Genomic DNA, 110,127 nt, shown 5'->3' on the forward strand with positions numbered 1-110,127 from the left:
AGCACAGCCGCCCGGACGTGGCTGAGCCGGATGCGCGGGTCCGGCGCCATCGTGTCGATGTCCTCGCCGCCCCAGTAGGGATGCGTGAAGTACACCAACAGCGCACGCTGCGTGCCGCCGTCGGACGTTTCCCCGGACGTCCCGTCCGGAAGGGGCACCACGTCCGCATGGCGCCCGACGACGGCCCTTCCGTCCACGGTCTCCGGCGCCATGAGGACCAGGCCGCCAAGGTGCTCCTGCCGGACCCAGCCGCCGGTTGCGTCCCCGGAGCGGTAGATGCCCTGGCCGCGCCACTCGTCCACGATCATCCAGTAGCTGCCGCCGAGCCGGAACACCTTGGGTCCTTCATGGGGCCTCCCCGCAATCGCGACACCCTCCAGCGTCCACGACGACGGGTCGCCAGGTGTGTCGCTGACCGCGCTGTACGTGTTGGAACCGCGGGCCTCGTCCTTGTACCAGAGCCGGTACCGGCCGTCCCCGCACCGGGCGACCGCGGCGTCGATCACGCGCGGTGAGTCCAGGTCGATGCGGCCCAGGTACTCCCAGTTCGCCAGGTCCTGGCTGGCAAACTGGACGATGTCAGCCTGTCCGGTCCAGTCGGTCCGCCGGCCGCCCAGGACCGTAAGGTACATGATCCACTGGTCCCCAATGCGTACGACGTCGGGCGCCCACAGGGTTGCCGGCAGTTCCGTTCCCGGCGGGGTGAGACCCTCCACGGTGCCCTGGTAGCGCCAGGTGGCGCCGCCGTCGGAAGACCTCGCTGCGCCGATGCCGGTCCCGTGCACCCATTCAACCCCCGCCAGTCCCGGCGCGGTGGCGCGGCGCTGGGTGTACAAGAGGACCCACTCGCCCTTGAGGTGGTCGGCGACGAGGACCGGATCCGTGGGGCCGTCCCAGACGGGGTCCCGGTACGGCATCCGGAAGGCGTCGGGGCGCAGGGGAGGAATGGTTGCTGGTGTTTCATCGGTTTGATGCTGCTGCGGCACGTCTTCTCCAACGTTGTACTTTTGCGTTGGATACCAGCATAGGTCGCGTTTCCCGACGCGCTTATCCATCCTCGCTGCGCACATTCCCGGGCGCTACGGATATCCGGGTCGCGCAAAAGGAACCTGCGCGTCGAATCTGCAAAAGTGGGTCGAAACCGGGGGAGGGCAGGGCCGGGGGCCTTACTCCTTGAACAGCCCCGCCAGGTCTTCGGCGGTGATCGCCCCGCCGGCCAGGGCTTCGCCCTCCATGACGTCCGCAAAGAGCTGCGACTTCCGGGTCTTCAGCGCCATGACCTTTTCCTCGATGGTGTCCTTGGCCACCAGCCGGTACACCATCACGTTCCGCGCCTGGCCGATCCGGTGCGTCCGGTCCACCGCCTGCGCCTCGGAGGCAGGATTCCACCACGGATCGAGCAGGAACACGTAGTCGGCCTCGGTGAGGTTCAGCCCAAAGCCACCGGCCTTCAGCGAAATCAGGAACACCGGCGCGCTGCCGTTCTTGAATTCACTGACCACGTCGGCGCGGTTCCGGGTGCTGCCGTCCAGGTAGCAGTACTCGATGTCCTCCTCGTCCAGCCGCTCCCGGACCTTCCCCAGGAAACCCGGTGAACTGGCTGAAGATCAGCGCGCGGTGCCCCTCGGCCACCAGGTCATCGAGCTGCTCGAACAGGACGTCCAGCTTGCTGGAGCGGACCGCGGACAGCGCCGGATCCACCAGTGATACGTCCAGGCTGAGCTGACGCAGCAGCGTCAGGGACTGGAAGATGGTGAACCGGTTCTTGTTGACGTCCTCGATCAGGCCCAGGATTTTCTGCCGCTCGCGCTGCAGGTGCGTCTGGTACACCTTCTGGTGCCGCGGATTCAGCACCACTTCCAGGATCTGCTCCTGCTTGGGGGGCAGGTCCTTGATCACCTGGTCCTTGGTGCGCCGCATCATCAGCGGCCTGACCCGGCGCCGGAGCTTCTCCAGTTGCCCCTTGTCGCCGTTCTTCTCCACCGGCTTCTGGTAGTACTCGGCAAAGCGCTTGGGGCTGGCGAACAGGCCCGGCGCCACGATGGACGTCAAAGCCCAGAACTCCATGAGGTTGTTCTCCAGCGGGGTGCCCGTGATGGCCAGCTTGAACGCGGCCGGGAGCTTCCGGGCGCACTGGTAGGCCTTGGACTGGTGGTTCTTCACGAACTGCGCCTCATCCAGCACCAGCCCCGCCCAGGTGTGGGAGGCGTAGGCCTCGTAATCGATGCGGAACAAGGCATAGGAGGTGATGACGACGTCGGCCCCCGCAAGTGCCCCCGCCACGTCCTGGCCGTTCTTGGCGAACGTCTCGCCCACCGTCCGCACGGTAAGGCCAGGGGCAAAGCGCGCGGCTTCGGCGGCCCAGTTGCCCACCACGCTGGTGGGGGCCACCACCAGGAAGGGCGCGACGGCGGCGGGCCGGCCATCAGCGCCGGCGGCAGCGCCGCCGTCGGCCTGGTCCCGGGACGCAGCGGGGGACGGAGCCGCCGCTGCATGCTCCTTCGCCGCGCACATCAATGCCAGCGCCTGGACGGTTTTACCCAGGCCCATGTCGTCGGCCAGGACGCCGCCCAGCCCGTGCTTGTACAGGAAGCTGAGCCAGTTATAGCCTTCCAGCTGATACGGGCGCAGCTCGGCGTTGAGGGAGGAGGGCAGCGGCAGCCCGTCCACTCCACCTTCAAGGAGGCCGCCCACCGCGGACCGCCAGGCCGCGGCCTGCTCGTCCACGATGCCCAGCTGCGCCAGCTCGTCCCACAGCCCTGCCTGGAACCGGCTGATCTGCAGCGGCGCGTCCTTGTTGTCCTGCAGCGACCTGGCTTCCTCGATCAGCGCCCGCAGCTGGTGCAGCTCCGGCAGGTCCAGGGAGAAGTAGGCGCCGCTGGGCAGGAGCATCTTGGTCTGGCCGGCGGCCAGGGCGGAAAACACGGCAGCGAAGGACACGGGCTGGCCTTCCAGGGAAATCTGGATGCCCAGATCGAACCAGTCGCGCTGTTCCGTGGCCTTGGTGGAGATCGAAACCACCGGTGCGTCTTCGGCTTCACGGTAGTCGGCCATCTCACCGGCCGTGTCCACGTCCACGTTTGGTGCTTCGCGCAGCCGGGGCAGCACTTCCTCCGTGAAGGCCAGGGTGTCCAGGCCTGTCAGTTCGGCGGAGGCTGCCAGCCGGGGGGTGCCCCAGCCGCCCGTGGCGGACTCGCCCAGGGCGGGCACCACGTCCCACGGGTGCCCCACGCCTTCCAGGATGCGGGTCTCCGCGGTGTCATCGCGGTAGCCCTGGTCGCCGGGGTGCCGCCACAGGGGCTGCGCGGTGACCAGTTTGCCGGTCTTGTAGTGCCACTCCCAGTGCAGCCGCACCCGGTGGTCCGCGCCGTAATTGGCCAGCAGCGACAGGGTGGGGACGGCCAGCTCGGGCAGCTCCACGGACTTGTCGCGCGCCGTGACCCGCGCCGTCTGCTTCAGTTTGGGGTAGAAGCCCGTCAGGAACCGCGACTCGTCCCGTGCCGGAATGTGCAGGGTGCTTGCGGCCGTGACAAACGCCAGCAGCTCCTCGCTCAGCCCGCTCTCCAGCGGCGCCAGCGTGATGGTGCCGTCGGGGTCGGGGACGCCGGGCAGCGCCGCCTCGCCGGATGTGAAGAACAGGCCGTGCGCGGGCCTGCCGATCGTGCCAACGGACGCCGGATCAACCTCTTCGCCTTCAACGGTGATGGTGGGGGAAAGCTCCAGCCCGCCGTCGGACGCCTCGTCCTTGGCCTTTGCGCCGGGGTCCGCCGTGGAAGGTTCAGTCACCGGGGCGCCGTACCGGCTCAGGGAGAGCCCGACGGCGGCGGGGGCTTCGGCGAGCCGGACCGGCTCGGTGCCGCGCGAGTGGACCAGGGCGAGCCCGATCTTCCTCGCCTCGGCCAACAGGCCCCACAAGTTCTTCCCCGCGTAGGAGTTCAGGCTCAGCCACAGGCCCGCAGAGTTGTGCATCCGGCTGGCCGAGGAGGAATGGCCGGCCAGGAACTCCTGCAGCCACTCCACGTGCGCCTGGTTCGATTCGCGCCGGAAGTTCAGGTAGTTCAGGGTGTTCCAGGAAACGTCACCCCGGATCCACTTGCCCTTGGCGCCCATGATCACGGGCCGGACCTTGAGCTGCCGCACGCCGCGCACCGGGTCCCGGCGGCCGGTGTAGGAGAAATGCGGAGGCGGTTCCTCCACCTCAAACTGCAGGGCCAGGGGAACGCCGCTGGTGGAGGGGGCGGAACCGGGCTGGGAGATCAGCGGGCTGAGGGCCTGCTCCCAGTCGGAGAGGGCGGCGGAAGGTGCACGCGACACCTGTGTGGAAGCGGACGGCGCCAGCAGCTGCACCCGGATGGACGGGTTGTCCTCGGCGGCGAAGAGCAGGGCCGCCACATGCTTGCAGTCCTTGCGGACCGGGCAGCTGCACACGCCTACAGTGCAGCTCCAGCCGCCCGCCTTCCGGACCAGCTTGGCCGTGGTGGAGTAAGGAACCTCCGCACCGCCCCGGACCTTCCCCAGCATGAGCCCGGTGCCGCCGTCGAACGATATGCCCGAAACCCTGCTCGCCATGGCATACGCCAGCCCGGCCCGCCAGCGAGCGGTCGCTGATGGCGGGTGTCTGTATCGCCAGATCCGCACTTTCGTCCGGTTGGGATGGCATGTACGCGCTACTTTCGGCAGGTCACGGCGGAGCAGGGTCCGGTGGGTGGTTATCTGATCCATCTTAGTTCGGCCCGCGCAGACCCAAGAACCTGGTGGCCGGTCGCGGGGGAGACGCCGGCGGCCCTGATTACCGGGGAAAAGAAATTCCGAACACCCGTAACCTTTCCGCGACCGCAGGCGATGTAGTCCGTGATGGGCCCGCACGGCGGGCCCACTCTGATGTGTTGTCTAGGTTTTGGAGAAGTTAAATGTCTGTGTTCACCGTTCTCGCCACCAGCAAAGTTGCCGCCGGAGTCCTGGCTGCCGGAACCCTGGCAGTGGGAGGAACCGGCGCCGCTGCCGTCTCGGGCGTCCTCCCCACCCAGGCCCAGCAAACCGCCCACGAGCTTTTTGGCGCACCCGCCCCCACGCTCGCAGCCGAAGCGGCGGCTGATGCCCAGGCCACCCCGGCTCCCACGGCCACCGAAGCTGTGACCGACGCACTGAAGACTGCCGACGCCGATGCCTCCGCCAGCGCTTCCGGTGCCGCTGCTGCCTCCGACGAGAAGGTTACCGCTGACGCAACCGCTTCTGCAGCAGCCAACACTGCCGTTGACGCCGCCGGCCCCGCAGCCCTGGGCCTCTGCACCGCCTACACCCACGGCGGACTGGACGCTTCCTCCAAGGCGTTCTCCTCGCTGTCCATCGCAGCTCAGGGTGAGGCGAACATCGACGGCTACTGCACCGACGTCGTGGCCAAGGCCGACGCCGCAGCCAAGGCCGGCACCGAGTCCAAGGGTTCCGCTTCCGTCGAGGTTGAAAAGCCTGAGGTTCCGTCCGCTCCCGCCGTTCCCGCAGTTCCGGCCGTCCCGGGCGTCGACGGCGCGACCACCGTTCCCGCCGTTCCTGCCGTTCCTGCCGCTGGCGGCAACACCGTTCACGCGCCGTCAGTTTCGGCCCGCTAAGGCAGATTGGCTAGTCTGGACTGCGGCCGCGGCTATGCTGCGGCCGCAGTCCGGCCAACCGGGCAAGGGCGCTTGGGCAGGGCACCCCTGGAAAGCCCCGCAAAGAGGCAGTTGGAAGACCACGGGGACTGGCAGTCCGTACCGGAAACCGGGACCAGGCGCAGGCCGGACCCCGGGATGGAGGAGCCGCTGGTGCTAGACACTTTGGTTCAAGAAGAGATCGACATATTCGACAACGCAACCGGAACAGATCCGGCCGCGTTGTTCGCGGCTGCCTATCGAATTTTTGCGGGCCCGGTGCAGGGGTACCTCAAGGCGAGGGGACTGGATGATCCCGAAGCTGTCACCCAGGATGTCTTCCTGGCCTTCTATCCCCGAATCGGCAACCTCACCGGCGGCCTTCAAGGCGCCAAGTCACTGATCTTTTCTATCGCCCACGCCCGCATGGTGGACCACTACCGCCGGCTGGAGCGCAGGCCACAGCTGACACCGTACGACCCCCAGCAGGACGGCCGCACCTCACCGTCCGCCGAGGACGACGCCGTGGAACTGACCGGCGGAGCCTCGGCCATGCTGGAAGGGCTCAGCGGCGAACACCAGGAAGTCCTGGCCCTGCGCGTCGTGGCGGACCTGTCCATTGACCAAGTGGCCACCATCATGGGCAAGAGCGCCGGAGCAATCAAGCAGCTCCAGCGCCGGGCCCTGCAGAACCTCAAGGCACAAACGCTCAAGAGAAACCAGGCGAATCATGAGTGATACCGCAGGACCCCGCAACGACGGGACCGTGAACCAGCTCCTGCTGGAAGCAGGAATGGACGACGACGGCCAGCTCCGTCACGCCCTGGCCAACCTGCGTGCCCTGGCGGCGGAGACTCCGGAGCCCTCCGCCGAAGTCGCAGCGCTGATGGCAGGCAGATCCACTGCCCGCCCCGCCGTCACTGCGGTGCGTCCCGCCGCCGAACCCACGGCAACGTCGGTGCTTCCCGCAGGCCAGTCGGCAGATGAACTTGCTGCCCGCCGCAAGACGAAGCGCCGCATCACGCTCACCACCTTCTCGGTGGCCGCGTCGCTCGCGGCCGGTGGTGCTGTGGCCGCCGCCTCCGACCAGGGGTTCCGCGAATCCTTCACCCAGCTGAACCACGCCGTCACCTCGTTCGTGGCAGGGTCCACCGTGGGGCCCACCGGCCACGACGCGAAGCAGGTGCCTGCGCCCCTCCCCGCGGCGCCCCGGCCGCCGGCAACCAGCGGTCCGGACGCCATCCCGGCGGCACCCGCGCAGGCTTCGGCACCCGCTGGCGCGACGCCGTCGAGCATCCCGGCGCGGCCCGGGAACACTCCCAGCCATGGCGCGGCCGCCCAAAAGCCGGGAGAGATCCCCGCGGAACCGGCCCTGCCCGCCACCGTTCCGGAGGATGTCAGGAAGGGCCTGGAACAAGGTCCGAAGCTGCCCGTTCCTGTGCCCACCGAAATCCCGCTTCCGCGTAAGGCCCCGGACGTTCCGCTGAGGTAGGGGCGGACCGCCTTCCTAGTAGCCCTGGCCGGCTGCCTTGATCATCGCGCCCGACGGGTCCGACAGGTACCAGACGCCGCCGACGCCCTGGCCCAGGACGTCGCCCGGCTTGGTGTCCTTCACAAAGTAATAGAGGGGCATGCCGTTCAGCGTCACCTGCTTTTTCCCGTCAGGGTTGGTGATGGTGCCCAGTTTCCCGCCCACACCCTCTGCCGTGGGCGAACCCGAGGTGGTGGTCAGCGGCGGCCACTGGACCAGGCAGGAGCCGGTGCAGGCGCTGGTGCCGGAGTCCTTGGTGTCCTTGGTGAAGAAGTAGAGGCTCATTCCCTTCGCGTCCACCACAATGTTCCCTGCCGATGAGGACGCGGTTTTGAGGTCGACGGCGGCGCCCGCCTGCGACGATGACGCCGAGGTGGGGGAGGCACTGGACGAAGATGCGCCCGAAGAAGTGGCGCTGGATGCGCTGCTGCCGGCTCCCGCGGCCGGACTGGAGGCCGCCGGCGCTGTGCCGGTGCTGTTGCCGCAGCCGGTGAGGGCTGCCGCCAGGGCCAGGATGGCAAGGCCTGGCCCGAGATGGTGCTTCATGGTGTGCTCCTTGGTGTATTTTCTCGGCTGGTGCTTTGTTGGCTGGCACCCGCAGTCGAATCACCGGGTGCTAACCCCTACGACGCTTCCGGGTAAAGAATGGTTCACAGGTGTGCTGTGGAGCCGCGATTGAACCGTTTCCTGCTTCCCGACGTGATAACAGCCGGGAGCCCAGGGATGCCGTGCGTTCCGCTCAGGGCAGTGACGGGAGGAGTGGGATGCCGCTCGATGATGACGTGGTGGAGGCCATCTACCGTGAACACGGCAGCGCCCTGCGCCGTTTCGTGCTCAGCGCCACCCGGGATCCGCAACTCGCTGAGGACGTGGTCCAGGAAACCGTGCTCCGCGTCTGGCAGCACGCCCCGGACGTCAACGGCAGTTTCCGCAGTTATCTGTATCGCACGGCCAGGAACATCATGATCGACAATTACCGCCGGAGCCAGCGCCGCCCGCAGGAGGCGCTGGGGAGCGGCCTCACCGACCCCGCCGAGGTGATGGGACGCGTTGACGAGATGCTCAACCGGGTCCTGATGGAGGAAGCGCTGCTGCGGCTGAGCAAGGAACACCGGGACGTCCTGGTGGCCCTGCATTACCGCCGGTTCACGGTCAACGAGGCAGCCGTCCAGCTCAACGTCCCCAGCGGAACGGTCAAATCCCGCGCCTTTTACGCCCTCCGGGCACTGCGCACCATCCTGGACGAAATGGGGGTGGAACGGTGAACACCAACCCGCACCACCTGCTGGGCGCCTACGTGCTGGGCGGCCTCGAACCTGCCGACCTAGCCCTCTTCGAGGCGCACCTCCAGGACTGCGGCACCTGCCGGAAGGAACTGGCGGTGCTGGAGAAGGTACCCATGCTCCTCGACTCCCTTCCCGTCCCTGCCGCCGTGGCGCTCGCTGGCATTCCCGGCGGCAGCGAAGCGCCCGCAGCGGGCGTCCCGGCCCGCCTTTTCAACGAACTGGCACACCGCCGTCGGACAGTACGACGGCGGTGGGCAGCGCTGGCGGGCGCCGTTGCCGCTGCCTGCCTGGCCGTGGGACTGGCGGTGGGGCCCCTGCTCGTCAGGCCGGCGCAGCCGGACGCCGCCTACTCCGTGGCGTCCGGGGGAGGGCTGCAGGTCAACATCGACATGGCACGTAAGACGTGGGGAACCGAGCTGGCGGTGAGCGGCAGCAGCCTCCCGGCGGAGGGCACGCTCTCGCTGTGGGTGCGTGACCGTGCCGGCGGGGAGGACCGGGCCTGCGCCTGGACGGCCACCCCCAGCGGAAAGGTCAAGGTCACCGGGGCAACGCCCATCCAGCTGGGCAGCATCTCCAGCGTGGAGCTGCGCGACGGCGCCCAGCGGGCCGTGGCGGTCATCACGGTCCCCTAGGGTTTAAGTGCCCTGAACTCCGCCACCAGCGCCTCGTCCTCGCAGGCGCGGGCGAAGGCCTGGATCCGCCGCTCGATCTCGTAGCCAAGCAGCCAACTGCCGATCCGCTCCATTACGGGCCGGAGCAAAGCCGGACGGCATGAAAAGGTGTACTTCCAGACTGCCCGGGTGCCGCCGTCGTCCGCGGTGAAACGCCAGCCACCGCCGAAGTTCGTGAAGAACCACGGCCCGGACACCATGGTCATGCCCACGTTCCGGGGCGGCGAGTAGGAGACGTACTGGCTCACCATGGCCAGGCCAAGCCGCGACCGGGTGCGGGTGCGGACCCCTTTTCCCGGCGCGTCCGCTCCGTCAAGGAAGCCTTGGGCAGAAATGAAGGGGTCCCACTTAAGCCGGAAGTTGCCTGTGGTCTGGGAGAAGGCGAAGGCAGTCTCCGGATCGATGCGGATGAAGCGTTCGGCACGTACCTGGGGCATGGCTCAACCTAACCACGTTGCCGCCGGCTACTTGGTCATCTTGGCCAGCCGGGCGCGCATGATCATGTACGCGCCGTAGCAGATCAGCCCGGCTCCCACCGCAGCCAGGAGATACGGGCCCAGGGGCTGGTCGCGGAGGGCGCGCAGGCCGCCGTCCAGTCCGGTGGAATCCTCTGGATGCTCCTTGAGCGTGGCGACGACGATGAGCAGGCCGGCCAGCAGCAGTACCGTCCCCTTGGCCAGGTAGCCGGCCACCCCCAGGGCTGTCACAGCAGTCCTGGCCGGTCCGGGGGCCGGCATCCGTAACTGTTTCTCGAAGGTCTTCTTCGGCCCTCGGATGCCGTACACCACCCCCGTGACCGCCACTGCCAGGCCGGTCAGGACGAGCAGCGCCACCCCGCCCGGTGCCTCCATCATGGAAATGGTGAAGTCGCTGGTGGCCTTGCGGTTGTCATCGCCATTGCCGGTGCCCATTGCAAAGTGCCACAAGGTGAGGGCAAGGACGGCGTACACGATCGCCTGCAAGGTCGCCTTGGCCTTGTTCTTGATCTTTCTCTTGGTCGCCTGGTGGTTGAAGTCGAAGAGGGCGTCGCCGGCCTGCCAGAGCGACAACGCTGTGCAGGCGGCGAAGCTGCCCCACAGCAGGAACGGGCCAACAGGCATGGTGGCCAGTTCGGCCACCGCGCCGCTGAAGTCGGCATGGCCGGTGCCGCCCATGGCCAGCCGCACGGCGATGGCACCCACCAGCAGGTGCAGGATGCCGCTGACTGCAAAGCCGGACCGGGCCAGAATCTCGAGTGCCTGCGAATTCGTGGCGTCCTCGGCCTTGTCAACGACCTGCTTCAATTCATTTTTGATTGTCATTCCTTTGGACAGGCGCGGTGGTGCGCTGGTGTGCGTGCCCTTCTTACCAGGGCAATCGTCCCATGGTTCGCGTAATCCCGAACAGCCGCGCCGCGCTGCTTCTCCCTGGGCCGGCGCCGATGGGGATCCCTCCCCGGCGATGGGGAGGGATCCCCATCGCCGGGCTCCGTTACCTGTGCAACCATAAGGACCAGCGATCGACACGTACCGCACTCTTTTCCGGGGGAAACCATGACTTTTTACGGCGCAGACATCAGCCAGTTGCGGGCGCTGGCCAAGGCGGCGGACCAGGCCGCGTCGCTGCTTAGCAGCCGCGCAGGGTCCCTGCACAGCCAGATCCAGTCCGCGCCGTGGAAGGGCCGGGACGGGGAACGCTTCCGCCAGGAGTGGAGCGCCAGCCACCGGCCCAGCCTGGACAAAGTGGCGGCCAGTCTGCGGGAGAACTCAAAAATCCTGATGAAGCATGCCGACGAGCAGGAAAAGGCGTCCACTGCGGGCGGTTCCGGCAGCACCGCGTGGGACCGGATTACGTCGCTGGCCGCGCAGGCCAGGGAGTGGTTCAAGGAAAAGGCTGAAGCAGCCAGGGCAGCGGCCGAACACCGCCGGGAGCTGGAGTCCGGCCTGGACCGGATGCTCAATGCCAGCCCGGAAGAGCAGGCAAAGTGGTGGGCCGGCCTGTCCGATGCCGACCGGAAATACCTGATCGAGGGCGAAGGCAGCGATGGCCCTTTCGCCGAGGACCTGATGCGCATGGATGGCGGCGTCCCCGCGGCCGCTCAGCAGTTGGCCAAGCAGCACCTGCAGGAACTGGCCAAGGCGGACATCCCGGTCTATTCGGAGACGGGCAAGGCCTCCATCGAAGCCAGGGTCGCGTGGGTCCACGGCGGCGCCGAAGTGGGGACCGAAGTGGTGGAGAACGCCGATGGCACCGCCACCATGAGGGTCTACGGAAACATGGGCCTGGGCGTCAATGACGCCACCGGAACGGCGGGTGCCACGCTGACCGGGGAGGTCTCCCGCGAGTTCACGTTCGCCAGTGTGGAGGAAGCCATGGCCGCCCGCGAACAGATGTACCGGGACCTTCCGCCGGACAGCATCGGTGAAATTAAGGATGTGGCCGGGAACCCGCCCGGATACATCCTGGACACCATCAACGATGCGGCAAAGGACAAACGGCTCCACCGGGCAGACGGACAAGGCCAAGGGAACGTTCTCGCTTGATGCCTCCGGAGAAGCAGGCACCGCGTCCGGCGGCGCGAAGCTGGACCTTGCGTACGAGCGGAACCTCACGGACGGTACCTCCACGGCCAGCGGCGAGGTCTCAGCCCAGGGTGAGCTCAAGCTGGACGGCCGGGTGTTCGAAGCGTCAGGCAAGGGCGGGCTGCAGGTCAAAATGGACAAGAGCAACAACATCGATTCCGTCTCCGTGTCCATGGACGGCACCGTCGCCCAGGGCGTCACCTCCGGTGTGAAGTCCGAGGCCGCCAAGTTCGATTCCACCGTGACGGCCGGAACCCAGGGCACGGTCAAGATCGACGTGGACTACACACCCGAGAACCGGCCCGTCATCGACAGCTACCTGCGCAACGTTGCCCTGGGAAATGATGCCGGTGCCGCCCGCGATGCGGCCCGCCTGTACGAGGCCGGCTCCGCTACCGTCCAGGTGAACTCCGTCGTCACTGCCACGAACGAGGCAGGGTTCGATGTGAAGGTGGGTGAGGTGGACGTCAAGACCGAGAACCAGTCCACCACCAACGTGTCCACGTACTATAAAGTCCCCAACGACACCAAGCTCGAGAGGCTCTGAAACCCATGTCAGTGCACATCGAATCCCCGCTGGGCTTCACCGCAGACTTTCCCGAGCACACCCAGGTCCTGGATGATTCCACCGCCGGGCCCAACAGCGAGCAGTACGGCCTGCTGGGCGGCGTCCTGGTCACCGTGATCAAAGACGACACCTCTGTGCAGGATGCCCCGCAGGCCAACGGCTGGGCCCACCTGATGGCAGGCTTCTACCTCGAGGAACGCGGCGGCACCCTCCTTGCAGAGGGTGAGCTGAACCTGCCCGGCAGGGCCGCCTACGGCGTCGTCGTGGGATATGACGACGACGGCGGGCAGGCGAAGGTTGCAGCGACGGTGGGCGTGTGGGAAAGCGGGCGGTTCATTGGCGTGGTGGTCATCTGGCCCTACCTGAACTCCGAGGCAGAACCCCGTCTGGACATGCTCAAGGAGATCGTGGGCGGCATCCGCGTGGGCTGACAGCCCATACGGTGGTCAGCGGCGGCGATAGCAGAGATCGAAAATCAGCCGCCCTGCCTCGTGGGCCTTCGCCTCGAAGCTGGTCCTGATCCTGCCCTCGAAGCGGGGGGCCCAGCCGCCCGTTTCGTCTACGCCTTCGTTGGGCCCGGTGTGCTCTGTGCTCACGGGTGCGCGTCCCTCACGGACGGGGGCCCCGCCCACCACCGATTCGACACCGGACTGCCACACCTGCGTCAGGGGGCTTTCCGGCCCGCGGCGCTCGCCGGTATGCAGGTTCTCAAACTCCTCCGAGCCCGCCAGGACGTCCCGCACGTGGACGGCATAGTTGGACCAGTCGGTGGCGATCCGGAACAGCCCGCCCGGCTTCAGCGCCCGGGCCGCCAGGCCGGCGAACTCAGGCTGGATGAGGCGGCGCTTATGGTGCCGCGACTTGTGCCAGGGGTCCGGGAAAAAGACCCAGAGTTCGCTGACCGATCCTTCGGGCAGCATGGTGGCCAGTACTTCCGGGGCGTTTGCCTCCACCACCCGGACGTTGTCCAGGCCGCGGCTGTTGATCTTGATGATGGTGTTGGCCAGCCCCGGGGTGTAGACCTCCACGGCCAGGAAATTGGTGTCCGGGTTCTGTTCCGCCGCATGGCAGATGGCGTCGCCAAGGCCGGAGCCGATCTCGACGATGAGCGGGGCCTTACGGCCGAACTCGGCCGCCGCGTCAAAGGTGTAGTCGGGGTGGACCGAGGTGTTGGCGACGTGCCGCGGAACGTTGACGGCCCAGCGCTCGGCGTGCTCGGCCCAGGCCGCCTGCCGCCGGCCCTGCAGCCGGGTGCCGCGGCGCACGAAGCTGACAGGGCGGCCGCCGTAGGTGCCGAAGGAGGCCTGGGTTCCGGGCGTGACAGGCCTGGGGACATGCGGCTGCTGGGGGTTTTCAGGGGATTCGCTCATCCCTTCCAGAATAGCGCTGCGGCGACGGCGGGAGGTCGGAGTGACTAGAACACTCCTATGAGGTCGAGCGCCGGGCCCAAGGCCAGGGCGAAGACCAGGCCGCAGATGCAGAGCGAAACTGCTGCCGCGGACCAGTTGCCTGATCCGCGCAGTGACCGGTTCATGGCGGGGAGTGAGAGCCGCAGGGCGAGCGAGGCAAAAAGGAGAGGCAGGCTGAACAGAACCAGCGGAGTTACCCACGGCCATGGGGAAGGGCCTTCGTCCGGGTAGGTCATCAACATGGCGAACATGGAGAGCGGGCCGGTGAGGAACATGCTTGCAGGAGCAAGGATCGCCAGGACCAGGCTGGTGGCTCCTTTGTTTCCCGGGCCTCTGTTGGAGGGCCCCTCGTTGCCGGGCACGCCATGCGGCGGCTGGTCAGAGTGGCCCCCAAAGTCGGAGGGTGCACTGGTCCCGCCCGGGGGCGCGGGGCGGGGTTCCTGTGGCGGCGTAGTTTCCATGGTGCTCCTGCTAGTCGGTGCGGCTGTGTGCTTGGCCGCGGCTGGTTTCAACGTACGAAGCTGCGCGACGCACCGGAAGATAGGCCGGGCCCTATGTGGATAACTCCCGCCGCAGTGGTCTGCTGCAAGAATGGGCGGATGACGGACGCGATGGATGCCGGGGCAAGGGAGCAGCGGCGAAGGGAAGTCTCCGGGGAGGTCCGGGGAGGGGCCGGGACGGACAGCAGCGTGGTGGACCTCAGCAATCTGGTGGACGCCGAAATCGATGAGCTGCCGGCAGCGGAACCCACGCGGGTTGGCAGCCGGCGTGCTCTGGCCTACCTGGGCGTGTGCCTGGTCCTGATCGGCCTGAACCTGCGCAGCGTCTTTTCCAGCCTCTCTGCGGTCCTGCCGGAGGTGACCTCCCAGGCGGCGCTGCCCGGCTGGTCCGTGGTGGTGCTGACCACGGTTCCCGTGACGCTGCTGGGTGTCTTCGCCCCGATCGCCCCGGTTCTTGCCCGCCGGTTCGGCGCGGAGCGGGTGCTGCTGGGGGCCATGGCCTTGCTGACCGCGGGGCTGCTGCTGCGGCCGGTGGATACCGGTGCGGCCGGCGGCGCCGGCCACCTGCCTGCCCTCCTGGTGGGCACGGCAGCCTGCGGCGCGGCGATCGCGCTGTGCAACGTGCTTCTCCCGGGCCTTGTGAAGCGCGACTTCCCCCACCGGCTGGGGCTCATGGGCGGCCTCTACACCACCGCCATCTGTGCCTCCGCCGCGCTCGGAGCCGGCTTCACCTACCCGGTCTACACGGCGACGGGGGAGTGGACCAAGGCGCTGTGGGTCTGGGCGGTGCCCGCCGCCGTCGTCCTTCTCTTGTTCCTTCCCGTCGCCGTTCGGCAGGGGAGCGTCCGGCACCAGTCGATCAGGGACGGGGTCAATGTGTGGCGCTCACCGGTTGCCTGGCAAGTGACCCTCTTCATGGTGCTGCAGGCCATGATGTCCTTCAGCGGGTTCGCCTGGCTGGCGCCCATCCTTCGCGAGAGAGGCGTTGACGGGGCAACCGCGGGGCTGATCGTTGCGGTGTGCATCGTGCTGCAGATGCTCGGTTCCCTGTTCGCGCCCGCGCTGGCCGCCAGGTTGCGGGACCAGCGCGCCATCAACACGGTGGTGGCGCTGATGACCGGCGGCGGGTTCGTATTGAGCATCCTGGGCCCGCTGGACCTGATCTGGGTGTGGGCCGGACTGCTGGGGCTGGGACAGGGAAGCCTCACGGCCTGTGCACTGACCCTGATCATGCTCCGCACCCGCGACGGCCACACCGCGGCCCACCTGTCCGGCATGATGCAGGGGGTGGGCTACGGGGTGGGGTCCACGGGGACGCTTATGGTGGGGCAGCTGCATCAGGCCACCGGGTCCTTCGTTCCCGCCGGAATCCTGTTCACGGTGGTCGGCCTGCTCGCGGCGGTCTTCGGTTACCGCTCCGGCCGCAACCGGTACGTGGGCTAGGAACCGCCGTGCGGGACTCCACCCTTCCGGCCGCCCACCCTGCCACCGGGATCTTCCGGCCTCCGTACTTCTGGGTAACGGCCGGCACCTGCGCCCTGGTGTTCCTGGCCGCCTTCGAATCCCTTGCCGTGACCACCATCATGCCGCTGGTCAGCCGTGAGCTGAACGGCGGAAACCTCTACGCCCTGGCCTTCGCCGGGCCATTGGCCACCGGCGTGATCGGCATGGTGGGGGCTGGAAACTGGTCCGACCGCCGCGGGCCCGCCATGCCGCTCTACACCTCGGTGGCACTGTTCGTGGCCGGCCTGCTGATTGCGGGCACCTCGGCTTCCATGCCCATGCTCGTGGCCGGCCGGCTGGTCCAGGGGCTCGGCGGGGGTGCCCTCACCGTGGCGCTTTACGTGCTGGTGGCGCGGTTCTTTCCCGGCCCGCTGCACCCCAGGATCTTCGCTGCGTTCTCGGCCGCCTGGGTGGTCCCGTCGCTGGTGGGACCGTTCGCGGCCGGCGTGGTGGCCCAGGTCTTCAGCTGGCACTGGGTGTTCCTGGGCGTGGTGGGCCTGGTCATTCCGGCACTGGCAATGATCGTGCCGGTATTGCGGGGCCTCAACGAGCCGGGAGAAGCAGGCCGCTCGGAAGTAACCGCCCCGCCATGGGCCCTCGGCCGGCTGGGGTGGGCGGCACTGGCTGCGCTCGCCGTGCTGGGCCTGAACCTTTCCGCCGACGTCAGCATCCCTGCCTTTCCCGCCGCCACCGCATTCCTGGCGTGCGCCGCCGTCGTCCTTGCCCTGGTGGCTGTCCGGCCACTGGTGCCGGCCGGGACCCTTACTGCCCGCCGTGGGCTGCCCAGCGTGATCCTGGCACGGGGGCTCGCGTCGGCGTCGTTCTTCGGCGCGGAGGTGTATCTTCCCTACCTGCTGATCGACCAGTACGCGTTCCCGCCCACCCTGGCCGGCCTGACCCTTACCGGAGGTGCGCTGGCCTGGGCCGCTGCCGCCGCCGTGCAGGGCCGGCTCGGCTCCCGGCTGCCGGACCTGCGCGCCGTCCAGGTGGGGTCGCTGATGGTTCTGGCCGCCGTGCTCCTGGCCCTGGCCACCACGGCCCTGCACTGGCCGGCCGCAGTCGCCATAGGGGGGTGGGTCCTGGCGGGCGGCGGCATGGGCCTGCTCTACCCGCGCCTGAGCGTAATGACCCTGGCGCTGTCCACCAAGGACAACGAGGGCTTCAACAGCTCCGCCATGTCCATCTCCGACTCCCTCGGCGGGGCACTTTCGCTGGCCGCCACGGGGATCGTCTTCGCGGCATTTACGACGGCGGTCCAGTCCTTCGCGGGCGTCTTCGCCTTCACCGCGGCGATCGGTGCCGCCGCGGCACTGGCGGCACCACGGGTCACCGCCCCTGACTCCTGAGTTTTTGGGCAGCTACGACGGCCCCACGGCTCCGGAAGTCGCGTTATCTGCCCAAAAACTCCTGGGTGATCAGGGCAGGCGGGTGGCGCGCAGGACGACGTCGGCAATCGTCGCTTCCTGTCCTTCCGGACCGGTCACCGGCCGCTCCCGGCTGGTGAGGACCTCAATTTGCCAGTCGGGACCGTTAAGCCCTAGTTCGCGGACCAGGTCGTCACCGGTGTAGAACATGTCCCGGTGGTTGTGGTGATCGCTGCCCCAGGGCGGAAGCCGGTCCGGGTGGTGGCCCACCACCAACAGGGTTCCGCCCGGCTTGACGGCTGCGGCGGCCGCGCGCAGCGGAATCCGCCAGTCCAGTTCCTGGGAATGCAGGAACTGCGAGGTCACCAGCTCGTAGGAAGCATCGGGTTGCCACTGCGTGAGGTCCGCCAGTTGCCACGTGATCTTGCTGCGGATGTCCCCGTTCGACGCGTGCACGCTTTCCCGCGCCAGCTCAGCCAGCTCGTGGGAATGCGCCCGTTCCAGGGCAACGGCGGAAACGTCGACGGCGGTCACGGACCAGCCTTGCCGGGCAAGCCAGATGGCGTCGGCACCCTCGCCGCAGCCCAGTTCCAGCGCGTTTCCCGGATGCAGGCCGCCGGCTTCACGGACCAGCTGCGGGTTCGGCTTCCCGCTCCAGAGCCGCGCTTTGCTGCGGTACCGCTCGTCCCAGACTGCTGCCGGATCTATGCCGCCACCAGCCGCTTCCGGCCCGCCGCCGCCGTCGTGCGCTTCATGCGGGCGGTCCTCATTTTGGTGCATGTCCTGTCGCTGCCCCGGGTGTTCGCTCATGCGTTAACACTGCCCCGCGGCGCCCCCGCAGGCAACGGCGCGCGGATGCGGGGCCGGGGGATGGTAGACTGGAGGAACTTGATGTGCAGTGATGCCCGCCCGCTCCGGATCTGGAGTTCCTTTCCAGGGAGTGGGCTTTCTTCATGTGAGAGGCACATCCTGCGTCGATGAACGCGTTCCATTTGGTCCCTGCCGGCTGTCCTAATTTGCAGCGGCACGGTTGATCACCTGACTTTTCTTCGGCGAACCCCTGGTCCAACCGGCACCGGGGGCCGATATCCGCATGGATACCGCCTGAAAGACCGTAAAAAACTACATGACTACTTTTGCTGCCCTCGGTACTCCCAAGGCCCTTGCAGACACCCTTTCCGCGCAGGGAATCGTTGAGCCGTTCCCCATCCAGGTCAAGACACTCCCGGACACGTTGTCCGGCCGTGACGTCCTGGGCCGCGGCCGGACCGGATCCGGTAAAACCATTGCTTTCGCCATCCCGCTTGTAGCACGACTCGCTGAGCGGGAAGCCAAGCACTTCCGCAAGCCCGGCCGCCCCATGGGCCTGGTCCTGGCACCCACCCGTGAACTGGCAACCCAGATCAACGCCACCATTGAGCCGATGGCCAAGGCCATGGGCCTGAACACCACCGTGATTTACGGCGGCATCTCCCAGGCCCGCCAGGAAAAGGCGCTGCGCGCCGGCGTCGACATCGTCATCGCCTGCCCGGGCCGCCTGGAGGACCTGATCCGCCAGCGCATCCTGACCCTCGAAGGCGTCGAGATCACGGTCCTGGACGAGGCCGACCACATGGCCGACCTCGGCTTCCTCCCGGTGGTCAAGAAGCTCATGGACATGACCCCCAGCCAGGGCCAGCGCCTGCTGTTCTCTGCCACCCTGGACAACGGCGTGGACAAGATCGTCCAGCGCTACCTGTCCAACCCGCTGACCCACGCGGTGGACGAATCACAGGCCGCGGTCACCACCATGGAGCACCACGTGCTGGTGGTCAACGACCAGACCGTCAAGAAGCAGCTGATCGTCGAGCTCGCCTCCGGCGCCGGCCGCCGGGTGCTGTTCCTGCGCACCAAGCACCACGCCCGCAAGCTTGCCAAGACCCTTACCGACGCCGGCATCCCCGCCGTCGACCTGCACGGCAACCTCTCGCAGAACGCCCGTGACCGCAACCTGGCCGAGTTCTCCTCCGGCGAGGTCCGCGTCCTGGTCGCCACCGACGTCGCAGCCCGTGGCGTCCACGTCGACGACGTCGAACTGGTCATCCACGTGGATCCGCCCACCGAGCACAAGGCGTACCTGCACCGCTCAGGCCGCACAGCCCGCGCCGGTTCCGACGGCACCGTGGTCACGCTGACCCTGCCGGAGCAGCAGTCCGACGTCAAGAAGCTGATGAAGGCTGCCGGCGTGGACGTCAACTTCGAGCGCGTCACCGCCAACTCGCCGCTGGTCGCCGAACTGGTAGGCGAAATGGCCGACAAGATCGATCCACGAACCCGCGCTGCGCTGCTGGCCGCCAAGTCCAGGCAGGGCGGTGGCACCTCCACCGGCGCCAACGCCGAGCGTAAGCGTGCACGGCGCCAGGCTGCGCCGTCTGCCGGTGGCCGTGGCGGCCGCGGCGGGCGCGGCAAGGTGGCGCCCGAGGCAGCGCGGACCGATGTTCCCCGCGCCGAGCGCCGTGCCGTTGCCTTCGAAGGCCGCACGGAAGCCCGCGCCGCCTTCGACCGCAATGCCGAGCAGAACGAGGACCGCGCAGTGGCAGCAGCCGCTGCACGGCGTAACAACCGTGGCCGCGGCACCGCCTCCACGCACCGCAACGACGTCCCCGCGGCAGGTGGCCGTGCATCGGCTGGCCGCGGTTCGGACGGCCGTGCAGAGTCACGCGTAACCCGCAGTGACGCTCCGCGTGGCGGCACTGGACGCCCGGCTTCGTCGGGCCGCCCGGCTGCTTCCGGCGGCCAGCGCAGCGGACGCCCCGCGACCGGCCAGCGTGCGGCAGCAGGAGCAGCCGGCCAGCGCTCCGCAGGTGCAACCGGCGGCAGCAAGGCCGTATGGTCCTCCAACACCGGCGGAACATCCGGCGGCTCCTACTCGGCCGGCAACGGTGGGAACGGCGGAGGCTCCGGCCGTCCCGCCCGCAGTGGGCCGCGCCGCGCGTCTGCCCCGGCATCGAACGAACGCCGCGGCCGCTAAGCAGTAAACAGCCGCCAGGCAATGAAACGGCGGGCTCAACCACATGGTTGAGCCCGCCGTTTTTGTGTCTTCAGCCGCTACCAGCCGCGGGCCCGCCACTCCTCGAGGTGCGGCCGTTCGGCACCCAGGGTGGTGGGCTTGCCGTGCCCGGGATGCACGACGGCGGTATCCGGGTAGGCGTCGAACAACCGTTCTGTGACATCGGACAGGAGCTGGTTGAACCGCTCCGGGTCCTGCTGGGTGTTGCCCACCCCGCCCGGGAACAGCGAGTCCCCGGAGAAGATGTGCGCCGGCCCGTCCGGGTCCTGGTACACGAACGCGATCGAGCCGGGGGTGTGCCCCCGCAGGTGCACGGCGGTCACGTCGAAGCCGTCGAATTTGCCGACGTCCCCGTGGCTAAGCCGCACGTCCACGGGAACAGGCAACGCACCGGCGTCGTCCGCCCCCGCCGCTGTCCGGGCCCCGGTGGCGTCCACCAGTTCCTTCAGCGCCCGCACGTGGTCCCAATGCTGGTGCGTGGTGGCGATCAGGGCAAGCCGAGGCCTGGCAGCAGTGTCGCGGGCCCCATCCGCGAGCAACTGCCGGATGGCGGGAAGGTCGTCAGCGGCGTCGATCAACAGCTGCGCGCCGCTCTCCTTGGCAGTCAGCAGGTAGACATTGTTGTCCATGTCGCTGACGGAGATGCTGCGGATGGTGAGGGCCGGCAGGTCGTAGAGAAGTGAGTCCATGGGCTTCAGTCTAGGGATGGGCTACAGGTCGAGCGGCAGGGTGGTGGAGTAGAGCTGCTTGGACGGCGGCGCGGCGAGGATTTCGTGCAGCGCGCTTTTGCCTTCCGGCGTGGTCCGCCACGCAGCGTAGTCGGCATGGTCCTGGGTGGTGGCCCAGGTTTCCACCACCAGGATGTGGCAGGGGTCGGCGTCGTCCACCAGCGCTTCTATGCCTTGGTTGCCGGGCCAGGCTCGCGTGGCAGCGAGCGTTTCGGACAGGTATTTGGCGGCGTCGTCGCGGTGCGCGGGGTCGATCCGGACTTCGAAGTGCACGATGGCAGGCATGGGGCTCCTAAAGGGTGGTGGTCAAATGTGCGGTTGTTGGCTCTGAAGGAAGGCGCCCTATTCCCGCCCCTGTGACACCCACTTGGGGTCCGCCGAACGTGAGCCGACGACGGCGTCCGAAGCCGCATCCAGGGCTTCGAGGTGCTCCGGGCTGAGGTCCAGGTCCAGGGCGCCAAGGTTCTCGTCGATCCGCGCGGCCTTGCGGGTGCCCGGAATGGGAACCACCGGCAAACCGAGCCGTTTGCCCTGGGCGAACAGCCAGGCCAGGGCCACCTGTGCCGGTGTGGCAGCCAACTGGTCCGCCACTGCCCGGACGGCGTCCACTACAGCCTGGTTGGCGTTTGCGGCGTCCGGGGCAAAGCGGGGAATGTTCCGCCTGAAGTCCTTCTCGCCCAGGCTTGCGGTATCAACCGTTCCGGTGAGGAAGCCGCGTCCCAGCGGGGAATAGGGGACAAAGCCCACTCCCAGGCCGGCCGCGGCGGGAACAACGTGGCCTTCCACGTCCCGGCTCCAGATGGACCACTCGCTTTGGACCGCGGCGATCGGGTGGACCGCTGCGGCGTCCTGCAGTTCCCGGGCGGTCACTTCGGACAGGCCCAGGTGCTTGACCTTGCCCTGCTTCACCAGTTCAGCCATGGCGCCGACGGTTTCCTCGATGGGGACCCGGACGTCCCGGCGGTGCATGTAGTAGAGGTCGATGACGTCGGTGCCCAGCCGCTGCAGGCTCCGTTCCACCGCCTGGCGGACGTACTGGGCATCACCCCGGATGTCCGTGTAGCCGTCGGTCGGAGTCCCCACCAGGGCGAATTTGGTGGCCAACTGGACTTCGTCCCGCCGGTCCTTGAGCAGCTGGGAAATCAGCTCCTCGTTGCTGCCGCCGCCGTAGATGTCCGCGGTGTCGATGAAGTTGACGCCGGCGTCGACGGCGTGGTGCAGCGTCCGCAGTGCCTCGGCCGGGTCCACTTCGCCGTACACGGGGGTGAGGGCCATGCCCCCGAATCCAAGGGGGCTGACGGCCAGGCCGTCGCCGAGCTGGACAGTGTGGCCGCGGTCAGTGGGTGCGTTTGTCATGGGTGCTCCTGTTCTTTTCCTGCTCTTGCAAAAGTTCGGTTACAGCCAGGGGATGGTGCGGTGCGCGGCCGGGCGGGTGGCCTGGATCAGGCGGGCATTTGCTTCGTCGGGTCCGGTGGCCCAGGCGGTTGCTGCCTCGCGGTCCATCCCGAATGCCATGTGCCGGTCCACCAGCCGCTGCAGCCGGAGCGCGGGCGGGGTTTCAAGGAACCACACCTCGTCCAGCTGCGCCCTGACCTCTTTCCACGGCTCCTGGTCCGCCAGCAGGTAGTTGCCCTCGGTGATGACCAGAGGGACGTCGGCCGGCACGGCAATGGAGGCCGCCACTGGTTCGTCCAGGGTGCGGCGGAACTCCGGCGCGTACACCACTGCCTCGTCCCTGCGCACCAGGCGGCGCAGCAGCGAAAGGTAGCCGCCGCCGTCGAACGTATCAATGGCGCCCTTACGCTGCCGAAGCGGGGTCCCCTCGATGATGGCGTTGCCCAGATGGAAGCCGTCCATGGGCACCACCACAGAGGTTCCGGGGCTGAACTGCTCCTGCAGCCACGCCGCAAAGGTGGATTTTCCGGACCCTGGCGCCCCGGCGATCCCCAGGATGGTGCGCGCTCCGGGCACTATCCGGCGCCGCAGTGCGTCGACGGCGTGGGTGATCTCGGGGGAGTCCATGGGAAAAGCCTAAACCGCCGGCATCAGTGGCGCGCAGGCTCCGCGGGTTTATCAGCGGCGTGGTCCGTGGCAGGCAGCGCCTTCAGCCCCGCGGCGCAGCCCACGATCCCCGCGATGAACAGCAGCTTCACCACACTGAAGGGTTCCACGCCGGTGGCCATGGCCCAGCCGACGGTCAGCGCGGCACCGATGCCCACCCAGATGGCGTAGGCGGTGCCCAACGGGATGCTCCGGATGGCCATGCCCAGGCCCAGCATGCTCAGGGTTGCGGTGACGGCGAAGATGAGCGTGGGCAGGGGCCGGCTGAAACCGTCTGACAGGCCCAGGGCTGTGGCCCAGACAGCTTCGAGGACAGCGGAGGCCAGGAGCACCAGCCAGGGAAGCGGGCGCTTCATCATCACGCCACCACCTTCAGGCCAACCACGCACGCGGCGATGCCGGACAGCAACAGCAGGCGCGCCGCCGTGGGACGTTCCACCCTGGTGACCATCGCGTAGGCGGATGTCAGGACCACGCCCACTCCCACCCAGACCGCGTAGGCCGTGCCGGTGGGAATGGACTGCATCGCCACGGCCAGGCCGCCGGTGCTCGCCGCGACGGCCACCAGGAAGAGCGCGGCGGGGGCGAGGCGGCGGCGGCCGGAAGCCTTGGAGGCGCGGTGGAGGGCGGCCGCCCAGACGGCCTCAAGGGCGCCGGAAAGAACGAGGATTAACCACGACATGATCCGATCCTTTGGCCAGTCTTGTCGCGTGCCGGGTACTGAACCGTCGTCCGGAGGCTCGGGGTGGAGCCTTGGCTTCCAGCGTAGCAACGTCCGACGGCGGGCGGCCACCTTGGTGCCCAACCTCACCAGGGTCGGTTCCGCCTCCTTGGTTCCGCTCTCAGCCCGCGCGCTGCAGCAGCTGTTCAACCCGCTCCGGTGCATAAAGGCTCTCCTCCACGAGCCGGCAAAGACCCGCGGCTGTGGCCCTGCGGCTGTCCGCGGGGACGATCTCCAGATCCACCAGGGAAGGTTCAAAGGCGTTGGTGAGAATCTCCTGCCGGCACGCCTGCAGGAATTCAGGGAGGACACCCACCAGCCCGCCCACCGCCACCCGGCCGGGGTTGAGCGTCCCCACCACGGCCGCGAGCGCCCGTCCGAGCACCCGTCCGGCCTCTGCGACGGCTGCGCGGACGTCCGGATCGCTGCCCGCCGCATCAACCAGCCCGCGCAAGGTCCGGTAGTGCGCAAATCCTGGGGCCGCCAGCAGCGCACGTCCGGAAGCCACTGCCGCCAGGCAACCGTCCCTGCCGCACCGGCACAGGCACCCCGCTGCCTCAGGGACGCGGACATGACCGATGTCCCCGGCAGCACCGTGGGCGCCCCGGACCAAGGCACCGCGGACGATGATGCCGGAGCCGATCCCGGTACTGACCTTCACCGCGACAAGGGAGTCAAGGGGGCCGCGGACCTCTCCGACGGCCATCGACCGGGCATCGTTTTCCAGCAGCACCGGGCAGTCGAGCCTGGACTCCATCACCTCCTGCAAAAGCTGCAAGTCCCAATGGGCGAGGACAGTCCGCTCCAGGCCCAGGCGGTGGAGGGGGTCAACCGGAGCGGGCAGCCCTACTCCTGCGCCCACCGGCTGCCGGCCATGGAGCAGCCGGAGGGCCTCGCCGACCACCTGGCCAACCACCACTTCCTGGGACTGCCCGATCTCCGCGGGGATGCGCGCTGACGCGACCACCTCCCTGCTCAGGGACAGGAGGTGGATTCCGGCGTGGGTGTGGCCGATCTCCAGGCACACCACAATCTTGTGCCGGTCATCGAACCGGAGCGAGCGGGGCGGCCTGCCGCGCTGCGCCCGAAGGGGGGTGGACTCATAGACGAGGCCTGCCGCAAAGAGCGCATCGAGCCGCTCGTACAGGGTGGACCGCGCCATGCCGGTGATCTCCAGCAGGTCTGCGCGGCTGTATCCCGCCGCGTTCGAGCGCAGCAGCTGGAGGAGATGGCCGGCGCTGGTGGCCGGGCCCACCGACGGCTGGGCGGGCTCGCCCACGAGGGTCCGGTACTGGGTCCGGTACTCCGCCATGCGGCAGGCGTCCTTTCGACTGCGGCGCGCAGGGTTGCGCATCCGTCATTGACGTGATCTGTATCACACAATTATGATCGATCATCAGACAAAAACGTAGCAGCCCTTCACCCCAGGAGGCTCTCATGTCCGTTCTTGACCACCGTGGCGTCAGCCGACGGGCCATGCTGAAGGGGGGCCTTGCAGCTTTGGCTGCCGGCCCGGTGCTTGCGGCCTGCGGGGTGAATACCAGCGGAAGTGGCGGCAAGGGCTCGGTCAGCTTCCTCTCCACGCAGTTCTCCCCCGTGGAGGAGCGCCAGAAGTATGAGGCCACCCTCAAGAAATTTGCAGGGGACATCAGCGTGGCCTACAACCCTGTTGATACGGGCGTCTTCAATACCACCCTGAAGTCCCAGCTCGCGGCCGGAAAGGTGGAGGTGGGAATCGCCGGAGGGCTGCACGGCGACCTCGCCCCCTTCGCTTCCCAGCTGGAGGACCTTAGTTCGCTGATGAACGATTTGTCCTCGGCCGGCTACTCCAAGGACGTGGCAGATCTGGCCAAGCTCGGCACCGACGTTCCCCGGTACATCCCCTGGATCCAGGCGACCTACGTCCTTGCGGTCAACAAGAAGGCGCTTCAGTGGCTGCCATCGGGAGCGGATGTCAACAAACTCACCTACGACCAGTACCTGGAGTGGGCGAAGGCCGCCAAATCGGCCAACGGGCGGCCCGTGTTTGGGCTTCCGGCCGGTCCCAAGGGCCTCCACCACCGCTTCTACCAGGGCTTCCTCCTGCCCAGCTTTACCGGCGGGCAAATCACCACGTTCCGCAACCAGGACGCCGTCAACGCCTGGACATATATGCGGGAGCTCTGGGCCAACACGAACCCGGCCTCCACCAACTACGACTTCATGCAGGAACCCCTGGCCAACGGCGAGGTCATGGTGGCCTGGGATCACGTGGCGCGCCTCATTACGGCAGTCAAGGACAAACCGGACGACTGGCAGATGGTTCCCGCACCATCCGGGCCCAAAGGCAAGGGCTACCTCCTGATTGTCGGCGGCATGGCGGTACCGAAGGGTTCACCGGAGAAGGACAAAGCCTTTGAACTCATCAAGGCGCTGTCCAAGCCTGAGGCACAGATCGAAACACTGAAATCCAACGCCTTCTTCCCCGTTGTGAAGACGGATATCAGCGGCGACCTCCCCGGCGGCGTGGCTCTTGAAGCGAAGGCTGTCAAGGCACAACAGGAGGCCTCCGATGCGCTGCTCGCACTGCCCCCGGTGGGCCTGGGCGACAAGGACCCCCAGGTCTCCCAGCTGTTCAAGAACTGCTTCCAGGAGATCTGCCTGAACAACGCGGACGTCAAGGCGACGCTGGACCGGCAGGGAGCGGAGCTGGCCAAGATCATGGACACCCTCAATGTCCCGTGCTGGGCGCCGGATCCCAAGGCGTCCCCCTGCAAGGTCGCTTGATGGCCGCGCCGGCGGATGCCAGGCCGCAGGTTGCCCCTGCCGGTCCGAAAAGCGGTGCGCCGAGGAGGAAAGGAAACTCCGCCGCCCTGCTGCTGATTGCCCCGTCGATCGTGTTCATGACGCTGCTCTTCGGCTGGCCGATGGTCAGCGGCTTCCTGCAGGCGTTCGGCGGCCCGGAGGGATTGACGACGGCGAACTTCACCCGCATGTCCCAGGACCCCTACTTCTGGTCATCCGTGGGCAACACCCTGCTGCTCATCGTGGTGATGATCCCCATCCAGTTTGTCCTGGCCCTGGCGATGGCCCTGCTGATCCGGGCCAAACCGCGGGGCGCCTCGGCCTACTTCTACATCTGGGCCATCCCGCTGGCGGTCAGCGACCTCGCCGCCGGCCTGGTCTGGCTGACGGTCTTCACGGACCGTGGCTACCTCAACTCCCTTCTTGCGTCCGTGGGCCTGCAGCCCGTCGCCTGGCTCGCCTATGACAACTACCCCTCGATGTTCGGCGCCGTGCTGATCGCGGAGGTCTGGCGCGCCACGTCGCTGGTGTTCGTGATTGTCGTGGCCGGGCTGCAGTCCATTCCAAAGGATTACGAGGAGGCGGCCGGCGTCTTCGGCGCCAGCTTCTGGAACCGGCTGTGGCACGTGACCTTGCCACTGCTGCGCCCCAGCCTCCAAACGGCCTTGATCCTGAGGACCATCCTCGCCTTCCAGACCTTCGCCGTAGCACTTGCCCTCACCGGCCAGAACTTCCCGCTGGTGGTCGGTGAGACCTACCGCTGGTACACCGGCCTGCAGGATCCCAACGTGGCGTCGGCGCTGGCGTTGGTGGTCATGGCCGTGTCCATGGTGACGGCTGTCGGGTACCTGAAACTCCTGAGGGACCAGTCGGAGGCCCCGCAATGAGCCACGCAACCACATCCAAGGCCGCGGAACCGGCTGCCGGCCACGAGCCTGAGGTGGACCGCAGGCCCCTGGCACGGCAACGCCGGAACAGGGTGCTGCTCCAGGTGGCCTGCATCCTGATCACCCTCTTCATGGCCCTGCCGATCTACCTGATCGCCCTGGCCGCCATGTCCAGCCGGCAATCGCTGCAGAAGTTTCCGCTCAGCTTCATCCCGGACAACTTCTCCACCGAGACCATGCAGACGTTCCTGCAGTCCACGGGCATCCTCGGCGGCCTGATCAACTCGGTGCAGGTGGGCGTGTTCACCCTCGTGTTGTCGCTGATCATCGGCGTCCCGGCCGGGTACGCCGTGGCGCGGTTCGCGTTCCGCGGCAGGGATCCGTACCAGCTCTTCCTGCTTTTCACCCGGGCGTTGCCCATCGTGGTGCTCTCGGTGCCCCTGGCGCAGCTCTTCCTGCAGACGGGACTGTACGACACCGTGCCCGCCGTCGTCCTGCTCCACACGGCCCTGGCCCTGCCCACAACCATCCTGATCACCGCCTCCGTCTTCCTCGGCGTTCCCCGCGACGTCGAGGAGGCCGCGCGGATCTTCGGCTGCAGCCCTTTGCAGGCCTTCCTCAAGGTGGTCCTGCCCATGGCTGTGCCGGGCATCGCCGCGGCATCGATCTTCACGTTCGTGATGTCCTGGAATGAAGTCCTGGGGGCGTCGATCCTGACACTGAACCAGCGCACCCTGCCCGCCCAGGTCCTCAGCTCCCTTGCTGAATCACCACTTGCCTACCGCTTCGCCGGCGGCTTCCTGCTGGTGCTCCCGGCACTGATCTTCATCTTCTTCATGCGCCGCTACCTCACCAACATGTGGGGCTCCACCATCCGCTGATTGCGTCCCAGAGAGGCTGTCCCATGGCTGACATCTCCATCAAGGGTCTTCACAAGACCTATCCGGGCAGCACCGAGCTGGCCACGAACAACGTCTCGCTCGAGGTGGCGGAAGGCGAGTTCATGGTGCTGCTGGGGCCTTCGGGGTGCGGGAAGACCACCCTGCTGCGCATGGTGGCGGGCCTGGATTTCCCGGACCAGGGCAGCATCTCCATCGGCGGCAGGGACGTGACCTACCTGCCGCCCCAGGACCGTAACCTCTCCATGGTGTTCCAGTCCTATGCCGTGTTCCCGCACCGCATGGTCCGGACCAACATCGGCTTCGGGCTGATGATGAAGAAGGTCCCGCGGGAGGAAATGGAGCGGAAGGTGGCATGGGCGGCGGACCTGCTGCAGCTCAGCCCCTATCTGGACCGGTACCCGGCGCAGCTTTCAGGCGGCCAGCGGCAACGCGTCGCCGTTGCCAGGGCCATCGTCATGGACGCCGATGTGCTGCTCATGGATGAGCCCCTGTCCAACCTCGACGCCCTGCTTCGACTCGACTTCCGCGCCGAACTGAAGAAGATCGTCCAGCAGCTCGGTTCCACCACCCTGTACGTCACCCACGACCAGGTGGAAGCAATGAGCCTCTCGGACCGGGTCGCGGTGATGAAGAAGGGCCAGATCGCCCAGCTTGGCCATCCGCTCACCGTCTACGAGGAGCCCGCAGACCGTTTCGTGGGCGGCTTCATCGGCTCACCGCCCATGAATTTCCTGGACGGCCGTATCTCCCAGCAGGGCGCCCTGGAAGTCGGCGGTCAGAGCATCGCGGCCCCCGAATTCCTGGCCCGGGCAGCAGCACGCACCGGCGGCACGCCGGTCATGGTGGGCATCCGGGCAGAGAACATCGCACTGGCCCAGCGCGGTTCGGAGGGGTCGCTGGACGCCGCCGTGGAGGTGGTGGAGCCGCTCGGGCACGCCACCCTGCTGACAGTGGACATGGGCGGCCAAACCGTCAAGGTCCAGGTTTCCTCCACGGCGCGGGTCTCCGCAGGAGACAAGGTGGGGCTGCGCTTCGAGCAAAGCGCCCTCCGCTTTTTCGACACCGAAACCCAATTGGGGCTGACGGCATGAGCGCAGACGCGGACGCAGACGCGTATCCGCTCCGGAACCTGGAGGATATGGAGCAGCGGGCCAGGGCTGTCCTGGCCGCGAATGACCTTGGCACCATGGTCACCGCCGCGCCGAACCTCTATCCGCACATGTGGAGCTGGGACGCGGCCTTCGTTGCCACCGGCCTGTCCACCGTAAGCGTGGCCCGGGCCCTGCAGGAGCTCGACCACCTCATCGCGGCGCAGTGGGACAGCGGAATGATCCCGCACATCGTCTTCTCCGATGTCCCGGGCTACTTCCCGGACGTGGAGCGGTGGGGAACCCGCGGAGCATCACCCGAGGGCGTGCAGTCCAGCGGCATTTGCCAGCCACCTGTGCATGCGACGCTGCTGCGCCGCATCGTGGAACGCGCGACGGCGGCGGGCGGCGGGGATGCCAGGCTCGCCGAGGAATTCACCCGGCGGACCCTGCCGCAGTGGATCCGCTGGCATGCCTGGCTCCGCAACAGCCGCGGCGCCGACGGTTCCGGACTGCTCACGATCTACCATGGCTGGGAGTCCGGAATGGATAACTCGCCACGGTTCGACGGGCCATATTCCCGTGTCCGGCCCGGGAAGATGGAGCCCTTTGTCCGCACGGACACGTTGAAGGTCACCGACCGCAGCCAGCGGCCCAGCGATGAGGAATACAGCCGCTACCTGTGGCTGGTGCAGCAGATGGCCGACGTCCGGTTCGACGATGCCCGGCTGCCCGGCGTGATGGCCTTCCAGGTCAAGGACGTTTTCATGTCGGCGATCTTCGCGGCGGCCAACGAGGACCTGGCCGTGCTGGCAGAACATGCCGGCCTGCGCGGGGATGCGCCCCGGTTGCGGGAGTGGGCCCGGGAGTTCCGGGACGGAGTGGACGCCACCGTGGACGAACAGACAGGGCTGGCGCGCGACCGCGACGTGCTGGCCGGGGACTGGATCGGGCTGCCCACCATGGCAGGGTTCGCTCCGCTCATCTCCACCGCGGACGACACCCTGCTGGGGCGGCAGCTGGAGGTCTTTGAAGGGCCGGACTGGACCGGCGACCCGCGCCTGGCCTTCCCGCTGCCCGCGTCAACCTCCACCACCTATGCGGGCCTCAAACCCCGGCAATATTGGCGGGGACCGGTCTGGCCGGTGATGAACTGGTACCTGGCCAGCTGCCTGCGCAGGCGCGGCGACGAGGCAAGGTACCGGCGGCTGCGCCAAGCGTCCCTTGACCAGCTGATGGAAGGCCATTTCGCCGAGTACTACGAACCGTTTACGGGCGAGCCGCTCGGCAGCATGGACCAGTCCTGGACGGCGGCCGTTGCGCTGGAATGGCTCGCCGATCCCGACGCCGGCTGACCGTGGAGGCACCGCCGTCGTCCGCCCAAGCGCCCGGGCCACCAGTGCGCCTCCTCATCGCCGGCGCCGGTGCACGCGGCTCCGCCTATGCCCGGCTTGCCGTGGGTACCGGCCGGGCCGCCGTGGTGGGAGTCGCGGAACCGCGCCGCATGCTGCGCGAACGCATCGCAGCGGAGCTTGGAGTTCCGGAGGCGGGCCTTTTCGAGGACTGGCAGGCCATGCTCCGCACCCGGCTGCCGGCTGACGGCATCATCATTGCCACTCCCGACCGTGAGCACGGAGGGCCCTTTGCGGCGGCCGCAACCCACGGCTACCCGGTCCTCCTCGAGAAGCCCATTGCCACGGACCCCGCCGGCTGCGTGGAGCTGGCCCGGCTGCAGCGGGAATCGGGGATCAGGGCAACCGTCTGCCACGTCCTGCGCTACACGCCGCTGACTGCGCTGCTGCGGCAACTCCTCGCCGCCGGGGCAGTAGGACGGGTCATCTCCGTCCAGCACCTGGAACCGGTGGGTTTCTGGCATTTCGCGCACTCCTACGTCCGGGGGAACTGGCGGCGGGAGGAAGAGTCCAGTCCCTTCCTGCTGGCCAAGTGCACGCACGACGTCGACTGGCTCTCCTTCATTATCGGAAGCCGGCCCCTGCGGGTGTCCTCGTTCGGCCGGCTCTCGCATTTCCGGCCGGAGGAGGCGCCGGAAGGGGCGTCGGATCGGTGTACCGGCTGCGCGGCCGAACCGCGCTGCCCCTACTCCGCCCTGCGCATCTACGGGCCCGGCCGTCCTCCGAGCGGCACCGCGCCGGACCCCGGGAGGGCCTACTTTGCCGACGTGGTGGATCCGGGCGGTACGCGGGAATCGCTGTGGCAGGCGCTGGCAACCGGGCCTTACGGCCGTTGCGTCTACTCCTCAGACAATGACGTGGTGGACCACCAGGTGGTGAACATCGACTACGAGGACGGCACAACCGCCGCTTTCACCGCCACGGCCTTTACCGCCAAGGGCCCCAGGCAGACCCGGATCTTCGGGAGCCACGGCGAGATCACAGTCGAGGCCGGCACCGTCTCGGCCTATGACTTCCTGACCGGGGAAACCACGGTCCACACGGTGCCGTCCGTCGCTGCCCAGGTACAAGGCGAAAAGCACGAGGGCGGCGACCGGGGCCTCGTGCAGGCATGGGTGGGGGCACTGGCCACCGGAGACTGGTCAGGAGTCGTATCGGGGCTGGACGAGTCGCTGGTCAGTCACGGCACGGTCTTCGCCGCCGAGGAAGCCCGTCGGCGCGGGACGGTGGTATCGGTGGAAGAGTTCAGCCCCGGGCTGTGACCGGGTCGATCGACACCACTGCAAGGAAACCCCGGCCCAGGATCTCCGGGGAATCGGCATCCGAGCCGACGACGGCGTCGTACCGCCCCAGCTCCAGCGGCTCGGCGCCGCTTTCGCCGGCCTTCGCCTGCCCCTGCAGCAGTACCCCGAGCTGCCCCTGAAACACAGGGTGGGCGCGTTTCTTGGACAGCTCAATGATGGACGTGTAGCCCTTGAAGGCGTCCCGGCGCGCGATGACGTTCAGGTCCCTTATATCCCCGGTGGGCAGCTTGGCCCCGGCGGCCGCGCCGCCGTCGAACCTGAAGGGACGGTACTTTTCCATGGCGTGTTCGGCGCCGTCGACGGTGAGCACCAGCAGTTCACCCTCAATGACCGTCAGGACGCGCTCCATCCCGGGGAACGGCGAAAAGTCCCCGGCCTTGGCCACGTCCGCGATGCTCACCCGCCAGTCCCAGCCCCCGTCTTCCGAGCCGTGGCGTGCGATTTCCCTGGTCACCCCGCCGCCATTGCGCCATGGTTCGGCCTTGAGGTCGGCGAAGCGGATGATCTGCATCAGCCCAGCCTAGTTCCCCGGGTGGTCACGCGTCGCAGCCGGCGCCTTCTCCCTGCTACTCTCCTGCGGGGGGTCAACACGAAAACAGCCTGAAGGAGCCGGGAATGTTCGTCAAAGTGTGTGGTCTCAGCACGCCCGAATCGGTGCGTGAAGCCGTGGACGCCGGCGCGGATGCCGTGGGATTCGTCCTCACCGCCAGCCCCCGGGTGGTCTCGCCGTCCCAGGCGGCCTCCCTGCTGGCCGGGGTACCCAGCGGCGTTTCCCCGACCGGTGTTTTCCGCCATGAGCCCGTGGCCGACGCCATCGCCATTGCCCGGGCCGCAGGCCTGGAATGGATCCAGCTGCACGGCCCGCGGACACGCGCGGACGTGGCAACAGTGCACGACGCCGGCATGAAGCTGATCAGGGCCATCACCATGGGTGCCGGCCAGGATGAGTTCGAGGACTGGGGCGAGGACCTGCTGCTGATCGACGCCGCGGTGCCCGGTTCGGGGGAGGCCTGGGACTACGCCTCAGTGGCGGCCCTGCCAGTGCTCCAGGGACGGAACTGGCTGCTTGCCGGCGGCCTCGATGCTGCCAATGTGGGCCAGGCATCAGCGGCGGCGCACGCGTGGGGAGTGGATGTTTCCTCCGGTGTTGAAGCATCCCGCGGCGTGAAGGACCCGGCCAAGATCCGCGCCTTTGTCCAGGCTGCAAAGGCCGCCGCTACCGTCTAGGCGCTGCTTTCAGGGGCAAGATCAGGGGAGTCCCCCAGCTTTTTGTCGGCGGGCTGGGGGCACAATGGGTGCATGAAGACACTTCTGAACATCATCTGGCTGGTTTTCGGCGGCTTTTGGCTGGCCCTGGGCTATTTCTTCGCAGGCGTGGTCTGCTGCCTGCTGATCGTCACCATCCCGTGGGGTATTGCCTCATTCCGGATCGCTGCCTACACGCTGTGGCCGTTTGGCCGGATGGTGGTGGACAAGCCCGGCGGCACCGGTGTCTTCTCGCTGCTGGGCAATGTGATCTGGCTGCTGGTGGCGGGGATCTGGATCGCCATCGGCCACGTGGTGACCGCGTTCGCCATGGCCGTGACCATCATCGGCATCCCGCTGGCCATCGCCAACCTCAAGCTCATCCCGGTCTCCCTGATGCCGCTCGGCAAGCAGATCGTGCCTACCAGTACGCCTTTTGTGAGCAACTACCCGGTGCGCACCTACCGTTAGGCAGATTCGTCCGGCCGCCGGGCGCGCAGCACGCAGAACTCGTTGCCGTCCGGGTCGGCCATGACAACCCAGGTGGCAGCTGCACCCTGGCCCACCGTGACCTGACGGGCGCCCAGCTCCTCCAGCCTTGCCACCTCGGCGTCCTGGTCCTCGGGGCGCAGGTCCAGGTGAAGACGGTTCTTGAGCTCCTTCTGCTCCGGGACCCGGAGGAAAAGCAGGTCGGGCAGCACGCCGTCTTCGGCGCTGCCTGCCGGCGGTTCCAGCACGATCTCGTCGTCCTCTTCATGGGTGCGGCGCCAGCCGAGCGCCTTTTCCCAAAAAGCCGCGGGAACGCGGGGGTCGGTGGAATCAATGGCGAGGGCTTGGATGCGCAGGCTCATCCGTGCAGTTTTGCATCCGGTCCCGGGATCCGTAAACCCTGGCAGGCTGCGGCCCCTTACAGCGGCCGGAATGCCCCGTCCCGCAGGATGGCCACCGAATCGCTCTGGTCCAGTTCAGCGGCGATGTCCACGTCCTCCGCGTAGCCGGCCCCGCACAGCTCGCGGCCGCTGGAACAGTGCTGCAGCATCTCCCGCAACCGCGGTTCGGCGGATTCATAAACCGCCATCGCGGCCACGGCTTCCGGCGCATAGCCGTGCCGGCCGTCCCCGGCCTCATAGCCGCCCTTGCCGGCGGCCACCAGCCCGGCGATGAACGCTCCGGCACCGATCTGGTCCTCCACAGCTGGCCGCAGAGTGCCGTCCGGCCAGCGCTCACCGGCAGCCACCACCGCCACAACCGCCTCTGCCGGAAGGTTCGCGCCCATCCAGTCTGCCGTTGCGGCGGCGTTCCGCAGGCACACTGCGGCGACCAGCGGCACGTCCCTGGCCAGCGCATGGCAGAGCTCAGAACCGTTAGGGGACGGCAGGACCACTTTCTCCAGAAATTCTGCACCGCGGAGGCTTGCCGGGGAGAGACTCAACCCGCCGCCGTCGCGGGGGCCGGCCAGCGGCGCGTGGTGGCGGGCGGCGAAATCCTCTGCGCTGGTGTCCCGCCAGGGATACGGGAAGACTGCAGCGCCCCTGTCCAGTGCCACGCTGACGCAGGTGCTGAAGGACAGGACGTCCACCACCACCGCGAGGTCCGCGCCGGGCGCCACCGTCCTGGCTCCCTCCAGCCCCCAGTCAAGCCGGACCGTGAAGGGGAGTTGCCGGTGCGCGGCGTTGGCGGAGCGCGTGTGCCGCGGGTTGGAGCTGGGTGCGTTCACGCCAGCTCGCCTTTCAGGTTGCGGTGCGCGGCGTCCAGCCACAGTTCCAGGGCCCGCGGGTGGTGGAAAAGGGGGTCCAGTTCCAGCAGGTGGCGCACGACGGCGGCCCGGCCGGCTGCGAAGTCGGCGTCACCAATGTGCGCATAATCCTTCCGCACGGCCGCAACGTAGCGGGCGTACTCCTCCGGATCGCCGCCGAGAACCGAAAGGTCCGCGTCGCACAGGAGCGCGCCGTCGTCGTCCCCCGGTCCGGGCCGGTGGTCCGACGTAAGACGGACCAGCCGCGCCGTTTCCGCCACCTCCTCCTCCGGCAGGCCGGCTCCGGCGAGGCGATCCTCGGCAAGCCGGGCGGACTCCTCCTCGTCCTGGCCCGCCGTGCCGCGGTACACCGCGTCATGGAACCAGGCCGCCAGCAGCACGGTCCGTGGCGCCTCTTCCGGTTCGGTGAGCAGGTCCAGCGCCTCCAGGACGGAGAGCAGGTGCGTGCAGCCGTGGTAGTGGCGGTGCGGCTCGCTCCACCGGTCCAACAGGTCCAGGAACAGGGCGTCATGGCCGGGCATGATCGCCTCCCAGCGGGTCAGCAGGGGAACCTTCAGCGATTTGTTCCGCCGGCGGGCCGGGATCCGCAGCCCGCTGGCAATGAGTTTGCGGACCAGCACTCTGCCCTCCACGGACACCGCCCCGGCCGCCACAAGCTCGGCAAAGCGGCGTTCCGGGACGTCGTAATGGTCGCCGTCGAACGCCCGCTCCGGGATCCCCGCAGCGGCAGCGAACGCGTGCAGTTCATCCAGTGAAGCGTCGGAGACCAGATGCGAAAAGTGTGTCCCGTGTGCAGGCCACAGCGGCGGATCGATATAGATGGCCATGGGAGGAGTCTAGTGCCGCCCTTCGGCCGGAAGCCCGGCAGCCCCGGGAGGGCCACGGTCCTCGATTGCGTCTTGCCACACGGACCCAGACCGCATTTGCGGACTAGAATCACCGCATGGCCCTTATCCGCGTTTCTGAAGCCGCCCGGTTCCTGGGCGTAAGCGACGATACCGTCCGCCGCTGGACGGAGCACGGAACGCTCACCCCGCTCCGGGACGGCTCCGGCCGGCTTGCCGTCGACGGACTGGAACTGGCAGCGCATGCCCAGAAGCTGGCGCAGCTCCCCGACGACCCCAAAAGCGGCACCAGCTCGGCGCGGAACCGGTTCGTCGGCCTGGTCACCAACGTCATCACGGACAAGGTCATGGCCCAGGTGGAACTGCAGTGCGGGCCCTTCAGGGTGGTCTCGCTGATGAGCAGCGAAGCCGTGCGCGAACTGGGCCTGGAATTGGGCTCCGTGGCCACCGCCGTCGTCAAGGCAACAACGGTCATCATCGAATCGCCCAAGGGCCGGGGCACCGCATGACCCAGGCATCCATCCGGTCCGGAGCGAGATTCCGGGCACGCATCGCTCCATTGGGTGTGCTGCCGGCCGCCGCGCTGCTGCTGGCCGTCCTTCCCGGCTGCGCCGCAGGTGGCTCGGCTCCGGGAACAGCGGCGGGTGAAGGTGGCACATCCAGTGGCACCATCACCGTTTTCGCGGCCGCCTCCCTCAAGGCCACCTTCACCGAGCTCGCCCGCACTTTCGAGGCGGAACACCCGGGCACCGCGGTCTCCCTGAGCTTCGCCGGGTCCTCGGACCTTGCTGGCCAGATCAACCAGGGGGCGCCCGCGGACGTCTTCGCGTCGGCGGACGCGGGCACCATGAAGAAGCTGCAGGACGCGGGCCTCGCGGACGGCACGCCGAAAGACTTCGCCACCAATACCCTGGCCATCGCAGTACCGCCGGGCAACCCGGCCGGAATCGCCTCGCTGGCTGACCTGGCCAGGCCGGGTGTCAAACTGGTCACCTGTGCCAGGCAGGTCCCCTGTGGAAGTGCCACGGCCAAGGTGGCGGAAGCGGCCGGAGTGACGCTGGCCCCGATCAGTGAGGAAAACGCGGTCACAGACGTCCTGGGCAAGGTGACCTCCGGCGAGGCAGACGCCGGGCTGGTCTACGGCACGGACGTCAAGGCCGCCGGGACCAAGGTGGCGGGCATTCAGTTCCCGGAATCGGGGAGCGCGGTCAACAGCTACCCCATCACAGTGGTGGGCGGAGGGCGCAACAAGGCCACCGCGCAGGCTTTCCTGGACCTGGTAACCGGCCCGGAGGGCCAAGAGGTCCTGGCCGCTGCGGGATTCGGGCTGCCCGGGGCCGGTAACGGAGGCGGCAAATGACCCGGAAGCACGTGGGACAGCAGGCAGTACGGCCGCCCCTGGTGCCGCTCCGCTCCCCAAGCCCGGCGTACTCCGGCATCCCCGGCTGGGTCCGCGCCCTGGCAGTCCTGGCTGCCGTCGTCGTCATGCTTCCGCTGCTGGCGATGGTGCTGCGCGTGGACTGGGCGCAGTTCGTTCCACTGGTGACGTCGGAGTCGTCCCTGACGGCGCTGGGACTGAGCCTGCGGACCTCCGCGGCGAGCACCCTGCTGTGCGTTGTGCTGGGCGTCCCGCTGGCCCTGGTCCTTGCCCGGGACACTTTCCGCCTGCAGGGGCTGCTGCGCTCGCTGGTGCTCCTGCCGCTGGTACTTCCGCCGGTGGTGGGCGGGATCGCCCTGCTGTACACGTTTGGCCGGCAGGGGCTGCTGGGGCAGACACTGAATGTGCTCGGCCTGCAGATCGCGTTCTCCACCACGGCGGTGGTCCTGGCGCAGACGTTCGTGGCGCTGCCCTTCCTGGTGGTGAGCCTTGAAGGTGCCCTGCGCACGTCAGGCTCCCGGTACGAGGCGGTGGCCGCCACCCTGGGCGCCCGGCCGGGCACGGTGTTCCGGCGCGTCACGCTGCCGCTCGTCCTGCCGGGACTGGCGTCGGGCGCTGTCCTCTCCTTCGCGCGGAGCCTGGGCGAGTTCGGCGCCACGCTGACCTTCGCGGGCAGCCTGCAGGGGGTGACGCGGACCCTGCCGCTGGAAATCTACCTGCAGCGCGAAACGGACCCGGATGCCGCCGTCGCCCTGTCCCTGGTGCTGGTAGCGGTGGCCGTCGCCGTAGTGGCACTGGCCTACGGCCGACCGGCCGCGGGCCGTTCCGGAGCAGGACAGCGGACGACGGCGCCCCCAGCGTCAGACGGTGGCCTCCGGTGACGCTGTCCTTCCAGGCAGTGGTGGCCGGGCGCGGTTTCGACGTGTCCCTGACGGTCCGGCCGGGTGAAACCGTTGCCGTCATGGGGCCCAACGGCGCCGGCAAATCCACCCTGCTGTCCAGCATCGCGGGCCTGCTGCGGCCGGACAGCGGCCGGGCCGAACTCAACGGCAGGACCCTCTTTGACCTCGACGGCGGAAAGCGTGCCTGGGCACCTCCGCACCACCGCGGCATTGCCCTGCTGGCCCAGGAACCCCTGCTCTTCCCCCATCTGAGCGCCGTGGACAATGTCTCCTTCGGGCCGCGCAGCGCCGGCGTTCCCAAGCGGGGCGCGCAGGAGCAGGCGCTGCGATGGCTGGCCGAAGTCGAAGCCGAAGACCTGGCCGGAAGGCGTCCAGCCCAACTCTCCGGCGGCCAGGCCCAGCGGGTGGCCGTGGCCCGTGCGCTCGCGGCCGATCCGGCGCTCCTCCTGCTCGACGAGCCGCTGGAAGCCCTGGATATCCACTCCGCCCCGCTGCTCCGCCGCCTGTTCAAGCGCGTCCTTGCAGGCCGCCAGGCCATCATCGTCACCCACGACGTGCTGGACGCATGGATGCTGGCGGACAGGGTGGTCATCCTGGAAAACGGCCGGATAGCGGAGGAAGGCCCCACCCGGGCGGTGCTGGAACGTCCCAGGAGCTCATTCGCCGCCGGGCTGGCAGGGCTGAACTTCATTCCGGGCACCCTTGACGGCGCGGGGGTGTGGACCAGCGGGGGACTCAGAATCGCCGGACACGACGATGAGCCGGACCTTTCCGAAGAACCGCGCCCGCCGGCGAAACGGGGCAGTCCCGGCGTCGCGGTGTTCCCGCCGTCGGCCGTTTCCGTTTTCCTCAATGACGCACACGGGAGCCCCCGGAATTCGTTCGCCGTCACCATCACGGACCTCGAGCCGCACGGCGACCAGGTCCGCGTCCGCGCCGGCAGCCTGGCCGCGGACATTACCCCTGCTGCCTCCGCTGACCTGGGCCTTGTTCCAGGCATGGCGGTGCACTTCGTGGTGAAAGCGGCTTCTGTGACGGTCTACGCGGCCTGATGCGGCGACCCGAGGCAGCAGGCCGGGCCGGCAGCCCAAGGGTTAGCCGTGTATAACGGCCTACATCCCCGGCATGTCCTGGGATTCGTAAACCTGGATGCTGGCGCCAGGCATCATGAGGTGCGGGTGCCCGTCCAGCAGGGCCTCGGCTCCGGCGAGGTCATCGGCCTGGAGGATCGTGTAGCCGGCCACCCCGGTAGTGGTCTCTGACGCGCCGGATGCCGTGATGTCCTTCCCGGTCCCCAGCGGGGTCCCCAGATCCACAATGCCTTCCCCGGCCCGCTCGGCCCATGTCATCCAGGCCTTCATGCCTTCCTGGGCGGCCTCCGGCGAACTTTGGGTCATTTGAGCCTGGGCCGACTGAGCTGCGATGTAGAGAACAACAAACTTCTTCATTGCCTGTCCCGTCTCACGTGTGCCGGCGGCATTGTGCGCTCCGGTCACTAGCCGATCCTAGGGCGACGGGCGCTGAAGGGGAACCGGAATTACTGCAGGTTCATTAGGGTCAGTCGCCTCTGTCGGTCGCTTTACCGAGGTGTTTCGCTCTTAGGTAAACAAGCATTGGAAGTGCTGCCAAACCAAAGTTGAGCGTAGTACACTCAACTTCAAGATTGGAACAATTCCCGAAAGGAGCTCTCTTTGGACGTCAAATTCACCACCAAGAGCCAGGAGGCTCTTTCCGCCGCGGCAATGAACGCCTCGACGGCCGGTAATCCCCAAGTGGAACCGGCCCACCTCCTCAAGGCGCTGATGGACCAGCGGGAGGGCGTCGCCGTCGCGCTGCTCCGCGCCACCGGTGCCGATCCCGATGCCGTCAGCGTCCAGGCCAGCAGCGCCATCAAGGCCCTGCCTGCAACGTCCGGCGGCTCCAGCCAGCAGGCGCAGCTGTCCCGGCCCGCCCTCCAGGCCATCCAGCATGCCAAGGAGGAGGCTGACCGCCTGGGCGACAGCTTTGTCTCCACCGAGGTTCTCCTGGTGGGCCTGTCCGCGGGCAACGATGCCGCTGCCCGCCTGCTGCGCGATGCCGGCGCCTCCCGGGAAGCGCTCCTCGCTGCCCTTCCCGGCGTCCGCGGTGACCGCAAGGTGGACAGCCCGGACCCCGAAAACACCTTCCAGGCGCTCGAGAAGTACGGCACGGACCTTACTGCCATGGCGCGGGCCGGCAAACTGGACCCCGTTATCGGCCGGGACTCCGAAATCCGGCGCGTGGTCCAGGTGCTGTCCCGGCGCACCAAGAACAACCCGGTGCTCATCGGCGAGCCGGGCGTGGGCAAGACGGCCGTGGTGGAAGGCCTTGCCCAGCGGATGGTGGCGGGCGACGTCCCCGAAAGCCTGCGCGGCAAGACGCTGATCTCCCTGGACCTCGGCTCCATGGTGGCCGGCGCCAAGTACCGCGGCGAATTCGAGGAGCGGCTGAAGGCGGTCCTCGAGGAAATCAAAGGTTCCGAGGGCCAGGTCGTCACGTTCATCGATGAGATCCACACCGTGGTGGGGGCCGGCGCCACCGGCGACTCCTCCATGGACGCCGGCAATATGCTCAAGCCCATGCTGGCCCGCGGTGAACTGCGGCTGATCGGTGCCACCACGCTGGACGAGTACCGCGAAAACATCGAGAAGGACGCAGCCCTGGAACGCCGCTTCCAGCAGGTCTACGTGGGTGAACCCAGCGTGGAGGACACCATCGGCATCCTCCGCGGCCTCAAGGAGCGCTACGAGGCGCACCACAAGGTGTCCATCGCCGACTCCGCCCTGGTGGCGGCCGCCACGCTGTCCAACCGCTACATTTCGGGCCGCCAGCTGCCGGACAAGGCAATCGACCTGGTGGATGAGGCCGCGTCCCGGCTGCGCATGGAGATCGACTCAGCTCCGGAGGAGATTGACCAGCTGCGGCGGCAAGTGGACCGGCTCACCATGGAAGAGCTCGCCCTGGAGGGCGAAACCGATGCGGCCTCCGGTGGAGCGGCTGGCCGCGCTCCGGGCCGACAAGGCGGACAAGGAAGAGGAGCTCTCCGCGCTGAACGCCCGCTGGGAAGCTGAGAAGGCCGGCCTTAACCGGGTGGGTGACCTGAAGGCGAAGCTGGATGAGCTGCGCTCTGCCGCCGACAAAGCACAGCGTGAGGGTGACCTGGAGGCTGCCTCCCGGATCCTGTATGGGGAAATCCCCGCGCTTGAGCGCGAGCTGAACGCCGCTGCCGAGGCGGAGGCCGCCGTCACGGACAAGTCCGCCCAGATGGTGGCGGAGGAAGTGACAGCGGAGGACATCGCCGAGGTCATCTCCGCGTGGACGGGCATCCCGGCCGGACGCATGCTGCAGGGCGAAAGCCAGAAGCTGCTGCACATGGAGGAGGAACTGGGCCGGCGCCTGATCGGTCAGGCCAAGGCCGTGACCGCAGTGTCCGACGCCGTCCGGCGTGCGCGGGCAGGTATCAGTGATCCCAACCGGCCCACCGGGTCCTTCCTGTTCCTGGGCCCCACCGGCGTTGGTAAAACGGAGCTGGCCAAGGCCCTGGCGGACTTCCTGTTCGACGACGACCGCGCCATGGTGCGCATCGACATGTCCGAGTACGGCGAGAAGCACAGTGTCGCCCGGCTGGTCGGGGCGCCTCCGGGATACGTGGGCTACGAGGAGGGCGGGCAGCTGACCGAGGCCGTCCGCCGTCGTCCATACTCCGTGGTGCTGCTGGACGAGGTGGAGAAAGCGCACCCCGAGGTGTTCGACATCCTCCTGCAGGTGCTCGACGACGGCCGCCTCACCGATGGCCAGGGCCGTACCGTGGACTTCCGCAATGTGATCCTGGTGCTGACCTCCAACCTGGGCAGCCAGTTCCTGGTGGACCAGTCCCTGGATGCCGAGGCCAAGCGCAACGCCGTCATGGCCACCGTGAACGCGTCCTTCAAGCCGGAGTTCCTCAATAGGCTCGATGAAGTGGTGCTGTTCGACGCCCTCACGGTGGAGGAACTGTCCCACATCGTCGAGCTCCATGTGGCCGAACTGGGGCGGCGGCTGCACGAACGGCGGCTCACCCTGGAAGTCACCGATGGCGCCAAGGCGTGGCTTGCGCTGTCCGGCTACGATCCCGCATACGGTGCGCGGCCGCTGCGCCGGCTGGTGCAGCGGGAGATCGGCGACCGGCTGGCCAAGGGCATCCTGGCCGGCGAGATCAGCGACGGCGACACCGTCCTGGTTGACACTGCGCCGGACTTCGGCGAGCTTGCCGCGGGGAACGTGGACGCCTTGACCGGCGCGCCCAGTTCCGGGCTCTCCGTCAGGCGGAAGGACTAGCCTGGCGGTATAGGCGGCGGTGTGCTGTCCTGGCGGTTGACTGTCAGGGCAGCACGCTTGCGGTAATGACATTGCCGGCGTCGGCCGTGACGTAGCAATCCACCCTGCGGTCACCGGATTCCCAACTGGTGCTGCTGGGGAAACTCCGCTGGTAATTGAGCTGGAACTGCTTTGCTGCCGGACCCAGTTTCGCCGCCTGGCAGGCCTCCAGCGCCTTGGCCTTGAGCGGCTCCACTCCCGGGTAGCCAGTGCTGTCCGCGTACCGGAAGGTAGCCACAAGCTGCGCCGAATGGCCCGTGTCGCACGGCACCACCGTGGTCGTCAGTGCCTGGGGATCAAAATCCTTGAAGCAGTCACCAATCGCGTATGCGGCGGGTGCAACCCCTTCCCGGGGGAGGGGCTGGGGCGTGGCCGGCGGGGTAACGGCGGTCTGCAGCACGCCCGCAGCGTCACCCTTCGCCGCATCGTTGCCCGGGGCGGAGTTCAGCCACACGGCAAGCCATACCAGTGAGCCCGCAACGGCCAGGATGACGACGACGAGGAACGCCTTCCAGAAGGCCGGTCTCCTGTTGACGCGCTTTTCCGGGGCGGGATCCTGGCGCGGCTGGGACCAGGTGACGGATTCCGGAGCGGGGGCTGGACCCGCCGCCCGGTTTTGGATCTTCGGCAGGCTTCCGGTTCGCGGCGGCGAGGCGGGTTTGGGCGGGATGTCCTGGTGGTTCACGGGTGCGCATCCTCCTGGGTTTTTGGTTCCGCGGCTCGCCAAAGATCAGACAAAATCGGCAGTTCCTAAGTGACTCTACCGAAGAAAAATGCCGGAATCCTGCGGCAGGAGGTGCGTCATGGTACCCCACCCGCCCGTCCGGGCCCGGAGGCGGCGAGCGGGGCCAGCCGAAAGCATGTAATCTAGGTGTACGACAAATTGACCAAACATTCCGGGGCCTCACCGATCGCCAAGGTGACCACCTCCGGTCCAAGTACAAAAGGGGGTCACGCCATGGGGCGCGGCCGTCAAAAGGCAAAAGCTACCAAGCAGGCTCGGGACATCAAGTACTACTCCCCGAACACTGACTACTCGGCACTTCAGCGTGAGCTGACGGGTCCAGGCAGTCGTTCAACGAGCCGTTACTCGAATGAGCCGGTTGAACCGGACTATTCGGCTTATGTGGATAAGTACGCGGATGATTTGGATGACGATGACGACGAGGTAAACAACCGTCGCATCGGCTAGTCGTGATACCCGGACAGGGTGACCGCCTACAGCACGCAGCCCGCTGCCATACCGGATTCCCGGTGCGGCAACGGGCTTTCCGTGTTGTTTGCAGCGTGGCGTTGGTAACCTGACCGCATGACTGTTCGGAACACATACGCCAGCGGCGAGCCCTGCTGGGCTGATCTCCAGACCCCTGATGTCGCCGCCGCCAAGGACTTCTATGGACGGCTCTTCGGCTGGACCTACCAGGACTTTCCCACCCCGGACGGTCGCAGCTACGCGCAGGCCTCTGTCCGCGGGCAGTTGGTGGCCACCATCGCACCGCAAAACCACTTGCAGCTGAAGGCCGGCACCGCCGCGAAGTGGAACGTCTATTTTGCGGCCGTTAACGCCGCGGACCTGCTCCAGGAAGCCGGCCACGCCGGGGGTACGGCCCAGTTCGGGCCGGAGAAAGTGGGGGACACCGGGGTGCTGGGTTTCATTGCCCCTCCGGGCGGAGGAACCACCGGGATCTGGGAAGCGGGAACCCACTACGGAAGCGGGCTCTTCGACGAGCCGGGCGCGCTGGCCTGGGCGGAACTCTTCACGCCCCAGCCGCAGGCCGCCGTCGGCTTCTTCCAGCAGCTTTTCGGCCATGAGGTCACCGAGTACCCCCAGGACGACGGCGGCAGCTACAGCACGCTGCTCATTGACGGCAGTGAGGTGGCCGGCGTCGTTCCAGCCGGCCAAGGCGAGGAAGCGGACTGGGAGATCTACTTTGGCGTGGCAGATGTTGCCCTGGCGGCGGCGGCCGCCCAGGCAGCAGGCGGGGAAGTTCTGGTGGAGCCCGATGAGCACCAGGCTGACGGCTCCCTGGCCACCATCAAGGACCCGCAGGGCGGAGTGCTCAACCTCATCCAGGTGCAGGGGGATTCGGGCACTTAAAGGACACCGAGCGCCCCCCACAGCGGTGGGGAGCACTCGATGGAGGCTTTAGGCGTAGGCGTTGACCAGGCGGACCGCGCCGCCGTCCACGCCCTTGGCGCCCTGGACGTAGTCCGGGCCGGACTTCACGATTGAGTCCGAGTTCTCCTCGACGGTGCCCATGATCCAGGACGGCAGGCCGCGGTCGTTGAGGCGGGACACGGCCGCGTCGGCGGCTTCGGGGGAGACGATGGCCACCATGCCCACGCCCAGGTTAAGCGTGCGCTCGAGGTCCGCCAGTGGAACATTGCCCAGCTCCGAGACCAGCTTGAAGATGGCGGGCAGTTCCCACGTGGCACGGTCCACCGTGGCCACGAGGCCCTGGGGGAGAACGCGGGCCAGGTTGGCGGCCAGGCCGCCTCCGGTCACGTGGCTGAAGCCGTGGACGGCCGCCCCGGCGCTGACCGGAAAGGTGCGCGCCAGGTCAAGGCAGTCGGCGGCGTAGACGCGCGTGGGTTCCAGGAGTTCCTCGCCCAGGGTGCGGCCCAGTTCGGACACCTGGCGGTCAAGGGCCCAGCCGGCGTGGTTGATGACACGGCGGACCAGGGAATAGCCGTTGGAGTGCAGGCCGGAGGAGGCCATGCCGATCACCACGTCGCCGGCGCGGACGCGGTCCGGACCCAGGAGTGCATCGGCCTCGACAACACCGGTGGCTGCGCCGGCGACGTCGTATTCGTGCTCGCCCAGCAGGCCCGGGTGCTCCGCGGTTTCGCCGCCCACCAGGGCGGTGCCGGCCACCGAGCAGGCGGCCGCGATGCCGCGAACAATGTCCGCGATGCGCTCCGGGACCACCTTGCCGCAGGCGATGTAGTCGGTCATGTAGAGCGGCTCGGCGCCCACCACCACGATGTCATCCACCACCATGCCCACCAGGTCGAACCCGATGGTGTCGTGGATGTCCATGGCCTGCGCGATGGCAACCTTGGTGCCCACGCCGTCCGTGGATGTGGCCAGCAGCGGCTTCTTGAAGGTCAGCAGCTTTGAGACGTCGTAGAGGCCGGCGAAGCCGCCCACCCCGCCGATCACCGAGGAGTTGTGGGTTGCCTTGACGGCATCCTTCATGAGCTCGACGGCGCGGTCCCCGGCTTCAACGTCCACGCCTGCGGAGGCGTAGGTGATGCCGGAGTTCTCTGCGGCGGTGTTAGCGGAAGTCATACGGACTCTTTCTTGTCGGCGCTGGTGGCGGCGGGTACGTCGGGCACAAGGTCGGCTTCGGTCAGCAGGTTCTCGAATTCGGAGTCCGGGCCCGGATCGCAGCCGGTGGCACCGGCCTTCTCCGCGGGATCCTCGGTGGCGTCAATGGCCAGGGCGGCGGTTTGGCCGGGAAGCGCGGAGGGGGAAGGCTTCAGGCCGCCCAGGTCCGTGCGCTCCAGCAGGTTCTTGCCCAGCTTGTCCGCGTCCGGGAGCTTGATCGGGTACTTGCCGGTGAAGCAGGCGGTGCAGAGACGCTCGCGCGGCTGCCGGGTGGCTCCGATCATGCCGTCCTCGGAGATGTAGGCCAGCGAGTCTGCGCCGATGGCCTGGGAGATTTCCTCGATGGTGGCGCCGTTGGCGATCAGTTCGGCGCGGGAGGCGAAATCGATGCCGTAGAAGCAGGGCCACTGCACCGGCGGAGAGGAAATCTTCACGTGGACGGTTGCGGCGCCGGCCTCCCGGAGCATCCGCACAATGGCGCGCTGGGTGTTGCCGCGGACGATCGAGTCATCCACCACTACAACACGCTTCCCGCGGATCACGGACTCCAAGGCGTTGAGCTTGAGCCGGATGCCCAGCTGGCGCAAGGTCTGGGAGGGCTGGATGAAGGTGCGGCCCACGTAGGAGTTCTTGACGAAGCCGTGTGCGAAGGGAATGCCGGATTCCTCGGCATAGCCGACGGCCGCGGGGGTGCCGGATTCGGGCACGGGGATGACGATGTCCGCCTGTTGCGTGTTCTCCCGGGCCAGCTGGCGGCCCATCTCCACGCGGGACTCATAGACGGAGCGCCCGGCGATAGCGGCGTCCGGGCGGGCGAGGTAAACGTATTCGAAAACGCAACCGGCCGGCGTCGGCTCCGCGAACTTCTTGGACCGCACGCCGTCCTCGTCGATGGCAATGAACTCGCCCGGCTCGATCTCCCGGATGAAGCTGGCGCCCACGGTGGCCAGGGCGGACTGTTCGGAAGCGACAACCCAGCCGCGCTCCAGCCGGCCCAGGACCAGCGGGCGGATGCCGAAGGTGTCACGTGCGGCGTAGAGCGTGCCTTCATCCATGAAGACGAAGCAGAAGCCGCCCTTGATCTTGGGCAGGAGTTCGGTGGCGGTTTCTTCGAGTGTCTTGCCCGGCTCGCCCTCCAGCAGGGCGGTGACCAGGGCGGTGTCCGAGGTGTTGCCCTGCTTCATTTCGCCGGTGAGCTGGCCGCCGTTGCGCTCGGTGATCATGGCGTTGAGCTCGGCGGTGTTGGTCAGGTTGCCGTTGTGCGCCAGGGCAACCGTGCCGGTGGCGGTGGCACCCAGGGTGGGCTGCGCGTTGGCCCAGTGGCTGGCGCCGGTGGTGGAGTAGCGGCAGTGGCCGACGGCCAGGTGCCCGGTCAGGGTGTTCAGGGTGGTCTCGTCGAAGACCTGGGACACGAGGCCCATGTCCTTGTAGACGTTGATCCGCTTGCCGTCGCTGGTGGCTATGCCAGCGGACTCCTGACCGCGGTGCTGCAGTGCGTACAGCCCGTAATAGGTAAGTTTTGCTACTTCTTCGCCTGGGGCCCAGACGCCGAAGACGCCACAGGCGTCCTGCGGGCCTTTTTCGCCGGGGAGAAGATCATGGGAAAGTTTTCCATCGCCGCGTGCCACTGGTCGATTATCTCACGATATGGGGTATGACTTTTCCGGCCGCCGGTTTGTGACCTGCTAGGCCTGGGGATCCGTATCCGGTTCCGAATCCGAAACGGACTCCACCACGGCCCTCTCCTGCCGCTTCACGCTGCGGCGGTCCAGGATCAGCGCAAGCACGGCACCCAGGATGGCGCCGGCGGCGGCGAACATCACCAGGAAGAATCCGAAGACCGCGCCCGGGTCGAACGTGGTGTCGCCAGGTACCGCATAGGCCACCACCGCCGCGGCAACAACACCCACCAGTGCGCCCAGGATCAGGAAGGGGACGTACTTCGGTGCGCGGCGGACGGTAACTTCGCGCCGCTCGGCAGGGTGTTCTTCGAAAGCCATGCCATCCAGCCTACTGCCGGAGTTAAGGTGCAAATAACGGAAGGTGGAAGGGTGCCGCCTGTCCTCGACCGACGTTCCTGTGGGCGCAGGGGAAGCTGCTGGCAGGCTTCCCGCAAACTGATATATCTATTGACACGGGATGTGCCCACTGTCATATTTCATAGGAGCGCTGCGTGCATCCCGTTGCGTATTGCGCAATCAGTTTTGGCCCTCACAGCAGAAGGGGGCGCCTCCAGGAACGTCAGGTCAGCTAGATTGGCAACTGGTGCCGACCACCGGATTCTGCACGGATCCAGGAAAGGAACACGAGAACAATGGTCCATAAAGTCCAAGCAGTTGTTGTCAAGGAAAAGAACGCTCCGGTGTCGCTGGAGACCATCCTGGTTCCGGACCCGGGCCCGGGGGAGGCGCTGGTGGACATCATCACCTGCGGCGTCTGCCACACGGACCTGCACTACAAGCAGGGCGGCATCGGCGACGACTTCCCCTATTTGCTGGGTCATGAGGCCACGGGCGTGGTCAGCGCGGTGGGCCCTGGCGTGACGCAGGTAGCCCCGGGCGACCGGGTCATCCTGAACTGGCGGGCCGTCTGCGGCGAGTGCCGGGCATGTGCCAAGGGCCAGCCCCAGTACTGCTTCAACACCCACAACGCCACCCAGAAGATGACCCTGGAAGACGGCACTGAGCTTTCGCCCGCCCTGGGCATTGGGGCCTTCGCCGAAAAAACTCTTGTTGCCGCCGGCCAGTGCACCAAGGTTGATCCCGAGGCTGACGCCGCGGCCGTCGGCCTGCTGGGCTGCGGCGTGATGGCCGGCATTGGCGCCGCCATCAACACCGGCGAGGTCAAGCGCGGCGAGTCCGTGGCGGTCATCGGCTGCGGCGGCGTGGGCATTGCGGCGATCGCCGGGGCAAAGCTGGCGGGTGCGACGACGATCATCGCTGTAGACATCGACGACAACAAGATCGAAATGGCCAAGTCCCTGGGTGCCACCCACGGCGTGAACTCCAAGCAGGAGGACGCCGTTGAAGCCATCCGTGCCCTCACCGGAGGCCACGGAGCGGACGTGGTGATTGACGCCGTCGGCCGTCCTGAGACCTATAAGCAGGCCTTCTATGCCCGCGACCTCGCCGGCCGGGTGGTCCTGGTGGGCGTGCCGACGCCGGAGATGACGCTGGAACTGCCGCTGCTGGATGTCTTTGGCCGCGGCGGCTCGCTGAAGTCCTCCTGGTACGGCGACTGCCTGCCCTCCCGCGACTTCCCCATGCTGGTGCAGCACTACCGGCAGGGCAACCTTGACCTGGACGCCTTCGTTTCCGAGCGCATCTCCATTGACCAGATCGAGGAGGCCTTTGGGAAGATGCACGAGGGCAAGGTCCTGCGGTCCGTCGTCGAGGTCCAGCCGACGGGGGCGTCCGCATGAGCGTCACCATCGAGAACCTGGTGACCTCGGGCACGTTTTCGCTCGACGGCGGCACCTGGGACGTGGACAACAACGTCTGGATCGTGGGCAATGACGAGGAATGCGTCATCATCGATGCGCCCCACGACGCCGCCGCGATCATCAACCAGGTCCGCAGCCGGAAGGTGAAGGCCATCCTGCTCACGCACGCGCACAACGACCACATTGGTGCCGCGCGGGAGGTTGCTGATGCCCTGGGTGCCCCGATCCTCCTGAACCAGGAGGACCTGGTCCTGTGGGAGCAGGTGTACCCGGACGCCAAACCGGACCAGTACCACGCCGATGGCGACGTTTTCGAGGTGGGTGGCGCCGCGCTGCGGGCTGTCCACACCCCCGGCCACTCGCCCGGTTCCACCTGCTTCTACCTGGAAAGCGAAGGAACCGTCTTCACGGGGGACACCCTGTTCAACGGCGGCCCGGGTGCCACCGGGCGGTCCTACAGTGACTACCCCACCATCCTGAAGTCCATCCGCGAACGGCTGCTGACGCTCCCGGCCGAAACCGTGGTCCGCACCGGCCACGGCGACAGCACCACCATTGCGGCGGAGCAGGAAACCCTGGCAAAGGTTCAGCAGTAGCCAGCGGGAAGTTTATGAAGTGCCAGTGAAATGAAGTGCCAGTAGAAGGCGCGCCGGGCAGGCCTGGCGCGCCTTTGCCGGCCATCGAACAGCGTAAGCCGGCAAGGAAGTTGGAACAATGAAGTTCGGGAAGCAGCCCGCCCCGGTCGCGGACATCAACGAGGACAAGCTCGAGGTCCACAAACCCAAGACAGAGGCCGCCGGGGTCAAAGCCGTCATGGTGGCCCTGGAACGTGCCGTGGCCCAGGCGGGCGTGGCCCGTACGACACAGTCGCTGTTGCGGCTGAACCAGCGCGGCGGCTTCGACTGCCCGGGCTGTGCGTGGCCGGAATCGGACAAGAAGCGCAAGACAGCGGAGTTCTGCGAGAACGGCGCCAAGGCGGTGGCTGAGGAAAACACCGTGCGGACCGTGGGGGCGGAGTTCTGGGCGAAGCACTCCATCGCGGAGCTGTCGGAGAAGACCGAGTACTGGCTGGGCAACCAGGGCCGGCTCAGCGAACCGGTGGTCATCAGGGAGGGCGAGACGCATTACTCGCCGATTTCCTGGGCCGATGCCTTCGACCTCATTGGCGGACACATCCGCGCCACCACCCCTGACCGCTGCGTCTTTTACACCTCCGGCCGCACCGCCAACGAGACAGCGTTTATGTACCAGCTGTTCGCACGGTCCCTGGGCACCAACAACCTGCCCGACTGCTCCAACATGTGCCACGAATCCTCCGGCTCGGCCCTGAACCCGACCATCGGCATCGGCAAGGGCACGGTGTCCCTTGAGGACATCCACGACGCCGAGCTGATCTTTGTGGTGGGCCAGAACCCGGGCACCAACCATCCACGCATGCTGTCCGCGCTGAAGGAGTGCAAGGACAAAGGCGGCAGGATCGTGGCCGTGAATCCGCTGCCCGAGGCCGGCCTGTTCAACTTCAAGGATCCACAGACGGTCTCCGGGGTGGTGGGCGGCGGCACCCCGCTCGCGGACGAGTACCTGCAGATCAAGGTGGGCGGTGACCTGGCCTTGTTCCAGGCGCTGGGCCACCTGCTGCTGGAAGCCGAGAAGGAGAACCCGGGCACCGTCGTCGACCATTCCTTCATTGCCGCGCAGACGGACGGGTTCGACGCCTACCGTGAAGCGCGCCGGGTGCTCGATTGGGATGAGACCGAAAAGGCCACCGGGCTGTCCCGCGCACAGATCGAGAAGGTCGCCGGCATGCTGGTGGCGTCCAAGGCTTCGATTTTCTGCTGGGCGCTGGGCGTGACGCAGCAGCCGCACTCCGTGGACACCATCAAGGAGATGGTCAACGTCCTGCTGCTGCAAGGCAACTTCGGCAAACCCGGCGCCGGCGCGTGCCCCGTCCGCGGGCACTCGAACGTCCAGGGCGACCGGACCATGGGCATCTGGGAAAAGCCGAAGGAATGGCTTCTCTCGGCACTCGATTCCGAGTTCGGCATCACCTCCCCGCGGCACCATGGGTACGACGCGGTGGAGTCCATGGAGGCGTTCGAACGCGACGAGGTGGACGTGTTCGTGTCGATGGGCGGGAACTTCTCGCTCGCCTGCTCTGACACCGAGGCCCTGGAAGCGGGGATGCAGCGGATCGGGCTGACTGTGCACATCTCCACCAAACCCAACCGCTCCCACATCGTGCACGGCCGCACGTCGCTGATCCTGCCCACCCTGGGCCGGACCGACAAGGACGACAAGCACCCGAAGGGTGCGCAGTTCCTGTCCGTGGAGGACTCCATGTCCGTGGTGCACTCCACCCAGGGCCGCCTGACCCCCGTGTCCGAACACCTGCTGGCCGAACCCGTGATCGTGGCCCGGATGGCGGAGGCCACCTTCGGGCCGGACCACCCCGTGGACTGGAAGGCCATGGCCGGGGACTACGACATCATCCGCGACCACATTGCCCGCGTCCTGCCCGGGTTCGAGGACTTCAACACCCGGGTGCGAACCAAGAACGGATTCGTGCTGCCCAACCCGCCGCGGGACACGCGCTCCTTCGCCACGGACATCGGCCGGGGCCGGTTCACGGTCAGCCCGCTGGAGTACCTGACCCCGCCGCCCGGGCACCTGGTGCTGCAGACCATCCGCAGCCACGACCAGTACAACACCACGTTCTACGGCCTGGACGACCGCTACCGCGGCATTTCCGGCGGCCGCCGCGTGATCCTGGTTCACCCTGAAGACCTCGCCGAATCCGGCTTCCAGGACCGGGAACTGGTGGACGTGGTCAGCACCTTCCAGGGCGTGGACCGCAGGGCAGATAAGTTCCGGCTCGTTGCCTACCCCACCGCCAAGGGCTGCGCAGCGGCGTACTTCCCTGAGGCCAACGCCCTGGTCCACAAGGAAAACGTGGCCCGCGTGTCCAATACGCCCGGCTTCAAGGCCATGTTCGTCCGCTTCACGCCACACGTGGCAGAGGTAGCGGCAGCCCAGGCCTCAGCTGGGGAGCTGGCAGGGACGCCGGCTTAGCCGCGCGATTACATTCCACAACAACAGACCCGCGACGGCGGCACACCGGTAGCCCGTGTGCCGCCGTTCTGATGCTGCGGGGTGGCGGTTGTTGTGGGGTGGGACGCCGCTGATCCTGAGCTTTTTTGTCATATCCGAAATTGATTGACAGCCCGGCGTGGCAGGAGTCACACTGTTGCATATGGTGATCGGTGTTGCGTTAGGTGCTTCCAGTTTCCTTCTGGAGTCATCGCTTCTGTTGCTGATGGACCTCCCCACATTCATGCACAGAACGTCTTGGACACCCCCTGTTGCCCCACCTGCTCCCTAATCACCGCAAATCACTCATTCCCCAGCCCTTTCGGGAGGAAACACAATGACTACCTCAGTGAACGCGCCGCTCAGCGCACGCGGAAAGCTCGCCTCAGCAATGCCTGCCGAGCAGCTGGCTGAAATTACCGAGCTGTTCGCCTTGCGGCGCACTGGCTACTCCCTCGATGCCCCCTTCTACACCGACCCGACAATCTTCAAGCTCGACATGGAGGCCATCTTCGGCCAGCACTGGATCTTTGCCGGCAGCGTTGCCGAGCTGCCGGAGCCGGGCGACTACATCACGGTGGACTACGGCCCCTACTCCTTGATCGTGCTGCGCACCGACGAGGGTGACGTCAACGTCCTGCACAACGTCTGCCGCCACCGCGGTGCACGTGTCCTGACCGAAGCTGCCGGTTCCACCGGAAACCTGGTCTGCGGCTACCACTCCTGGACCTATTCCCCCGAGGGCAACCTGATCCACGCCTCCGCCCCCGGCGAAGCCAAGTTCGACAAGAACTGCTTTGCCCTCAAGCGCGCCCACAGCCGCGAGGTTGCCGGGCTCATCTTTGTCTGCATCGCAGACGTTCCGCCCGCAGACTTCGACGAGACCGCCAAGATCTTCGAGCCCTACCTCGCACCCCACGACCTGTCCAAGACGAAGATTGCCTACCAGCAGAACATCATCGAAGAGGGCAACTGGAAGCTCGTCATGGAGAACAACCGTGAGTGCTACCACTGTGACGGGCACCCGGAACTCGCCTGCTCGCTCTTCCCCACCTGGGGCCTGACCGAGGGACTGATCCCGGCCCACCTCGAAGAGGTCTGGGACCGCAACAAGGAAGCCCAGTCTTCCCTCGAGGAGCGGTGCCGCCGCTACGGCCTGCCCTACGAGGTGGTTGAGGAACTCGATACCCGTATTGCCGGTATCCGTATTTCACGCGAATCCCTGGACGGCGAAGGCGAATCGTTCTCGGCCGACGGCCGCAGGCTCTCCAAGAAGCTGCTCGGCGACCTGCGGGACTTCCGCCTGGGCCGCTGCTCGATGCACCTGCAGCCCAACAGCTGGTTCCATTTCCTGGGCGACCACGTCATCACCTTTGGCGTCTTCCCCATCAACGAGCACCAGTCCCTGGTCCGCACCACCTGGCTGGTGGCCGACGACGCCGAGGAAGGCGTTGACTACGACCTAGAGAAGCTCACCTACACCTGGAAGCAGACCAACCTGCAGGACAAGGCGTTCGTGGAACTGTGCCAGCAGGGCGCTGCCAGCCCCGCCTACGAGCCCGGCCCGTACATGAAGAGCGAATACCAGGTAGAGGCCTTCATCAACTGGTACGTCCAGCGCGTGCAGGAGCACTTGGCATGATTGACGTCCTCACTGAGACGCCCGTCCAGGAACCACAGCGCATCCGCGGTCTTGAGATGCCGTGGAACCGGGTGATGGGCAGCATCGAAGGACCTGCCAGCGCAGCCAAGGCCCTGGGCCCGTGGCATCCGCAGGAGTTCGTGGCCGAATGCGTCGAGACCGTTCCCGAAGCGGGCGGCATGATGACGTTCGTGTTCCGCCGCTGCGACGGCGCGCCCCTGGCGTTCCGCCCGGGCCAGTACGTGAACATCGCCTTCCCCGTGAACGGCGACGACCAGGAACCGGTGGACCGCAGCTACTCGCTGTCCAGTTCGCCCACGCAACCGTGGACCTTCAGCGTCACCGTCAAGCGCGACCCCGGCGGACTGGTTTCCCCGTGGGTGCACCAGAACGTCAGGCCCGGCACCGTCCTGGACATGCTGGGACCGGTGGGGGCATTCCACCTGCCTGACGCCGACCGGCGCGCCCGGTACCTCTTCCTGGCTGCCGGCGCCGGCATCACCCCCATCATGTCGATGATGCGGACCATCCACTCCCTGGCGGGAACCGCCGATGTGGTGGTGCTTTACCACGGCGCGGAAGCCGGCGGCTTTGCCTTCCACCGGGAGTTGGCCTATATCGCTTCCGTGGACTCGCGGATCAAGGTCTTTTACGCCCTGGGCGACCGCGGCAGGCCCGAGGACTGGGAAGGCTTCAGCGGACGGCTGACCTCAGCCATGATCGATGAGGTGGCACCCGACGCCAATGGCCGGCAGGTCTACGCCTGCGGCCCTGAGGGTTACCTGAACAGTGCCACTGAGCTGCTCAGGAAAGTGGGCGTCGACGACACTTCAATCTACATGGAGTTCTTCTCCGGCGACCGGCAGACCCTCCTCGAATACCAGGCCGAGCTCGCCCTGGCGGCGGACATCGCAGGGGAGATCGCCGAGGACATTGCCGAGTCCGCCGAGGACTACTTTGAAAGCCAGCCTGCGGCGTTCGGGATGTACGAGCCCGGCTACGACGAGGATGGAACCCTGCAGGCCACGGGACTCGCGCTGGAAGCAGTCGGCCCGGAAGCCCCTGCTGCCGCCGCCACTCCGGCTCCGGCCCCGGAGGCGCAGGCCCCCGACGCCTCAAGCTTCGACACCGTGGGAACCGGGAGCCTCACTCTGTCCTTCATGCGCACCGGGATCAATGTGCGGATCGACCCGGAGGAGCCCATCCTTGGGGTGGCGCAGCGTGCGGGTGTCCGGATCGGCGCCAACTGCAAGGAGGGCATGTGCGGCTCCTGCAAGGTGGTCAGGCTGTCCGGGGAGATCGACATGAACCACCAGGGTGGAATCCGGAAACGGGAGATTGATGCCGGCAAGTTCCTTCCCTGCTGTTCCACGGCGCGTACCGACATGGTGATCGACGCCTAGCCACCCGTTCAAGCGGGGGGTGCACCCCATGATTCACGGCAAGTGAAAAGTAAGACCACACGGAAGGCCTGAGGCACCTAGCGCCAGGCCTTCCGTAGCAACCGAACGCCAACCATAGGAGCCATGCCCATGTCAGGTAACAAAGCCGTTGCGTACAAGGAGCCCGGAGTCGTCGAGGTCATCGACACCCCCTATCCCTCGTTTGAACTGAAAGCCGGCCCCGGCGTCAATCCCGCTAATGTCGGCCGGAAGGTCCCGCACGGCGTCATCCTGCGCACCGTGAGCACCAACATCTGCGGGTCCGACCAGCACATGGTCCGCGGCCGGACCACCGCCCCTGCCGGCCTCGTCCTGGGGCACGAGATCACCGGCGAAGTCATCGAGACCGGGCCCGACGTCGAGTTCATCAAGGTCGGGGACATCGTCTCGGTCCCCTTCAACATCTCCTGCGGGCGCTGCCGGAATTGCAAAGAGCGCAAGACCGGGATCTGCCTGAACGTGAACCCGGACCGTCCGGGCTCTGCCTACGGCTATGTCGACATGGGCGGCTGGGTCGGTGGCCAGGCGGAGTACGTCCTGGTTCCGTACGCCGACTGGAACCTGCTGCGCTTCCCCGACCGGGACCAGGCACTGGAGAAGATCATGGACCTGACCATGCTCTCCGACATCCTGCCCACCGGTTTCCACGGTGCCGTGACGGCCGGCGTCGGCGTCGGGTCCACCGTGTACGTTGCCGGAGCCGGTCCCGTGGGCCTTGCCGCGGCCGCCAGCGCCCAGCTGCTGGGAGCCGCGGTGGTTATCGTGGGCGACCTGAACGAGGACCGCCTGGCACGGGCCCGGTCCTTTGGCTGTGAAACCGTCAATGTGGCCAACGGCGACCCCGCCGACCAGATCGAGCAGATCCTCGGCGTCCGGGAAGTCGACTCCGGCATCGATGCCGTCGGTTTCGAGGCCCGCGGACACGGCAACGGCGCCCAGGAAGCACCGGCCACGGTGCTTAACTCGCTGATGGACCTCACCACTGCGGGCGGCTCCGTGGGCATTCCCGGCCTCTACGTCACGGGCGACCCGGGAGCTGCGGACGAGGCCGCCAGGAAGGGAAGCCTGTCCCTGTCACTGGGGACCGGCTGGGCCAAGTCCCTGTCCTTCACCACGGGCCAGTGCCCGGTGATGAAGTACAACCGTCAGCTGATGATGGCGATTTTGCATGACAGGATCCAGATCGCCAAGGCGGTCAACGCTACGGCCATTTCGCTGGACGATGCCCCGCGCGGGTACGCGGAGTTCGACGCCGGAGCTGCCACGAAGTATGTCCTGGACCCGAACGGCTACCTCAACAACTGATGCCTGGTTCCCGTTTGTGAAGAACGGGAAGGACCAATGGCGGCAGCCCGCTCAGTGCGGGGTGCCGCCATTGTCATGCCCGGGCCCGTAGGGCGGCTCGGAATGGGGGTGCCACACTCGCAGCCACGTGCCATCCCGTGGCACGGGGGGTGAAACAGTTCGCGCTCCGCGGGCGGGCAACAAAAAGGTGGTTGGGCCTGCCGGTCTCAAGCAGGCCCAACCACCTGGCGTGGTTGGGGCAGATCAGCCGCGGAGGCGCTCCATGCCCGGGTCCACCAGCGGCTCAGTAGAAACGGTGGCCGCCACGCGCCGCCCGAAGTACTCGATCTCCACGGCGTCCCCTTCGGACACTGACGAGGGCAGCCAGGCGTAGGCGATGGGCTTGCGGACGGTGTAGCCGTAGGCCGCGCTGGTGACGTACCCAACGGCTTCCCCGGCCACGAACACCGGTTCCTTGCCCAGCACCACTGACGTGCCGTCGTCGACCGTCAGGCAGCGCAGCGTCTTGGCGGCCGGCTGATCCTTGAGTCCGGCAAGTGCCTCGGCGCCGACGAACCCGGTCTTGTCCTTGGCCACGGAGAAGCCCAGGCCGGCCTGGTACGGGTGGTGCTCGGACGTCATGTCAGTGCCCCACAGCCGGTAGCCCTTCTCCAGGCGCATGCTGTTGAAGGCGCCGCGTCCTGAAGCGATGATGCCGTGCTCCTGGCCCGCCTCGAACAGCAGGTCCCACAGCTTCAGCCCGTACTCGGCGGTGGTGTAGAGCTCCCAGCCGAGTTCGCCTACGTAGGAGAGCCGCATCGCCGTCACGGGGATGCCGCCCACCGAGATCTCCTTGGTGCGGAAGTACTTCAGGCCGTCATTGGTCAGATCGTCGTCGCTGACCTTGCCGATGACCTTGCGGGCCAGAGGGCCCCACAGGCCGATGCAGCAGGTGCTGCCGGTGATATCGGTGACATGCGCCCACTGGGCGGGATCGGCCACTGACTGCCGGCGGGCCTCCACACGGAGGTAATCGAAGTCGACGTTGCTGTTCACACCCAGCTGGAACTCTTCCTCCGCCAGCCTGGCCACGGTCACGTCGCTGCGGATGCCGCCGTCGTCCGCCAGCAGCAGGCAGTACGTCACCGCACCTGGCTTCTTGGTGATGTTGCCCGTGCTGAGCCGGTGCAGCAGTGCCTGTGCACCGGGGCCGGTGACGGAGAGCCGCTTCAGCGGTGTCATGTCGAAAAGTCCGACGGCGGTGCGCGTCTTCCACGCCTCGGCGGCGGAAATGGGGGAGTGGAACATGGCGGACCACTCGTCGCGCTCGGGGGCCTGCCATTCTTCCGGCAGTTCGGCCAGGAGTCCGCGGTTGGCCTCGAACCAGTGCGGGCGCTCCCAGGCGGCGGACTCAAGGAAGAAGGCGCCAAGCTCCTTCTGGCGGACGTTGAACGGGCTGACGCGCAGGTCGCGCGGCGATTCGCGGGGCTGCAGCGGGTGCATGACATCGTAGATCTCCACGAAGTTCTGCTGTGAGGTCTCGCTGACGTACGCGTCGGAGGTCTGCACCTTCTCGAAACGGGTCAGCTCGCAGCCGTGCAGGTCGGTCTGCGGCTGGCCGTCGATGATCAGCTCTGCCATGGCCTTGGCAACGCCGGCCGAGTGCGTGACCCAGACGGCCTCAGCCACGAAGAAGCCCTCGAGGTCCGGTACCTCGCCCATGAGCGGGCCGCCGTCCGGGGTGAAGGAGAAGATGCCGTTGAAACCGTCCTGGATTTCAGTGCCGCGCAGTGCCGGCAGCAGGCCCTGGCTGTCCTTCCACGCGGGAACAAAGTCTTCGAGGGTGAAATCCAGGCGGGAGGGCATCCGGTGATCGGACATGTCCTCAGCAGAGACCTTCGGCAGTGCGGACATGTCCACGGGCATAGGGCGGTGGGCGTAGCTGCCGATGCCGATGCGGTCGCCCCATTCGCGGTAGTACAGGTCCTTGTCCTGGTAGCGCAGGATGGGCTTGCTGGCGCCGTTTGGCAGCTCGTTGACGTTCTCGAGTTCGGTAAGGGGTGTGGTGACGGCGTACTGGTGGGCCAGCGGCAGCAGAGGCACCTCCAGGCCCACCATCCGGCCGAGTTCACGGCCCCAGAACCCTGCGCAGGACACCACGATGTCGGCAGGGAGCAGGCCCGAGGAGGTCTCGACGCCGGTGACTTTGCCGCCCTCCTGGGCAATGCCGGTGACGGTAGTGGAGCCGCGGTAGGTGACGCCGCGTTCGCGCGTGCGCTCGATCAGCAGCTGCACGGCCCGGGCCGCCAGGGCGAGTCCGTCGGTGGGGATGAGCAGGCCGCCCAGGACCTCGCGGCCGCCGGTGAGCTTGCCGGTGTTCAGCAGTGGGTAAATCTTTTCGCATTCGTCGGCGTCGACGATCCTGCTTTCGACACCCCAGGACGTCATTACGCCCATCTTGCGCTTGAGGTCGGCCAGGCGCTCGGGAGTGGTTGCCAGCTCCAGGCCACCCACTTGGTTGAAGCAGGACTGGCCGTCCTTGCTTAGGGCGAGCAGCTTGTTGACAGTGTAGGTTGCGAATTCCGTCATGGTCCTGGACGGGTTGTTCTGGAACACGAGGCCCGGGGCATGCGACGTGGAGCCGCCTGCGAGCTCCAGTGGGCCCTGCTCGACGACGGTGATGCCGTTCCAGCCGCGGCTTGCCAGCTCGTCGGCGAGGTTGGTGCCGACGATGCCGGCTCCGATGATGACGACGCGGGGTGATGCGCTCATAATTCTTGATTCTCCTGGTTGGTACTGGGCTCCGCCTGACCGGGTGATGGAATTTGCTTCGCTATGAGCAACGCGCATCACTATATGCAACAGAGTGTCGTAGCTCACAGATGATGTCAAGGGTTTCCTGCTTTGTTGCAAAGGCTGGCAGCGCTGTGACCACAGGGAGCAAAGAGGCCCCGCCGCTGTCGCGGCGAAGGCCTCTTTGTGCAGGTCCAGTTATCCGGCGGCGTGTGGCCGTGCAGTACCGGTGTCAGTGGGAGAAGTCTGCTGAGATCTCGGCGAGGGTGCGCCCCTTCGTCTCAGGCGCGAGCCATTGCGAGAGGACTGCGCCGAGTAATGCGACGGCGGCGGCTACCACCATGGTTGCGCCCATGCCGATGTTGGCGATCGCCCATGGCAGGGCGAAGGTGCCGAGTGCGGCTCCGATGCGGCTGAAGGACGCGGCGAAGCCCATGCCGACGCCGCGCAGGTGGCCGGGGAATACCTCGGCCGGATAGACCTGGGTCATCGTGGTGTAGCCGGCATTGAAGTAGGAGAAGGCGAGAAACAGGACGAGCACGAGGATCGCTGGTGCGTTCCCCCATACTCCGATGACCAGAAGGATGCCCGCGCAGAGCCACTGCCCGGGCACGGTGAGGATTCGGCGACCGAGCTTGTCAATCAGAAGTACGCTGGTGACAACGCCCGCGACCGCAAGTGCGGACAGGCCGACTCCACCGGCCCAGCCGCCGCCGAAGCCGAATTGGTTGAGCACCTCGTCGGCGAAGGTCGCGATCGCGAAGTACGGAGTGACCGCGCAGAACCAAAAACCTGCAGTGAAGATGGTGGCGCGCCAGTACTGCCTCGAGAACAGCATTCCGAAGGAGGCGTTCTTGATTTTGGTCCCACTCTCCGCGGCTTGGGCCTCCTGGATCATCCTGAGATCCATCTCTCCGGTGATGCTGTCGTGCATCTGCGGCGATTCGATATATCGGTGTGCGATCGCGAGTGCTTCCTTGTGCCGTCCCTTCGTAATGAGCCAGCTCGGCGATTCGGGGAGGCCTATGCGGGCGAGGAACAGAACGAATGCCAGTATCGTGCTCGTGCCGAGTACTAGGCGCCATGGGGTGCCGACGTCCTGCAGGAGCGTGCCGATGATGAATGCCATCATGAAACCGACGTACCAGGCGATCAGGGTCAGTCCGAGCAACCGCCCGCGGAGCTTGGGCGGGGAGAACTCTGACAGCAGTGGCCCACCGATTGAGTACTCGCCGCCGATCGCGACGCCCATCATGAATCGGATGATGGCCAGCTGGATCACGGCGCCGTCTCCAGAGGTTACGAAGAATTGGGCTCCTGAGGCGACCAGGAACAGGCCCATGTCCACGAGGAACATTGGCTTGCGTCCGAACTTGTCAGTAGCCCAGCCGGCCAGCGGGGAGCCGATGAAGATGCCAGCCAGCGGGCCTGCAGCGATCATGCCCAGCGATAGTGCGTCGAGCTTGAGATCTGACCGCATGGATCCGGTGACGGGGCCGATGATTCCGAGGATGTAACCGTCGAGGAACATCCCGCCGATGAAGACCGCGACAAGCCGCACCATGAAGCGGCGTTTGAACCTGGAGCTGGTCTCTTTTGATATGGAGGTGTCGACGGAGGCCGTCGTCCTGGTCGGATTGATCATTGAAATTCGTTCCCTTCGGGCTTCAGCGCAAACCGCTGACGGCACCAGAGCGCCGTTTCTTAGACGCACAGATTGATTTCGGCGGCGCCCCCAGGTTCCGGCACTCCGCGCTGCTTTGATCGATGGTGCTGCCACCTTTGATAGTCATAGACAGTTTCCTTTGGTGATCCAGGCTGCCGCAAGGATGCTGACAACGTTGTGCGGCCGATGCGCGAGCCAGAGCTCCACCATGGATCGGCCATCATGAATTAGTTCGTCTGTTTCCAAGGCCGCCACGGGTGGAGCCGGGTGACTGGAGGATATCCGCGCGAGCCGCGTTCCGCGATGATCAACAACGTTCGCTTTCTGCAACAAGATGGTGCGCTAGCTCACACTCGATGTCAAGAGTGTGACCCTGAAAGGCAGAGTATGTAAGCGTTTTGCTCGTGATCCGCGGCATGCTGAGGGCCCTACCGATGCGGGGTCCCGTTTTCCGAAAACGGTGCTTCGATGGGGAATACCTCCCCAGGTCTTAGGCCCACCGAAGCACCTTTTACGGAAAACGGGACACCCGTTGCTGGCGCTGTGCCTTTCCTAGCCCGCCGTTTCCAGGACCTGGGCCTCCACGGCTTCGGCCGGCAGTGGCAGGGAGGAAGATTGCCGGCGCGCGGCCTCCACGGTGTGCAGGAGCAGCAGCGCGGTGGTCACGGAGCCGACGCCGCCGGGAACAGGGGTGAGTCCCGCTGCGGTCCCCGTGACGCTGGCTTCGTCCACATCACCCACCAGCGAGCCGTCGGCAAGGACGTTCGTGCCGACGTCCACCACGACGGTCCGGGAGGAGACGTGGCTGCCCGTCAGCAGCCCGGCGCGGCCGGCGGCGACCACCACGACATCGGCGTCCTTCGTGTAGCGCTCCAGCGGGCCCGACCTGGAATGGCAAACCGTCACCGCGGCGTCTCGTGCCAGCAGGAGGAGCGACAGCGGCTTGCCCACAACGGCGGACCGGCCCACCACCACCACGCCCTTGCCCGCGACGGGAACCTGGTAGTGGTCCAGGATTTCGACGACGGAGCGGGCGGTGGCGGGAGCAAAGGCCGGCTGACCGACGGCCAAGCGTCCCAGGCTCAGCGGATTGGCGCCGTCAATGTCCTTTTCGGGGGCGATGAGGCCCACGAGGTTGTCGGTCCGGACACCCGCCGGCAGCGGGGTTTGCAGGATGATGCCGTTCACGGACGGTTCCTCGCTGAGGTCCCGCAGGACACTGGCCAGCACCGGTTCCGTTGCATCATGGCCCAGGTCGACGATTCGGCAGCCGACTCCGGCGCGCTCCGCTGCCCGCTCGATGGAACGGACGTACCAGCGCGTTGACTCATCGGCGGTCGCCATGACCACCGCCACGACCGGGCGGACGCCGTCCAGTCCAAGCGACCGGACCTGGTCCTGGACCTCCTGTTGGAACAAACCGGCCAAAGGCTTTCCGGAAAGTACTGCGGTGTTCAACCCAGGATCCTTTCCCGAACGCGGGCGGAGAGGGCATCTGCTGCCAGGACGACCTTCTCCTCGATGCCGTCCGTCTGTTGGGCAAGCAGCGCGCGTGCCTCCGGATCCTTGACCGCCACGACGTTGATGTCGATGTTGACGCGCGCCGTGGTGGCAGCTGCGCGGGCGGCGTCAGCGGCCGCGGCAACGTCGCTGATGACGTTGGCATTGGCGACGTCGAACAGTTCGCTGGCGAGGTCCACGATGCCACCCGACAGCTTGATCAGCCGGGCAGGGGTCTGCGCCGCCTGGATGAGCGCGGACTGGATCCCGGCCGCACGGGCGACCTTGAGTTCATCGGTGCCGGACGGGAGCTTGTAGGAGTCGATGACTGCCTGGAAGGCACGTTCGTCCTCGTCGGCCAGGCTCAGCGCCTCACCGACGAGGTCGTCGGCGGCCTGCGTGATGCGCTGGACCAGCGGTGCATGCTGTTCGTATTTGGCGCCGGTGGTGTAACGCGCCACCATGGCCACCAGGGCGGCACCTTGGGCGGCGTGCAGGGCCGCTGCAGCGCCACCGCCTGGCGTGGGCTGCTTCCCGGCCAGCCGGGTGAGGTAGCTGCTGACTGTCTCTGAACTGATCATGGTGCTAACCGCGGAGCCGGGTCATGGTGGGGTCGTACAGCGGGTCCTGGGTCACCGTGGCGACTACCCGGCGCCCGAAGTACTCAATCTCCACGGAATCGCCGATGGAGACCTCGGCGGGCAGGTAGGAGTAGGCGATCGGCTTTTTAACCGTGTAGCCGTAGGCAGCGCTGGTGACGTAGCCAACCGCCTGGTCCTTGTAGAACACAGGCTCCTTGCCCAGCACCAGGCTGCGGCCGTCGTCGACCGTGAGGCAGCGCAGGCGCCGCGCGGAGTTCTCCTCGGTGCGGCCTTCCAGCGCCGCCTTTCCGACGAAGTTCTCCTTGGCCATCTTCACCGCGAAGCCGAGGCCAGCCTCGAAGGGGTCGTGTTCGGTGGTCATGTCGGTGCCCCAGGAGCGGTAGCCCTTCTCCAGGCGGAGCGAGCTGAACGCGGCACGCCCGGCGGCGATGACGCCGAACGGCTGGCCGGCCTTCCAGAGCGCATCCCAGAGGCGCTGGCCGTTGTCGGCGCTGGTGTACAGTTCCCAGCCCAACTCACCGACGTAGGACAGGCGCATGGCAGTCACGGGGACGCCACCGATGACGACGTTCTTGGACCGGAAGTACTTCAGCCCGTCGTTGGAGAAGTCATCGCTGCTGACCGCGCCGACAACCTCGCGGGCCAGCGGGCCCCAGAGGCCGATGCAGCACGTGCCGCCGGTGGTGTCGCGGACCTGGACCCAGTCTTCGGCGCTGCCGCTTGCTGTCTGGTGCCGGGCTGCCCGATCAAAGTAGGCGGTGTCGATGTTGCCGTTGGCGCCGAGCTGGAAGCTCTGCTCGTCCAGGCGGGCCACGGTGATGTCGCTTCGGACGCCGCCCTGCTCGTCCAGCAGGAGCGTGTAGGTGACGGCTCCGGGCTTCTTGTTCATTTCAGCAGTGGTCAGTTCCTGCAGCAGCTTCAGGGCGCCAGGTCCGGAAACCTCGAGGCGCTTCAGGGGCGTCATGTCGTACATGGCCACGGCGGTGCGCGTCTTCCAGGCCTCGGCAGCGGCGATCGGGGAGCTGAACATGCCTGACCAGGCGTCGCGGGCCGGCGGCTGCCATTCAGCAGGCATTTCCTTGAGCAGGTCGGCGTTGGCCTCGAACCAGTAGGGCCGTTCCCAGCCGGCGCCTTCGAGGAAGTAGCCGCTGAGTTCCCTGTGCCGGGCATGGAAGGGGGACACGCGCAGGTTGCGGGGGGAGAGCTTGGGCTGGAGCGGGTGCAGGACGTCGTAAATCTCCACGAAGTTCTGCTGCGAGGTTTCGCTGACGTATTCGGGGGTCAGCTGGACGTCCTCGAAGCGGTGGATGTCGCAGTCGCCCAGGTCGATGCTGGACTTGCCGTCCACCAGGAGTTCGGCGACGGCGCGGGCGATGCCCGCCGAGTGGGTGACCCAGACGGCTTCGGCGACGAAAAAGCCATCGAGTTCCTTGGACTCTCCCACGAGGGAGCCGCCGTCGGGGGTGAAGGAGAAGATGCCGTTGAAGCCGTCCTCGATCTCGCTTTCGCGCAGGACCGGCAGGATCTGCTTGGTGGCCTCCCAGGCGGGGAGGAAGTCCTCGACGGTGAAGTCCAGCCGGGACGGCATGTTGTGCTCGCTGATCTCGTTCGGCTTGAAGCTGCCGAGTTCGTCCAGGTCCACGGGCATGGGCTTGTGGGCGTAGGAGCCAATGCCGTAGCGGTCGCCGTGCTCGCGGTAGTAGAGGTCCTGGTCCTGGTGGCGGAGGATGGGCAACCGGGCGCCGTTGGGCAGTTCGTTCTTGCCCTGCTGTGCCGGGACCGGGGTGGTCTTGACGTACTGGTGGGCCAGGGGCAGCAGCGGGACGGACATGCCGATCAGCTCGCCTACCTTTGCACCCCAGAAGCCGGCGCAGGAGACGACGATGTCTGCCGGGATCACGCCGTCGGGGGTCTGGACACCGGTGACCCGGCGGCCGGACTGTTCGATGCCCGTCACTTCGGTGTTGCCGATGTACTTTACGCCGGCGGCTTCGGTGCGCTTGATCAGGAGCTGTACGGCGCGGGCGGCCAAGGCGAGGCCGTCGCTGGGAACGTGGAGGCCGCCGAGGATGTCCTCGTCATTGATGAGGGGGTAGAGCTCCTTGCACTCAGCCGGGGTGAGGATGGAGCCCTCGATGCCCCACGCCTGGGCGTAGCCGAGTTTGCGCTTCAGATCCGCGAGGCGGGTTTCGGTGGTGGCAACCTCGAGGCCGCCGACCTGGTTGAAGCAGCTGGTTCCGTCCTCAGTCAGGGACAGCAGCTTTTCCACGGTGTACTTGGCGAACAGCGCCATGGACTTGGAGGGGTTGGTCTGGAAGACGAGCCCCGGGGCGTGCGAGGTGGATCCTCCGGGCATGTTGAGCGGTCCCTGGTCAAGGACGGTGATATTGTTCCAGCCCCGCGTGACGAGTTCATCCGCGAGGTTGGTGCCGACGATGCCGGCTCCGATAATGACAATGCGTGGCGATGATTCCAAGGGGGTCTCTCCTGCTGCTTTACGGGTTCTGTCTGCGGGCGCGCCGGTGCTCACCGGAACACCACGGTGCTGGTCTGGTCCTTAAGCACCCGGTGCTGGCAGTGCCAGCGGACGGCGCGGGAGAGGGCCAGCGCCTCGGCGTCCTGGCCCACGGTGGACAGTTGTGCCGGGCCATAGGTGTGGTCCACGCGGATGACTTCCTGCTCGATGATCGGGCCCTCGTCCAGGTCTGCCGTGACGTAGTGGGCGGTGGCGCCCACCAGCTTGACGCCGCGGTCGTAGGCCTGGTGGTAGGGGCGGGCGCCCTTGAACCCGGGAAGGAAGGAGTGGTGGATGTTGATGGCCCGTCCTTCCAGTGCCCGGCAAAGGTCGTCCGAGAGCACCTGCATGTAGCGGGCCAGGACCACGAGGTCGGCCTCGTACTCATCCACCAGTTCCAGCAGCCGGCGCTCCGCATCGGCCTTGGTGTCTGGGGTGACGGGGACGTAGATGAAGGGGAGCCCGGCGGCTTCCGCCATCGCACGGTGGGTCTCGTGGTTGGAAACGACTGCCACCAGTTCGCCGCCCAGGCTGCCGCCGCGCCACCGGAAGATGAGGTCGTTCAGGCAGTGGCCGAACTTGGACACCATGACCAGGACGCGCTTGGGGGTCTGGTCGTGGAAGCTGAACTCCATGTCGAACCGGCTGGCGATGCCCGCGAACTCTTCCTCGAGCATGGCAGGCGTGTAGTTGGGGGAGCCGGAGAACGCGGTGCGCAGGTGGAGTGTCTCGCGCAGGCTGTCGTCGAACTGCTGGTGCTCGTCGATATTGAAGCCGCGCTCGAACAGGAACGTGGTTACGGCCTGCACAATTCCCGCCTGCTCCTTGCAGGACAGGGTCAGCACGAACTTCTGCGGCTGCTCTTCCTTGAGCGCCGGCAGGGTGGTGGTTGCTGGGACTGCTTCGATGAGGGTCATACCCTGCTCCTTCTAGATATATTCAAAAGCGACAGACTGATATATTAGATTGGGTGCCAGCGTATACTGGTCCACAGGCGAGGTCAATAGTTTTTTCTGGTTGGGAAGAAGGGGCTCAGCATGGCATTCGAAGCTTTGGTGGTGGCGGACGTCGTGGGGAAGAAGTCCCTGGCTGACGTTGCCTACGAAAGCATCCGCGACTGGTTGCTGACCCTTGAAATCAAACCCGGAGAGCTGCTGAATGACGAACTCCTGGCCAAGAATCTAGGTGTGGGGCGCACTCCAGTGCGCGAAGCCCTGAAGCGGCTGGAACTGGACCGGCTGGTGAAGACCTATCCCCGCCGGGGCACCTTCGCTACCAGGGTGGACGTGACTGACCTTTCCTACATTTCGGAGATCCGCGCCCAGCTCGAGCCCCTCGCTGCGGCGCGTGCCGCACGGGTGGCTTCCCCTGCGGTCCGGGACGAGCTGCGTGCCACGCTCGAAAAGGTTGAGGCGTTCGACGTGTCCTCGGCGACCGTGACGGAGACGCTGCAGCTGGATGCCCGGGTGCACCAGGGCATTTACGCCGCCGCCGCCAACCCGCACCTGGAAGACATCCTGATTCGCTATGACAACCTGGCAACGCGCATCTGGTGCATGGTCATTGACCGGCTGCCGGACCTGTCCCATCACGTTCGTGAACACCTCGATCTGCTCCGCGCCGTTATCGACGGGGATGAGGAGCGGGCTGCGGAGCTTGCCCGCGTCCACGTGAGCGGATTCGAAAGCGCGGTCCGGGAGGCGCTTTTCAAGGCCTAGTGCCTTTCGCCCCGGGCGCCTGTTGACACGGAGCGTCAAGTGGACCATACACTGAATTCAGATTGATATATCAATCAAATATCAGCGATGGACTCGAGCGGCGACGGCGCCGGCGATCGGAGTAACCAGTGAATTCCCAGGCAACCCTTGAAGCCCCACGTGATGCCACCGACCTTAACCGCGAACAAGATGGCCAGGGCGGCGCGTCGAAAAAGGTTCTCGGCCTCCGGGCCGACTGGGCGCGCCTGCCCGGCCGCAGCGTCGAAGTGTGGCTGCATGGGGAGCACGTAGCCAGCGGGGTGGTGGACCAGGCTGCGGAGGACGGCTCGGTGCTCTGGATAGCCGCCGAGGGCATCAGCACCCGGCGCATCTTCGACAAGTCATCCGGCTACCAAATCTGGGTTTAGCCCCCCGGCGCCCTGGGAGCTGGAGCTCTCAATGCAGGCAATAACCATGGAGCCCCGGCGCTTCCCGCGCCGGGGCTCCATCCATTCCATACTGCTACCGCATGGCTGCCTTTTCCGGCTCCGGATCTTCCACGCCGGGACCCGTGCCGATGCAGTTTGTGCCTTGGGCGCATCCTTCGGCACATTCATGCTTCGTCACAAGCTCAAACTGGACACCGCGGTGCTGCTCAACGCCGGTCCGGATAGCCCGTTCCACCACGGAGTCCGCCAGCCGGCGGCGCAGGGAGAGGGGGTCCCTGCGCAGGTCCTTGGTGATGGCGAAACAGAGCAACAGCATGACGATGACGAAGGGCAAGGCCGCGACGATGGTGATCCGCTGCAGGCCTGACAACGCTTCGGAGGGCTGGTCACCGCCCGCCAGCAACATGACGGCGGCCACGGCACCGGTGAGGGCACCCCAGAAAATTACCAGCGCACGCTTGGGGTCGGAACTGCCGTTGGAACTCAGCGACGCCATGATCAGGGAGGCGGAGTCGGCGCCCGTGATAAAGAAAATTGCCACTAGGACCATGGCCAGGACGATCACGGCCGCAATCATCCACGCGGGCAGGGGGAGATTCTTTACCAGGTTGAACAGGGCGCCGTCAAAATCGATGGTTGCCTTGCCGTCGGTGACGGTCATCAGGCCAGGTGTGCCGGCCTTGTCCGCTTCCTGCTGGATATGGAAGGCGGTTCCGCCGAAGATGCCGAACCAGATGACACTGACAATGCTGGGAACCAGCAGTACGCCGGTGACGAACTGCCGGATGGTCCGGCCCCGGCTGATCCGGGCGATGAACATGCCCACGAAGGGCGTCCAGGAAATCCACCAGGCCCAGTAGAAGATGGTCCAGCCGGACATCCAGGTCCGGAGCGCCTCGTCGCCTACGGCCTCAGTACGGGAGGACATTTCGGCCAGGTCGCGCAAGTAGTCGCCGACCGCCGAGGGGATGAGGTTGAGGATGAAAAGAGTGGGGCCCGCCACGAACACGATGAGGGCAAGGACCACCGCCAGGACCATGTTGACGTTGGACAGCCACTGTATTCCGCGGCTGATGCCGGACAGGGCGGACGCGATGAAGCACGCTGTCAGGATCGCCACGATGCCCACGAGCACGGGCGTTCCGATCTCGCCTGTCCAGCCGTTGGAGGTGAAACCGCTGCCAATCTGCAGGGCGCCGAGGCCCAGTGACGCGGCGGTGCCGAACAGGGTGGCGAAGATGGCCAGGATGTTGATGACCTTGCCCACCGGCCCCTCTACGGTCCTGATGCCGAACAAGGAGGTGAAGGCAGCGGAAATCAGTTGCCTGCGGCCCAGCCGGTAGGTGCCGTAGGCCATGGCAATGCCCACCACCGCGTACATGGCCCACGGGTGCAGGGTCCAGTGGAAGATCGAGGTGGCCATGGCCGTCTGGATGGCTGCGGGGGTCCGGCCGTCAACGGTGCCGGGCGGGGGAGAGACGAAGTGGTACAGCGGCTCGGCCACCCCATAGAACATCAGGCCGATGCCCATTCCGGCGGCGAACATCATGGCGATCCATGACACCGTGCGGAACTCGGGTTTCTCGCCGTCCTTGCCGAGCGGAATGTTGCCGAACTTGCCTAGGGCCAGCCACAGGACGAAGACGACGAACAGGGAGGCGAGGACCATGAAGAGCCAGCCCGTGTACTCCATGACCCAGTCGAGGGCGTCCTTGGAAGTGGTGGCCAGGCCGTCCTTGTCGAGGAATCCCCATGCCACGAACGCCAGTGCGATGGCGCCGGTGATGCCGAACGTCGCCTTGTCCAGCGTCAGCTTCCGGTTGCGGCGCTGGGAGACGGCCTGCTCCCTGTTGCTCTGCCGCAGTTCCTCCAGGATCTGCTCGTGTTCGTTGACGGCAGGAGGGGCCGTTGCCACTTCCTCTTGATAGGTGTCCAGCGGCTCGGGGGGAATGTCCCCTGAAGGCGGCACTTTTGGTTTGGCGGAGCTCAGGTCACTGGTAATGGCCATGAAAGCGGGTCCTTTGGCTAGTCCATGGGCTTGCGTTTAATGCTGGCTGTGGGCAGCGCCATCCGCGGAGGGATTGCCGCCTGGTCGCCAGCGGGGTCAGGGCCTTAAGCCCCATGGGGAGGTGTTCCACAAAGATCAACAGAGTTCGCGCTAAGCAACAAGAGTGCTGTACGTCACTTTCAAAGTCAAGGGCACCAGGCGCGGCGAAAAGGGATTCTTCAGGCGGGCGGAGAGGGGCAGGCCGCCGTTAAGAAGAGGGGCAGGCCGCCGTTAAAAGGGCAATGACCCCAGGTCCCAACGAACCCGGGTCATTGCCGTGTTGACTCTGGGGGCTTTCAGCGCTGCGTGTAACCCATGTTGGCGCTGACTTTGAGTCCCGCGTCCTTGAGGGTTTCCAGCAGGCCCGGGATCTTCTCCGGATCGAACCGGAATGCCGGCCCGGAAATGCTGAGGGCACCGATCACGACGCCTTGGTGGTTGTAGACGGGCACGGCCACGGCATTCAGGCCGATCTCGAATTCCTCCCGCACCACCGCGTACCCCTTGGCCGCTACCTCGAGCAGCTGTGCGTCCAGTTCCCTGCGGGAGGTGATGGTGCGGGCGGTGCGGGCAGTCAGGCCCGTCTCCTTCAGGATTCGGTCCCGGTCGTCCGCCTCCAGTGCCGCCAGGAGGACCTTGCCGCTGGAGGTAGCGTGCAGCGGGGTCAGGCTTCCCACCCAGTCGTAGGTGGCCAGGGTGGAGGGACCCATGGCCTGGTCCACGTTCACGGCGTAATTGGAGCGCAAGACAGCCAGGTTGACGGTTTCCTTGAACTCTTCCGCCAGGCTCTCCAGAACGGGCCTTGCCTCGCGGACCAGGCTCAGGCGGCCGGGAATGGAGCTGGCCAGGCGAAGAATTCCAAAACCGAGCTGGTACTTGCCCCGTTCACTGTTTTGATGGACCATCTCGCGGGTGACCAGCGAACCCATCAGCCGGGACACGGTGGACTTGTGGATCCCCATTTCCTCGGCTATTTCACTCACGCCCGCATGCCCCTCCCGTGCCAGGATCTGCAAGACGGTCAGGGCTCGCTCCACGGACTGCACGCCGCCGGACTGTCCGCCTTCCGCATCGGTATCGGATTCAATATCTTTATTCGAGGCCATACTTCCTGATCCTATGCCGGTTAATGTGATGGCCGTGACATTGGGGCAGGGCGGCTGGGCGATGGCAGCCGAAACCGCTAGCTGCCGCGGTACGTGGAGTATGCGAACGGGCTCAGGAGCAGGGGCACGTGGTAGTGCTCGGGGCCGGTGACCTCGAAGACCAGGTCCACTTCCGGGAAAAACGTCTGCGTCTGCAGCCCGGCGTAGTACTTGCCCGTGGCGAAGTTCAGTTTGTAGTTCCCGGGTTCCAGCTGCTCCGGCCCCAGGTCCTTGGCCCGGCCGTCCGCGTCCGTACTGGAGGTTGCCAGCTTCCGCCAGGTGCCGCCGTCGTTTTTCAAAAGGACGACGGCGACCCCCGCCGCCGGGCGCCCGGCACCGGTGTCAAGGATGTGGGTGGTGACGTGGGAGACGCTCATTCGCTGATCAGTCCTTCGAGCCGCAGTACGGCAATTTCACGCAGCTGCTGGGCCACGATGGTGTCTTCTTCTTTGGGGGAGTGGGCGAGCCGCTGGTTCAGGGCCTGCAGGATCTCCGGCGCGGTGCGTCCGGCTGCCCGGATCAGGAAGACGCGGCCGAACTTCTCCTCGTACTCCCGGTTTCCCCGGGCGAGCGCCTCCGCTGCCGCAGCATCCGCCGGGTCCACCCCGGCCTGTTCGGAACGGGACATGGACGCCTCGGTGCCGGCCGCCGTCGGGCGTTCCCCGATCCTGGGATGGTGGGCCATGGCAGCTTCGATTTCCGCATGGGTGAAGGGGCTGGCTGCCTGGGTGGCGAAGTCCAGGAGCTGTTCGCGGGTGGCGTACGGCCGTGCCCCGGCCACCGCCTCCACCCAGCGGCTGACATCGATGCAGGGCCGGAGGGTGGCCTGGGCCGCGGCGGGATCCGCGGTATTGAATTCGGCAAGCTTCATGCTGGCGTAGTCCTCGGTGGTCATGCTGGCATCCATGGCGACGGCTATGCGGAGGCCGGAAAGCCCGGCGCCCATTCATGGAACACCACAAAGAGGCTTCCGCATCATGGAACTGTTATTTCAGCATACGTAATATTGAAGTGCAGCCGTCCGGCAGTGTCAAGCGGTTACCAGGAACCCTCAATCCTGGGAGGACGTCCTGGACAGCACCCAGGTATTGGTGCCGTCCTGGCGCTCAAAGGTCACGGTCGTGACAAGCGCCTCGATGAGGGCGAGGCCGCGGCCGGACTCGGAATCGTCGTCGGGGGTGGAAGCATCCATAAGGCCGAAGGGGGGCTTGGCGTAGTAGGCGCTGACCCGGGCCTGCAGCAGCGCGGGCTGCACGGTGGTTTCCACGCCCAGCTCCACCTCCCGCTCCCCGGATGGCTGCGCATGCTGGACGATGTTGGACGCGGACTCGATGACCGCGGTGGTAAACGTCATCTGGTCCATGTCGTTGACGAACGGGACGTCGAGCCACAGGCTGTCCAGGTCGTTGTGGACCGCCTCGACGGCGTCCTCGGCAGCCGGTCCCCGGAAGCTGCGCGACGCCAGCACCTCAGTCATTGCTGAACGCCTCCTCCACGGTGGGGTACGCGGTGAGGACCTTGTCCATGCTGGTCAGCTTCAGGACCATGTTCACCTGCGGTTGCACCGCTGCGATCCGCAGGTCGCCGCCGGCCTGGCGGGCGGCTTTGAGGCAACCGATCAGGGCGCCAAGGCCGGAGGAGTCCATGAAGGCGGTCCTTTCCAGGTTGACCACGATCCGGTTGGATCCCCCGGCGATCACGTCTGTCACGAATTCGCGCAGCTTGGGTGCGGAGACCATATTGAGCCGCCCGTCCGCCTTGACCTCCGCATACGAATCTTTGACCTCGTAACTGAACTCCATCAGGATTCCTCTCTGTTTGCAGGTTCTGCGGCCGGTTGGTACCCCTTGTAGAGCACAGCGCGGACCAGGATGCTCATGACCACCAGGTCAAAGACCACCCAGACAACATTGACCAGGGTGCCCAGCGGTTCGGCCAGCCCGGCGGCCAGTCGGATGAGTCCGACGACGGCGGCGACAGCCAGCAGGACGGACACCACCATCTGGGGCCGGATAAGGCTCCAGCTGGGTCCGCCGCTTTGGCGCGCCTTGGGCGTGACCGCGAACCCCAGGGGACGGCCGAACCACACGTTGCGGGCCGCCGTCGTGCATGCCTTGATCCAGGTGGGGAACAGCGCCAGGCTGTACTGCTGCCCGCGCCAGGTGGGGATGCCGCGGCCGGCCACGGCAAACAACAGCTGGTTGACCACCATGAACGGGATGAACCGGATGAAGAAGTCCCAGCTCAGGCTGCTGACCGGCAGGATGCCCAGCAGCAGGTAGATGATGGGGGCCGAGAAGTAGATGACCGCCGCGAAGCCGCTGAGGTAGGTCCACATGGTGGCGAAGTACATTAGGCGCTGGCCGAGCTTCAGGCCCTTCTGCACCAGCGGATTCTCCCGGAGCAGTACCTGGATGGTCCCCTGTGCCCAGCGAAGGCGCTGGGTCAGCATGGTCTTCAGGTCCTCCGGCGCCAGGCCGTAGGCAAGGATCTCGTGGTGGTAGACACTCTCCCAGCCCATGGCGTGCATGCGCATGGCGGTGGCCATGTCCTCGGTGACGGAGATGGTGGCCAGCGGCATCACCGGCTGGGCCTCGTCGCTGCGTTCCACGGTCAGCGCATCCAGGACGGCCTGCACGGATTCCAGGGCGCCCAGCGGCGACCAGTCGCGGGCGGACATGCGCCGGACGGCGTCGTCCGCCACCACCGGGACGCCTGACTCGCCCACGTGGGCCAGTTCCATGGCGGCGATCTCTTCGAGGTCCGCCTGCAGGGCGGCCACGTCGGCCTGGACCAGGGTCTGGACCGCGGTGTCCACACGGCGGCGGACCCGGTATGTCACCTCGCTAAGGGGCCTGCCGGCGTCCACCTCCTCCTGGGCTTCGCGGGTGGCTGCCTCCACCTCGTCGAGGACCTCCGCCACCAGCGTTGACTCCACATCCGCTGACTTGCGGGCCTGCCTGATGGCTGCCCGGGATGCGGCCAGTGCGCGGCGGATGCTTTTCTCGGTTTCCTTGACGTAGCCCACCAGGCCAAGCTGCATCAGGGCCTCGCGGCGCAGGATGGCATTGGAGCCGCAGAAGAAGGCGGCGTTCCAGCCGTCCTTGCCCTGCTGGATGGGGCCGTAGAACAGCGGCGCCTGGCTGCCGAGCGGATCATCCGCGGGCACGTTGCTGAAGTATTGGGGCGTCTGGACCAGGGCCAGGCGGCGGTTGTTGAAGTAGCCCAGGATCTTTTCCAGGATGTCCGGCTCGGGAATCTGGTCCGCATCCAGGATCAGCAGGAACTCGCCGTGGGTGACCATGAGGGCGTTGTTGAGGTTGCCGGCCTTCGCATGCCGGGGGAGGTCCTTGGTCCAGTCCCCGCTGCGGGTGACATAGCCCAGGCCATGCTGTTCCGCCAGAGCCTTCAGTTCGGGCCGGGCGCCATCGTCCAGGATCCAGGTGCTGTGCGGATGCCTGATCTTCTGTGCCGCCAGCGCCGTGGTCACCACCATGTCCAGGTCTTCGTTGTAGGTGGTGATGAAGACGTCCACGGTGGCATCGTGCGGCGGGGCGGGAGCGGGTTTGCGGATCTTCAGTTTCCACACCGTCATGCCGAAGAGCATGACGTCGATGAAGCTGTAGGTTTCGGCCACCACCAGGGGCAGGGCGATCCACCAGGCGTCCCAGTTCAGGGATGCCATCCAGCGCCATGCGATGTAGTTCAGCCCGGTCAGGACCGTCAGGACAACCACCAGGCGGGTCCAGAAGCGGGTCATGCCGCCACTTCCGCGGGGAGCCGGCGGACGACAACCACCGTCACGTCGTCTTCAGCGGTCTCCGCGGGGGCCAGGGCCAGGATGGAGTTGCTGGCCTCGTGCGCCGAACCTGCCGACTGCGTTGCCTGCTGGACAGCGTCCGTGAAGTCCTCCACGGACTCGAACACGTCCAGCACGCCGTCGCTGACCACCACCAGCGAATCGCCCGGGGCCAGCTCCAGCCCCGCCTGCGGCCACTGCGTCCCAGGCCAGGCGCCAACCGGCGGTCCTCCGGAGGGGAGGCGGTCCGCCGGCCCGGCGGGCTGGACGTGCAGCGCAAGCCCATGCCCGGCGTCGACATAGCTGACCTTGCCGGACGCCGCGTCCAGGCGGGCATGGAACAGGGTGACGAAGGAATTGGAGGAGTCGAGGTCGCTGGCGATCGCCTTGCTGGCGGAGGCGAAGCCGGCGTCGAGGTCCTGCCGCAGGCCGGTGGAGCGCATTACGGCGCGGACCGTTGCCGCGATCAGCGCGGCGCCCATGCCCTTGCCCATGGCGTCAGCGAACGTGAGGTGGAGCCCCCCGGGCGTCTGGTACCAATCGTAGAAGTCACCGCCCACACTGCGGGACGGGCGGAAGAGGCCGGCGACGTCGTAACCGTCCACCCGGATATCTTCCTTGGGCAGGAGGCTTTGCTGCACTTCGGTGGCGCGTTCCAGTTCACCCCGGGCAGCGGATTCGGCGGCGGCCGAGGGCCTGCGCCGGAACAGCGCATTGATGCGGGACTGCAGTTCCCGCGGGCTGAAGGGTTTGCTGATGTATTCGTCGGCACCGTTGTCCAGGCCGGTCAGCTTGTCCAGTTCGTCAGCGCGGGCGGTGAGCATCACAATGAACGCGTCCGAGAACTCCCGCAGGAGCTTGCACACCTCCAGCCCGTCGAGGTCCGGCAGGTTGAGGTCCAGGGTCACCAGGTCCGGCCTGGTGCGGCGGACTTCCTCAATACCCGGCAGCCCGGCGCCGGCCTGGGTCACGTCGAAGCCCTGCTTCGCCAGGACGCGGACCAGCAGTCCCCGGATGTCCGGGTCATCTTCAATGACCACAGCGCGGCGGGGTTCGGGGGGAGAGACCATAGCTCTACTTCTACCGTATTAAGGCGCACGGGGCATGTCGCAGGGTTCACAGTTTCCGGTGACTTCGCTGACGGTAATTGTTGCCCGCCCTTTCCGCCAACTGGATTGCGGCACTCAGCAGATCTTGCGGAAATCTTGGCATCTGCTTGCCGGGACGTTGAGGAACGCCGGTCACACTCGAAGGAACGCAGCAGCTTTCCGGGGCAAGGTACGACGACGACCCCCACCGGATGCTGCACGGCATGCGGAAGGCGGGGAAGCCAATGGAACAGATGAAAAGCAAGGGAGCGGAGAAAGCCAGGGCGCTGCTTCGCCTCTACTTCCACTCACGGAAGGTACGCGCAGCGGCGAGGGAACTGGAGCACGCCCTCGCGGAATCGCGGGAGGTGTCCAGTTGGCCCGGTGACCGGCTTCAGGTGGGTGCCGACATTTCACGGCATGTGGAAAAGCTGACCCGCCGGCTCAAGCTCGAAACCGAAGCGCACCACAGGTTTGCAATCCTTTTCAAATCTGCCGGTGGAGGGCATTCCGTACCCGCGCTCTAAGTGCCACACTTAGCAGCAATCGATTGGCTGGGGATAGTCAGGAGATTGCAGTGGGTTCTTTGGCGGGTTGGGCATACCTTTTGGCGGGTCTGATGACCATGGACGCGTTGCTTTTGGCGCTGTGGGCCATGGAAGTTGACTGGGGCAAGTACTGGCGCCGGAAGTAACCTTTCACAAGCCAGTCACATATCGGCTGGGATTAGGCCCGTTGCTGCCGGCTGACCATCTCGTTGATCCACGCACGCGCGTACGGCGATGTGCACTTGGGCGGCGTGGGGTAGTCCTTAAGGACTCCGAGCCGGTCAGCGCGTGACTGGCACAGCATGGTGTCCAGCTCATCCACTTCAAACTCCTTCGGACGGCAAATCAACGCTGCCAGCAACCGCGCCGCCGTATCGCCGGTAGCCCAGAGGTCCAGGGAAATTTCCTGCTGCGTCTTCCACCGCCTGGCGATCTCCCGAAGCCGCGTGAGGTTGACGCCGTGGTCGTCCCCGCGCTTCTGGTTGGCCTCACGCACATTGGGGTCATCAAGCATTGACAGTTCAGCGAGGACCGCATCCAAAACCGCGCCGGTCATGACAGCTCCAGCCGCATGAGCACCCGGGGGAAGCCGTTCAACACCGATAGTGTGTCCGCGGCCTTGGTAAAACCGGCGTCCTCGAACAGCTTCCGGGTGCCCACATAGGCCATGGTGAGGTCCACCCTGCTGCCCTTGTTGTCCACGGGATAGCCCTCGATGGCGGGGGCCCCATAGGAGCGGGCCATGTCCACGGCGCCTGACAGAAGGTAGTGCGAGATGCCTTTGCCGCGGTGGCCAGGACGGACGCGGAGGCACCACACCGACCACACGTCCTGGTTGTCCACGCAGGGAATTCTTCGGTTGCGGGCAAAGCTCGTGTCCGCACGTGGATGGACCGCTGCCCACCCAACTGGTTCGCCGCCGTCGTACGCCAATACACCGGGAGGGGGATCCTGGGCCACCAACTGCCTGACCAGCTCCCCGCGCTCTTCACCCCGAAGGGAGACGTTCTGCTTGGCAGGGATGCGGTAGCTCAGGCACCAGCAGACGGTGGCATCCGCCCTTTTGGGCCCCACCAGGGTCCGGACGTCGTCGAAGTTCGTGCCCGGACGCACCTCAATGGCCATGCGGCCATCCTAGTCTTCCGGCATCCTGCCGATGCTCCAGGCCGCGACCTTGCGGACATCAACCCTGGTTGCCTGGAGGGGCACCCGGACACCTCCTGAAAGCAGGACGGGCCCCAAGAAATGGATGTACCGTGGCTGGGCAGCCGTACTGGCTTCGTCCGCCCCGGGTTCCATGGAGTCGAGGGCGGTGGCAACTGCCGGGCTTCCGATCCGGACCTGGTCATTCTGCCGCCGGGTCCACGCGGGCTCTGACACGACCGAACCGGAGATGACGATCCCGTCAACCACAGCGGTCAATTCCATGGTCGCGTCGTGGCCTGTACTGAAGACCGAAGTCAACAGCAGCAAGAGGCGGGGGTCAATCCTGTCTTCCGAAGTCCGGTGGCCCATGCCCGTCCTTTCGTCGTTTGTTGGAGTTGCATGCCCTCCCGATCAGCTTAGTTTCCACCCTGTTGGCACCTGTAGCGGCCCCACTACACTGGGACGCATGACCGAGCAGGAGCCGGGCAAGGCCGCATCGGATCCAGATACCGCCGGCACCTCCCTGCGCAGCCCGGAAGAGCGCTCCCGCACCTTCGCCGGCATCCTGGTCAACACCGCCCTGGCCAACATCACCACCAGCTACCTGTGGTTCGCGCTGACGTTTTGGTTGTACCTGGAGACCCGCAACGTGATCGCCACCGGGGTGGTGGGCGGCGCGTACATGCTGCTGATTGCCCTCTCCAGCATCAGCTTCGGTACATTCGTGGACCGCTACCGCAAGCTGGCAGTGATGCGGTTCGCTGCCGGGTTCACACTGGTGATGTTCGTGCTGTCCGGGGTGATGTTCCTGCTGACGCCGGCCGCATCCCTGCTGGACCTGGGGCACCCGTGGTTCTGGATCTTCACACTCATCATCCTGATCGGTGCCGTGGTGGAGAACCTGCGGAAACATTGCCCTGTCCACCACCGTCACCATTCTCATCGAGCCGGAGCGCCGCGCCAAGGCCAACGGGCTGGTGGGGATGGTGCAGGGGCTGATGTTCATTGTGACCTCCCTGCTGTCCGGATTGTCAGTCGGGTTGCTGGGCATGGGCTGGACCATCGCCGTTGCGCTGGTGCTCACCGCGCTGGCCTTCGCCCACCTGCTGACCCTGCGGATGCCCGAGGAGGTGCGCGCCGCGGCAACGGACGCCCACGGCGGGTTCGACCTCCGGGGCTCGCTCGCGGCTGTGCTGGCCATATCCGGGCTGTTCGCGCTGATCCTGTTTTCCACGTTCAACAACTTCATCGGCGGCGTTTACATGGCGCTGATGGATCCGTACGGGCTGGAAATGTTCTCAGTGGAGATGTGGGGGGCCGTCTTTGCGGTCGGATCCACCGGGTTCGTCATCGGCGGTGCCCTGATTGGCAAGTTCGGGCTCGGCGCCAATCCCTTGCGGACGCTGCTGGTTGCGGTGGCGGCGATGGGAGTGCTGGGTGCGGTATTCACGCTGCGGGAGTGGGCGTGGCTCTACATCCTGGGGATCTGGCTGTACCTGGTGCTGGTCCCGTTCGTGGAGGCGGCCGAGCAGACCGTCATCCAGCGGGTGGTGCCGTTGCAGCGGCAGGGCCGGGTCTTCGGCTTCGCCATGGCATTCGAGTCAGCCGCGGCACCCGTCACTGCGTTCCTTATCGCCCCCATCGCCCAGTTCTGGATCATTCCCTATGCACGATCCGCGGACGGCGCCGCCCGCCTGGCGCCGCTGCTGGGCGAGGGCACCTCCCGCGGCATCGCCCTGGTGTTCCTGGTGGCCGGCATCATCATGATCGCGGCCGCCCTGCTGGCCTTCCTGACTCCGGTTTACCGCCGGGTCTCGGATTCATATGCCCAGGTGCCGGCAGAAGTGAAGGCTGGCGGCTAAACGCCCGGACGCTCCCGCAGCAGGTGCGGAAGCGTCCGGGGAAGCCTGCAGGAGGTGGATCGTCTTAGACGCCCAGTGCTTCCTTCAGGGCTGCGACGTGGCCGTCAGCCTTCACCTGGTACTGGGCGAGCGTGACGTATCCCTGGGCGTCCACCACAACAGTGGAGCGGACGATTCCTTCGTGGATTTCCCCGTTGACGAGCTTCTCGCCCCAGGCACCGTAGGCCAGGGCCACAGTGTGGTCGGGGTCGGAGAGCAGCGGGAAGGTCAGGGAGAAGTCGCCGGTGAAGCCGGCCAGGGCTTCCTGGGCGTCGGGGGAGACTCCAACCACCTCGTAGCCCTTGCCCTGCAGGGAGGCCAGGCTGTCGCGGAAGTCGCAGGCCTCGGTGGTGCAGCCGGGGGTGGCGGCCTTCGGGTAGAAGTAGACAATGACGTTCTTGCCACGGTAATCGGCCAAGGAGGTCTCCCGGCCCTGGGCGTCCCGGAGGGTGAACTCAGGCGCCGGGGTGCCGGGCTGAAGCTTGGTGGTCAGGGTGGGGCTCATGGCGTTCCTTTGTAAGACTCGGTCAGTGATGGCCAAACATCAAGTGAAGCGGGTTGCCGCTTAGTGATACAAACCAGCGCGTCATATGCAGTATTCCGCCGGTCCACGAACGGCCGCGTGCGGACCCGGCACAAACCGGTACCCGCCGCCGCGTACAGTGGCCACGGCATGGCGGGCGTTGCCCAGTTTCTTCCGGATCCTGCCCACGTACACGTCGATGGATCTTGCGGTGGCGCCGGGAAAATCAAGCGACTCCAGGAACTCCTGCAGTTCCCCGCGGCCCACCGTCCGGGACAGATGGGTCACCAGGTAACGCAGCACTTTGTATTCGACGCCGGTCAGGGACACCGGCTTGCCGTCCAGCAGGACGGTGTCGGCGGCGAGGTCCACGGCGACCCGGCTGACGGGGCCGGCCGACGGCGGCAGGCGGGTGCCGCCGTCGTCCTCGCCGCGTGCCTGGGTGGGAGCGCCGGGGTTCTCCGCCGCGGAAGGAGTGCGGGAGGAGTGGTCTGCGGCTCCTTCCACTGCGGCGGAGACCCCGGACGTGGGGGCTCCGGCGGCAGGCCAATGGACTTCCGCCTCCGGAGCAGTCTGTAAGGCCCGGGCAAGGACCAGTTGGGCGGCGCGGGCCAGCAGTTCGGGGCTGGTGCCTTCGCCGGGAACCACCCACACGGCCAGTCCGCGTGCAGCCGCCTTGTGTGGAACAAGTACTGGCCGCGCCCCCGCCCCCGGATAGTGGGCTTCCACTGCCATGGCGCGTCCTTAGACGCCGCCGCGGCGGATCAGCCTGCCCGTTGGGGTCTGGCCGTCCACTGCGGCGCCGCGGAGGAAGGTCTTGCGGACCACGCCGGAGAGGGCCTTGCCGTCGTAGGGGGTGATGGGGTTTTTGTGCTTCAGCTTGGACACGTCCACCACGAACGCCTCGTCCGGGGCGAAGACGCTGAAGTCGGCGTCGTAGCCCAGGGCCAGCTGTCCCTTGTTGGTGAGGCGGGCCAGGCCGGCAGGTTTTTCGGCCATCCAGGACACCACCTGTTCCAGCGGGATGCCGCGGTGCCGTGCCTCGGTCCAGATCAGGGACAGGCCCAGCTGCAGCGAGGAGACGCCGCCCCAGGCCACAGCGAAGTCGCCGTTTTCCAGGTCCTTGAGGTCCAGGGTGGAGGGGGAGTGGTCCGAGACGATGCAGTCGATGGTCCCGTCCAGCAGGCCCTGCCACAGCAGCTCCCGGTTGGAGGCCTCTCGGATGGGCGGGCAGCACTTGTAGGCGGTGGCGCCGTCCGGGATTTCCTCGGCCATCAGCGTGAGGTAGTGCGGGCACGTTTCCACGGTGAGCTTCACGCCGTCGCGCTTTGCGGAGGCGATCATGGGCAGGGCGTCCGACGACGACAGGTGCAGGATGTGCGCACGCGCACCGGTCCAGCGGGCCCGCTCGATCACCTCCGCAATGGCCTTGTTCTCGGCGCCGCGGGGGCGGGAGGCCAGGAAGGTGGAGTAGTGGTCACCGCCTGGGTGCGGGGCGCGGTCGATCGCGTGCGAGTCCTCGGCATGGACGATCATCAGCGAATCGAAGGACTTCAGCTCCGCCATGTCCTCCTCCATCTCGTCCGCGTCCAGGTGCGGGAACTCGTCCACGCCGGAGTGCAGGAGGAAGCACTTGAAGCCGAAGACCCCCTCGTCGTGCAGCGGGCGCAGGTCTGCCTTGTTGCCGGGGATGGCACCGCCCCAGAACCCGATGTCGATGAACGCCTGGTCCTCGGCCACCTCGCGCTTGAGTTTGAGGTTCTCCACCGTGGTGGTGGGCGGGACGGAGTTCAGCGGCATGTCGATGATGGTGGTCACACCACCGGCCGCGGCGGCGCGGGTGGCGGAGGCAAAGCCTTCCCACTCGGTGCGGCCGGGCTCGTTGACGTGGACGTGGGTGTCCACCAGGCCGGGCAACAGGGTTTCGTCGTCGGCGAGCTCGATGACTTCGGCGCTGGCCAGGCCGTTGCCCAGCGGCTCGATGGCGACGATTTTTCCGTTGCGGACGCCCACCTCACGGGGTGCGATGCCGGCGGTGGTGAGGATGCGCTGGCCCCGGATGACGAGGTCGAAACGTTCTTCAGACACGGAGGTCCTCCTTGGTACGTGCGGTGCCGGGCCTGTGGGCCGCGAGCTCCGCGCTGATCTGGGTGCCCAGCTGCTCCAGCAGCGGTCCTGCCTCTGCTATGCACCTGTTTACATCGCTTTCGAGCGTGGTCAAAGCGTGGACCCGCTCGAATCCTGCGGCCGCGGCCTGGTCTTGGTCCAGGGTGGTCCGCCCGCAGACTGCGATCACCGGAACTCCCTGGCCGGCGGCCGCCCGGGCCACGCCCATGGGGGTCTTTCCCAGCAGGCTTTGCTCGTCCAGGCTGCCTTCGCCGGTGATCACCAGGTCTGCGCCGGCCAGCTTCTGCTCCAATGCCGTGAATTCAAGGACGACGTCGATGCCCGGCCGCCGCGTCGCGGCCAGGACGGCGATGGCTGCGTAGCCCACGCCGCCGGCTGCCCCGGCTCCGGGAGCGCCGGCAGCCTTGACCGCGCGGAATCCGATCTCCCTGGCCAGGACTTCGACAAACCTGGCCAGGGCGGCGTCGAGCATGCCGACGTCTTGTGGTGTGGCACCCTTCTGCGGGCCGAAAACCGCCGCAGCGCCCTGCGCGCCCAGTAGCGGGTTGTCGACGTCGGATGCCAGGACAAAGCGCGTGTCCACCAGGCGTGGTTCGAAGCCGGTGAAATCGATACTGCGCAGGTTGGCCAGCGCCGCCCCGCCCAGTGGGAGTTCGTTGTTCGTGCTGTCCAGGAATTTGGCGCCCAGTCCCTGTAGGAGCCCCGCTCCGCCGTCGGTATTGGCGCTGCCGCCCACGCCCAGGATGATCCGGCGGCAACCGGCATCCAGGGCCGCACGTATCAGCTCGCCGGTGCCCAGGCTGGTGGCGCTTGTGGCTGCTGCCGAATCAGGCCTGCCGCCAGCCTGGACCTGGGGCAGCAGCGCCAGGCCGGAGGCGGCGGCCATCTCGATGACCGCTTCGTGGCCCCGGACGGCGAAGTCGGCTTCCACCGGCTGGCCCGCAGGTCCGGTCACCGTTGCGGTGCGGCGGGTGAAGCCGGAGCCGACGGCAGCATCAAGGGTGCCCTCGCCGCCGTCGGCTACCGGAATCCGGACCACGTCCAGGTTTCCGCCGGCGCCGCGCTGCAGGCCTTTCTCAAGGTGCGAGCAGACCTCTGGGGCTGACAGTGATCCCTTGAACTTGTCCGGGGCAATAACCACGCGCATGGTTATGCCTGCTGGGCCAGGATGGCGGTGGGTGCGTCTGCGGCGGTTTGTGCCAGTTCCTCGAACTCGTTTACGGCGTTGATTTCCACACCCATGGAGATGTTGGTGACCTTTTCCAGGATCACTTCCACCACCACGGGCACCTGGAACTCGCCCATGAGGGCCTTGGCCTTGTCGAACGCGGCGGCCAGGTCGTTGGGGTCCTCCACCCGGACGGCCTTGCAGCCCAGGCCCTCAGCCACCTTGAGGTGGTCCACGCCGTAGCCGCGTGCGTTTTCGGACAAGTCCGCGCTGTTGACGTTTTCGAACGCCAGGGACACGTTCTGTTCCATGTTGAAGCCGCGCTGGGACTGGCGGATCAGGCCCAGGTAGGAGTTGTTCACCACCACGTGGATGTACGGCAGGTTGAACTGCGCGCCCACGGCCAGTTCCTCAATCATGAACTGGAAGTCGTAATCGCCGGACAGGGCAACCACGGTCTCGTCCGGCTTGCCGCGGACGACGCCGAGGGCCGCCGGTGCGGTCCAGCCCAGCGGACCGGCCTGGCCGGCGTTGATCCACTTGCGCGGCCCGAAAACGTGCAGCATCTGCGCGCCGGCAATCTGGGACAGGCCGATGGTGGACACGTAGATGGTGTCGCGGCCGAAGGCCCGGTTCATCTCCTCGTACACGCGCTGCGGCTTGATGGGGATGTTCTCGAAGTGCGTCTTGCGGTGCAGGCTGGCCTTGCGGTCCTGGCACTCGGCAACCCAGGCGCTGTAGTCCGGCAGGGATCCTGCCGCCTTCCGCTCTTTGGCGAGCTCAACCAGCCCGGCCAGCGCCGCGCCGGCGTCGGACGCGATGCCCAGGTCCGGGGAGAAAACGCGGCCGATCTGCGTGGGCTCGATGTCGATGTGCACGAACTTGCGGCCGGCCGTGTAGGTCTCCAGTCCGCCGGTGTGGCGGTTGGCCCAGCGGTTGCCGATGCCGATCACGAAGTCGCTCTGGAGGTAGTTCTCGTTGCCGTAGCGGTGGGAGGTCTGCAGGCCCACCATGCCGGCCATCAACTGGTGGTCGTCCGGGATGGTGCCCCAGCCCATCAGGGTGGGGATGACCGGAACGTTCAGGGTCTCGGCCAGTTCCACCAGCTGCGCGGAGGCGCCGGCGTTGATGATGCCGCCACCGGCCACGATCAGCGGGTGCTTGGCGGCGAGGAGCATGTCCAGTGCCTTTTCCAGCTGCTTGCGTGAGGCCCTGGGCTTCTCGACGGCGAGGGGCTCGTAGGCGTCGATGTCGAATTCGATCTCGGCGAGCTGCACGTCGATTGGCAGGTCCAGCAGCACGGGGCCCGGGCGGCCGGAGCGCATCAGCTGGAACGCCTTCTGGAAGGCACCGGGAACCTGGCCGGGCTCCAGGATGGTCATGGCCATCTTGGTAACGGGCTTGGCGATGGACTCGATGTCCACGGCCTGGAAGTCTTCCTTGTGCAGCTTGGCCACGGGGGCCTGGCCGGTAACGCACAGCATGGGGATGGAGTCGGCCCAGGCTGCGTAGAGCCCGGTGATCATGTCCGTGCCGGCGGGGCCGGAGGTGCCGATGCAGACGCCGATGTTGCCGTCCTTGGCGCGGCTGAAGCCGTCCGCCATGTGGCTGGCACCTTCAACGTGGCGGGCCAGGGTGTGGCGGATGCCGCCGTGGGCGCGCATCGCGGAATAGAAGGGGTTGATCGCGGCGCCTGGCAGGCCGAACGCCTCGATGGCGCCTTCCTTTTCCAGGATGGCCACCGCTGCATCAACGGTACGCATCTTGCTCATGGGGTGCTCCTTGAAAGCGTGGGAAGTCTGTTTTTGGGTGTGCTGAAGGGAGTTTTTGGGCAGATACCGGGACTTAGAGGGCTCTCAGGTCGTGTTATCTGCCCAAAAACTTCGAGGTGGGGGTGGTTTGCTTGCGGCTCGGTTACTCGCGGCCGCTGAGCTGGAGGACCTGCTTGAAGAGTCCGGAGTGGTCCAGTGCGCCGTCGCCCTGGTTGACGGTGGCGGCGACGAGCTGGGCGACGACGGCGCCGAGCGGGATGGCGACGCTGGCTTCGCGCGCGGCGGAGGTGACGATGCCCAGGTCCTTGTTGTGCAGGGCCAGGCGGAAGCCGGGGTCGAAGTTGCGGTCCAGCATCTTCTGGCCCTTCTGGTCCAGGACCTTGGAGCCGGCGAGGCCGCCGCCGAGGACCTTGAGGGCGGCGTCGGTGTCCACGCCGTAGGCCTCCAGGAAGGCGATGGCCTCGCCGAGGACCTCAATGTTGACGGCGACAATCAGCTGGTTGGCTGCCTTGACGGTCTGGCCGGAGCCGGAGGGGCCCACATGGACGATGGTTTTGCCGACGGCGTTGAGGACGTCCTGGGCGGCGTCGAAGTCTGCCTTGTCGCCGCCCACCATGATGGATAGGGCAGCGTCGATGGCGCCCTGTTCGCCGCCGGAGACCGGTGCGTCCAGGGGGCGGAGGCCGGCTTCTTTGGTCTCTGCTGCAAGGCGGACGGCGACGTCGGGGCGGATGCTGGAGGCGTCAATCCACAGGGCGCCCTGTTTGGCGTTGGCGAAGACGCCGTCCTTGCCGCTGACTACGCCCTCGACGTCGGGGGAGTCCGGCACCATGGTGATGACGACGTCGGCATCCTTGACTGCGTCCGCGATGCTCGAGGCGCCCTTGCCGCCTTCGGAGACGAGCTTGTCGATCTTGTCCTGGCTGCGGTTGAAGCCGGTGACGGTGTGGCCGGCTTTGACCAGGTTGATGGCCATGGGCAGGCCCATGATTCCGAGTCCGATAACTGCAACGTTGCTCATGATGGTTCTCTTTCTAAAAGTATGTGGTGATCTGACCCGACCAGGTCGCAATAGATGTCGTTTTGAGGGCTCAAAACGACAGTTGGTGTTACCCGGTTGGGCTAACGGACTACTGGCTGACGCGGTCGCGGATGGCCCAGCTGAAGGCCGTTTCCTGCGGTTCCTTGTACTCGAGGCCGATGTAGCCCTCGTAGCCGAGTTCGCGGCTGCGGGCGATCCATTCGCCGAGGGGGAGGGCGCCGGTGCCGGGTGCGCCGCGGCCGGGGTTGTCGGCAATCTGGATGTGGCCGAAGTCCTTGGCGTGGTTCTCGATGACGGACGCGACGTCGTCGCCGTTGACGGCCAGGTGGTAGAAATCGGCGAGGAGCTTGATGTTCCCGACGCCGGCTTCCGCCTTGACGCGGGCGATGACCTGAAGTGCGTCATCGGCGGTGAGGAGCGGGTACCTGGGTGCACCGCTGACCGGTTCAAGAAGGACGGTGCCGCCGATCCGGGCGACGCCTTCGGCCGCTGCGGCCAGGTTTTTGACGGCCAGCTCGTCCTGTTCTTCGGCGGTGAATTCGTCCTGCCGGTTGCCGTAGAGGGCGTTGAAGGCCTTGCAGCCCAGGCGCCCGCCGATCCCGGCGACGACGTCGATGTTGTCCTTGAATTCGGAGCAGCGTCCCTTCCAGGAGACCAGGCCGCGGTCGCCGCCGGGCATGTTGCCGGCGTTGAAGTTCAGGCCGGTGAGCTGTACGCCTGCGTCCGTGATGGCGTTCTCGAACTTTGTGATTTCGCTGTCCGCCGGGACTGAGGTTTCGAAGGGCCACCAGAACTCGACGGCATCGAAGCCTGCTGCCTTTGCGGCGGCGGGGCGCTGGAGCAGGGGCAGCTCCGTGAGGAGGATGGAGCAGTTCACTGTGTACGTCATCGTAGGTCCTTCCGGGGAGGGGCTTAGATCTATCTTCCTTTGCTTCCGGCTTCGTTACCGTTTCCGCTTTGTGGAATTTAGATTCTGCTTTATGAAAAGTGTAGGGAAGGTCGGGTGGGGTAGTCAAGGGGAGCCCTGGGCAGGAGACTGATAGCAGCAAACCCGCGCTAGAGGAATTGATGGGAGTGAGCATGACCGGTGCCCGTCTGCGCCTTCTGGCTTGGCTCGTCGCGTTCGCGGGGTTCCTTACGGCCTGCGTTCCTGTGGTGGGTATTCAGGAGGCTGCCACCGCTCCCGCCTCGACGGCTGCTGCATCTGAAGAGGCCTCACCCGCAACCGCTTCAGCCGCGGCGGGTACAGCCCTTGCTGCACCGCAGGCTCCGATTGCATCTGCGACTCCGACCCCGACGCCAACTCCGACGCCAGCCCCCACCCAGGCCCCGGCTTTCGCTGCCGCCCCCGTACCCCAGCCGTTCACCCTCAACCTGTACCGGGAGGGGGACTTCGTTCCGCAGTACACCTTCGACTGGTGTGTGGCGGCGAGCATCCAGATGGCGCACAACCTCATTGACGACACGGGAGGCGGCACCTGGGCTGACCGGGCTCAGCAGGGTGAACTGTGGGAGATGGCCCGCGCCCGTTCCTCTGACTCCTTTAACGGTGCCAACCCCTTTGGCTGGGCGCAGGTGCTCACGGAATCGGGAATGGGGCCGTACCGGGTGGTCAGTATCGGCGACTATGGGGAAGCTGTGAAGACGGCGGCCCGTGCCATCACTGAAACCGGCAGGCCGGTGGGGCTGGTGATGTGGAGCGGCCGGCACGCATGGGTGATGAGCGGGTTCGAATCGCTCGGCGACCCCCGGCAGTTCGCTGACTTCTCGGTGACCGGCATCCGCGTCCTTGACCCGCTGTACCCGTACGGCAGCGGGCAGTGGGGGCCATCGCCTGTTCCCAACAGCATGCTCACGCCGGAGGAGCTGGCCACGCAGTTCGTTGTCCGGGAACCACGCCGTTGGAGCAGCAGTCTCCCGGCCGGGTACCTCCTGGTGCTGCCCGCCGCTTCCTGACTCGCCGCATGACGCTCAGCGCCGTCAAGGTGTGAACAGCAACGAGTAGCCTACTGGTACCCCCCAGCGGCAGCACCAACCATGAGGACGTCGGAGACAGATGAGCAACAGGAACATCGGCATTAAGGACGTAGCCGTGGCTGCCGGCGTGTCCGCCACCACGGTTTCGCACGTCCTCAACGAGGTGTCCTATGCCAGGGTAAGCGTGGAAACCCGGAACAAGGTTCGGTCTGCGGCGGAGCAGTTGGGGTATGGACCGAACCGTCTGGCCCAGGCGCTCCGCACCCAGCGGACCGGCATGCTGGGCCTGGTCAGCGAGGATATCGCCACCACTCCCCACGCCGGAAGGATCATCCTCGGCGCGGATGAGGCCGCCAGGGAGCGCGGGTACAACCTCATGGTCATCAACACTTCCGGCTCAGCCAGCCTCGAATCCCGGCAGGCCGACGTCGAGGCCCTTCTGGAACGCCGGGTGGATGGAATCCTCTATGCCACCATGTACCACCGGAACGTGGAGTTGCCGGCAAACCTCGGCAGCGTGCCTTCCATCCTGGTCGACTCGGTGGCCATCGGCGGAGACATCACCGCCGTAATCCCGAACGAAGAGGGGGGAGCGCGCGCCGCCGTGGGCGCGCTCCTTGAAGCGGGCCACACCCGGATGGGCTTCATCAACAACACAGCTGACGTGCCGTCGACACGGCAGCGGCTTCAGGCCTTCCGGGCCACACTGACTGAAGCAGGGCTCGACGGCGACGCGGCACCTGTCCAGTCGGAGGTCTCCGAAGCGCAGGGCGGCTACGAAGCCGCACTGCGGATCCTGGCCCGCGGCGACCGGCCCACTGGCTTGTTCTGCTACAACGACCGCATGGCGATGGGAGCCTACCGCGCCGCTGCGGAGTTGGGGCTCGCCATCCCCACTGACCTTTCAGTCGTCGGCTTCGATGACCAGGAACTGATCGCCGCCAACCTGTACCCGGGCCTCACCACCGTGGCCTTGCCGCACTACGAGATGGGTGCTTGGGCCACCAAACACCTGATAGACGCCGTCGAGGGGAAATCCGACCTTTCACTCATGGCACGTCACCCGACCATTCTGAACTGCCCGCTGGTGCCCCGGGGATCCATCGCGGCTCCCCGGCACCAGGCGTCCACGCTGTAAAGGGACGGTGGGCCAGCAAGCGCATCACATCTCACGCGACGGCTTTAGGTCCTTCAGTGCTGGGTACGTCCATTGGACAGTGACCAAAGTACTTCACCCACCCGAATGGAGTCCCGGCATGATCATCCCCAACGTCGCAGACGGCATCCACGTGATTACGCACGCCAACGTCAACTGCTACCTGATCGAGGATGACCACGGCGTGACCCTGGTGGACGCCGGTCTTCCAAGCATGTGGCCCATGCTCACCCAGCTCCTGGAGGAACGGAACCGGCGCCCGCAGGACGTCAAAGCCCTGGTCCTAACCCACGGGCACTTCGACCACGTGGGGTTCGCACTGAGGGCCCACCGGCAGTGGGGGATCCCGGTGCTGGTGCACGCGGAGGACGCCCGGCTGGCAGCCCACCCCTACCGCTACAAGCCGCAACGCAACCGCTTCCTCTACCCCTTCACCCACCCCAAGTCCCTGCCCCGGCTCGGCAGCATGGCAATGGCAGGTGCCCTGGCAGTCAAGGGCATCTCCGAAACCAAGCCGCTGGGCGCCGGCGTGGCGGACGCACTCACGGGCCGTCCCGCCGTCGTCCATACTCCCGGCCACACGGACGGGCACTGCATCCTGCACCTGCCGGACCGCGGCGTCCTCTTTACTGGCGACGCGCTGGTGACACTGGACCCCTACACCGGGAAGGCCGGTCCGCAGATTGTAGCCTCCGCTGCAACCAAGGACACCGGGCAGGCGCTGGCATCGCTGGACGCCATCGCCGCAACGGGAGCGACCACGCTGCTGCCCGGCCACGGTGAGCCCTGGAAATCGGGGGCGGAAGCGGCGGTTCGTGAGGCACGGAAAACTGGTGCGCACTGAGAGCCGCCCAATGGGGCATAGCGAAAGGTCCCCGGCGCAAGGAAGCGCCGGGGACCTTCTGCCAGTGGGGACGGTTAGTGAGTCAGATCCTTGCCCCTGGTCTCAGGGATCGTGAACACAAACGCCGCGCTGACCACCAGCAGCAGCACCGCGTACACATTGAACACCTGAGGCGCGCCCAGCGAGGAACCCAGCCACTGCTGCAGGTAGGGCGCAGTGCCGCCGAACACGGCCACGCAGATGGAGTAGGGAACACCCACGCCCACGGTGCGGATCGACGTTGGGAAAAGCTCGGCGTACACGGCCGGGACAATGGCGGCGCTCGCGGCGATGAAGACCAGCATCACGGACATGGAGACCGCCAGCTGCCAGGCCGAGTCCTTCAGCAGCCAGGTCATGGGGAAGTGGAACACCGCCGAGCCGATGGCCCCGGCCCACAGGACCTTCTTGCGGCCAATCCGGTCTGACAGTTTGCCCCATACCGGCAGGGCGGCGATGAACACGATGTTGGCGACCACGCCGGCCCACAGCGCTTCGCCGCGGTCGATTTTCAGGGCGGTGGTGGCGTAGCTCGGCGCCACCACGCCCCAGATGTAGTAGATCACCGTCAGGCCCACCGTCAGTCCGATGACCTGCAGTGCCTGCTTGCGGTAACGGACAATCTGCGGCCAGATGGGGGCGCGCTTCTCGGTGACGGCTTCGCCCTGGAAGGCTTCGGTTTCGTGCAGGCGCGACCGCATGATCAGTGCGTACAGGCCCATGGCGGCGCCGATCAGGAACGGCACGCGCCAGCCCCACGCGTTCATGGCCTCGGTGGTCAGCGCCATGTTCAGGACGGCGCCCAGCAGCGTGCCGAACAGGATTCCCACCGTCCCGGACGTGTAAATCAGCGTGGCCCAGAAGCCGCGGTGCTCCCTGGGTGCCATCTCAGACAGGTACGTTTGCGACGACGGCAGCTCGCCGCCGTGCGCCAGGCCCTGCACCAGCCGGGCCACCAGCAGCATCAGCGAGGCGAACGCACCCACACTTGCGAAGGTGGGCGCAATGCCAATCATCAGGCTTCCCAGTGAGGCCAGTCCGACGGCGAGGGTCATGGATGTCTTCCGGCCCACCCGGTCACCGATCCAGCCGAAGAGGAAGCCGCCGAAGGGCCGGGCCACGAAGCCGACAGCGAAGATCGCCAAAGTGGACAGCACGGCTGACGCCGGGTCCGCCTTGCTGAACAGTTGGCTGGCGATGAACGGGGTAAACGTGGCGTAGATGGCCCAGTCGTACCATTCAACGGCGTTGCCGATGCCGGTGCCGACGATGGTTTTCGCCGTGGACATGCGTCCAGTCTGGGGCTTGGTTACTGCGACGGACATGGTTACTTCCTCAGGGTCGTAAAGAGGATTGGCGGGCGGTGGGGTTTCGGGAGTCATTGGTTCTTAGGACGTGCGGTTCAGGACGCTGCCGACAGGGCTGCCAGCCGCGAGATGGCGAGCTCCGCATAGAGAGCGGCCCCGTCTGCCAGCACGCCGTCGTCGAACGTTGCATAGGGCGAGTGGTTGAACGGCGAGGTTGCCGGGTCGGCGCCCGGAGCCACGGCGCTGAGGCCCACGAAGGTGCCGGGCACCTCGGCGAGCACCCGCGAGAAGTCCTCCGAGCCGCTGAGCGGTGTGGCCCAGCGCGAGAGGCGGCGCTCGCCGAAGAGTTCCGTGATCACCTTTTCGGCAGTGGTGGTTTCGTCCTCGCTGGTAATGGTGAGCGGGTATTCCTGCAGGTAGTCGACGGCGACCTCCACCCCGTGCGCCGCCGCGATCCCCTTGAGCAGGCGGGGCACGGCGTCCATCATCTTCAGGCGCGACGCCTCCGAAAACGTCCGGATCGTGGCCTCGATGCGGGCCGATTCGGGGATGACATTCCGCTTGGTGCCGGCATGGAGCACTCCCACGGAGAGGACAACGGGATCGAACATGTTGAACTGCCGGGTGACCATCACCTGCAGAGCCGTGACCATCTCCGCGGCCACCGTCACAGGATCCTTTGCGGAGTGCGGGGCCGAACCGTGGCCACCCGCGCCGAGGACTGTCACTTCCAGCCCGTCCGAGGCGCTGAGCATCACGCCGGGTTTGGTGCAGAAAGTGCCATGCGGCTCCAGGGAGGAGAACACGTGCATTCCGTAGGCTGCCTGAACCCGGGTGCCGGCGGCGTCCAGGACGCCTTCGCGCAGCATGTAGCTGGCGCCGTCGAAGCCTTCCTCACCCGGCTGGAACATGAGGACGACGTCGCCACTGAGCTGGTGCCGCTTCTCGGCCAGGAGAGTGGCGGCCCCGGCGAGCATGGAGGTGTGCAGGTCGTGGCCGCAGGCGTGCATGGCTCCATCAGCCTGGGAGGTGAAATCAACGCCGGTCTTTTCCTGGACGGGCAACCCGTCCATGTCGGCGCGGAGCAGGACGGCCGGGCGGGCCTTACTGTTCCCAGCGCCATCGCCGCCTTCACCTTGGTCATCGGCGCCCAAGTGCCCGCCGCGCAGGACCGCGGTGACCGACGTCGTCTCCTTGCCCAGCGTGATCTCGTAAGGGAGTCCATCCAGCGCCTGAAGGACCCGCTCCTGGGTGCGGGGAAGGTGAAGTCCGATTTCCGGCTGCCGGTGAAGGTCGTGCCGCAGGCGGATGAGGTCGTCCTGCAGTTCTTTGGCATCGTGGGTAATGGGCACGCGTCACTCCTTGGCAATGGACATCTGGGCTTGGGGACTATTCTGAAGTGGCGTGGTTCACATCAGTGCGAAACGCTTTGATTATTCGTAAGTTGCTGCTTCCTTGCAGGATTCGTGCAGATATGGGGGAGGTTCCTTGGAGCTTAGCGAGGACGACCTTGCCTTGATCCAGGTGTTGCAGGCCTCGCCGCGCCTGGGTTGGGCTGATGCCGCGAAGGTGCTTGGCGTGCATGCCACCACGCTGGCGGCCCGCTGGGAGCGGCTCACCTCAAACGGGGCCGCCTGGGTAACTGCGCACCTGGCGGGCGACCCGAAGCAGATGCTCCTGGCCTATGTGGCGGTGGACTGCGAGATGAACCGGCGGGAGAGCGTCACGGCGCAGCTGGCTGCTGTTCCGGAGATCGTGACGGTGGAGGAGGCAGCCAGCAACCGCGACCTGATGCTGACCGTCATTACCCGCTCACTGGAGGAGTTCAGTGACAAGGTCATCACACGGCTTAAAGCTGTTGAGGGGCTCACCAAGTACCAGGTGGCCCTGTGTACCCGGCTGCACAGCAGTGGAGACGACTGGCGGTTGAATGTCCTGAGCCGTTCCCAGCTGGCCACGCTCCGGACGCTTGGGTCCCCGGTTGGTCCGCAGTCCGCGCAGGCGGCCCGGCTTCCGGAGAACCACCTCGACCTGCTGCCCTTCCTGGCAAGGGACGGCCGCGCGACGGCGGCGGACATTGCCCGCGCCCTTGGCCGGCATCCAGCCACCGTGCAGCGCCAGTTGAACCGCGTGCTGGCAAGCGGCATCCTGTCGTTCCGCTGCGAAATTGCCCAGCGGTACTCATCGTTCCCGGTGACCTGCCAGTGGTTCGTCAACGTTCCGGCCGGCCAGCATGAGGCGGCTGCCGCGGAGATCCGCACTATCAGCAATGTCCGGCTGAGTGCCTCCACCACCGGGCCCACCAACTTCGTGATCATCATGTGGCTGCACACACTGGCGGACGTCATGAGCGCCGAGTTGGCGCTGCAGCAGAAGGTGCCCGGCATCGAGATCGTGGAGAGCGCGGTAATGCTGCGGACGGTCAAACGCGTGGGCTGGATGCTGAAGGAAGACACGACGGCGAGTGGCGCCGTCGTCCACGCTGGAAGCCTGGGGGCCGCAGATTGAGCGGGCCAGGGCAGTAAGGAGCCAGGGGTGCCGGCCCCTGGCTCCTTACTTTGTGGGTGCGGGCGTCCAGCGTCTAATGCCCGTGATGGTCCACTTCCACTACGGCGCTCTTCTCCCAATCAGTCCAGTCGGACCAGTGTCCGCCGTGGTTCTGAACACGGAACGAGACGAGTTGATAGACCTCTTCAACCTTCCGGTCATCCTTGTGGTCATACCTGTCGGCATCGTCACAGCCGTCCTTATTCCTTGCCTCGTCATGGCGACCATAGCCGCCGAAATCCAGATAGCAGTGAATAGTCCGTGCGTCGTCACGGCGGTCAAAGTCCACGGTGACCAGCCGTTTGGTGAGGAGATCGTCGTTGTGACGGGAACCTCGTTCGTCCTCATAGATCCGCTGGCGGATCTCGACGGTCTTTTCGCCGTTGCAATCGACCTTAATACTGAAGTCGACTTTGTCGCCGCGGAGGTCCTCTGGATCCAGCGGGTCAACCGTACAGCCGTAGCGGCTCGTTTCCGCGTTGGCCGGCGCGGCCAGCGACAGGAAACCTCCGAGCATACCTAACGACAGGACCGGAACCAGGGCCACCCGTGCCCGGGTTGAGCGGATTTTTTGCGTGTTGGACATTATTTCTCGTTGCTCCTCAAAGGATGCGATTCACCTTTGCGGGCAGCCCTAAGGCCGTCACATCATAAGCATTTTCGCTGAAACAGCGTGGCGGCACTGCCCGCCCCATTTAACAGCGCACCCACCAGAAGCGGGCGGCTTCGAGTCCGGATTTTTCCGCTTACTGCGTTCCGGCGGCTTTAATCATCCCGCCTGTATCCAAGGCCGCACTAGTGGCGGGCCTACCCTATCTGCTGGCGTTTTTCAAGAGCCTCCACTTGCCGGAGCGGTGCTGCACACTGTCCCTATGACCTTTGCCAATGTAGGAGTGCTCGGAACAAAGCACGGCCAGCGCGATGCCCTTGTGGCAATCCTGCTCCGGCCCAAACCCGGGATGAAGGAAGCCGGCTGTCTCCTTTATGAGGTGGGTATCAACGACGGCATGCCGGATAAGGTGTTCGTCAGCGAGCTCTGGGAATCCGCAGAGGCGCACCAGGCGTCGCTGCAACTGGACAGCACGCGCGCGGCGATTGCCGAGGCCATGCCGCTGCTGTCCGGCGAGATGGGAGGCCACCGGTTCACGGTCCTGGGATCGCCCCTGCGGTGATTCCGGGTCTGCATCGAATCTGCGTCTGGCGCGTTCTGTCCCGACACCTGCATCTTCCCCAGACTGGACGTTCTGTAATGAGTGGATTGCGGTGATCGGGGTAAGGGAGGACACATGAAACCGTTGCCCGCACTTGAGCTTGTCACCCGTTTCGAGGATGCCGAATGGCTTGACCCGGCAGCCAAGAGTATCCGGAAGATCGTCAAGAAGGTCATCAAGCCGCAGTGGGCCCGGGATATCCTGCATGGCGTTCCCATCGGCCACCCTTTGCACCCCCTTGCAGTGCAGGTTCCGATCGGTGCGTGGCTATCGGCAGGGGTGCTCGATGCCGTTCCCGGTGGTGAGAAAGCTGCCAGGCTGTTGATCGGTGTGGGCACCGCCAGCGTGATTCCGGCTGCGCTGGCTGGGTTCACCGACTGGACGCAGCTGCATCCGCAGCAGCAGAGGGTGGGCCTGGTGCATGCGGCGGCCAACGTCACGGCAACCAGCCTTTATATCGGGTCCTTGATCCAGCGGGCGAGGGGCAGCCAGGGCAGTGGCAGGTTACTGGCGTATCTGGGCCTTGCCACCGTGAGTGCCGGCGGCTTCCTCGGCGGGCACCTTTCATACCGCCAGGCCGCAGGGGTCAATCACAGCGAGGAGATTCCACACCGTTTCCCGCCCGGCTGGCACCCGCTGGCGCCGCTGGCCGAACTGCCGGAGGGCGGCCTCCATAAGCGCGATGTGGCTGGTATCCCGCTGCTGGTCCACCGCGAGGGCGACACCGTGTACGTGCTGTCCGACGTCTGCAGCCACCTTTCCGGGCCGCTTCACGAAGGCAAGATTAAGGACGACGGCGGGGACCCGTGCGTCGTCTGCCCCTGGCACCGGAGCACCTTCTCGCTGCGCACGGGCGAAGTGAAGGCCGGTCCTGCCACCTCCCGGCAGCCGGTTTTCGAGACGCGCGTCACCGGGGAACTCGTGGAAGTGTGCCTGCCCGGGGCGGACGGGTAGAGAGGACATTCGGCCCTACTGGCTGCTGTGGCGCGCGGGAAAACTGGCTTCATGGAGAGACTCCCGTTGCGTGAAACCATGAGACGGCCGGTACCTCTGACAGAGCGCTTCGGCGCATCCCGGGCAGGCAAGGTGAACGGGGGAGGGCCTGGTGAGCGATCTTCGCGAGGACATTGCATTCCTGTATAAAACACGCAAGGGATCTGTCGATTTCGTGGACGTTCCGCCGCTGCTCTTCGCCCTCGTCCAGGGGCAGGGGGACCCTGACGGGCCAGCATTCGCCGAGGCGCTGCAGGCGTTGTTTACCGTCAGCTACGCGGCGCACTTCGGGCTTAAGAAGCAGTCCGGTGAGGTGACAAAAGTTATGCCCCTGGAAGCCTTGTGGTGGTTCGAAGACCCAAATCATGAGGAGAGTGTGGAAGCCGTGACCGCAGGTTTCACGGGACTCTCCGGCATCGCCCGGGAGTCGTGGCGGTGGCAGGCCATGATGGTGCAGCCTGAGCCCATCGATCAGGCCCTTCTGGCGCGGGCCCTGGAAGACTCCCGCCCCAAAGGGCTTCCGGGGCTGGAGTTGGTCCGCTTCGAACGTTGGGAAGAAGGCCGGTGTGCCCAAGCACTCCATATCGGTCCCTACGCGGTCGAAGGCACCACCATCGCCCGCCTGGACGCCGCAATCACGGCGGCTGGACTGAAGGTTCGGGGACGGCACCACGAGATTTACCTGGGCGATCCGCGACGCAGTGCCCCGGACAAGCTGCGCACGTTGATCCGCCACCCGGTGGCGTGAAGCACAGCCGCCGGTAAGGACGGGTAATCGTGACTGACGCGCAGATCCGGAGGCTCACGGGCTGGGCCGGTGTGGGAATGGTTGTCTTCTCGCTGGCGCAGTTCCCGCTCTATCTGATGCAGGACCCCTCGCTGGGGATCTACGATGGAGCGGCTGGTTCGAAGGAGGCATTGCGGTTGCGGCAGGTCATCTTCACCCGGGTGCTGCTGGACCTGCTTCTCTATGTTGCGGGCATGGTCTTCGCCGCTGGTCTTAGCCAGCTGATCCGCACGGCCAACGCCACTTATGGCTGGGCGGCATCCTTGGTGATGGCCTCCATTGGAGTGTGGCTGGGAGTGACCTTGGTGGCGAACGGATTAGAGGGCGGCCTCGCCCTTGATGCCCAGGCACCTGTTCCGGACCCCTCGGTTAACAGGGCACTGACCATGGGCTACCTCCTGATCTACAACAGTTCCATTGCCTTCGTGATCACTGCGTTGTTCATCGGCGCGGCCGGGTACGGCGCCGCTGCCACGGGAGTCCTGCCGCCCTGGACCCGATGGTTGGCCTATGGAGCGGTGCTTCTTTGCATGGCGGCAGTTCCTTCGATGTACGGAGGACCTGCTGAGCCCAGGGGGTTCTACAACGCCGCCGGCTGGGGACCGGTGCTGATTGCCAACTTCCCGCCGGTGATCTGGATTGTCAGTGCCTCCGTGCTGCTGCTGCGGCGGCCGACATCCGTGGTCCAGGCGGCATCCGCCGGGAGCGGCTATGGAAAGGGAAAACGGTGATGGTCCTGATGGAAATGGCAGCTGGATGATGCGCGTTACCGAACCACAGGAGATCGCCTCCGGAGTGATGCTCATGACCAGCGGCTCCGGGCCGATGGCCTCCAATCTCTATCTTGTCCGCTCCGGTCCCGCCTGGGTCATGGTTGACTGCGGCTGGGCGGGCAGCGCGGAGCCGGTCCGCAGGGCTGTCGAAAAAGTGCTCGGATCCGGGAACATGCCCGCAGCCATCTTTCTGACGCATATTCATCCGGACCACTCGGGCGCTGCCGGTGCATTGGCCCGGCTGTGGGAAATCCCGGTGTATGTCCACCAAGCCGAGCTGCCCATGGCTGCCGGGCGGTACATCCCCGAGTTTTCCATGCCATTGGACCGGTGGTTCATTGCACCGGCCCTGTGGGCATTGCCGGCCCGTGCCCGCCGGCGGATCGAAGCCGCAGGCGACATCACCGACGTAGTGCAGGGCCTCCCCCGAGACGGGAAAGTGCCGGGTCTGGCCGATTGGGTCGCCGTCCCAACGCCCGGCCACACCGCCGGACACGTCGCGTACTGGCGCACCGGTGACGGCGTCCTGATCACTGGTGACGCGGTGGTAACAGTCAACCTGAACTCGATTCGCGGATTCCTGCCGGGAGGCCCGGATCTTTGCGGGCCGCCCTGGTACACCACCTGGAACTGGAAGTTAGCCATCGACTCAGCTGCACGCCTGGCGGAGCTGGGGCCCCGGTTGCTGGCACCCGGCCATGGCCCGCCGCTGGCCATGGGGGTTGTTCCCCGGCTCCGGGCCATGGCCACCAGGCAGCACACGCAACGGATCACACTGCGTCGCCGTATTGCAGGGGCACCCGGACCTGTTTAGCCACGGCAGCCTGCTACTGAAAAGCCAGCCAAGGAAGGCGCCGACGCGCGGCCCATCCTACGTCGCTAGGCGCTGCAGGATAGCTTCCTCCAGGAGGCTTCGCTGTCCTGGCAGGGTTCCTGGTGGCCAGTGGGTTGGTTCGTGGTCGGGGTGTTCGGCGTTGTAGTGGCGGCCAGTGGGTGAGGTCCAGCCGGGCGGCTCGCTTTTTGTTCCGGGGGTGGGTTTCCAGGGGCGGGCGTGTTTGAGCCGGTGGTGTTTGGGGCAGAGTTGTCCGAGGTTGCTGGTGCCGGTGGTGCCGCCGTGTTCCCAGGCCTTCAAGTGGTCTGTCTCGTTGTCCGGGGAACGGTTGCTGCAGCCGGGGAAGGTGCATTTGGCGTCCCGCATCCGGATCCATTGTTTGATGGTTTCGGGGAGCCGGTAGCGTGTCCGGCCGATCTCCAGTGGCGCCCCGTCTCTTGGGTCGACCAGGACCCGGTAGAACGAATCCGCCCCGTCCGCGACAAGCTTCCGGGCCATCGAGGCCGGGATGGGCCCGAGAGCGTCCAGCGCCGCGGGCTCGTCCGTGAGCCCGAGGAGGGAGAACACCGGCACGGTGACCAGCACATCGGCCCGCGGGGTAGGGACTTCTCCCAGCTCCGTGCTGTTTCCTGCACTCGTCCCCGCAGCACTCCCGGGACCCGCGGCGGTGTCAGCGGCGGCGTTGTATTCGGTGTTGGGCAGTAGGCCTGCGCCAAGGAGCAGTGAGGCGGCGATGTCGGGGCGGAGTTGGGTGAGGGTGCGGTTTTCGGCGGGGTTTTGGAGGCCGCGGGCGGTGGCGGTGGTGCGGTTCCAGATGGCGCAGGCGGTGTCGCCGGGGAGGTAGAGGTTGATCCAGGCCATGCCGTCCCGGTCGGGGGTGTATTCCATCCGCCGGTCGGCCACGGACTTGGCGTGGCGTCTTTCGAGGGTTTCGGGGTGGTGGCGTTCCCGCCAGGTGCGGACTTTGGCCCGGAACCGGGACGGGACCAGTTCTCCGGGGGCGGCGCCGCGGGCGGGGTTGGGGTCGTTGGGGTCGAAGAAGTGCGCCACAAGGGCGGCTGCACCGTCGGGGGTGAGGCCTTCGGTTTCGTCGGCCACGATCCTGGCGTGCTGCCAGGAGATGGCGCCGGCGGCCAACGCATCGATCACGAGCGGCAGGGAACATACCCGCCGGGACTGTTCCACGAACGCCCCGGCGGCCGCGGAGCTGAGGGTGAGGACCCCGGCGATCTCCTCGACCGCCGACATCTCCGCATAGGTCCGGTCCTGCACGGTCGCGTCGGGCGGGGCCATGGCCTGCTGGAACTCGAGGGCCCGGGCCGCGTCCCGGGTCTTCACTGCCGCGAGTTGCGCTTCCAGCCGGGACGTCAGCTCCATCCGTTCCAGGCAAAGCTCGTACCGCCGCTGCAACACATCCACATCAGCACCAACACCGGCAGCGGCGGAAGCCAAAAAAGAGTCTTCGAGGGTCAGCGCATCAAGGGCAGCAACAGAGGCATGAACACCCTCCAACACCACCCCAACACCCCTACTGATTCCCATGAACACATCATCCAACGGGGGTGTGACATTCAGAGCCGCGGCCAGGAGAAGCCGCAGTCAGACCCTCACCTGGGTGCGTCGGCCCATGCACCCTTGCGCAGTACTCGAACAAGGTTCAGGTCCTGGTCAAGTACTAAACAGTCCGCCGGCATCCCGGCACGCAGGTCGCCCGCCTTTTCAGCAAGCCCCAGCACAGATGCGGGAACGGCGGACGCTGAAGTTACGGCATCCCGCAGGGAAACACCCGCGGCAACAGTGGTCCGTACTACGTCCAGCAAGGTGCTGGTACCGCCGGCAATTGCGCCAGTGCCGTTCACCCGCGCTACGCCCTGGCTTACTGTCACGGAGAGTGAACCCAGACGGTACTGTCCGTCGTCCAAGCCCGTGGCCGCCATCGCATCGGTGACCAGGGCGATGTTATCCGCCCCGATGAGGTCGAACACCAACTTCACTGTTTCCGGGGCCAGGTGCACGCCGTCGGCAATCAGTTCCACCACCGCCTTTCCTGCCCTTGCCGCACTAAGACTGGCCGATACAGGGCCGGGGGAGCGGTGGTGCAGGGGAGGCATTGCATTAAAAAGGTGCGTAACCGTGGGCCGCGTTCTGCCGGCGGGAACAACCGCAGAAGACAACCCGGAGGCTGCCCGCGCAAGGAAAGCGGCCGCCGTCGTATGATCCGATGCAGTGTGTCCCAGGGAAGGAATGATGCCGCGGGCAGCGAGCAGGTCCAAAACGTCCTTGGCGTCCGGAAGTTCTGCCGCGAGGGTCATGGATGCCAGTGAGGGCCCGGCAGCCGCCAGCAGCCGGGCCACCACATCAGTATCGGGGTCCAGCAGCAGCGCCGGGTCGTGTGCGCCGCACTGCTGGCCGGAGAGGAAAGGTCCCTCCAGGTGTGAGCCCGCAATCAACCCCTGGTCCGTCAGCTCCTTCAGCATTCCAAGGTGCCGCACCAGGTCGGAGGGCTTTCCCGTCACCAGGCTGGCCAACAAAGTCGTAGTCCCGCGGCTGTGCAGGTACCGGACGGCCCGCATGGCGCCGTCGATGGAGCCGTCAGAGAAATCCGATCCGTAGGCCCCGTGGCAGTGCAGGTCCACCAGCCCCGGCAAGAGAATCCTTCCGGGAGAGGCGTCCACCGGAAGAACCCCCGGGAATGCGGACGCCGGCCCGGCGAAGGCAACCAGGCCGCCGTCGACCGCTACCACCCCGTCAGGAATGTCCAACGTGGCGGAGACAATCCGCCCGCGAAGGATCAGTTCGCTGTTCACGGTCTCATCGCCTCCCGCCACGGATTATGCCATAGGGGATGGGTGCGGAAGCCCGGCCGTTAGCCTACGAACTCTGCATCCTGGGCCATGGCAGGCTGCCGCGCTGCCTTGGTGCGCAGGGCGAGCATCAGCAGAGCACCTAGCAGCGCGGGCGCCGCGAACGCAATGGCTGCCACGGGGACACCGCCTCCAAAGCTCACCAGCAGGGCCCCGTAGGTGGGGCCTGCGATGGCCCCGATGCGGCCCACGGCAAGCGCCCAGCCGAGGCCGGTGGCCCGGGTAGCGGCAGGGTAGAACTGCGCAATGTAGTCGTTGATCATGTTTTGCGTACCCAGCCCGCCAAAACCCGCGACGGCGGCGAGTACCGTCATGAGCGCGGCCGGCGGGTTGGCGGACATCAGCAGCAGGGCGACCGCTGCACTGGCGAAGCCCACCACCACCAGCGGCCTGGGCCCGAACTTCTGGCTCGCAACGGACGCCAGGACAGTGCCCACCACGGCACCCACCGAGTAGGCCAGCAGGAACGACACGGAGGATCCGACGCCGAATCCGGCCGCCCGCATGATCTGCGGCAGCCAGGTGCTGACGCCAAAAATAGTGAGCAGGCTCAGGACGGTGATGGCCCACAACAGGACAGTTGTTCGAGCTGTGCCGCTGGCGAAGAGGGCGCGGGTGGACGAGATATGTTCGGCTGCGGCGGGGACATCCGTGGTGCCGGGAATGCCATACGCGGCCTCAATGCGGTCCGCCTCGGCGGAGCGCAGCTGGGTCCGCAGGAACGACGGCGACTCCGGCAGCAGGAACCAGGCGAAGGGAACGAGCAACAGCCCCGCAGCGCCGATCGCGTAAACCGGCCGGAAGCCACTGGATTCCAGGACGGCAAGGGACGTCAGCGAAGCGACGACCGTGCCCGTGGCTGGTCCTGTCAGCACAGCGCCAAGGACCAGCGACTTCTTCCCCGGCGGGGCGAACTCGTTGGTGAGGGCCACCGCCGTAGGAAGCAGGCCGCCTACGCCAAAGCAGGCGATGAAGCGGGTGGCCGCGAAGAGCTCCCAGCTGGGTGAGAGCGCGCAGGCAAGCATGGCCAGCGAGAACAGCGCAAGGGCGCCCACAAAGATCCGACGGCGGCCAAGCCGGTCCGTGAGCGTTCCCACGATGAGTGAACCGAGCAGCATCCCCACAAGCGCCAGGGAGCCCACCGCGCCGGCGGCGGCAGGCGTCACATTGAAGGGCGGCTGTCCGATCAGGGCGGGCAGGGTGGCGCCGTAGACGTACAGGTCGTAACCATCGGCAAGCAGGCCAAGCCAGCACAGCACGAAGATTCCAGCCAGGGATTTGCTGGGGGCATTGGAGTTCATCATTGATTCCAATCAGGTCAAGGGACGCGGGCTGCATGCCTGCGGGACGTCCACCAGTTTGACGCGGCGTCAGCAGCCCCGTGAGCGGTCTTTTCACTGGGTGAAAATCCACTTTGCGGCACGGCACACACTGCCCAAGCTTGATGGAGGCGACGGATGGAGGCGGAGATGGCCGGAACGGGCAGGGCAGCAGCCGCTGCGCCCACGGGTGTTGGCCCCGGGCTTCCGGGTACGCCGGTACTGGTGCGGGCTCTCAGCCTGCTGGCCCAATTCTCGGAACAGCGCCGGGCCCTGAGTTTGTCTGAACTGTCCCGCCAGGCAGGACTCGCCCCGGCCACGGCGCTGCGGCTGGTGAGGCACTTGACGGAGTGGGGCGCGCTGGAGCGCCTCGACGACGGCCGCTACGTGGTGGGGGTACGGCTCTGGGAAATCGCTTCGCTGGCACCGCGTGGCCACGGGGTGCGGCAGATCGCCCTGCCCTACCTCGAGGACCTGTACGAGGTCACGCGGCATCACGTGCTGCTCTCCGTCCGCGAAGGCACGGATGCGGTCCTGATCGACCGGCTCTCGTCCCGTACCGCAACGGAGGTGGCCTACCGCGTCGGAGGCCGCATGCCGTTGCGGACCACCGCCGTCGGGCAGGTCCTGCTTGCCTACGCCGGTCCGGAGCTGTTGCAGGAGTTGCTTGCCCAGCCACCGGAGTCCCAGGCAGACCCCGACAGCCTCCCCGATTCCGGCAGCCTTCCGGCGGCCCGGCTTCGCGCTGTCCTTGCAAACGTCAGGCAATCCGGCGTGGCGGTAGTCCGCCGGAACCATCCATCCCGCACCGTCTCCGTTGCCGCACCCATCCACGGGGCCGACGGCGGTGTGGTGGCTGCTTTGTCCATCGTGGTCCCGGATGCCGAGACGCCGGCGCACGAACTTGTGCCGCTCGTCCGGGCCGCTGCGCGGGCCATCTTCCGCAACCTCGGCCATCAGGCGAAAACCAGCGGAGCGTGGCGGCACCCGCAGCCGCGCCCCCAGGAGCCGGGGCGCCTCCCCGCCTGACCCTTTTGGCGGTCCCGCCAGCTTTGGAATCGTTCTGTTATTTCCGTACCCGCCCTTCACCCTTTACGCTAGAACTACTAAGCATGCTGTCTAATTTTCGGAGGGTGAACCTGATGCGAAAAGTTTCTGCGCTTGGAGTGGTGACTGCGGCGATGCTGGCGTTGGCCGGCTGCTCGGGAGGGGGCAGCGGCACGGCCAGCCCGTCGGGCACGGCAACCACGTCGGCGTCCGCTTCCGCCAGCCAGACCGCCGAAGCCAAGGTGTATTCGGAGGATGAGCTCCGCAACCTCATTTCCGGGATGAAGGACGACGACGGCAACGAGCTCAAGCTCTACTCCAAGGAGCAGGTTGACCAGGGCGGAAACATCGCCAACCTGCTCATGAGCACGGCAACGATCGATCCCAAGGACTGTAAGGACATCGCCACCGCCGGCCTGCTGGACAAGGTGGAAAGCGGTGACGTGGCCGTGGCACTTTCCGAAGGCAACCAGCCGCGCACGCTGTCCGCGCAGTCCGGCAGCGAGGGCCCTGACGCCGTGAAGACGCTGAACGACATCAGCGGCAAGATGGACCAGTGCGCCAAGTTCTCGGTCTCCGCACTGGGCCAGAAGTACGACGTCTCCAGCAAGGAACTGCAGGCGGATACCGACGCGGAGAAGACCTTCGCCACCGTGAGCACCCGCAGCGGCGACGACCAGCAGAAGCTGATGCAGGTTTCCGCTGCCGAAGGGCGCCTGCTGGTGGTGGCCACCAAGAGCGGCACGGACCTGGGCGACACGGACCAGAAGGAACTTGAGGACCTCATTAACGACGTGTTGAAGAAGGCCGAAGGCGGCGCAACAGCCAGCGCCACCTCAACCAGTTCGTCCGGATCAGCGAGCACTTCCTCGCCGAGCAGCACGGCCTCGTCGACTGCCTCGTCCACTTCCTCGGCGACGATGTCCTCGGGCAGTGGCGCCTCGTCGTCGGCCTCCCCGACGGCCTCGCGGTAGCGGCAGCTGCCCTGAAGTATTGAAAAGGTGCGGGCCGGGACTTTCCAGTCCTGGCCCGCACTCTTCTATGTAGACAAGCCGCACCCTGTAGCGGCGCCGTTGCTGGCAAGCCGCGCGGCCAACTCCGACGCCAACTGCTCCACCGGGACGGAGGCGTCCACCGTCACGAATCCCGCGTACTCGGGCAGTTCCCGGTACCCCGCCTGGAATGCGGCGAGGTCGTCGAGGCTCTCAGCATCCGTTCCGCGGGCGACGATGCGGCGGTGCGCCTGGGCGTGGTCGATGTCCAGATGGAAGATGGCGTCCGGTTCCGGCAGGCGGGCGAGCAGCCACGGAAGGAACCGCCCGCGCGGCAGTCCGTTGGCTGTACGCAGTGCCAGCTGGCAGTGGAGGTGCCGGTCCATCACCACCAGGCCGTCGAAGCGGCTGGCGCGCAGATGCGAGACCAGGACGTTGCCCACCCGGAGGGAGGTTTCGACGGCGTCGGCCAGCCGGGTGGGCAGCCGCACTCCGAGCCTGGCCGCCAGCAGGGACATGACCCGCCGGCCCGCATGGTTGTTCAGGAGCAGCGCACGGCCGCCCTGGGCCCGCACCGAGGACACCAGGGCGCGCGCCGCCGTCGACTTCCCCGATCCGTCGATGCCCGTCAGCACAATGATCATCCGGCCTCCTTCCGCCGCCCTGTTCAACGTGGGGGGTGGGCGCAACGTCCCGGGCGGGCCGTAATTCACAGCTGGATGACAGGATGCGGGCCGTCGAACGAAACAGCGAAGCGGCCTGCCAGAACATGCTGACAGGCCGCCCGTTTTCCAGGAGTTACATGATGCCGGTAGGTACCAGCAGTGCCCATGCCAGGGCGGGGGCCACGAGCACCACGCCGCCGGCGTAGAACATCAGCTGCTTGTAGACGCGCTGCCGGTCGTCGTCGCGGGCGTTGGCTACCACCAGTGCGCCGTCAGTGGAGAAGGGGGAGACGTCGACGACGGTGGCTGCAATGGCCAGCGCGGCAACAGTTCCGGAGGCGCTGAGCGAGCTCGTGGCCAGGAGCGGGCCGGCCAGCGGGATGAACGCGGTCAGCAAGGCAGTGGAGGACGCGAAGGCCGAGCCCACACCGATCACGTAGCAGAGGACGAGTGCGATCAGCAGCGGCGCCCCCAGGGCCAGGGCCTGCTCGGCCAGGGTGTCGATGACGCCCACGTGCTGCAGCAGGGATACGTAGGTGATCATGCCGGCCACCAGCATGACGGTGGACCAGGAGATGCCGCCAATGAAGGTCTTGTGTTCCTTGATGTTGATGAAGGCGAGCAGGAGGCCGGCGGACAGGGCCACGAAGCCGATGGGCATGTGGAAGCCGAGGGTGCACACCAGCATTGCGGCGATCAGCGCCAGCGTCAGGATCTGCTGGCCGTGCGGGCGCCCGGTGGAGGAAGTGTCGACGTCCACGTGCTGGCCGCTGGCGCCGTCACGCAGTTTGCCGATCAGGGCGAACAGGACGATGGTCAGCACCGAGAGGATGAGGTTGAGGGCAAAGCTGGCGATAAATAGACCGCCCTGGGAAATCGGGAAGTCATTCTTCAGCGCGATGTCATGGACCAGCACGCCGGCCACGGACAGCGGCGAGAATCCACCGGCGTGGGCGCCGTTGATAATGAAGGCACCCATGACCACCGGGTGGATGCGTGATTCGTACGCGAATCCGATGGCGGCCGGTGCCAGGAGGGCGATGGCTGCGGGCGAGAACGTTCCGAGCGAGGTCAGTGCGGCGGCGATCAGGAAGAACACCCAGGGCAGCAACAGCGTCTTGCCGCGCACCATCCGGACGCAGCCCTTGACGATGATATCGATGGTGCCGTTCCGCTGGGCCATGCTGAAGAAGTACGTGACGCCGATGATGGTCAGCACGATGCTCGCCGGGAATTCCTCCAGGATCTGCTTGTCCGACATCCCGAGCATGAAGTAGCCGACGCCGAATGATGCCACGAGCCCCATCACACCGATATTCAGCGGCCACTTGGTGGCGACGACGAACATCACCACGAGTATCACCAGCGGGATGATCTGGACAGCGGTCATGGTCGGCTCCGGGTTCGTGGCGGCCGCCTGGTTGAACATGCCGCCGAAAACGAGGGCAAGAACACCCAGGATGGCCACGCCGGCCACCGTCCACAGCAGGATACGACGCCGGGAGGAAGCACGCGCGGGGCGCTCATCCAGCGTTTCTGGTACGGGCGCTGCGCTGCGCTCCGCGTCTTTGGTCAGGGCGGTCTTAGTCATGATGGTCTCCTCAGAGGGTAGCGCCCGCGAGGGCCGCAGCGGCGGTGCTGCCGGAAGCCTCGGGAAGATGGATGATGGTGGTGGCAATGGTGCGGGCCGTGCGGTCGACGCCGACGAGCAGGCTTCCGTTGTGGTCCTCGCTCCAGGTCTCGATCACCCCGGCAGGGGTGCGGAGGCGCAGCGTGGCGCCCAAGGAACCGCCAGTGATGGGATGCAGCACGGTCCCCGGCGTCCGGGCGGCCAGGGTCAGGGCGATGCTGCCGGTGATGGCCAGCGCGGGGTGCGGCTTGCCCATCGAAAGCATCATGACGTTCACGTCGCATACCGGGTCCGCTGCAGTGGGGGCTGCCACGACGGCGAGCTTGGGTATGGCGCGGGCTGCGCCGGCGATGGTGGGAGCCAGCCCCATCCGTACTGCAGCCTGCCGACGGATCTGTTCCAGGGTGTCCAGTTGTTGCTCCACCCCGGACTTCCAGCTGTCGTAGCGGGCGGGGTCCAGGCCCAGTTCCGCGGCCTGCACCATCACCACGGGAGCTCCGGCGTCCACCATCGAGACGGTCCAGCGCATCCCCGCGGCCGTGATGGTGTCGGTTGCTGCACCGGTGGGCAGCAGTGCTCCAGTGGTTTTTCCGGCAGGGTCCTGGAAGCCCAGCCCCACGAGGTGGCCGGGAAATGGTACGCCCGGCATGTGCGCCGCCGGAACATCCGCAAGTTCTCCCGACGGAGTGGCTACCCGCTGGACGATGATTTGACCGGTGTTGGTATTCCGGGTGACGACTCGCGTCACGTCGCCGGCGGGGACCACCCATCCCTTCTCAATGGCGTACAACCCGACTACTGCTGAGCAGTTTCCGCAGTTGCTGCCCCAGTCCACGGCGGCCTCTTCGATGCCTACCTGGGCAAAGGTGAACTCGATGTCCACGTCCTCCCCGGTTGGCCGATGCAGGATCACGGCCTTGCTGGTGGTGGAGGTGGCGCCTCCTACCCCGTCAATCTGGCGGGAGTCGGGACTCCCGAACAACCGCGGCAACAGCACATCCAGGCCGGCGCCGCCCTCCTGAAGGTGCCCGGCCTCGAACACCCAGCACTTGCTGGTGCCCCCGCGCATCCATTCCGCTTCAAACTTCATTGTTGTCCCACATCTCCTTGTGCCTGGTTTTCGTTTTGGCGCCTGAATCGAGAATGAGCTAGCTCACAAATTAAGACAATGTTCAATAATTGAAGAGGCATGTAGTATTACTTCAATCACTGGTGTAGAAGCTGCTTGAAAGGCGCAGGATTGGCACTAGCTGCGAATTCAGCTGCTGGAAAGAGCACGAATTTGACGTGTACTTCAGCTACTGAACGAAAACCGGAGAAGGGTTAAGCGTTGCTTCACGACGAAGACGATTATTTGTTCGACATCCGCCGGCTCACCCTGCTGCTCGAGGTGGTGGAGCAGGGATCCATCACCGCTGCGGCAGAACTGAAGATGTACAGCCCCTCCGCCGTATCGCAGCAGCTGCGCAAGCTGGAACAGGAGGTGGGACAGCCTCTGTTGAATCGCCGCTCCCGCGGCGTGGTGCCCACGGAGGCAGGCCAAATGCTCGCAGGCCACGCACGCAAGATTGTGAGGCAGATGCAGGCGGCCCAGTCCGACCTGAACCAGCTCGCGGGACTCAACCGCGGTTCCCTGACCGTCGGGACCTTTCCCACGCTGGCCGGATCATTCCTGCCCCTCGTCATCCGGGCATTCAAGAAGCGCTACCCCGCTATCAGCCTGTCGCTGCGCAGTGCCCGTTTCGACGAGCTCGTGGCGGACCTCGAGTCCGGGGTGACCGGGCTCTGCCTGCTGTGGGACTATCCCTGGAACCCCTTCCATGACGATGCCATCCGCGTCACCGAAGTATTCCGGGAGAGCACCGTGGTCCTGGTGGCACGGGGCCACCGGCTCGCAGACCGGGAACAGGTGAGAATGGAGGATCTCCGCAGCGAATCGTGGATCGTGCGCGCGGAGGCGCACCCTGTGGTGGAGGTGCTGCAGCGGTCTGCCCACGACGCCGGGTTCGAACCGGCCATAGCGTTCCAGGCCAACGACTACCAGGAGGCACAGGCCATGGTCAGTGTCGGGATGGGGGTGGCAATGGTTCCCAAAACGGCAGTGGCCCTCCAGCACCCCGATGTACGGGTGCTCAGCCTGGGCGAGGCCGCCCCGCTCCGACGCGTATTGCTGGCCCAACGCCAGGACAAGGTGTACGCCCCGGCGGAGGTTGCCTTCCACTCGACCCTGCTGGAAATCGCGCGGGAACGGGCCGGCGACTACCTCTAGACCGTAGGCTGGAGGCCGGACCGGGGTCAGCTCCCCGGCCGATCAGTGCAGTTCCCAGGTGAAAGGCAGGACCATGACCGTTTCCAGTGACGATCCCCAGAACACCGCAGACCTTCGCGGGCGCGGGCGATCCGGACGAGGCCAAAGACCACGCCAAAGACCAGGCCGTGCAGGCACCCCAGTCCGGGCAGCACCCGGAACAGCCGGGCGCCGCGAACATCCGTGAGGAACAGCAGGCCCATGCCGCGGGAACCGTGCCGGCGTCGTATGTGGGCGGCGGAGAAGCCGGGCAGGAGCAGAAGCCGGAAGAGGCGCTGGAGGAACCGGGCACCTGGGACGACGAAGTCTAAGCATGATCACACGCGCCGATGTCGACCAGGCCGCCCGCCGTACCGCGGGCCTCATCCGCAGGACCTCCGTTATGGAGGCGGACCCGGGCCCATTCAATGGCCAGGTCTGGTTTAAGTGCGAATTCATGCAGCACACGGGGACGTTCAAGGCCCGGGGCGCCCTTAACCGCATCCTGGCCAGCAAGGAACGCGGGGAACTGCGCGCCGACGTCGGAATCGTGGTGGCCTCAGGCGGGAACGCGGGTCTGGCCAACGCCTACGCCGCCGCCCAGTTGGGGGTGCCTGCAACCGTCTTCGTTCCCGAGGCCGCGCCGGC

The 110,127-nt window shown here is 66.5% G+C and carries 104 protein-coding genes, 3 pseudogenes and 1 riboswitch (2 of these 108 running past the window's edge); of the genes and pseudogenes, 50 read left to right on the top strand and 57 right to left on the bottom strand.

The features are described 5' to 3' along the window. Both QFZ57_RS06845 and QFZ57_RS06850 read right to left on the bottom strand, forming a co-directional pair. Window positions 1-986, bottom strand: the 5' portion of a protein-coding gene (locus tag QFZ57_RS06845; protein ID WP_306899001.1) for a glycoside hydrolase. It extends 40 nt beyond the left edge of the window; only the first 986 of its 1,026 coding nucleotides appear in the window; it begins with the start codon at window positions 984-986; the stop codon falls past the left edge of the window. Between the two features lie 180 nt (window positions 987-1,166). Next, window positions 1,167-4,660: pseudogene (locus QFZ57_RS06850) on the bottom strand (DEAD/DEAH box helicase). Between the two features lie 250 nt (window positions 4,661-4,910). Here QFZ57_RS06850 and QFZ57_RS06855 point away from each other — a divergent pair. The 3 genes from QFZ57_RS06855 to QFZ57_RS06865 all read left to right on the top strand — a co-directional run bounded on the left by QFZ57_RS06855 (window position 4,911) and on the right by QFZ57_RS06865 (window position 7,116). Next, window positions 4,911-5,606: a protein tyrosine phosphatase gene (locus QFZ57_RS06855; RefSeq protein ID WP_306899003.1), complete on the top strand. Its 696-nt coding sequence runs from the start codon at window positions 4,911-4,913 to the stop codon at window positions 5,604-5,606. 177 nt (window positions 5,607-5,783) lie between these two features. Further along, window positions 5,784-6,362, top strand: a complete 579-nt coding sequence (locus QFZ57_RS06860; protein ID WP_306901547.1) for an RNA polymerase sigma factor — start codon at window positions 5,784-5,786, stop codon at window positions 6,360-6,362. Continuing rightward, window positions 6,355-7,116: a hypothetical protein gene (locus QFZ57_RS06865; RefSeq protein ID WP_306899005.1), complete on the top strand. Its 762-nt coding sequence runs from the start codon at window positions 6,355-6,357 to the stop codon at window positions 7,114-7,116. Before QFZ57_RS06860 ends, QFZ57_RS06865 begins: the two co-directional genes overlap by 8 nt. A 15-nt stretch (window positions 7,117-7,131) precedes the next feature. On the opposite strand, the gene QFZ57_RS06870 is transcribed toward QFZ57_RS06865, so the two are convergent. Beyond that, window positions 7,132-7,701: a COG4315 family predicted lipoprotein gene (locus QFZ57_RS06870; protein ID WP_306629706.1), complete on the bottom strand. Its 570-nt coding sequence runs from the start codon at window positions 7,699-7,701 to the stop codon at window positions 7,132-7,134. Between the two features lie 218 nt (window positions 7,702-7,919). Between QFZ57_RS06870 and QFZ57_RS06875 the strand changes: the two genes are divergently transcribed. Beyond that, on the top strand, window positions 7,920-8,420 hold the full coding sequence (locus QFZ57_RS06875; RefSeq protein ID WP_306629707.1) for a sigma-70 family RNA polymerase sigma factor: 501 nt from the start codon (window positions 7,920-7,922) through the stop codon (window positions 8,418-8,420). Then, entirely contained in the window at window positions 8,417-9,073 is a 657-nt protein-coding gene (locus QFZ57_RS06880; RefSeq protein ID WP_306899008.1) for an anti-sigma factor family protein, read from the top strand. The genes QFZ57_RS06875 and QFZ57_RS06880 overlap by 4 nt, the downstream gene beginning before the upstream one ends. Here QFZ57_RS06880 and QFZ57_RS06885 read toward each other — a convergent pair. After that, entirely contained in the window at window positions 9,070-9,549 is a 480-nt protein-coding gene (locus QFZ57_RS06885; protein WP_306899010.1) for an SRPBCC family protein, read from the bottom strand. The two genes, QFZ57_RS06880 and QFZ57_RS06885, sit on opposite strands and share 4 nt — an antisense overlap. A gap of 27 nt (window positions 9,550-9,576) precedes the next feature. After that, the gene (locus QFZ57_RS06890) at window positions 9,577-10,395 is read right to left on the bottom strand and encodes a DUF1206 domain-containing protein (RefSeq protein WP_306899012.1); all 819 of its coding nucleotides are present in this window, start codon (window positions 10,393-10,395) and stop codon (window positions 9,577-9,579) included. 249 nt (window positions 10,396-10,644) lie between these two features. Here QFZ57_RS06890 and QFZ57_RS06895 point away from each other — a divergent pair, with 249 nt between their 5' ends. Genes QFZ57_RS06895 through QFZ57_RS06905 form a run of 3 tightly spaced genes read left to right on the top strand, consistent with a single transcriptional unit; the run spans window position 10,645 to window position 12,672 of the window. Then, the gene (locus QFZ57_RS06895; protein WP_306899014.1) at window positions 10,645-11,634 is read left to right on the top strand and encodes a hypothetical protein; all 990 of its coding nucleotides are present in this window, start codon (window positions 10,645-10,647) and stop codon (window positions 11,632-11,634) included. Beyond that, window positions 11,570-12,220, top strand: a complete 651-nt coding sequence (locus tag QFZ57_RS06900; protein ID WP_306899016.1) for a hypothetical protein — start codon at window positions 11,570-11,572, stop codon at window positions 12,218-12,220. Before QFZ57_RS06895 ends, QFZ57_RS06900 begins: the two co-directional genes overlap by 65 nt. A 5-nt stretch (window positions 12,221-12,225) precedes the next feature. Further along, window positions 12,226-12,672 carry a hypothetical protein gene (locus QFZ57_RS06905; RefSeq protein ID WP_306899018.1) on the top strand — a complete coding sequence of 149 codons (447 nt, stop codon included), beginning with the start codon at window positions 12,226-12,228 and terminating at the stop codon, window positions 12,670-12,672. A gap of 15 nt (window positions 12,673-12,687) precedes the next feature. Here the strand turns inward: QFZ57_RS06905 and trmB are convergent, their stop codons facing one another. Beyond that, window positions 12,688-13,611 carry a tRNA (guanosine(46)-N7)-methyltransferase TrmB gene (trmB, locus tag QFZ57_RS06910; protein ID WP_306899020.1) on the bottom strand — a complete coding sequence of 308 codons (924 nt, stop codon included), beginning with the start codon at window positions 13,609-13,611 and terminating at the stop codon, window positions 12,688-12,690. Window positions 13,612-13,655: 44 nt separating this feature from the next. Next, a complete protein-coding gene (locus tag QFZ57_RS06915) occupies window positions 13,656-14,111 on the bottom strand; it encodes a hypothetical protein (RefSeq protein ID WP_306899022.1) in 456 nt (151 codons plus the stop codon). A 138-nt stretch (window positions 14,112-14,249) separates the two neighbouring features. On the opposite strand from QFZ57_RS06915, the gene QFZ57_RS06920 reads away from it, so the two are divergent. Both QFZ57_RS06920 and QFZ57_RS06925 read left to right on the top strand, forming a co-directional pair. Continuing rightward, window positions 14,250-15,593, top strand: a complete 1,344-nt coding sequence (locus QFZ57_RS06920; RefSeq protein ID WP_306899024.1) for an MFS transporter — start codon at window positions 14,250-14,252, stop codon at window positions 15,591-15,593. 8 nt (window positions 15,594-15,601) lie between these two features. After that, on the top strand, window positions 15,602-16,999 hold the full coding sequence (locus QFZ57_RS06925) for an MFS transporter (protein WP_306899026.1): 1,398 nt from the start codon (window positions 15,602-15,604) through the stop codon (window positions 16,997-16,999). A gap of 69 nt (window positions 17,000-17,068) precedes the next feature. On the opposite strand, the gene QFZ57_RS06930 is transcribed toward QFZ57_RS06925, so the two are convergent. After that, window positions 17,069-17,827: a class I SAM-dependent methyltransferase gene (locus QFZ57_RS06930; protein ID WP_306899028.1), complete on the bottom strand. Its 759-nt coding sequence runs from the start codon at window positions 17,825-17,827 to the stop codon at window positions 17,069-17,071. A gap of 316 nt (window positions 17,828-18,143) precedes the next feature. On the opposite strand from QFZ57_RS06930, the gene QFZ57_RS06935 reads away from it, so the two are divergent. Then, a complete protein-coding gene (locus tag QFZ57_RS06935; RefSeq protein ID WP_306899030.1) occupies window positions 18,144-20,027 on the top strand; it encodes a DEAD/DEAH box helicase in 1,884 nt (627 codons plus the stop codon). Window positions 20,028-20,104: 77 nt separating this feature from the next. On the opposite strand, the gene QFZ57_RS06940 is transcribed toward QFZ57_RS06935, so the two are convergent. The 7 genes from QFZ57_RS06940 to QFZ57_RS06970 all read right to left on the bottom strand — a co-directional run bounded on the left by QFZ57_RS06940 (window position 20,105) and on the right by QFZ57_RS06970 (window position 24,888). Then, the gene (locus tag QFZ57_RS06940) at window positions 20,105-20,755 is read right to left on the bottom strand and encodes an MBL fold metallo-hydrolase (protein WP_306899032.1); all 651 of its coding nucleotides are present in this window, start codon (window positions 20,753-20,755) and stop codon (window positions 20,105-20,107) included. Between the two features lie 21 nt (window positions 20,756-20,776). Continuing rightward, window positions 20,777-21,079 carry a putative quinol monooxygenase gene (locus QFZ57_RS06945; RefSeq protein WP_306899034.1) on the bottom strand — a complete coding sequence of 101 codons (303 nt, stop codon included), beginning with the start codon at window positions 21,077-21,079 and terminating at the stop codon, window positions 20,777-20,779. Window positions 21,080-21,136: 57 nt separating this feature from the next. Beyond that, window positions 21,137-22,150 carry an aldo/keto reductase gene (locus tag QFZ57_RS06950; protein WP_306629720.1) on the bottom strand — a complete coding sequence of 338 codons (1,014 nt, stop codon included), beginning with the start codon at window positions 22,148-22,150 and terminating at the stop codon, window positions 21,137-21,139. Between the two features lie 39 nt (window positions 22,151-22,189). Further along, a complete protein-coding gene (locus QFZ57_RS06955; RefSeq protein WP_306899037.1) occupies window positions 22,190-22,816 on the bottom strand; it encodes a nucleoside/nucleotide kinase family protein in 627 nt (208 codons plus the stop codon). Window positions 22,817-22,839: 23 nt separating this feature from the next. Further along, window positions 22,840-23,214, bottom strand: coding sequence for a DMT family transporter (locus QFZ57_RS06960; RefSeq protein ID WP_306632451.1), 375 nt, complete (start codon window positions 23,212-23,214; stop codon window positions 22,840-22,842). Then, a complete protein-coding gene (locus QFZ57_RS06965; RefSeq protein ID WP_306629723.1) occupies window positions 23,214-23,537 on the bottom strand; it encodes a DMT family transporter in 324 nt (107 codons plus the stop codon). Before QFZ57_RS06965 ends, QFZ57_RS06960 begins: the two co-directional genes overlap by 1 nt. 10 nt (window positions 23,538-23,547) lie before the next feature. Further along, window positions 23,548-23,613: riboswitch (guanidine-III (ykkC-III) riboswitch) on the bottom strand. An 84-nt stretch (window positions 23,614-23,697) separates the two neighbouring features. Then, window positions 23,698-24,888, bottom strand: a complete 1,191-nt coding sequence (locus tag QFZ57_RS06970) for an ROK family transcriptional regulator (protein ID WP_306899039.1) — start codon at window positions 24,886-24,888, stop codon at window positions 23,698-23,700. Between the two features lie 125 nt (window positions 24,889-25,013). Between QFZ57_RS06970 and QFZ57_RS06975 the strand changes: the two genes are divergently transcribed. The 6 genes from QFZ57_RS06975 to QFZ57_RS07000 are packed head-to-tail and all read left to right on the top strand — an operon-like array spanning window position 25,014 to window position 31,911. After that, on the top strand, window positions 25,014-26,342 hold the full coding sequence (locus tag QFZ57_RS06975; protein WP_306899042.1) for an ABC transporter substrate-binding protein: 1,329 nt from the start codon (window positions 25,014-25,016) through the stop codon (window positions 26,340-26,342). After that, entirely contained in the window at window positions 26,342-27,247 is a 906-nt protein-coding gene (locus QFZ57_RS06980) for a carbohydrate ABC transporter permease (protein ID WP_306629726.1), read from the top strand. The genes QFZ57_RS06975 and QFZ57_RS06980 overlap by 1 nt, the downstream gene beginning before the upstream one ends. Continuing rightward, a complete protein-coding gene (locus tag QFZ57_RS06985; protein WP_306629727.1) occupies window positions 27,244-28,128 on the top strand; it encodes a carbohydrate ABC transporter permease in 885 nt (294 codons plus the stop codon). Before QFZ57_RS06980 ends, QFZ57_RS06985 begins: the two co-directional genes overlap by 4 nt. Window positions 28,129-28,151: 23 nt before the next feature. Continuing rightward, window positions 28,152-29,240 carry an ABC transporter ATP-binding protein gene (locus QFZ57_RS06990; protein WP_306899045.1) on the top strand — a complete coding sequence of 363 codons (1,089 nt, stop codon included), beginning with the start codon at window positions 28,152-28,154 and terminating at the stop codon, window positions 29,238-29,240. Further along, window positions 29,237-30,592 carry a glucosylglycerate hydrolase gene (gene ggh / locus QFZ57_RS06995; protein ID WP_306899047.1) on the top strand — a complete coding sequence of 452 codons (1,356 nt, stop codon included), beginning with the start codon at window positions 29,237-29,239 and terminating at the stop codon, window positions 30,590-30,592. The genes QFZ57_RS06990 and ggh overlap by 4 nt, the downstream gene beginning before the upstream one ends. After that, window positions 30,565-31,911 carry a Gfo/Idh/MocA family protein gene (locus QFZ57_RS07000; protein WP_306899049.1) on the top strand — a complete coding sequence of 449 codons (1,347 nt, stop codon included), beginning with the start codon at window positions 30,565-30,567 and terminating at the stop codon, window positions 31,909-31,911. Before ggh ends, QFZ57_RS07000 begins: the two co-directional genes overlap by 28 nt. Here QFZ57_RS07000 and QFZ57_RS07005 read toward each other — a convergent pair. Continuing rightward, window positions 31,895-32,464 (bottom strand): HutD/Ves family protein, encoded by a 570-nt coding sequence (locus QFZ57_RS07005; protein WP_306629731.1) that lies wholly within the window; start codon window positions 32,462-32,464, stop codon window positions 31,895-31,897. The two genes, QFZ57_RS07000 and QFZ57_RS07005, sit on opposite strands and share 17 nt — an antisense overlap. A 104-nt stretch (window positions 32,465-32,568) precedes the next feature. On the opposite strand from QFZ57_RS07005, the gene QFZ57_RS07010 reads away from it, so the two are divergent. Beyond that, window positions 32,569-33,180: a phosphoribosylanthranilate isomerase gene (locus tag QFZ57_RS07010; RefSeq protein ID WP_306899051.1), complete on the top strand. Its 612-nt coding sequence runs from the start codon at window positions 32,569-32,571 to the stop codon at window positions 33,178-33,180. Window positions 33,181-33,252: 72 nt separating this feature from the next. Further along, the gene (locus QFZ57_RS07015) at window positions 33,253-33,669 is read left to right on the top strand and encodes a YccF domain-containing protein (RefSeq protein WP_306629733.1); all 417 of its coding nucleotides are present in this window, start codon (window positions 33,253-33,255) and stop codon (window positions 33,667-33,669) included. On the opposite strand, the gene QFZ57_RS07020 is transcribed toward QFZ57_RS07015, so the two are convergent. The 3 genes from QFZ57_RS07020 to QFZ57_RS07030 are packed head-to-tail and all read right to left on the bottom strand — an operon-like array spanning window position 33,666 to window position 35,781. Continuing rightward, on the bottom strand, window positions 33,666-34,049 hold the full coding sequence (locus QFZ57_RS07020; RefSeq protein ID WP_306629735.1) for a VOC family protein: 384 nt from the start codon (window positions 34,047-34,049) through the stop codon (window positions 33,666-33,668). The genes QFZ57_RS07015 and QFZ57_RS07020 overlap by 4 nt on opposite strands. A 56-nt stretch (window positions 34,050-34,105) precedes the next feature. Beyond that, window positions 34,106-34,915, bottom strand: a complete 810-nt coding sequence (locus QFZ57_RS07025; RefSeq protein ID WP_306899055.1) for a 2-phosphosulfolactate phosphatase — start codon at window positions 34,913-34,915, stop codon at window positions 34,106-34,108. Continuing rightward, window positions 34,912-35,781 carry a DUF4031 domain-containing protein gene (locus QFZ57_RS07030; protein ID WP_306899057.1) on the bottom strand — a complete coding sequence of 290 codons (870 nt, stop codon included), beginning with the start codon at window positions 35,779-35,781 and terminating at the stop codon, window positions 34,912-34,914. Before QFZ57_RS07030 ends, QFZ57_RS07025 begins: the two co-directional genes overlap by 4 nt. A 116-nt stretch (window positions 35,782-35,897) precedes the next feature. On the opposite strand from QFZ57_RS07030, the gene QFZ57_RS07035 reads away from it, so the two are divergent. From QFZ57_RS07035 to QFZ57_RS07050, 4 genes are read left to right on the top strand one after another with little or no spacing between them, the layout of a single operon-like run. Next, complete coding sequence (locus tag QFZ57_RS07035) at window positions 35,898-36,308, top strand: TOBE domain-containing protein (RefSeq protein WP_306629738.1); 411 nt, start codon at window positions 35,898-35,900, stop codon at window positions 36,306-36,308. Beyond that, window positions 36,305-37,159 (top strand): molybdate ABC transporter substrate-binding protein, encoded by an 855-nt coding sequence (modA, locus tag QFZ57_RS07040; RefSeq protein WP_306899059.1) that lies wholly within the window; start codon window positions 36,305-36,307, stop codon window positions 37,157-37,159. Before QFZ57_RS07035 ends, modA begins: the two co-directional genes overlap by 4 nt. After that, the gene (locus QFZ57_RS07045; protein ID WP_306899061.1) at window positions 37,156-38,058 is read left to right on the top strand and encodes an ABC transporter permease; all 903 of its coding nucleotides are present in this window, start codon (window positions 37,156-37,158) and stop codon (window positions 38,056-38,058) included. Before modA ends, QFZ57_RS07045 begins: the two co-directional genes overlap by 4 nt. Further along, window positions 38,055-39,131, top strand: coding sequence for a sulfate/molybdate ABC transporter ATP-binding protein (locus QFZ57_RS07050; protein ID WP_306899062.1), 1,077 nt, complete (start codon window positions 38,055-38,057; stop codon window positions 39,129-39,131). The genes QFZ57_RS07045 and QFZ57_RS07050 overlap by 4 nt, the downstream gene beginning before the upstream one ends. Before the next feature lie 60 nt (window positions 39,132-39,191). On the opposite strand, the gene QFZ57_RS07055 is transcribed toward QFZ57_RS07050, so the two are convergent. Then, complete coding sequence (locus QFZ57_RS07055) at window positions 39,192-39,575, bottom strand: hypothetical protein (RefSeq protein ID WP_306899063.1); 384 nt, start codon at window positions 39,573-39,575, stop codon at window positions 39,192-39,194. Window positions 39,576-39,770: 195 nt separating this feature from the next. On the opposite strand from QFZ57_RS07055, the pseudogene clpB reads away from it, so the two are divergent. Beyond that, window positions 39,771-42,414: pseudogene (gene clpB / locus QFZ57_RS07060) on the top strand (ATP-dependent chaperone ClpB). Window positions 42,415-42,457: 43 nt separating this feature from the next. On the opposite strand, the gene QFZ57_RS07065 reads toward clpB, so the two are convergent. Further along, window positions 42,458-43,138 carry a septum formation family protein gene (locus QFZ57_RS07065; protein WP_306899065.1) on the bottom strand — a complete coding sequence of 227 codons (681 nt, stop codon included), beginning with the start codon at window positions 43,136-43,138 and terminating at the stop codon, window positions 42,458-42,460. Between the two features lie 273 nt (window positions 43,139-43,411). On the opposite strand from QFZ57_RS07065, the gene QFZ57_RS07070 reads away from it, so the two are divergent. Together QFZ57_RS07070 and QFZ57_RS07075 are read left to right on the top strand one after the other, a co-directional pair. Beyond that, on the top strand, window positions 43,412-43,645 hold the full coding sequence (locus QFZ57_RS07070) for a DUF3073 domain-containing protein (RefSeq protein WP_306632452.1): 234 nt from the start codon (window positions 43,412-43,414) through the stop codon (window positions 43,643-43,645). Between the two features lie 117 nt (window positions 43,646-43,762). Further along, window positions 43,763-44,551 (top strand): VOC family protein, encoded by a 789-nt coding sequence (locus tag QFZ57_RS07075; protein ID WP_306629745.1) that lies wholly within the window; start codon window positions 43,763-43,765, stop codon window positions 44,549-44,551. 48 nt (window positions 44,552-44,599) lie between these two features. Here the strand turns inward: QFZ57_RS07075 and purM are convergent, their stop codons facing one another. The 3 genes from purM to QFZ57_RS07090 are packed head-to-tail and all read right to left on the bottom strand — an operon-like array spanning window position 44,600 to window position 47,784. Continuing rightward, window positions 44,600-45,745, bottom strand: coding sequence for a phosphoribosylformylglycinamidine cyclo-ligase (purM, locus tag QFZ57_RS07080; protein WP_306899069.1), 1,146 nt, complete (start codon window positions 45,743-45,745; stop codon window positions 44,600-44,602). Next, entirely contained in the window at window positions 45,742-47,412 is a 1,671-nt protein-coding gene (gene purF, locus QFZ57_RS07085) for an amidophosphoribosyltransferase (protein ID WP_306629746.1), read from the bottom strand. The genes purM and purF overlap by 4 nt, the downstream gene beginning before the upstream one ends. A 57-nt stretch (window positions 47,413-47,469) precedes the next feature. Beyond that, window positions 47,470-47,784: a hypothetical protein gene (locus QFZ57_RS07090; RefSeq protein WP_306629747.1), complete on the bottom strand. Its 315-nt coding sequence runs from the start codon at window positions 47,782-47,784 to the stop codon at window positions 47,470-47,472. A 314-nt stretch (window positions 47,785-48,098) separates the two neighbouring features. Here QFZ57_RS07090 and QFZ57_RS07095 point away from each other — a divergent pair, with 314 nt between their 5' ends. From QFZ57_RS07095 to fdhA, 6 genes are all read left to right on the top strand, one after another. Continuing rightward, window positions 48,099-49,205 carry an S-(hydroxymethyl)mycothiol dehydrogenase gene (locus QFZ57_RS07095; protein WP_306899072.1) on the top strand — a complete coding sequence of 369 codons (1,107 nt, stop codon included), beginning with the start codon at window positions 48,099-48,101 and terminating at the stop codon, window positions 49,203-49,205. Next, on the top strand, window positions 49,202-49,822 hold the full coding sequence (locus QFZ57_RS07100) for an MBL fold metallo-hydrolase (RefSeq protein ID WP_306629750.1): 621 nt from the start codon (window positions 49,202-49,204) through the stop codon (window positions 49,820-49,822). The genes QFZ57_RS07095 and QFZ57_RS07100 overlap by 4 nt, the downstream gene beginning before the upstream one ends. A gap of 118 nt (window positions 49,823-49,940) precedes the next feature. After that, complete coding sequence (locus QFZ57_RS07105; protein WP_306899075.1) at window positions 49,941-52,295, top strand: FdhF/YdeP family oxidoreductase; 2,355 nt, start codon at window positions 49,941-49,943, stop codon at window positions 52,293-52,295. A gap of 355 nt (window positions 52,296-52,650) precedes the next feature. Then, complete coding sequence (locus tag QFZ57_RS07110; RefSeq protein WP_306629752.1) at window positions 52,651-53,955, top strand: aromatic ring-hydroxylating oxygenase subunit alpha; 1,305 nt, start codon at window positions 52,651-52,653, stop codon at window positions 53,953-53,955. Then, window positions 53,952-55,358: a ferredoxin reductase gene (locus tag QFZ57_RS07115; protein ID WP_306899078.1), complete on the top strand. Its 1,407-nt coding sequence runs from the start codon at window positions 53,952-53,954 to the stop codon at window positions 55,356-55,358. Before QFZ57_RS07110 ends, QFZ57_RS07115 begins: the two co-directional genes overlap by 4 nt. Before the next feature lie 129 nt (window positions 55,359-55,487). Then, window positions 55,488-56,702 (top strand): formaldehyde dehydrogenase, glutathione-independent, encoded by a 1,215-nt coding sequence (gene fdhA, locus QFZ57_RS07120; RefSeq protein WP_306629754.1) that lies wholly within the window; start codon window positions 55,488-55,490, stop codon window positions 56,700-56,702. Between the two features lie 243 nt (window positions 56,703-56,945). Here fdhA and QFZ57_RS07125 read toward each other — a convergent pair whose 3' ends face one another. The 6 genes from QFZ57_RS07125 to purU all read right to left on the bottom strand — a co-directional run bounded on the left by QFZ57_RS07125 (window position 56,946) and on the right by purU (window position 66,674). Beyond that, the gene (locus tag QFZ57_RS07125; protein WP_306899080.1) at window positions 56,946-59,453 is read right to left on the bottom strand and encodes a GcvT family protein; all 2,508 of its coding nucleotides are present in this window, start codon (window positions 59,451-59,453) and stop codon (window positions 56,946-56,948) included. Window positions 59,454-59,706: 253 nt separating this feature from the next. Further along, entirely contained in the window at window positions 59,707-61,119 is a 1,413-nt protein-coding gene (locus QFZ57_RS07130; protein WP_306899082.1) for an MFS transporter, read from the bottom strand. 573 nt (window positions 61,120-61,692) lie between these two features. Continuing rightward, a complete protein-coding gene (locus tag QFZ57_RS07135; RefSeq protein WP_306899084.1) occupies window positions 61,693-62,598 on the bottom strand; it encodes a bifunctional 5,10-methylenetetrahydrofolate dehydrogenase/5,10-methenyltetrahydrofolate cyclohydrolase in 906 nt (301 codons plus the stop codon). Further along, window positions 62,595-63,221 carry a cyclodeaminase/cyclohydrolase family protein gene (locus QFZ57_RS07140; RefSeq protein WP_306899086.1) on the bottom strand — a complete coding sequence of 209 codons (627 nt, stop codon included), beginning with the start codon at window positions 63,219-63,221 and terminating at the stop codon, window positions 62,595-62,597. The genes QFZ57_RS07135 and QFZ57_RS07140 overlap by 4 nt, the downstream gene beginning before the upstream one ends. Window positions 63,222-63,225: 4 nt before the next feature. Further along, the gene (locus QFZ57_RS07145) at window positions 63,226-65,718 is read right to left on the bottom strand and encodes a GcvT family protein (protein WP_306899087.1); all 2,493 of its coding nucleotides are present in this window, start codon (window positions 65,716-65,718) and stop codon (window positions 63,226-63,228) included. Between the two features lie 50 nt (window positions 65,719-65,768). Next, window positions 65,769-66,674, bottom strand: coding sequence for a formyltetrahydrofolate deformylase (gene purU, locus QFZ57_RS07150; protein WP_306899088.1), 906 nt, complete (start codon window positions 66,672-66,674; stop codon window positions 65,769-65,771). Between the two features lie 120 nt (window positions 66,675-66,794). Here purU and QFZ57_RS07155 point away from each other — a divergent pair, with 120 nt between their 5' ends. After that, on the top strand, window positions 66,795-67,475 hold the full coding sequence (locus tag QFZ57_RS07155) for a GntR family transcriptional regulator (protein WP_306629761.1): 681 nt from the start codon (window positions 66,795-66,797) through the stop codon (window positions 67,473-67,475). Between the two features lie 128 nt (window positions 67,476-67,603). Further along, window positions 67,604-67,882 carry a hypothetical protein gene (locus QFZ57_RS07160; RefSeq protein WP_306629762.1) on the top strand — a complete coding sequence of 93 codons (279 nt, stop codon included), beginning with the start codon at window positions 67,604-67,606 and terminating at the stop codon, window positions 67,880-67,882. A gap of 94 nt (window positions 67,883-67,976) precedes the next feature. Here the strand turns inward: QFZ57_RS07160 and QFZ57_RS07165 are convergent, their stop codons facing one another. From QFZ57_RS07165 to QFZ57_RS07200, 8 genes are all read right to left on the bottom strand, one after another. Further along, window positions 67,977-69,911, bottom strand: a complete 1,935-nt coding sequence (locus tag QFZ57_RS07165) for a BCCT family transporter (RefSeq protein WP_306899090.1) — start codon at window positions 69,909-69,911, stop codon at window positions 67,977-67,979. A 335-nt stretch (window positions 69,912-70,246) separates the two neighbouring features. After that, window positions 70,247-71,056, bottom strand: a complete 810-nt coding sequence (locus tag QFZ57_RS07170; protein WP_306629764.1) for an IclR family transcriptional regulator — start codon at window positions 71,054-71,056, stop codon at window positions 70,247-70,249. Between the two features lie 77 nt (window positions 71,057-71,133). Next, window positions 71,134-71,472, bottom strand: a complete 339-nt coding sequence (gene uraH / locus QFZ57_RS07175) for a hydroxyisourate hydrolase (protein WP_306629765.1) — start codon at window positions 71,470-71,472, stop codon at window positions 71,134-71,136. Beyond that, complete coding sequence (gene uraD, locus QFZ57_RS07180; RefSeq protein ID WP_306901548.1) at window positions 71,469-71,966, bottom strand: 2-oxo-4-hydroxy-4-carboxy-5-ureidoimidazoline decarboxylase; 498 nt, start codon at window positions 71,964-71,966, stop codon at window positions 71,469-71,471. Before uraD ends, uraH begins: the two co-directional genes overlap by 4 nt. Window positions 71,967-72,146: 180 nt before the next feature. Next, window positions 72,147-72,572: an ATP-binding protein gene (locus QFZ57_RS07185; protein ID WP_306629766.1), complete on the bottom strand. Its 426-nt coding sequence runs from the start codon at window positions 72,570-72,572 to the stop codon at window positions 72,147-72,149. Further along, window positions 72,565-72,897: an STAS domain-containing protein gene (locus QFZ57_RS07190; RefSeq protein ID WP_306629767.1), complete on the bottom strand. Its 333-nt coding sequence runs from the start codon at window positions 72,895-72,897 to the stop codon at window positions 72,565-72,567. The genes QFZ57_RS07185 and QFZ57_RS07190 overlap by 8 nt, the downstream gene beginning before the upstream one ends. Continuing rightward, complete coding sequence (locus QFZ57_RS07195) at window positions 72,897-74,855, bottom strand: glycosyltransferase family 2 protein (protein ID WP_306899095.1); 1,959 nt, start codon at window positions 74,853-74,855, stop codon at window positions 72,897-72,899. The genes QFZ57_RS07190 and QFZ57_RS07195 overlap by 1 nt, the downstream gene beginning before the upstream one ends. Beyond that, a complete protein-coding gene (locus QFZ57_RS07200; RefSeq protein WP_306899097.1) occupies window positions 74,852-75,964 on the bottom strand; it encodes a PP2C family protein-serine/threonine phosphatase in 1,113 nt (370 codons plus the stop codon). Before QFZ57_RS07200 ends, QFZ57_RS07195 begins: the two co-directional genes overlap by 4 nt. A gap of 263 nt (window positions 75,965-76,227) precedes the next feature. Between QFZ57_RS07200 and QFZ57_RS07205 the strand changes: the two genes are divergently transcribed. Next, window positions 76,228-76,509 carry a hypothetical protein gene (locus tag QFZ57_RS07205; protein WP_306899099.1) on the top strand — a complete coding sequence of 94 codons (282 nt, stop codon included), beginning with the start codon at window positions 76,228-76,230 and terminating at the stop codon, window positions 76,507-76,509. Between the two features lie 199 nt (window positions 76,510-76,708). Here the strand turns inward: QFZ57_RS07205 and QFZ57_RS07210 are convergent, their stop codons facing one another. From QFZ57_RS07210 to QFZ57_RS07220, 3 genes are read right to left on the bottom strand one after another with little or no spacing between them, the layout of a single operon-like run. After that, entirely contained in the window at window positions 76,709-77,086 is a 378-nt protein-coding gene (locus QFZ57_RS07210) for a DNA alkylation repair protein (RefSeq protein WP_306899100.1), read from the bottom strand. Next, window positions 77,083-77,655, bottom strand: a complete 573-nt coding sequence (locus QFZ57_RS07215; RefSeq protein WP_306899102.1) for a GNAT family N-acetyltransferase — start codon at window positions 77,653-77,655, stop codon at window positions 77,083-77,085. Before QFZ57_RS07215 ends, QFZ57_RS07210 begins: the two co-directional genes overlap by 4 nt. A gap of 9 nt (window positions 77,656-77,664) precedes the next feature. Continuing rightward, window positions 77,665-78,045, bottom strand: coding sequence for a hypothetical protein (locus QFZ57_RS07220; protein ID WP_306899104.1), 381 nt, complete (start codon window positions 78,043-78,045; stop codon window positions 77,665-77,667). Between the two features lie 97 nt (window positions 78,046-78,142). Between QFZ57_RS07220 and QFZ57_RS07225 the strand changes: the two are divergent. Further along, window positions 78,143-79,538 (top strand): annotated as a pseudogene (locus QFZ57_RS07225) (MFS transporter). A gap of 64 nt (window positions 79,539-79,602) precedes the next feature. Here the strand turns inward: QFZ57_RS07225 and bcp are convergent. From bcp to QFZ57_RS07260, 7 genes are all read right to left on the bottom strand, one after another. Next, window positions 79,603-80,082 (bottom strand): thioredoxin-dependent thiol peroxidase, encoded by a 480-nt coding sequence (bcp, locus tag QFZ57_RS07230; RefSeq protein WP_306899106.1) that lies wholly within the window; start codon window positions 80,080-80,082, stop codon window positions 79,603-79,605. Between the two features lie 81 nt (window positions 80,083-80,163). Continuing rightward, window positions 80,164-80,835, bottom strand: coding sequence for a winged helix-turn-helix domain-containing protein (locus QFZ57_RS07235; protein ID WP_306899108.1), 672 nt, complete (start codon window positions 80,833-80,835; stop codon window positions 80,164-80,166). Between the two features lie 9 nt (window positions 80,836-80,844). Then, complete coding sequence (gene allB, locus QFZ57_RS07240; protein WP_306899110.1) at window positions 80,845-82,188, bottom strand: allantoinase AllB; 1,344 nt, start codon at window positions 82,186-82,188, stop codon at window positions 80,845-80,847. Further along, on the bottom strand, window positions 82,181-83,374 hold the full coding sequence (locus QFZ57_RS07245; RefSeq protein WP_306899111.1) for a glycerate kinase: 1,194 nt from the start codon (window positions 83,372-83,374) through the stop codon (window positions 82,181-82,183). The genes allB and QFZ57_RS07245 overlap by 8 nt, the downstream gene beginning before the upstream one ends. A 2-nt stretch (window positions 83,375-83,376) precedes the next feature. After that, window positions 83,377-85,167, bottom strand: a complete 1,791-nt coding sequence (gene gcl / locus QFZ57_RS07250; RefSeq protein WP_306899113.1) for a glyoxylate carboligase — start codon at window positions 85,165-85,167, stop codon at window positions 83,377-83,379. A gap of 142 nt (window positions 85,168-85,309) precedes the next feature. Beyond that, window positions 85,310-86,239, bottom strand: coding sequence for a 2-hydroxy-3-oxopropionate reductase (locus QFZ57_RS07255; RefSeq protein WP_306899115.1), 930 nt, complete (start codon window positions 86,237-86,239; stop codon window positions 85,310-85,312). A gap of 58 nt (window positions 86,240-86,297) precedes the next feature. Next, complete coding sequence (locus QFZ57_RS07260; RefSeq protein ID WP_306899117.1) at window positions 86,298-87,098, bottom strand: hydroxypyruvate isomerase family protein; 801 nt, start codon at window positions 87,096-87,098, stop codon at window positions 86,298-86,300. Window positions 87,099-87,289: 191 nt separating this feature from the next. On the opposite strand from QFZ57_RS07260, the gene QFZ57_RS07265 reads away from it, so the two are divergent. The 3 genes from QFZ57_RS07265 (at window position 87,290) to QFZ57_RS07275 (ending at window position 90,186) form a co-directional block, all read left to right on the top strand. Then, a complete protein-coding gene (locus QFZ57_RS07265) occupies window positions 87,290-88,165 on the top strand; it encodes a hypothetical protein (RefSeq protein ID WP_306899120.1) in 876 nt (291 codons plus the stop codon). Between the two features lie 100 nt (window positions 88,166-88,265). Beyond that, a complete protein-coding gene (locus QFZ57_RS07270) occupies window positions 88,266-89,324 on the top strand; it encodes a LacI family DNA-binding transcriptional regulator (RefSeq protein ID WP_306899122.1) in 1,059 nt (352 codons plus the stop codon). Between the two features lie 118 nt (window positions 89,325-89,442). After that, a complete protein-coding gene (locus QFZ57_RS07275) occupies window positions 89,443-90,186 on the top strand; it encodes an MBL fold metallo-hydrolase (RefSeq protein WP_306899124.1) in 744 nt (247 codons plus the stop codon). 74 nt (window positions 90,187-90,260) lie between these two features. Here the strand turns inward: QFZ57_RS07275 and QFZ57_RS07280 are convergent, their stop codons facing one another. Continuing rightward, window positions 90,261-91,550, bottom strand: a complete 1,290-nt coding sequence (locus QFZ57_RS07280; protein WP_306629785.1) for an MFS transporter — start codon at window positions 91,548-91,550, stop codon at window positions 90,261-90,263. A 77-nt stretch (window positions 91,551-91,627) separates the two neighbouring features. Continuing rightward, window positions 91,628-92,884 carry a M20 metallopeptidase family protein gene (locus QFZ57_RS07285; protein ID WP_306899129.1) on the bottom strand — a complete coding sequence of 419 codons (1,257 nt, stop codon included), beginning with the start codon at window positions 92,882-92,884 and terminating at the stop codon, window positions 91,628-91,630. Window positions 92,885-93,020: 136 nt separating this feature from the next. Between QFZ57_RS07285 and QFZ57_RS07290 the strand changes: the two genes are divergently transcribed. After that, a complete protein-coding gene (locus QFZ57_RS07290) occupies window positions 93,021-94,040 on the top strand; it encodes an Lrp/AsnC family transcriptional regulator (RefSeq protein WP_306899131.1) in 1,020 nt (339 codons plus the stop codon). A gap of 73 nt (window positions 94,041-94,113) precedes the next feature. Here the strand turns inward: QFZ57_RS07290 and QFZ57_RS07295 are convergent, their stop codons facing one another. Beyond that, a complete protein-coding gene (locus QFZ57_RS07295; RefSeq protein WP_306899133.1) occupies window positions 94,114-94,665 on the bottom strand; it encodes a hypothetical protein in 552 nt (183 codons plus the stop codon). A 286-nt stretch (window positions 94,666-94,951) separates the two neighbouring features. Between QFZ57_RS07295 and QFZ57_RS07300 the strand changes: the two genes are divergently transcribed. The 5 genes from QFZ57_RS07300 to QFZ57_RS07320 all read left to right on the top strand — a co-directional run bounded on the left by QFZ57_RS07300 (window position 94,952) and on the right by QFZ57_RS07320 (window position 98,657). Then, a complete protein-coding gene (locus tag QFZ57_RS07300; protein WP_306899136.1) occupies window positions 94,952-95,251 on the top strand; it encodes a putative quinol monooxygenase in 300 nt (99 codons plus the stop codon). A gap of 114 nt (window positions 95,252-95,365) precedes the next feature. Then, entirely contained in the window at window positions 95,366-96,244 is an 879-nt protein-coding gene (locus tag QFZ57_RS07305) for a Rieske 2Fe-2S domain-containing protein (protein ID WP_306899138.1), read from the top strand. A 151-nt stretch (window positions 96,245-96,395) separates the two neighbouring features. Beyond that, the gene (locus QFZ57_RS07310; RefSeq protein ID WP_306899140.1) at window positions 96,396-97,031 is read left to right on the top strand and encodes a GyrI-like domain-containing protein; all 636 of its coding nucleotides are present in this window, start codon (window positions 96,396-96,398) and stop codon (window positions 97,029-97,031) included. Window positions 97,032-97,060: 29 nt separating this feature from the next. Beyond that, complete coding sequence (locus QFZ57_RS07315) at window positions 97,061-97,801, top strand: hypothetical protein (protein ID WP_306899142.1); 741 nt, start codon at window positions 97,061-97,063, stop codon at window positions 97,799-97,801. Then, window positions 97,782-98,657, top strand: coding sequence for an MBL fold metallo-hydrolase (locus QFZ57_RS07320; protein WP_306899144.1), 876 nt, complete (start codon window positions 97,782-97,784; stop codon window positions 98,655-98,657). The genes QFZ57_RS07315 and QFZ57_RS07320 overlap by 20 nt, the downstream gene beginning before the upstream one ends. A 57-nt stretch (window positions 98,658-98,714) precedes the next feature. Here the strand turns inward: QFZ57_RS07320 and QFZ57_RS07325 are convergent, their stop codons facing one another. The 3 genes from QFZ57_RS07325 to QFZ57_RS07335 form a co-directional block, all read right to left on the bottom strand. After that, window positions 98,715-100,217: an HNH endonuclease signature motif containing protein gene (locus QFZ57_RS07325; RefSeq protein WP_306899146.1), complete on the bottom strand. Its 1,503-nt coding sequence runs from the start codon at window positions 100,215-100,217 to the stop codon at window positions 98,715-98,717. Between the two features lie 65 nt (window positions 100,218-100,282). Beyond that, window positions 100,283-101,482, bottom strand: coding sequence for an N-acetylglucosamine-6-phosphate deacetylase (locus tag QFZ57_RS07330; protein ID WP_306899148.1), 1,200 nt, complete (start codon window positions 101,480-101,482; stop codon window positions 100,283-100,285). Window positions 101,483-101,541: 59 nt separating this feature from the next. Beyond that, the gene (locus QFZ57_RS07335; RefSeq protein ID WP_306899150.1) at window positions 101,542-102,840 is read right to left on the bottom strand and encodes an MFS transporter; all 1,299 of its coding nucleotides are present in this window, start codon (window positions 102,838-102,840) and stop codon (window positions 101,542-101,544) included. A 156-nt stretch (window positions 102,841-102,996) separates the two neighbouring features. On the opposite strand from QFZ57_RS07335, the gene QFZ57_RS07340 reads away from it, so the two are divergent. Next, a complete protein-coding gene (locus tag QFZ57_RS07340; RefSeq protein WP_373461202.1) occupies window positions 102,997-103,887 on the top strand; it encodes an IclR family transcriptional regulator in 891 nt (296 codons plus the stop codon). Between the two features lie 113 nt (window positions 103,888-104,000). Next, window positions 104,001-104,879 carry a hypothetical protein gene (locus QFZ57_RS07345; protein WP_306899152.1) on the top strand — a complete coding sequence of 293 codons (879 nt, stop codon included), beginning with the start codon at window positions 104,001-104,003 and terminating at the stop codon, window positions 104,877-104,879. 65 nt (window positions 104,880-104,944) lie between these two features. Here the strand turns inward: QFZ57_RS07345 and QFZ57_RS07350 are convergent, their stop codons facing one another. The 3 genes from QFZ57_RS07350 to QFZ57_RS07360 form a co-directional block, all read right to left on the bottom strand. Further along, window positions 104,945-105,541, bottom strand: a complete 597-nt coding sequence (locus tag QFZ57_RS07350; protein WP_306899155.1) for a dTMP kinase — start codon at window positions 105,539-105,541, stop codon at window positions 104,945-104,947. 154 nt (window positions 105,542-105,695) lie between these two features. Further along, window positions 105,696-107,153: an SLC13 family permease gene (locus tag QFZ57_RS07355; RefSeq protein WP_373461203.1), complete on the bottom strand. Its 1,458-nt coding sequence runs from the start codon at window positions 107,151-107,153 to the stop codon at window positions 105,696-105,698. A gap of 10 nt (window positions 107,154-107,163) precedes the next feature. Then, on the bottom strand, window positions 107,164-108,282 hold the full coding sequence (locus QFZ57_RS07360) for a PrpF domain-containing protein (protein WP_306899158.1): 1,119 nt from the start codon (window positions 108,280-108,282) through the stop codon (window positions 107,164-107,166). A 240-nt stretch (window positions 108,283-108,522) separates the two neighbouring features. Here QFZ57_RS07360 and QFZ57_RS07365 point away from each other — a divergent pair, with 240 nt between their 5' ends. The 3 genes from QFZ57_RS07365 to QFZ57_RS07375 form a co-directional block, all read left to right on the top strand. Next, window positions 108,523-109,461, top strand: a complete 939-nt coding sequence (locus QFZ57_RS07365) for a LysR family transcriptional regulator (RefSeq protein ID WP_306899160.1) — start codon at window positions 108,523-108,525, stop codon at window positions 109,459-109,461. An 86-nt stretch (window positions 109,462-109,547) separates the two neighbouring features. Next, window positions 109,548-109,811 (top strand): hypothetical protein, encoded by a 264-nt coding sequence (locus QFZ57_RS07370; RefSeq protein ID WP_306899162.1) that lies wholly within the window; start codon window positions 109,548-109,550, stop codon window positions 109,809-109,811. A 2-nt stretch (window positions 109,812-109,813) separates the two neighbouring features. Then, on the top strand, window positions 109,814-110,127 hold the beginning of the coding sequence (locus QFZ57_RS07375) for a threonine/serine dehydratase (protein ID WP_306899164.1). Its footprint extends 619 nt past the window's final position; the window shows 314 of its 933 coding nt (coding positions 1-314); it begins with the start codon at window positions 109,814-109,816; the stop codon falls past the right edge of the window.

This window comes from Arthrobacter sp. B1I2 (genome assembly GCF_030816485.1).
GTDB lineage: Bacteria > Actinomycetota > Actinomycetes > Actinomycetales > Micrococcaceae > Arthrobacter.

What these genes read in the sequence shown, in the direction of transcription:
- QFZ57_RS06855 (WP_306899003.1), top strand. Translation starts at nt 4,911, where the DNA reads ATGTCTGTGTTCACCGTTCTCGCCACCAGCAAAGTTGCCGCCGGAGTC.
- QFZ57_RS06860 (WP_306901547.1), top strand. Translation starts at nt 5,784, where the DNA reads ATGGAGGAGCCGCTGGTGCTAGACACTTTGGTTCAAGAAGAGATCGAC.
- QFZ57_RS06865 (WP_306899005.1), top strand. Translation starts at nt 6,355, where the DNA reads ATGAGTGATACCGCAGGACCCCGCAACGACGGGACCGTGAACCAGCTC.
- QFZ57_RS06870 (WP_306629706.1), bottom strand. Translation starts at nt 7,701, where the DNA reads ATGAAGCACCATCTCGGGCCAGGCCTTGCCATCCTGGCCCTGGCGGCA.
- QFZ57_RS06875 (WP_306629707.1), top strand. Translation starts at nt 7,920, where the DNA reads ATGCCGCTCGATGATGACGTGGTGGAGGCCATCTACCGTGAACACGGC.
- QFZ57_RS06885 (WP_306899010.1), bottom strand. Translation starts at nt 9,549, where the DNA reads ATGCCCCAGGTACGTGCCGAACGCTTCATCCGCATCGATCCGGAGACT.
- QFZ57_RS06895 (WP_306899014.1), top strand. Translation starts at nt 10,645, where the DNA reads ATGACTTTTTACGGCGCAGACATCAGCCAGTTGCGGGCGCTGGCCAAG.
- QFZ57_RS06900 (WP_306899016.1), top strand. Translation starts at nt 11,570, where the DNA reads ATGCGGCAAAGGACAAACGGCTCCACCGGGCAGACGGACAAGGCCAAG.
- QFZ57_RS06905 (WP_306899018.1), top strand. Translation starts at nt 12,226, where the DNA reads ATGTCAGTGCACATCGAATCCCCGCTGGGCTTCACCGCAGACTTTCCC.
- trmB (WP_306899020.1), bottom strand. Translation starts at nt 13,611, where the DNA reads ATGAGCGAATCCCCTGAAAACCCCCAGCAGCCGCATGTCCCCAGGCCT.
- QFZ57_RS06915 (WP_306899022.1), bottom strand. Translation starts at nt 14,111, where the DNA reads ATGGAAACTACGCCGCCACAGGAACCCCGCCCCGCGCCCCCGGGCGGG.
- QFZ57_RS06920 (WP_306899024.1), top strand. Translation starts at nt 14,250, where the DNA reads ATGACGGACGCGATGGATGCCGGGGCAAGGGAGCAGCGGCGAAGGGAA.
- QFZ57_RS06930 (WP_306899028.1), bottom strand. Translation starts at nt 17,827, where the DNA reads ATGAGCGAACACCCGGGGCAGCGACAGGACATGCACCAAAATGAGGAC.
- QFZ57_RS06935 (WP_306899030.1), top strand. Translation starts at nt 18,144, where the DNA reads ATGACTACTTTTGCTGCCCTCGGTACTCCCAAGGCCCTTGCAGACACC.
- QFZ57_RS06940 (WP_306899032.1), bottom strand. Translation starts at nt 20,755, where the DNA reads ATGGACTCACTTCTCTACGACCTGCCGGCCCTCACCATCCGCAGCATC.
- QFZ57_RS06945 (WP_306899034.1), bottom strand. Translation starts at nt 21,079, where the DNA reads ATGCCTGCCATCGTGCACTTCGAAGTCCGGATCGACCCCGCGCACCGC.
- QFZ57_RS06950 (WP_306629720.1), bottom strand. Translation starts at nt 22,150, where the DNA reads ATGACAAACGCACCCACTGACCGCGGCCACACTGTCCAGCTCGGCGAC.
- QFZ57_RS06955 (WP_306899037.1), bottom strand. Translation starts at nt 22,816, where the DNA reads ATGGACTCCCCCGAGATCACCCACGCCGTCGACGCACTGCGGCGCCGG.
- QFZ57_RS06960 (WP_306632451.1), bottom strand. Translation starts at nt 23,214, where the DNA reads ATGATGAAGCGCCCGCTTCCCTGGCTGGTGCTCCTGGCCTCCGCTGTC.
- QFZ57_RS06965 (WP_306629723.1), bottom strand. Translation starts at nt 23,537, where the DNA reads ATGTCGTGGTTAATCCTCGTTCTTTCCGGCGCCCTTGAGGCCGTCTGG.
- QFZ57_RS06970 (WP_306899039.1), bottom strand. Translation starts at nt 24,888, where the DNA reads ATGGCGGAGTACCGGACCCAGTACCGGACCCTCGTGGGCGAGCCCGCC.
- QFZ57_RS06975 (WP_306899042.1), top strand. Translation starts at nt 25,014, where the DNA reads ATGTCCGTTCTTGACCACCGTGGCGTCAGCCGACGGGCCATGCTGAAG.
- QFZ57_RS06980 (WP_306629726.1), top strand. Translation starts at nt 26,342, where the DNA reads ATGGCCGCGCCGGCGGATGCCAGGCCGCAGGTTGCCCCTGCCGGTCCG.
- QFZ57_RS06985 (WP_306629727.1), top strand. Translation starts at nt 27,244, where the DNA reads ATGAGCCACGCAACCACATCCAAGGCCGCGGAACCGGCTGCCGGCCAC.
- QFZ57_RS06990 (WP_306899045.1), top strand. Translation starts at nt 28,152, where the DNA reads ATGGCTGACATCTCCATCAAGGGTCTTCACAAGACCTATCCGGGCAGC.
- ggh (WP_306899047.1), top strand. Translation starts at nt 29,237, where the DNA reads ATGAGCGCAGACGCGGACGCAGACGCGTATCCGCTCCGGAACCTGGAG.
- QFZ57_RS07000 (WP_306899049.1), top strand. Translation starts at nt 30,565, where the DNA reads ATGGCTCGCCGATCCCGACGCCGGCTGACCGTGGAGGCACCGCCGTCG.
- QFZ57_RS07005 (WP_306629731.1), bottom strand. Translation starts at nt 32,464, where the DNA reads ATGCAGATCATCCGCTTCGCCGACCTCAAGGCCGAACCATGGCGCAAT.
- QFZ57_RS07010 (WP_306899051.1), top strand. Translation starts at nt 32,569, where the DNA reads ATGTTCGTCAAAGTGTGTGGTCTCAGCACGCCCGAATCGGTGCGTGAA.
- QFZ57_RS07015 (WP_306629733.1), top strand. Translation starts at nt 33,253, where the DNA reads ATGAAGACACTTCTGAACATCATCTGGCTGGTTTTCGGCGGCTTTTGG.
- QFZ57_RS07020 (WP_306629735.1), bottom strand. Translation starts at nt 34,049, where the DNA reads ATGAGCCTGCGCATCCAAGCCCTCGCCATTGATTCCACCGACCCCCGC.
- QFZ57_RS07030 (WP_306899057.1), bottom strand. Translation starts at nt 35,781, where the DNA reads ATGGCCATCTATATCGATCCGCCGCTGTGGCCTGCACACGGGACACAC.
- QFZ57_RS07035 (WP_306629738.1), top strand. Translation starts at nt 35,898, where the DNA reads ATGGCCCTTATCCGCGTTTCTGAAGCCGCCCGGTTCCTGGGCGTAAGC.
- modA (WP_306899059.1), top strand. Translation starts at nt 36,305, where the DNA reads ATGACCCAGGCATCCATCCGGTCCGGAGCGAGATTCCGGGCACGCATC.
- QFZ57_RS07045 (WP_306899061.1), top strand. Translation starts at nt 37,156, where the DNA reads ATGACCCGGAAGCACGTGGGACAGCAGGCAGTACGGCCGCCCCTGGTG.
- QFZ57_RS07070 (WP_306632452.1), top strand. Translation starts at nt 43,412, where the DNA reads ATGGGGCGCGGCCGTCAAAAGGCAAAAGCTACCAAGCAGGCTCGGGAC.
- QFZ57_RS07075 (WP_306629745.1), top strand. Translation starts at nt 43,763, where the DNA reads ATGACTGTTCGGAACACATACGCCAGCGGCGAGCCCTGCTGGGCTGAT.
- purM (WP_306899069.1), bottom strand. Translation starts at nt 45,745, where the DNA reads ATGACTTCCGCTAACACCGCCGCAGAGAACTCCGGCATCACCTACGCC.
- QFZ57_RS07090 (WP_306629747.1), bottom strand. Translation starts at nt 47,784, where the DNA reads ATGGCTTTCGAAGAACACCCTGCCGAGCGGCGCGAAGTTACCGTCCGC.
- QFZ57_RS07095 (WP_306899072.1), top strand. Translation starts at nt 48,099, where the DNA reads ATGGTCCATAAAGTCCAAGCAGTTGTTGTCAAGGAAAAGAACGCTCCG.
- QFZ57_RS07100 (WP_306629750.1), top strand. Translation starts at nt 49,202, where the DNA reads ATGAGCGTCACCATCGAGAACCTGGTGACCTCGGGCACGTTTTCGCTC.
- QFZ57_RS07105 (WP_306899075.1), top strand. Translation starts at nt 49,941, where the DNA reads ATGAAGTTCGGGAAGCAGCCCGCCCCGGTCGCGGACATCAACGAGGAC.
- QFZ57_RS07110 (WP_306629752.1), top strand. Translation starts at nt 52,651, where the DNA reads ATGACTACCTCAGTGAACGCGCCGCTCAGCGCACGCGGAAAGCTCGCC.
- QFZ57_RS07115 (WP_306899078.1), top strand. Translation starts at nt 53,952, where the DNA reads ATGATTGACGTCCTCACTGAGACGCCCGTCCAGGAACCACAGCGCATC.
- fdhA (WP_306629754.1), top strand. Translation starts at nt 55,488, where the DNA reads ATGTCAGGTAACAAAGCCGTTGCGTACAAGGAGCCCGGAGTCGTCGAG.
- QFZ57_RS07125 (WP_306899080.1), bottom strand. Translation starts at nt 59,453, where the DNA reads ATGAGCGCATCACCCCGCGTCGTCATCATCGGAGCCGGCATCGTCGGC.
- QFZ57_RS07130 (WP_306899082.1), bottom strand. Translation starts at nt 61,119, where the DNA reads ATGATCAATCCGACCAGGACGACGGCCTCCGTCGACACCTCCATATCA.
- QFZ57_RS07140 (WP_306899086.1), bottom strand. Translation starts at nt 63,221, where the DNA reads ATGATCAGTTCAGAGACAGTCAGCAGCTACCTCACCCGGCTGGCCGGG.
- purU (WP_306899088.1), bottom strand. Translation starts at nt 66,674, where the DNA reads ATGACCCTCATCGAAGCAGTCCCAGCAACCACCACCCTGCCGGCGCTC.
- QFZ57_RS07155 (WP_306629761.1), top strand. Translation starts at nt 66,795, where the DNA reads ATGGCATTCGAAGCTTTGGTGGTGGCGGACGTCGTGGGGAAGAAGTCC.
- QFZ57_RS07165 (WP_306899090.1), bottom strand. Translation starts at nt 69,911, where the DNA reads ATGGCCATTACCAGTGACCTGAGCTCCGCCAAACCAAAAGTGCCGCCT.
- QFZ57_RS07170 (WP_306629764.1), bottom strand. Translation starts at nt 71,056, where the DNA reads ATGGCCTCGAATAAAGATATTGAATCCGATACCGATGCGGAAGGCGGA.
- uraH (WP_306629765.1), bottom strand. Translation starts at nt 71,472, where the DNA reads ATGAGCGTCTCCCACGTCACCACCCACATCCTTGACACCGGTGCCGGG.
- uraD (WP_306901548.1), bottom strand. Translation starts at nt 71,966, where the DNA reads ATGAAGCTTGCCGAATTCAATACCGCGGATCCCGCCGCGGCCCAGGCC.
- QFZ57_RS07185 (WP_306629766.1), bottom strand. Translation starts at nt 72,572, where the DNA reads ATGACTGAGGTGCTGGCGTCGCGCAGCTTCCGGGGACCGGCTGCCGAG.
- QFZ57_RS07190 (WP_306629767.1), bottom strand. Translation starts at nt 72,897, where the DNA reads ATGGAGTTCAGTTACGAGGTCAAAGATTCGTATGCGGAGGTCAAGGCG.
- QFZ57_RS07195 (WP_306899095.1), bottom strand. Translation starts at nt 74,855, where the DNA reads ATGACCCGCTTCTGGACCCGCCTGGTGGTTGTCCTGACGGTCCTGACC.
- QFZ57_RS07200 (WP_306899097.1), bottom strand. Translation starts at nt 75,964, where the DNA reads ATGGTCTCTCCCCCCGAACCCCGCCGCGCTGTGGTCATTGAAGATGAC.
- QFZ57_RS07205 (WP_306899099.1), top strand. Translation starts at nt 76,228, where the DNA reads ATGGAACAGATGAAAAGCAAGGGAGCGGAGAAAGCCAGGGCGCTGCTT.
- QFZ57_RS07210 (WP_306899100.1), bottom strand. Translation starts at nt 77,086, where the DNA reads ATGACCGGCGCGGTTTTGGATGCGGTCCTCGCTGAACTGTCAATGCTT.
- QFZ57_RS07215 (WP_306899102.1), bottom strand. Translation starts at nt 77,655, where the DNA reads ATGGCCATTGAGGTGCGTCCGGGCACGAACTTCGACGACGTCCGGACC.
- QFZ57_RS07220 (WP_306899104.1), bottom strand. Translation starts at nt 78,045, where the DNA reads ATGGGCCACCGGACTTCGGAAGACAGGATTGACCCCCGCCTCTTGCTG.
- bcp (WP_306899106.1), bottom strand. Translation starts at nt 80,082, where the DNA reads ATGAGCCCCACCCTGACCACCAAGCTTCAGCCCGGCACCCCGGCGCCT.
- QFZ57_RS07235 (WP_306899108.1), bottom strand. Translation starts at nt 80,835, where the DNA reads ATGGCAGTGGAAGCCCACTATCCGGGGGCGGGGGCGCGGCCAGTACTT.
- QFZ57_RS07245 (WP_306899111.1), bottom strand. Translation starts at nt 83,374, where the DNA reads ATGCGCGTGGTTATTGCCCCGGACAAGTTCAAGGGATCACTGTCAGCC.
- gcl (WP_306899113.1), bottom strand. Translation starts at nt 85,167, where the DNA reads ATGAGCAAGATGCGTACCGTTGATGCAGCGGTGGCCATCCTGGAAAAG.
- QFZ57_RS07260 (WP_306899117.1), bottom strand. Translation starts at nt 87,098, where the DNA reads ATGACGTACACAGTGAACTGCTCCATCCTCCTCACGGAGCTGCCCCTG.
- QFZ57_RS07265 (WP_306899120.1), top strand. Translation starts at nt 87,290, where the DNA reads ATGACCGGTGCCCGTCTGCGCCTTCTGGCTTGGCTCGTCGCGTTCGCG.
- QFZ57_RS07270 (WP_306899122.1), top strand. Translation starts at nt 88,266, where the DNA reads ATGAGCAACAGGAACATCGGCATTAAGGACGTAGCCGTGGCTGCCGGC.
- QFZ57_RS07275 (WP_306899124.1), top strand. Translation starts at nt 89,443, where the DNA reads ATGATCATCCCCAACGTCGCAGACGGCATCCACGTGATTACGCACGCC.
- QFZ57_RS07280 (WP_306629785.1), bottom strand. Translation starts at nt 91,550, where the DNA reads ATGTCCGTCGCAGTAACCAAGCCCCAGACTGGACGCATGTCCACGGCG.
- QFZ57_RS07295 (WP_306899133.1), bottom strand. Translation starts at nt 94,665, where the DNA reads ATGTCCAACACGCAAAAAATCCGCTCAACCCGGGCACGGGTGGCCCTG.
- QFZ57_RS07300 (WP_306899136.1), top strand. Translation starts at nt 94,952, where the DNA reads ATGACCTTTGCCAATGTAGGAGTGCTCGGAACAAAGCACGGCCAGCGC.
- QFZ57_RS07305 (WP_306899138.1), top strand. Translation starts at nt 95,366, where the DNA reads ATGAAACCGTTGCCCGCACTTGAGCTTGTCACCCGTTTCGAGGATGCC.
- QFZ57_RS07320 (WP_306899144.1), top strand. Translation starts at nt 97,782, where the DNA reads ATGGAAAGGGAAAACGGTGATGGTCCTGATGGAAATGGCAGCTGGATG.
- QFZ57_RS07325 (WP_306899146.1), bottom strand. Translation starts at nt 100,217, where the DNA reads ATGGGAATCAGTAGGGGTGTTGGGGTGGTGTTGGAGGGTGTTCATGCC.
- QFZ57_RS07335 (WP_306899150.1), bottom strand. Translation starts at nt 102,840, where the DNA reads ATGAACTCCAATGCCCCCAGCAAATCCCTGGCTGGAATCTTCGTGCTG.
- QFZ57_RS07340 (WP_373461202.1), top strand. Translation starts at nt 102,997, where the DNA reads ATGGAGGCGGAGATGGCCGGAACGGGCAGGGCAGCAGCCGCTGCGCCC.
- QFZ57_RS07345 (WP_306899152.1), top strand. Translation starts at nt 104,001, where the DNA reads ATGCGAAAAGTTTCTGCGCTTGGAGTGGTGACTGCGGCGATGCTGGCG.
- QFZ57_RS07350 (WP_306899155.1), bottom strand. Translation starts at nt 105,541, where the DNA reads ATGATCATTGTGCTGACGGGCATCGACGGATCGGGGAAGTCGACGGCG.
- QFZ57_RS07355 (WP_373461203.1), bottom strand. Translation starts at nt 107,153, where the DNA reads ATGACTAAGACCGCCCTGACCAAAGACGCGGAGCGCAGCGCAGCGCCC.
- QFZ57_RS07360 (WP_306899158.1), bottom strand. Translation starts at nt 108,282, where the DNA reads ATGAAGTTTGAAGCGGAATGGATGCGCGGGGGCACCAGCAAGTGCTGG.